Here is an 83,370-nt window from a genome sequence, read left to right as displayed (position 1 = left end):
CGCGACTTCAATGCGCGCCGACTCCGGTGGCAGTACTTCTTCGATGCCATCTGGCAGCAGCCAGCGGTCTACCGTTGCCATTACGCCATTCCCCTTTGATCCGGGCGGCCAGCACGAGGGCGAGCCTTGAGTGAAGCAGAAAATGACCGGGGCGTTCAAAACGCACGCGCATGAACGACGCAGCGAAAGGCCTGTTACTGGCTTCGCCCATCACTTTCCTCGAAAAACGCTCGGGCCGTTCAAACCCGATGCCTGCAACAAAAACAGCAATCAAACGTGCAGACGCAAAAAAGCCGGGAATTTCCCGGCTGCCGCATCATACACACGTTTTCCGAAAGGATCACCCCGCCCGAGGTTTTAGCCGCCGGGCGGAATGATTCAGGTCAACGCCGTGTCAAGGTTTGGCTTTTTCCAGGTAGCGGAAGAAGTCGCTGCTTGGGTCGAGGACCATGACATCGGATTTGTTCGCGAAGCTTTCACGGTAGGCACGCAGGCTACGGTAGAAACCGTAGAATTCCTGATCCTGGCCGTAGGCCTTGGAGTAGATCGCAGCAGCCTGGGCGTCACCATCACCGCGAACCTCTTCGGATTCACGATAGGCTTCGGCCAGCAGCACGCGGCGCTGACGATCGGCGTCGGCACGGATGCCTTCGGCCAGCTCGTTACCCTTGGCGCGGTGCTCGCGAGCTTCACGCTCACGCTCGGTGCTCATACGCTCGAACACACTGCGGTTCACTTCTTTCGGCAGATCGATCGCCTTGACCCGGACATCGACCACTTCGATACCCAGCTCTTTTTCCGCCATCTTGTTCAGCGATGCAGTGATGTCAGCCATCAGCGCATCACGCTCACCCGACACCACTTCGTGCAGGGTGCGCTTACCGAACTGATCACGCAGGCCGGATTCCAGACGACGGGACAGACGCTCGTCGGCGATCTGCTTCAGACCCGAAGTCGCGGTGTAGAAGCGCTCGGCATCTTTCACCCGCCACTTGGCGTAGGCATCGACCATCACGGCTTTCTTTTCCAGGGTCAGGAAGCGCTGCGTCGGTGCATCCAGCGTCAACAGACGCGCATCGAATTTGCGCACCTGGTTAACGTAAGGCACCTTCACATGCAAACCCGGCTGGACATCGGCCTGAACCACACGACCGAATTGCAGCAGCACCGCGCGCTCGGTCTGAGCGACGATGTAGAAGCAATTCCAGCCCACCAGTACCACGACGACGCCAACGATCAGGGCGATCAGCGATTTATTGCTCATCAGCGGGTCTCCCTTGTACGCGTCTGCGGCACGTCAGTGACATGCGGCGTGACGTCCGTGTTGTTGCTGGCGGCCGAACCGGTCACCGGTGCATTACCCGAACTGTTCTGGATCATTTTGTCCAACGGCAGGTAGAGCAGATTGCTCTGGCCGTTCTTGTTACCGGTCACAAGCACCTTGCTGGTGTTGCTGAAGACTTCCTGCATGGTGTCCAGGTACAGACGCTCGCGGGTGACTTCAGGTGCCTTGCGATATTCGGCTACCAGCTTGGTGAAGCGATCAGCCTCACCCTTGGCGCGCGAGATCGTTTCGTCGCGGTAACCGTTGGCATCTTCGATGATGCGCTGGGCCTGACCACGGGCTTCCGGCACCACGCCGTTGGCGTAGGTTTCGGCCTGGTTGCGCGAACGCTGCTCGTCTTCACGGGCGCGGATCACGTCGTCGAAGGCCTCCTGTACTTCACGCGGTGCCGCTGCGCTCTGCACGTTGACCTGGGTAACGGTGATACCGGTGCGATAGGTATCGAGGAAACGTTGCAGACGCTCCTTGATCTCGCTGGCCATCAATTCACGACCTTCGGTGAGCACCTGGTCCATGGCGGTGGAACCGACCACGTGACGCAGGGCACTTTCAGTCGCGTGCTGCAGGCTGATTTCCGGCTGATCGACGTTCAGCACGAAGTCCTGCAGGTTGCTGATCTTGTACTGCACGGTCAGCGGCACTTCGACGATGTTTTCGTCTTCAGTCAGCATCTGGCCCTGCTTGGAGTACGCACGCTCGCGCGTCACGTTTTCCATGTACTTCTTGTCGATCGGCGGGAAGTAGATGTTCAGGCCCGGGCCAACAGTCTCGTAGTACTTGCCGAAGCGCAGCACCACGGCTTGCTCCTGCTCGTCCACCACGTAGACCGCGCTGTACAGCCAGACAGCCGCCAGCACCACCAGGCCGATGCCGAGCAGGCCGCCGAAGCCGCCACTGCTCCTGCCCGACCCGCCGCCATCATCACCGCGTTTCTTACCACCACCGAACAACCCGTTCAGGCTTTCCTGCAGCTTTCGGAAGGCCTCGTCGAGATCCGGTGGTCCCTTGCGGTCGCCGTTATTGCGGCGCTTGCCACCCCAGGGATCCTGATTATTCGAGTTGCCACCCGGCTCATTCCAAGCCATAGCGCTCTCCATCTGATAAAGCAAAGACGCACCCACGGCGCGCCGACCAATGCTACAGAATGCCTGCCGTTGCGGCACAACCGCTTTTTCAGGCTTTTATTGCAAAGTGTGTTGCTCGATGAATTCCATCGGCTGCAATCCTTCGCGGCTTACCAATCGATTCAGCTCGATCCGGGGCAAACGAACGGCCAGCAGGCTGACACCTTCTTCATCGTATTCTTCTTTCTGCACCGCCCCGAGTTCGAAGAACTGCGCACGCAGCCGAGCGAATCGTTGCGGCAGGCGCAAGGTACCGACGAACAAATCACTGCCGAGCAACTCGGCGATGGCCTGTTCAAGCAGTTCCAGACCGCTGCCATCCCGCGCCGAAAGCCAGACCCGTTGCGGCTTGCCATCGGCATCGCGCTGGATCTGCGGCTCGACACCTTCGAGCAAATCGAGTTTGTTATAGACCTCAAGGATCGGCAAGTCCTGCGCGCCAATCTCGCCCAGCACCACCATCACCTGCTCGATCTGCAACATGCGATCCGGTTCGGCCGCATCGATCACGTGCAGCAGCAGGTCGGAATTGCTCGACTCTTCGAGCGTAGACCGAAATGCCTCGACGAGCTTGTGCGGCAGGTGACGAATGAAACCCACGGTGTCGGCCAGAACAATCGGACCGAGGTCGTCAAGCTCCAGCCGGCGCAGGGTCGGGTCGAGCGTGGCGAACAGTTGATCGGCCGCGTACACCTCGGACTTCGTCACGTTGTTGAAGAGTGTCGATTTGCCCGCGTTGGTGTATCCCACCAGCGAAACGGTAGGAATGTCCGCACGGGATCGGCCACGGCGCGACTGCTCGCGCTGACTGCGCACCTTCTCCAGCCGCCCCTTGATCTGACGCAGGCGAACCCGCAGCAGACGGCGGTCGGTTTCCAGCTGGGTTTCGCCCGGACCGCGCATACCGATACCGCCACCCTGACGTTCAAGGTGAGTCCAGCCGCGAACCAGCCGCGTGCTCATGTGGTCAAGCTGGGCCAGTTCGACTTGCAGCTTGCCCTCGTGGGTGCGTGCGCGTTGGGCAAAAATATCGAGAATCAACCCGGTGCGGTCGATCACGCGGCACTCGAAAACACGTTCGAGGTTGCGCTCCTGACTGGGCGTGAGAATGTGATTGAAAATCACCAGATCAGCTTCTTCAGCCTTGACCAGGTCGCGTAGCTCTTCGACCTTGCCGCTGCCGATCAGATATTTGGCGGTTGGCCGATGACGCGGCACGTTAAAAAACGCAACGGTCTCGGCGCCGGCCGAATTAGCCAACTCCTGAAACTCCTGCGGATCTTCGCGCGCCTCAGGGTCCTGTCCATCCAAGTGAACGAGGATGACTCGCTCACCACCACCGTGGCGCTCAAAGAACAAAGGAGTCTCCTATCAGGCGTTACCTGGAGCTGGCTCTGCGTCGCCCTGTTCGTTTTCGGTTGCGCTAGGCAGACGAATTGGACGAACCGGTACGACAGTCGAGATAGCGTGCTTGTAGACCATCTGGCTGACGGTGTTTTTCAGCAGGATCACGAACTGGTCGAACGACTCGATCGTCCCTTGCAGTTTGATACCGTTGACCAGGTAAATGGAAACCCCGACTTTCTCTTTACGTAAAGTGTTCAGGTAAGGGTCTTGTAGCGAATGCCCTTTTGACATGTGCCGCACTCCTTTAAGGATTCAATAATAAAAAATAGGTAATTCAGATGGCTTTGGCCGTCACACCCCCAAGGATAGACGGCAATTGCAAGGACTCAGCTCAATATGGAGATGGTCCCAAGGTATTTCAAGGCGCGTGGCAGATTGTCGCAATCAAGACTGTCCAGCCAGTGCAAATCGTCCCAGCTGCGCAGCCAGGTAAACTGGCGCTTGGCCAATTGGCGCGTGGCGATGATGCCGCGCTCCTGCATCTGGGCCAACGTCAGCTTGCCGTCCAGGTAATCCCAGACTTGGCGGTAGCCTACCGCACGTATAGACGGCAACCCCGAATGCAGGTCACTTCTTTTACGCAGGGCTACGACCTCGTCGATGAACCCCTGTTCCAACATATTTGTGAATCTTTGTTCAATTCGCTGGTGCAGAACCTGGCGATTTGCCGGAGCAATGGCCAGGTTCGCGACAGTATAGGGTAATTGTTGGCGTCCAGAAGCGGCTGCTTCAGTACTTTGCGCAGATTGTTGCTCGCGCAGGGCAGTCATGCTCTGCCCGCTGACTCGGTACACTTCCAGCGCCCGACTCAAGCGCTGCGGATCATTTGGATGAATGCGCGCTGCCGACACCGGATCGATTTGCGCCAACTGCTCGTGCAGCACCTGCCAGCCGAGGCGTGCCGCTTCTTCCTCTATTTGCGCGCGCACCTGGGCATCGGCCGCCGGCATGTCCGCCAGACCTTCGACCAACGCCTTGTAATAAAGCATCGTGCCGCCGACCAACAGCGGGATCTTTCCCCGCGCAGTGATTTCGGCCATGGCCTGCAGGGCGTCGCGACGGAAATCGGCAGCGGAATACGCCTCGGCAGGGTCGAGAATATCGATCAACCGGTGCGGGTATTCGTTTAGCAGTGCTTTCGAAGGCTTGGCCGTGCCGATGTCCATGCCGCGATAAACAAGCGCCGAGTCGACACTGATCAATTCGCACGGCAGCACCTTGGTCAGCTCGATGGCCAGATCTGTCTTGCCCGCAGCGGTCGGGCCCATCAGAAAAATCGCTGGAGGCAGCTGGCTCATCAACGACCGCGCAGGAACAGTTTGTCCAGATCGTCCAGGCCCAATTGGGTCCAGGTCGGTCGGCCATGGTTGCATTGACCACTGCGCTCGGTGTTCTCCATGTCACGCAGCAGGCCGTTCATTTCCGGCAGGGCCAGGCGCCGGTTGGCACGGATCGCCCCGTGGCAGGCCATGGTGCCGAGCAGTTCGTTGAGGTGCGCCTGAATGCGGTCGCTGGTGCCGTATTCCATCAGATCCGAAAGCACGTCGCCGACCAGTCGATTGGCTTCCGCCTGCTTGAGCAATGCTGGAATCTGCCGGATCGCCAAAGTTTCCGGGCCCAGCCGCTGCAATTCGAAGCCCAGCCGCTGGAACCACGCGGCGTGTTCTTCAGCGCAATCGGCCTCGCCCTGACTCACCGCCAGCGACTCCGGCACCAGCAACGGCTGACCACTGAGGCCTTCGCTGGCCATGGCGATTTTCAGGCGCTCGTACATGATGCGTTCGTGGGCGGCATGCATATCCACCAGCACCAGGCCATGGGCGTTCTCGGACAGAATATAGATGCCCTTGAGCTGCGCCAGTGCATAGCCGAGCGGCGGGATATCTTCCTGGCCGGTCGGCAGTGCGCTGACATTGGCTTCCGGCAGCGGCGCGAAGAACTCTTTGTAGGCAGCTTGCGCCTCGGCGACAGGCACCGTCGATTGCGGACGCGGCGTGTATTGATACTGATAAGCGCCGCCAGCGCTGGCGCCGGACGCAGTGTTGAATGCCGGTTGCGCCTGCGGCTGCTCGAGCAGCGCATTGGCGGCCAGACGCATCTCGCCTTGCGGGCCGAATTCGCCCGCCTCGATTCCGCTGGGCCGAACGATTGCCGTGGTGACCGAGCCGGCCAACTGGTCTTCCGGACGCACATCGCCCAGCGCACGGTGCAACGTGCCATACAGGAAATCGTGAACCATGCGCCCGTCACGAAAGCGCACTTCATGCTTGGTCGGGTGCACGTTGACGTCGACCGCTGCAGGGTCTACCTCGAAAAACAGCGCGAAGGTCGGGTGCCGGCCGTTGAACAGCACGTCGCGATAAGCCTGGCGCACGGCGTGGGCCACCAATTTGTCGCGCACCGCCCGACCGTTGACAAAGAAATACTGCAAGTCCGCCTGACTGCGGTTGAAAGTCGGCAAACCGACCCAACCCCACAGGTGCAAACCATTGCGCTCGATCTCGATCGGCAACGCCTGCTCAAGGAAACCCGAACCGCAGATCGCCGCCACGCGCCGCGCACGGGCCGCGTCATCGTGGGCCTCGTGCAGGCTGAGAATGGTTTTGCCGTTGTGGCGCAAATGAAACGCTACGTCGAAACGCGCCAGCGCGAGACGCTTGATCACTTCTTGCAGGTGATCGAATTCGGTTTTTTCGGTCTTGAGAAATTTGCGCCGTGCCGGGGTGTTGAAAAACAGGTCGCGGACTTCCACCGAGGTGCCAACCGGGTGTGCAGCCGGCTGCACGCGCGGTGCCATGTCACGCCCTTCGGTTTCCACCTGCCAGGCCTGATCGGCATCGCGGGTGCGCGAGGTCAGAGTCAGACGCGCCACAGAGCTGATCGACGCCAGCGCTTCGCCCCGAAACCCGAGGCTCATCACCTGTTCCAGATCTTCGAGATTGCGAATCTTGCTGGTGGCGTGCCGGGCCAGCGCCAGCGGCAGGTCATCGGCAGAAATACCGCTGCCGTCATCACGCACCCGCAGCAGCTTGACGCCGCCCTGTTCGACATCGACATCGATACGCTTGGCACCGGAATCGAGGCTGTTTTCCAGCAGTTCCTTGATCACCGAAGCCGGGCGCTCGACCACTTCACCGGCGGCGATCTGGTTCGCCAGCCGCGGGCTGAGCAGCTCGATGCGCGCCGTGTTCAATACCTGGTTCATTCTTTCGACGCCAGTTCGGTGCCTGGAATAGTCAGGTGCTGACCCACTTTCAGCTCGTCACTCTTCAGATTGTTGGCGGCGCGCAAGGTGGCCGGCGAAACCTGATAGCGCACGCCGATCATCGCCAGGGTTTCCCCCGGGCCGACACGGTGGTCGCGCGGGCCTTGGGCAATCTTGCCGGAATCACGCAGCCAGGCGATGTAGGTGCCCGGTGGCGGATTCTGCTGGAAGAACTGGCGCACACCGCTGCTGATCGAGCGTGCCAGCGCTTGCTGATGGCTCGATGCAGACAGTTTGTTGGCTTCGTTGGCGTTGGAGATGAAACCGGTTTCGACCAGGATCGACGGGATATCCGGCGACTTCAGCACCATGAACCCGGCCTGTTCCACGCGCTGTTTGTGCAGCGGTGTGACGCGGCCAATATTGGTCAGAACCTTCTGACCGACGTTGAGGCTGGAGGTCAGCGACGCGGTCATCGACAGGTCGAGCAGCACGCCGGCGAGCATGCGGTCCTTGTCGTCGAGGCTGACGTTGCCGGCACCGCCGATCAGGTCGGAACGGTTTTCACTGTCGGCCAGCCAACGGGCGGTCTCGGACGTAGCGCCACGATCAGACAGGGCGAACACCGAAGCACCGAAAGCGGCTGCGGACGGCGCGGCGTCGGCGTGGATCGAGACGAACAGGTCGGCGCCCTTCTTGCGAGCGATTTCGGTACGCCCGCGCAATGGAATGAAGTAGTCGCCAGTACGGGTCAGTTCGGCGCGGAAGCCTTTCATGCCGTTGACCTGACGCTGCAATTCGCGAGCGATCTGCAGCACCACGTCTTTTTCACGCTGGCCGCGCGAGCCGGATGCGCCCGGGTCTTCGCCACCGTGGCCGGCGTCGATCACAACGATAATGTCGCGTTTGCCGGCCGGGGCTGGCGGCAGTTTGATCGCCGGTTCAGTCGGGGTCACCGGCACTGCCGGCACGGTCGCCACCGATGGCGGCGGGGCCGGCGGCGGCGCGGCATCGGCAGGGTTGTCGAACAGATCGACCACCAGACGGTTGCCGTATTGCGCGTTCGGCGCCAGCGAGAAGCTTTTCGGGGTGACGGCTTTTTTCAGGTCGATGACCACGCGCAGGTCGGTCGGTGTGCGCTGGGCCGAGCGCATCGCAGTGATCGGCGTGTTCGCGGTCTGCACGTTCAATGGCGCGCCGAGGGTGGCGCCATTGATGTCGATTACCAGCCGGTCCGGGGCTGTCAGGGTGAAAACGCTGTGCTGCACCGGGCCGCTGAGGTCAAAGACCAGTCGCGTGTTGTCCGGCGCCCGCCACAGGCGCACGCTGTTGACCTTTGAATCGGCCACAGCGTTGACGGTTACTGCCATCAACATCAGTCCAGCGGCAGCCACCAACGCGCGAAAGCGCATACCAAACCCCATCATTTAATTGGATTCCAATGCCAAAGCGGCACACCAGGCCTCGCCACGCGAGCCCTGGGCTAAAATTTTCAGCGAACGCCCGCTGTCTTGCGGGCTAATGGTAATGGTCAGGTCAGGCTTTGGCAAAAAGCCTGCACCTTTATCGGGCCATTCGATCAGGCACAGGGCATCGTCTTCGAAGTAGTCACGGATGCCGAGAAACTCCAGTTCCTCGGGATCGACCAGGCGATACAGGTCGAAGTGGAAGGCACGAATGTCACCGATCTCGTAGGGCTCGACCAATGTGAAGGTCGGACTTTTTACCGCGCCAACATGGCCCAAACCGCGAATGATGCCCCGTGACAGGGTGGTTTTGCCCATACCCAGATTACCTTCAAGAAAAATCAGGCCATGGCCCTGGGTGACGCGGGCGATCCGTGCGCCAAAGTCGCTCATCGCCTGTTCATCGGCCAGGTACAGGGTTACTTCAGACACGGTGCTTGCTCCTCCAACAACTGACGAATGGCTGGAATCAGATCACTGGCCGCCAGCCCACGGCCGAATTTGCCTTGTTGCATACCCGCGTTGGCGTGCAGCCAGACGGCCAGGCATGCCGCGTCGAACGCATCCATGCCTTGGGCCAGCAGGGCGCCGATCAATCCGGCCAGCACATCGCCGAGGCCGCCCGTAGCCATCGCCGGATGGCCTTGATGACACAGCGAAAGGCGCCCGTCGGGATGGGCGATCAGGCTACCCGAACCTTTGAGCACGACCACCGCTGAGTATTTTTTGCTCAACGCCAGCGCTGCCGCCGGGCGATCCGCCTGCACCTCGGCGGTGCCGATAGCCAACAACCGCGCCGCTTCGCCCGGATGCGGGGTAATCACACAATCCTTGCGTAATTGAACGAAGCCGCTGGCCAGCAGGTTCAACGCATCGGCGTCCCATACCTGCTGCAAGGATGCGTTGGCTGCGGCGGACAACAATGCGCGCCCCCAACTGGCCTGCCCCAACCCGGGACCGACGACCAGCGTCGAGACCTTTTCCAGCAAACCTACCAACTGATTGGCCGACGAGGTGCCGAGGGCCATGGCTTCCGGCACCCGGGTCAGCGCCGCCGGGACGTGTTCGGGACGCGTCGCCAGCGACACCATGCCCGCGCCGCTGCGCAGGGCCATTTGCGTACTGAGTAAAATCGCCCCGCCAAAGCCGTGATCGCCGCCGATCAGCAGCACATGACCAAAGCGGCCCTTGTGCGCCGTCGGTGCGCGCGGCGCTGGTCGCGGAAGATTAGCCGGGCTGAGGCGCCGGGCGCGGACAGCAATGTCACTATAAATGTCGGCGCTGGCCTGCAGATCATTGAATACCAGTTCACCGATGTGATCGGCGGCGTCGCCAGTGAACAGGCCAACTTTCAGGCCGATAAAAGTCACCGTGAGATCAGCATGCACCGCGACGCCCAAGATTCTTCCGGTGTCGGCGCAAAGCCCGGAAGGAATGTCGACTGCCGTTACGGGCAGACCGCTGGCATTGATCGCGTTGATCGCAGCCGCGTAGGGCTTGCGTACCTCGCCGCTCAAGCCTGTGCCAAGCAAGGCATCGACGAGGACGCCGCGCAGCTCGCTGTCATCTGTCCAGTGCTGCGAGGCAACGCCTGCGGCCAGTGCCTCTGCATGAGCAAGCGCCGCATCCCCTTGCAAGCGCTGTGGATCGCCCACCGCCAGCAGGCGTACAGCCCAACCGGCGCGAAGCGCCAGTACGGCGATGAGATAACCGTCGCCAGCATTGTTGCCATGCCCGACGAGCACCGTCAGTTCGTTCGCGTCCGGCCATTGCCGCACCAGCGCGCGCCAGGTCGCCCGGGCCGCCCGCTGCATCAATTCGAAGCCCGGCGTGCCGGCGGCAATCAGCCGGGCGTCGAGCTCGCGCACCTGGGCGGCGCCGTACAGTGCGTCGGGTAATTCATCTTTCGTCTGCGGCATGCGTCTTCGAGCTCCGATGTCTGGCAGAATTATACGCACCTCAGCTCCGGTTTCTCTCGCCTCATGTCCGCCATCACCACAGACCTGCCCGCCCTCGCCCAATCAATCAAGGAGTGGGGCCGCGAGCTGGGCTTTCAGCAAGTCGGCATCAGCGGCCTGCACCTCGCCGAGCACGAGCAGCACCTGGAGCGCTGGCTCGCGGCCGGCTACCACGGCGAAATGGACTACATGGGCGCCCATGGCAGCAAACGCTCGCACCCCGAGGAACTGGTGCCGGGCACTTTGCGGGTGGTCTCGCTGCGCATGGACTACCTGCCAGGCGATACCGAAATGGCCAAACGTCTGGCGCAACCGGAAAAAGCTTACGTGTCGCGTTATGCCTTGGGCCGCGATTACCACAAATTGATCCGTAAACGTGTGCAGCAATTGGCCGACAAAATTCAGGCCGAGATCGGCCCGTTCGGTTTCCGTGCTTTCGTCGACAGCGCCCCGGTGCTGGAAAAAGCCATCGCCGAACAGGCAGGGCTGGGCTGGATTGGCAAGAACACCCTGGTGCTGAATCGCAAGGCCGGGAGTTATTTCTTTCTAAGCGAGCTATTCGTCGACCTGCCGTTGCCGATGGACCAACCACACAGCACCGAACATTGCGGGCGCTGCACTGCGTGCCTGGATATCTGCCCGACCAATGCCTTCGTCGGCCCGTATGTGCTGGACGCGCGGCGCTGCATTTCCTATCTGACCATCGAACTGAAAACCGCCATCCCTGAAGAGCTGCGCCCGCTGATCGGCAATCGCGTGTTCGGCTGCGATGACTGCCAGATCGTCTGCCCGTGGAACCGTTTCGCCAAACCTTCACAGGAAGGCGATTTCAAGCCACGGCACAACCTCGACAACGCCGAGCTGGCCGAGCTGTTTATGTGGGATGAAGACAAGTTCCTGAGCAGCACGGAAGGCTCGCCGTTGCGGCGCGCCGGTTATGAGCGCTGGTTGAGGAATCTGGCGGTGGGACTGGGTAATGCGCCTTCAACGATCCCGGTGCTGGAAGCCTTGAAGGCGCGCCGCGATTTTCCTTCAGATCTGGTGCAGGAACACGTCGAGTGGGCGCTCAGGCAACATGCCGAGCGTCAGGGCGCGTCGTTGTAAACGAACTTGGGCATTTCCCAGTGAAAACGGATCGCCAGCAGGCGTAGCAGAAACCCACCGAACAGCGTAATCAGAATCGCCTGCTCGCCTGGCACGTTCAGGTACAGACAAAGCATGTAGCACCATGCAGCGGCAAACGAGACGCTGGCATAGAGTTCGCGCCGAAAGATCAGCGGAATGTCGTTACAGAAAATGTCGCGCAGGATGCCGCCGAACACCCCGGTAATGACGCCGCTGACCGATGCCACCAGCATGCCATGGCCCATCTCCAGAGCGGTCATGCAACCGATCAAAGTGAATGCCACCAGCCCTACCGCGTCGAGCACCAGAAACAGTGAGCGCAGATGGCGCATCCAGCGGGCGGTGAATACGGTGAACATCGCGGCCACCGACGTCAGCACCAGATACTCCGGGTGTTTGACCCAGGTCAGCGGGTAATGTCCGAGCAACACGTCGCGCACCGAACCGCCACCCAGCGCGGTGATGCAGGCGATCAGCACCACGCCAAACCAGTCCATGCCGCGTCGTCCGGCGGACAGCGCGCCGGTCATGGCTTCGGCGGTGATGGCGATGAGATAGAGCATCAGCAACATGATGGCAGCCCAGGCAGAAAGGCGCGCAGTCTAGCCACTTCAGCGCCGCACCAGAAGAGGGCGCCTCAGCAAACACAACTCCCTGTAGGAGCCGCCGAAGACTGCGATCTTCTGATTCTGCTTTTTCAGATTCAAAACAGAGATCAAAAGATCGCAGCCTGCGGCAGCTCCTACACAGGGATCGCGTCAGAACTTGATGAAATGCTTGCGGTAGTGCTGCAGCTCGGCGATCGATTCGCGGATGTCATCCAGCGCCAGGTGCGTGCTGCCCTTCTTGAAGCTGTCGCGCACGTCCGGCGCCCAGCGCGCGGCCAGTTCCTTGAGTGTGGAGACGTCGAGGTTGCGGTAGTGGAAGTAGCTTTCCAGCGCTTTCATGTGGGTATAAAGGAAGCGGCGATCCTGGCAGATGCTGTTGCCGCAGATCGGCGACTTGCCCTTCGGCACCCATTGTTCCAGGAAAGCGATGGTTTCGGCCTCGGCCTCGGCCATGCTGATGCGGCTTTCGCGTACACGCTGGGTCAGGCCGGAATTGCCGTGGGTGCGGGTGTTCCACTCATCCATGCGCGCCAGGACTTCGTCGCTGTGATGGATGGCGATCACCGGGCCTTCGGCCAATGTGTTGAGCTCACTGTCGGTGACGATGGTGGCCATTTCGATGATCACATCGTTGTCCGGGTCCAGACCGGTCATTTCCAGGTCGATCCAGATCAGGTTTTGCGGGTTTTGCATATTCGGGCTCCTAGGCAATGCTGCGCAGTTTAGCCTAGGCCGGTGGCCGGGCGTGCTAAACTCGCGGCCGTTTTACCTAATCGCTGCATTCTTCAGACGGAACACCCATGGCCAAACGCCAACTCAATCGTCGTCAAAACTGGCGCATCGAAAAGATTCAGGGCGAGCGCGCCGCACGCGCCGCCAAACGCGAGTCCTCGGCGGTCGAAGCCCTCGAGGGCGGCGACCTTGGCCCTGAGCAACACGGCCTGGTGATCGCCCACTTCGGTGTGCAGGTGGAAGTCGAGGCCGCTGAAGGCGAACTCGCCGGCCAAGTGTTCCGCTGCCACTTGCGCGCCAACCTGCCGGCGCTGGTCACCGGCGACAAAGTCGTCTGGCGCGCCGGCAACCAGGGCATTGGCGTTATCGTCGCGCAACTGCCGCGCAGCACCGAACTGTGCCGCCCCGACAGCCGCGGCCAGCTCAAACCGGTTGCCGCCAACGTCGACATGATCGTCATCGTCTTCGCCCCGCTGCCCGAGCCGCACGCCAACCTGATCGACCGCTACCTGGTCGCCGCCGAACACGCCGGCATCCGCCCTCTGCTGCTGCTGAACAAATTCGACCTGATCGACGAGCAGAACGCCCCGGCGCTGAACGCGCTGCTGGCGGTGTACCGCACGCTGGGTTATCCGGTGCTGGAAGTTTCCGCGCACCACGGCGACGGCATGGAGCAGCTGCAAAAGCAGCTCGACGGACGCATCAGCGTGTTCGTCGGCCAGTCCGGCGTTGGCAAGTCATCGCTGGTCAACAGCTTGCTGCCGGAAGTCGAAACTCGCGTCGGGCCGTTGTCCGAGCTGTCCGGCCAGGGCACGCACACCACGACCACCGCGCGCCTGTTCCACTTTCCTGGCGGCGGCGAACTGATCGACTCCCCGGGCATCCGCGAATTCGGTCTGGGCCACGTCAGCCGCGCCGACGTTGAAGCCGGTTTCATCGAGTTCGACGACCTGCTCGGCACCTGCCGCTTCCGCGACTGCAAGCACGACCGCGAACCAGGTTGCGCGCTGCTCAAGGCGCTCGAAGACGGGCGCATCCAGCAGCAACGCATGAACAGCTACCGCTCGATCATCGCCAGCCTGCCTGAAAACGGCTATTGAATTATTCGGCCATCCTCCCGGGTGGCTGAATTGCTAGCACACTGGTTTCGTGATTTTCGAAACGGTTCAAACTAAACATTCTCGAAGAAAAGGTTTGTACTCCAGCAGTTTTTTATACAAAGCTAACTTCCAGCTCAGAGCCCCCACCTTTCGCTCTCGACGTTCAATATATTTATTCAGGAATTTTCTTAAGATCTTCACCGTACGAGCCTCCCGCGCCAAGGCCGTATCGCGAAAGTCATCAAATAAAGAGCCAGCCTCTTCTTTATAGCGCTCAAGTAGATTCAACCGGCCAAAGTGCCGCGCAATCAAATCAAACTCTACTCTGTCAAAACCATCAGGGCAAACCAGGTTAAAGCTTATAGACGGCAATAGCTCACCATTATAAGTATTCCAGCTAATGTCTGGTTGAAGTATAGGGTGCGCGGGAAGACTGTCTATATAAAAATTAATAATAGTCCGATTGCCATTGACCAGCCACACTTCTCCTTTTATACCATTACACGACCCACAGCACGGCACCAGATTATGACAGTGAACTGCGTACTCCGGAAATTCTGATTTTGGTAGATAGTGGTCAAACTGCCGAGGGACGCCAAGCCCACAATATGGACATATCGAACGAATATTTTTACTTTGAGACTGCCTGATTAGTTTCTTCAATTCACGCATCGCAACAACTTCAACTTCATAGCAGTGCAGCAATGCTTTCTTTTCCGAAGCAGTCCATCTGACCGCCTTCAATCCACCAATCAATAACGGCGTAAAATTCTGCTGTAACATTTTGTAGCGACCTAAGACGCGTAATTTAGAAGCATCAAGACTGAGGCGATGATCACCACTTTTACTTTCAATAACCGCATCTAAGTCGTCCTCTGGGTCGAGATACAACGGCGTCATCCTGTGCATTACTGCTCCTTTTTGATCGAAGCCAAGTATGCGGCTGCGTGCATACTCAAGTCATCATCAAATAACGATGATACTTCATCAAAAGTTCTTTCCTCGGCAAGTTCTTTCAACACCTTCTTATAGAAACTGGGTGTTTCTACCGTTTCAAAAACTGCACGGGTCAACTCTGAAATATTTTCACCAAATGACTCTTGATCAAGACGGCGTGCTTCCGTCACGTTGCCTTCTCGCTCAAAGTGAATAACTCGCCGTCCCGGAACCTCCTGTACAACAACTGGCGAGTGTGTGGCGAGGATGGCGTACGAATCGAACGTCTCAAGTAGCGATTGCAGCGTCTGCATCAACAATCCTACAGCCGTCGGGTGAAGGTGAATCTCCGGCTCATCAAATAAAACCAAAGAGTCATGTTTAAGATAAGACACCGCTGCAGATAAAAAATAGGTAAGTATTGACTGCCCTGAACTCATAGACGGACTGTCTTCATCCTTGAAAGATTCGATATAATCGTCAATAGACACGCTGCTCTTCGGCAATCCCCATACCTGAGCGGCATGTTTTTCCCACAAGTCACCACGATTTTGTTCGACGATGCGCTTCAAAAACTTTAAATGCCGAGTTTCCAAAGCTGAACGCGAGAGCTTTCCGCTATCATCACGAACACCACAGTATATATAGCTTATATTTTTTTTCTGAGGCCTCAAAAACCTATCAAATGCGGAAAATGACAGTGCAATCACTCGAGAAAACAAGGGCCGACGGGGGGTAAATGCCTCTTCAACGACTTGTGCACTTTCTTTAGACATTCTCAGTGGCGTCGCCAGATCCAGCGCCAACCGAGCCAAAAATTGGGTTTTACCTACACCGTTACGCCCGATAATGGCAACTACTCGACCCGGCACAGGATCAGCAGAATCAATATCAAATTTCACTTCTACATTTGCCGAAGATCCGGGAATCTTTCCAGCATAATTGAATTTATAACTTTCGCCCCCCTCACCTCCATGCAATACCGCAAAACCATGACGAAGAGCTATTTTCGCTTCATTGAAACGTGTTAGTGAGTTACGAAAACCCGACCTCGTCTCAACTGCTTCCAAACTAACTGGACTGATAACTACATCATTTAACGAGTGCAGCACTTCCTGAAAATTATCTGGAAATACCTCTAGAATTTTCTTGTAGTACTTCAAGTCTTGGCCAAGCGACGCAAATTCGACGGGAAGCTTATCAAACGGGAATGGCAAGATCGTGATATCCAGACCTTCCTGCAAAAACTTTACAGTGCCAATTTTCTTCCACTTCTTATCTTTAGCCGGAAAGTAAAAAATATGGTGCAGAGTTCTGAAATTGTAATCATCCCATTCGTCATTCATCATGACTATGCACGGATATTGAGCATCTTTCGGCGCAACAACAGTGCTAGCGTCCAGACTTTTGTAGAAATTCATAAGCGTCCTTGAATTGATCGTTGCAAGCAACGGCATATCCCTTAAAAAAGATAAAGGCAATGTGCCATTGCTTCGCGAAATTTTCCAGTGCTCTTTTTTCAACCCTCCTAATCTCTGCCCCTTTTAGAGTTACCGGAGGCACTTCGACGCGCCATAACGCGCAAAATAAACAAAAAAAACCCTACAGGTTAAAACCTGCAGGGCTTTTGGATGGCCGTTCATTCAGCGCGTTTAGCTGCGCAGCCTTGCGAATTTTTTAGATGTCACTGTTTCGGCGCGGCTACCCCCGGCTCGGCCGGTTTCGGCGCAGCGTCATCGAACAGATTCAGGCGTTCGCGCAGTTCGTGCGCCGGCACTGGCTGCTTGTCGGCGGGCAACGCATTTGGATCAACCGGGGCCGCCGGAGCAGCACCGTTCTGCCCCTGATCCGCCGGTTTCGCCGCCTCAGGACCTTGCGCACCTTCGATCGCCGCCTGGGCCTTTTTGGTCAGTACGACAATGTCGATCCGCCGGTTGACCGGGTTGAACGGGTTTTCCCGGTCGAACAGTGCCGACGAGGCATAACCGACCACCCGCGCCACCTGCGCATCCGGATAACTGCCAGCGACCAAGGCACGGCGAGCCGCGTTGGCACGGTTGGCCGAGAGCTCCCAGTTACCGTAATCGCCGGTGCCGATGTACGGCTTGGCGTCAGTGTGACCGCTGATGCTGATCTTGTTCGGCACCGCTTTGATGGTGTCGGCCATGGCCAGCAGGATGTCTTCGAAGTACGGTTTCAGGCGCGCGGAACCTGAGTCGAACATCGGCCGGTTCTCGGCGTCCATGATCTGGATGCGCAAGCCGTTCGGCGTGATTTCGAAGAGGATCTGATCCTTGAATTTCTGCAGTTGCGGGTTTTCGTCGACCTTGTTCTGCAGTTCCTGCAGCAGCAGCTCAAGACGCTCCTTCTCGACCTGCTCGGCCATGCCCTCAACCTGATCGGTGTCGACCGTGACCTTGTCCGGCTGCGGCTGCGACTTCACTTCCGGATTAAGAGTGTTTTCCGGCGCCAGAGTCGGCGTGCCACCGAGATCGATGATGTACGGCGTGCCGCTTTCGGAGAAGCCGACCGGGTCCTTGAAATAACCGGCGATGGCGATCTTCTGTTCCGGCGTGGCGGTGGACAGCAGCCACAGCACCAGGAAGAACGCCATCATCGCCGTGGCAAAGTCGGCGAAGGCGATTTTCCACGCCCCGCCATGGTGCCCGGCGGCAATGCGCTTGACGCGCTTGACGATGATCGGCTGATTATTTTCCATGACTTAACGACCGCGAACCGCTTGTTCCAGCTCGGCGAAGCTCGGACGGTGCGCCGGGTACAGAACCTTGCGCCCGAACTCGACCGCCAGCGACGGCGGCATGCCGGACGCCGAAGCCACCAGCGAGGCCTTGATGGCTTCGTAGACGTTCAGCTCTTCCTTGGCGTCGTGAGCAAGAGAATGCGCCAGCGGGCCGAAGAAACCATACGCCGCGAGAATACCGAAGAAGGTACCGACCAGTGCCGCGCCCACGTGCAGACCGATCGATGCCTGGTCGCCCTCGCCCAGCGAGGCCATGGTCACCACGATACCGAGTACCGCCGCGACGATACCGAAACCGGGCATGCCGTCGGCAATGCCATTGACCGCGTGCGATGGGTGCTCGAGGTCTTCCTTGAGGCTGTACAGCTCCATGTCGAACAGGCCTTCGAGTTCGTGCGGAGCCATGTTGCCGGAGGACATGATGCGCAGATAGTCGCAGACAAACGCAGTCATGCGTTCATCCTTGAGCACGGCCGGGTACTTGGCAAAAATCGGGCTCGCGGCGGCATCTTCGATGTCGCCCTCGATAGCCATCATGCCTTCGCGGCGGCTCTTGTTGAGGATCTCGTAGATCAGCCCGAGCACTTCCAGATAGAACGTGTGGGTGAAACGCGAACCGAACATGCTCAAGGACTTCTTGAGCACGTGCATCGTCATGTAACCGGGGTTGGCCTGGAGGAAAGCGCCGAGGGCCGCACCGCCGATGATCATCACCTCGAAGGGCTGGATCAGGGCGGCAATCTTGCCGTGGGAGAGCACGTATCCGCCGAGCACGCTCGCGAATACGACGATGATGCCGATAATTTTAGCCATAGGTAGAAAGTACTTACTGAGTCGGGTTCAAGGTCATATTCGGAAGTTAAAAAATCTCTTCTTCTACTTATCGGCAAAACTGCGCCAGACTATAGCCAGTTCAGGCGAAAAGCCAATTTAGCCCATGCCGGGCGCGTCTACAGTCAGTGAAGATCTCGTCCAGACATGGCTAATGAAACGAACATTCCATCGGTAAAACCGAGCACCCTCCAGGCTTGGGTCAAGCTGCTCGACAGCGTCCCCCTGCCCGTACCGCAAGAGGCTCACGACAAAGTCTGCCGGGCGATCCGCGACAATCGCAGCTCGCTGCGCGACATCGCCGATCTGATGCAGGACAGCCCGGCGCTGGCCTTGAGCATCATCCGTGAGGCGAATCGTCACACCCACGGCACCATGGCCGCGCCAGCGGAAAATCTTGAGGTGGCAATCAATCGCCTGGGCCTTGCGCGTACCGAAGAATTGCTCGCGCGCCTGCCTGCGCAACCGCACCGGCAGATCCCCAGGGCCTTGCGCCAATTGCAACTGATCAGCCAACACGCGACACAGCAGGCCAACGGTTTTTTTGCCAGTCGCCTGGCGCGGTTGTGGCAGGACATCCATTGGGGCAGCCTGCTGTTCCTGTCTCCGCTGTGGCCGTTGGCACTGACCTATCCGCAGTTGCTCGAAGAGTGGGAGCTGCGGGTGATTCACAAGGGCGAATCGGCGCGTGTGGTCGAAAAGCAATTGTTCGGCGTGCGCCTGTTGAAGATTGCCGAAGCACTGGTCCAGGCCTGGCACCTGCCGATCTGGGTCGAGCAAGGCTACAAATTGCTGCTCAGCGAGCAACGCGAACTGGTCAAGGTATTGCGCATCGCCCGCGACAGCGAACACCCTTTGCGGCAGCAAAACCGCCTCGACGACGACCCGACGCTACGGCGTTGGCTCAACCAGCCGGCCAACACTGTGCTGCTGGCCAACGGCCTGGCACTGTCGGCGCAACAGGCCTGGGACAGTCCGCACAGCAACCGCTGGCAGTACCTGACGAGCCTGTATCTGCAGATTTCCATGGATCAAGTGCAGCAGCAGTTGCACCAGCAAGCGGCGAACAGCGCACGTCAGCACGCAATGCCTGATTTGTGGCACCCGGCGGTTTCGCTGATCTGGCCGTGGGGCACCCGTCGCTTGCCGGCCGGCATGCTCCCGGCAGCAGCGCCGAATGCAGATGATCTGGGCCAATGGCGTCGGCAATGTGCCGAGCTGCTCGCCGAGCCCAGCCGTTTCACCAATGCCATGAGCCTGACCGTCGCCGCCCGCGAGGCTCTGGTAGCGAGCGGCATGCGCCGGGTGATGATTCTGATGGCTGACCGCACGCACACGACCCTGCGTGTACATCAAACTGCCGGCCTGCCGAAGGATGCAGCGGCGTTGAGCTTTGTCGTCAGCCAAAGCAAGGTCCTGCAGCGCCTGCTCGCTCAGCAGGCGCAGGTGCGCATCACGCCAGAAAACAACGCCCAATTCTGTGCCTTGTTGCCCGCGAGCCTGCGCACGCTGTTTCGCGGTGAACACCTGTTTCTGCGTTCATTGGTCAACAATGGCCGGGTGATCATGATCGTCGTCGCCGATCAGGGCGGCGGGCCGTTCGCCGACATCACCGTGCAGGCCTTCGGCAAAACCGCGCAGTGCGTCGAAAAAGCCCTGCACAGCTTTAGCAGCCGCGGCCAATGAGCCTGCGCTACAATCCTCCCCTTTGTGCTCTGGAGACCTCACATGTCTGACTTCTCTGGCTTGCCGCTCGTCATTGAGCCGAGCGACCTGCTGCCGCGTCTGGAGTCCCCGGAACTGATTCTGGTAGATCTGACCAGCCCTGCCCGGTATGCCGAAGGTCACTTGCCCGGCGCACGTTTTGTCGACCCGAAACGCACCCAGCTCGGCCAGCCGCCGGCGCCCGGGCTGATGCCGGCGAAGGCCGATCTGGAAGCATTGTTCGGCGAGCTCGGTCATCGCAAAGACGCGGTCTACGTGGTGTATGACGATGAAGGCGGCGGTTGGGCCGGACGGTTCATCTGGCTGCTCGATGTCATCGGCCACAATAAATACCACTATATAGATGGTGGCCTGCCGGCCTGGCTGGCGGACGGTATGCCCATGTCGATTCAGGTGCCCGCCGCGGTCGGTGGCCCGGTTTCGCTGACCCTGCACGATGGACCGACCGCCACCCGCGAATACCTGCAAAGCCGTCTCGGCGCCGCCGATCTGGCGATCTGGGACGCGCGCGGGCCGCTGGAATACTCCGGCGAGAAAGTCCTTGCAGCCAAGGGCGGCCACATCCCCGGCGCGGTCAATTTCGAATGGACCGCCGGCATGGACCAGACGCGTCAGCTGCGTATCCGCAGCGACATGCCGCAGATCCTCGAAAACCTCGGGATCACCAAGGACAAAGAAATCATTACCCACTGCCAGACCCATCACCGGTCGGGCTTCACTTATCTGGTGGCCAAATCCCTCGGTTATCCGCGGGTCAAGGGCTACGCCGGTTCCTGGGGCGAATGGGGCAACCACCCCGACACGCCTGTCGAGATTCAAGCTTCCAAGGAAAATCAATGAAAGAGCGTCTGTTTATCCTCAGCCAGTACCTGCTGCCGCATCACCTGCTGTCGCGTCTGGCTGGCTGCATTGCCGAGTGCCGAGTGCGCTGGTTCAAGAATGCTTTCACCCAGTGGTTCGCCAAACGTTATCAAGTGGACATGTCCCAGGCACTGGTCGAAGACCTGACCGCTTACGAGCACTTCAACGCGTTTTTCACTCGCGCCCTGAAAGACGGCGCGCGGCCGCTGGACGAAACCCCGGGCGCAATCCTCAGCCCGGCCGACGGTGCGGTCAGCCAGCTTGGCCCGATCGAACATGGTCGGGTGTTCCAGGCCAAGGGCCACAGCTTCAGCGTGCTCGAATTGCTCGGCGGTGATGCAGCCAACGCGGCGCCGTTCATGGGCGGCGACTTCGCCACCATTTACCTGTCGCCGAAGGATTACCACCGCGTGCACATGCCGCTGGCCGGCACCCTGCGCGAAATGGTCTACATCCCGGGCCGTATTTTTTCGGTGAACCAGACCACTGCCGAAAACGTCCCGGAGCTGTTCGCCCGCAACGAGCGCGTGGCGTGCATTTTCGATACAGAACGCGGGCCGATGGCCGTGGTGCTGGTTGGCGCGATGATTGTCGCTTCGATTGAAATCGTGTGGGCCGGCTTGGTGACCCCACCGAAGCGTGAGCTGAAAACCTTCCGCTACGACGAAGCCGCACGCGCACCGATTCACTTGGAAAAAGGCGCTGAACTGGGACGCTTCAAGCTCGGTTCAACGGCGATCGTGCTGTTTGGCCCGGACCAGGTGAAGTGGGCCGAAGAGCTGGTGGCCGGTTCGCCAGTGCAGATGGGCCAAGGCCTGGCACTACCAAAAGCGTGACCCTGTTCGCGGAAGCAGCCGACGCTGCTTCCGCAAACTGCGACATTTGCTGCTATGGTTTTGCTCATGAGCCAGACCAACTTTTCTCCCAAGCTGCGCGCTCCGACTCCCACGCAAACGCGCCTGTCGTTCTGCGACGCCAGCCCGCGTGATCTCAAGCGCTGGATCGCCGGCCTGCCCAAGGCCAACATCGGCGAAACCGCCCGCCTGCTCTATCAAGGCCTCGGCGAACTGAACCTGTTGCTCACCCCCAGCGACAATCGCCTGCAACTCTTGGAACTGCTGCGGCCCGAGGTGTATTTCGTCTGCCAGCATCTGGAACGGCACTTTCTCCATCAGGCGATCATGCTCGACGAGCGCTCGCGCAGGGTCAGCAACCTGTGTCAGGCGCTGCAAGGTCAGTTGGCCATCGGCTATAAACAGATCGTTCTGCGCATCCTGCCCAAATACAGCAAGGACCGCGCGACGTTGGTCAGCACCGCATTGCAACGCGCGGCGCATGCCCTCAAGGCGCAACTGGTGCGCGCCACGCAGTTGTACAGTTCACCGCCGGAACACGTGTGGTTTGAATTGCATCAGTTGTATCGCAGCGCTGCGCAATTGCAGTTGCAACAACGGCGGCTGCGCGATGATCTAGCCTTTTTGACCAGCGAATTAAGCGTCGAACAGACCTACATCGCCGCAGTGCTATTGGGCAGCGCCCGTTGCAATCAATTGCGTCAAAGCCAGATTGCCCGGCTGGCCGAGGTGATCGAGCCGTGGAGCGCCCTGCTCAAGCTGCATCCCGGCAGCGCCGACGACGGTTTGTTCGCCATCAGCCCGGGACTCGATGTCGGCCCGCGCTACCGCAAGATGTTTCGCAGCGAGCAACAGAACGGGCTGCAGGGCTTCGATCCACACCCGCTGGTCAAACAGCTCGAAACGCACCTGCTGCACCAGTCCACCTCGACCCCACTGCCCGTTTCCGCCGGCCTCAGCGTCGACACCCTGCAACATCTGCACGCTACTTGGGGCCAAGCGGCGGAACGCAGCTTTCAGCGTATCGCCGGTCAAGGCACATTGACTGTGTGCGTCGGCATGAGCGCCCTGCACTTCCACCTCGGCGGCGAGCGCACCTTCAGCGAACTGCTCAAACATCCCGGGGCCCGCGCGGCGAATTTCAGCAGCGTGGTGGCCAGCGGCGAAAAGGACAGCTGGAGTCAGGCGTTCGACGCTGCCCCGCAAAGTAACGATGAGCTGTTGCCGTACGAGGAAATCCAGTACGACCAGTTGAGCGAAGAGGAAGGCCCCGGCAACGCGCCGAACTATCCGACTTACGCCTTGCCGGTGATCAACCATAGTCCCGGCGGTTATTGCCTGGCCTGGCCCAGCGAAGTAGCGGCGGAGTTGCAGGCCGGGGAAATGCTCGGCATTCAGGACAGCGAGGGCAAAGGCTGGAGCATTGCGGTGATTCGCTGGATCCGCCAGGTGCGCGGCAGCGGCACACAGATGGGCATTGAACTGGTCGCGCCACACGCGCAGCCGTGCGGCTTGCAACTGGTCCGAACGAAAGATGATCACAGCCAGTATTTGCGCGGTTTGCTGTTGCCGGAAATCAGTGCGATCGATGTGCCGGCCACCGTGCTTGCGCCGCGCCTGCCGTTTCAGGAAGGCAACAAGGTGTTGATCAACACCCAGGGCGAGGAACACCGCGCCGGGCTGGATCGGCGGGTGGCGAGTACGCACAGTTTCAACCAGTTCGCCTATCGCTCGCTGGATCCTGCGCAGAATGGCGGGGGTGAAGAGGATTTCGATTCGTTGTGGAATTCGCTTTAAAGCAAAAGATCGCTGCCTTCGGCAGCTCCTACATTTGGAATGCATTTCCCTGTAGGAGCTGCCGAAGGTTCGGGCCGCGTTCGGACGATCTTTGTGCTTTGTCAGTTACAACTGCCCGTCACGATCCCGGAAGCCCAGCAGATACAGCACACCATCCAGCCCAAGGGTGGAAATCGCCTGCTTCGCCGACTGCTTGACCAACGGCTTGGCGCGGAACGCCACGCCCAGCCCGGCGATCGCCAGCATCGGCAGATCATTGGCACCGTCGCCAACGGCAATGGTCTGTTCCAGGCGCAGACCTTCCTTGTGCGCCAGCTCCTTGAGCAAGTCAGCCTTGCGCTGTGCATCGACAATCGGCTCGATCGCCACGCCGGTGCATTTGCCGTCGACCACTTCCAGCTCGTTGGCAAACACGTAGTCGATACCGAGCCTGGCTTGCAGTTGCTTGGCGAAATAAGTGAAGCCGCCGGACAGAATCGCGGTTTTGTAGCCCAGGCGCTTGAGCTCGGCGAACAGGGTTTCAGCGCCTTCGGTCAGGCGCAGCGAAGCGCCGATCGAGTCGAGCACGCTGACGTCGAGACCCTTGAGCAGCGCCAGACGCTCCTTGAAGCTGGCGCGGAAATCCAGTTCGCCGGCCATGGCGCGCTCGGTGATTTCAGACACTCGATCACCCACGCCGGCCGCCTTGGCCAGCTCATCGATGACTTCCGCTTCGATCAGCGTCGAGTCCATGTCGAACACGGCCAGACGCCGGTTGCGACGGAACAGCGAATCTTCCTGGAAGGCGATATCGACGTTCAATTCCTGGGCAACGCTGAGGAATTCGGCGCGCAAGGCCTGCGGATCGGCCGCTTCGCCGCGCACGGAAAACTCGATGCAGCCCTTGCCCTTGTCGGCCGGCGTGTCCAGCGGCATGCGCCCTGACAGACGGTCGATATGGTCAATATTCAGGCCATATTTAGCGGTAATCGCGCTGACAGCTTGCAATTGGCCGGCGGTGACTTTGCGCGTCAGCAGGGTGACGATATGGCGTTTCTTGCCCTGATTGCCCACCCACTGCTGATAATCCTCTTCGGACACCGGGGTGAAACGCACTTGCTGATCCAGTTCGTAACCCTTGAACAGGATGTCCTTGAGCACCGACTTGCCTTGTTCGGAATCGGGAATTTCAACCAGGATGCCGAACGACAGGGTGTCGTGGATCACCGCCTGACCGATGTCGAGAATGTTCACACCACCTTGTGCCAGAACACCGGTGATGGCCGCCGTCAGACCCGGACGGTCGACTCCCGTGATGTTAATCAGGACGATTTCGCGCAACGCGCACCCCCGCAACTGGAAAAAAACCGCATTCTACCCACTTTCAGTGACCATCGGGCACCGCGAGCGCTTTGCCGGTCTGGGGCCTGTCGCTATACTGCGCGTCAACTTCACGGACAAAGAGCCGAGCTCAAGTGAACCGGCCCACGCCAGTCAAAACCGATAACTTCTTCCTGCTGATCTTCCGTGCACTGCGCCATCGCCGTGTACCGATTGCATTGCGCATTGCCAGCCACAACGTGATCCTGGTCGCTCTGGCCCTGGTGATCTATGCCGGGGTGATGGGGCTGCAATTCAAGCAGGCCATGCACGAGCAGGCCGATGCGCTGGGCGAAAGCCTGACGACGCAGACCGCCACCTCCGCCACCGAGCTGCTGGTGTCCAACGACATCCTCAGCCTCAACGTGCTGCTCAACAACCTGACCAAGAACAAACTGGTCGCCCACGCGGCGATCTACAGCGTGGACAACCGCATCCTCGCCGAGTCCGGTCAGCGTCCCAAGCACAGCCTGCTGGGCGAAGCCGAGGGCATGTACGAGAGCAAGATCACTTTCCAGGACGTGACGGCCGGGCAACTGCGCATCAGCCTGGACATGGATCAGTTCCAGCAGCCTATGACCATCAGCCTGCAAAGCATGGGCATTCTGAGCGCGATTCTGCTGGCACTGTCGCTGGCTCTGAGCCTGCGCATGGGCCGCTATCTGTCGACGCCGTTGCTGCAATTGCGTGTATGGCTGCGCCGCATCGACGCGCACACCCCGGGCATTGATCGTCAGGATGAAATCGGCGATCTGGCGCGCCAGCTGCACGCCAGCTACGCCCCGGAACCTGAGCCTGAACCTGAACCCGAGCCGGAATTTGTCGAGGAAGAAGACGAACCGGAATTCGAGGTGCGTAACCTGCGCGATCCAAGCTTCGACGAAAGCCGCCCGCTGGCCGCGAAGAAACCGGCACCGCGCCACTTGGTCAGCACCGTCGAAGACGATGATGACGATGACGCCTTCGCCGACCTTCGCGACGAATCGCTCAACGACGCCGCACAACCGCTCACGCGCAAACCGACTCCTGACGTGCCACAGCACACCGCCGTACTGGCCGTGCAACTCGGCTCGCAAGAGCAACTGCGACGTTTGCCTCGCGCACGCCTGGAAGAATTGCAGGAACGCTATCGCGACTGCCTCGAGCAGGCCGCTTCGCTGTATCAGGGCGAAATCGAAACCCTCAACGATGGCAGCACGCTGTTGCTGTTCCACACCGAAGACTGCGGCGACGATTACCTGACCAATGCCATCTGCTGCGGCGAACTGCTGCGCGCACTCGGTCACCAGTTGCAGATCGAAGTCGCGGACAGCGGCATCACCCTGCAATTGCAGCTGGGCCTGACACTGGGCGATGAGTTGTTTGGTTTGAGCCAGATCGACCTGCTGCTGACCGATTCGGCTCAGGATGCACTGGCCTTGTCGCAGCACAGCCGCAATCTGCTGCTGGTCGAGCGCAAGATCAGTGATGACGCGCTGATTCGCCAACGTGCGCGGATCCGGCCGATCGCCAGCCCCGAGGGCGCCTGCTGTGTGGAGCGGTTGATGGAGCCTTATCCATCGATGCTGGAGCGGCAATTGGCGCGGATGCATGAGCGCCGGGCGTAAGGCTTAGGCCCGATACGCAAAAGCCCGCAGACGAGTAATTGTCTGCGGGCTTTTTATTGCCTGTACGGCCCCCTTCGCGAGCAAGCTCGCTCCCACATTTGATCGGCAGCGTGCAGACTCTGGAGCGAACCTGCTCGCGAAGGAGTCAGCGCTGACGACGAATAATCTGTGCCCCAGACACAACAAAGCCCGCACAAGGCGGGCTCTGTTCTGACTCGTTCCAGACTTAGAAGCGGAACACTTCCATGTCCGTACGAATCGGCGAGGCCATCGGAATCTTCGGTTGTTTCTCGGCTTCGGCCGCCGGTGCTGCCGGTTTGGCGTCCCGTTTACGCGGAGCCTCAGCCACAGGAGGCTGATTGGCCAACGGCTTGAGCGCGACCGACAACTGCTCGGCCAGACGCTGCAGCAGCATTCCCTGTGCCTGCACTTGCGAAGCGGTGCTGCCGGCGTGCAATTCCTGCAGATGAATGATGCGGTTATCGCGCACCTTGCCGCGGCGATCGATCAAGCGCCATTGCGCATCGAGAATCGCCGGTTGTTTCGCTCCGGAATCCAGACGGGTGATGGTCAGCAGCACCTGCACATCCGGAGTGAACCCGGCGGTAGCGGGCGCCAGCACCACACGCTGGCTGTCGAGGTGACCGGCGACCTGACGCATCAGCAATTGATCGATATCCGACGAAAGGCTGCCGGCCCAACGACCGTCGGTCGCCGCTTGCAGGCTGCCGTCCGGTTGACGTTGCAGCAGGGTTTCACGCTGAAGGTAATCGGCAACCACTACCGGCCCCAGCAAAACCGCCATGCCCGCGCTTTGCGCAGGCTGAACCGGACTTCCGCTGTCCAGTTGGTACAGCGACACCGGCTGGTGAACGCTGCAACCCGCCAGGCCAAGAACGCCGGCGAGCAACAAAATAAGGGGGCGTAGCGCAGTCATCATCCCGTCCAGGTGGCCGCCACAAGGCTGACCACAGTGAAAATACTCAATAAATATGAAGAACGCTCGGCCACGCCGGCGCTTGAAAGGCCATATCATCCGTGAATATGCGTTCCGACTCCAGCGCCAAAGCGTCGATCTACGTGTTTAATCGCAGATCGAGCGCTCTAGGAAGGCGTTCTCGTCTAATTGAGGTTTTCGACGAGCAGCGCATCGACCCGCTGAAAGCCCCGCGGAAGTTTATTTCCGCGACGACCACGCTCACCTTTGTAGTGTTCGAGGTCGTCGGCCTTCAGTGACAGGGTGCGCTTTCCGGCCTGCAATACAAGGGTGGCGCCCTCCGGCAAGACGGCAATGTCCGTCACGTATTCCTCGCGGCTGGCGACGCGTTCACCGGAAATACCGATGATCTTGTTGCCTTTGCCCTTACCCAATTGTGGCAGATCGCTGATTTTGAAGATCAGCAGGCGACCTTCGGTCGTGACCGAGGCCAGCCAGTTGAGCTCACGATCGGCCACAGGGCGCGGCGCGATGACCTTGGCGTTGTTCGGCAAGCTCAACAGCGCTTTGCCGGCCTTGTTCTTCGCTTGCAGGTCTTCGCCTTTGACCACGAAGCCGTAACCGGCATCGGAGGCAATCACGTACAGCGCATCGTCTTCGGGCATCAGCACGCATTCGAACGAGGCGCCCGGTGGCGGCGTCAGACGGCCGGTCAAGGGTTCGCCCTGGCCACGGGCCGACGGCAAGGTATGCGCGGCGACCGAATAACTGCGGCCGGTGGAGTCGATGAACACGGCAAACTGGTTGGAGCGCCCCGCCGCCGAGGTCTTGAAGCCATCGCCGGCCTTGTACGACAAGCCAGTAGCGTCGATGTCATGGCCCTTGGCCGAACGCACCCAGCCTTTTTCCGACAGCACTACGGTAACCTTTTCGTTCGGCAGCAGGTCGTGCTCGGTCAGCGCCTTGGCTTCAGCGCGCTCGACGATTGGCGAGCGACGGTCGTCGCCGTAGGTTTCGGCGTCTTTAAGCAGCTCGGTGCGCACCAGTTTCTTCAACTTCGCTTCGCTGCCCAGCAGGGCCTGCAGCCTGGCTTGCTCCTTGAGCAGCTCGTCCTGCTCGTCGCGCAGCTTCATCTCTTCCAGTCGCGCCAACTGACGCAGGCGGGTGTCGAGAATGTAGTCGGCCTGAATCTCGCTGAGGGCGAAACGCTCGATCAGTTTGGCTTTCGGGTGCTCCTCGGTGCGGATGATGTGGATCACTTCATCCAGATTGAGGTAGGCGATCAGCAAACCGTCCAACAGGTGCAGGCGACGCTCGACCTTGTCGAGGCGAAATTGCAGGCGACGACGCACGGTCTGAACGCGGAATTCCAGCCATTCGACCAGCAGCGCACGGAGGTTTTTCAGCTGTGGCTTGCCGTCCAGACCGATGATGTTGACGTTGACCCGGTAGGTCGACTCCAGCTCGGTGCTGGCGAACAGATGCTGCATCAGCGCTTCATGATCGACGCGGCTGTTGACCGGGATGATCACGATGCGGCACGGGTTTTCGTGGTCGGATTCGTCGCGCAGATCAGCGATCTGCGGCGCTTTCGACGGTTTGGCCTGCATCAGCGCGGCGATCTGCTCCAGCACCTTGGCCCCGGAGACCTGATGCGGCAGCGCGGTGACGATGATGTCGCCATCCTCGACATGGTACACGGCGCGCATGCGCACCGAGCCCTTGCCGGTTTCGTACATTTTCAGCAGGTCGGCACGCGGCGTGATGATTTCCGCTTCGGTCGGATAATCCGGCCCTTGAATATGCTCGCAGAGCTGCTCGACCGTGGCTTTCGGCTCATCGAGCAGGCGCACGCAAGCGGTGGCGACCTCGCGCAGGTTGTGCGGTGGCACGTCGGTAGCCATGCCCACGGCAATACCGGTGGTGCCATTGAGCAGAATGTTCGGCAATCGCGCCGGCAACACCAGCGGCTCCTGCAGGGTGCCGTCGAAGTTCGGGCCCCAGTCGGCAGTGCCCTGGCCCAGTTCGCTGAGCAGCACTTCGGAATAACGCGACAAACGCGCTTCGGTGTAACGCATGGCGGCAAAAGACTTCGGATCGTCCGGCGCACCCCAGTTGCCCTGGCCATCGACCAGCGTGTAGCGATAGCTGAACGGCTGCGCCATCAGCACCATCGCTTCGTAGCACGCCGAGTCGCCGTGCGGGTGGAACTTGCCGAGCACGTCACCGACGGTACGCGCCGATTTCTTGTGCTTGGAATCGGCGTCCAGCCCCAGTTCGCTCATGGCGTAGACAATACGCCGCTGTACCGGTTTCAGGCCGTCGCCAATATGTGGCAAGGCGCGGTCCATGATCACGTACATGGAGTAGTTGAGGTAGGCATTTTCGGTGAAGTCAGCCAGCGAGCGGCGTTCTACACCGTCCAGGCTGAGATCAAGGGAGTCGCTCATGCGGGCCTCATCGGTTCGTTGTCTGGCGCAGCAGCATGGTGCCACCGCGCTGGGTAAATTCAAGTTTGTTCAGGGCGCTCATGCCGAGCAGCACCTGATCGCCATGCAGCCCCGGCGCCACCAGTGCGCGAACGTCACGCAAAACAATGTCGCCCAGTTGCAGACGGGCAATCTTTGTTCGGTAGCCCTGGCTCAGGCCATTGGCCGTGCTCAGGGTCACGCCGAAACCTTCTTGCAGCTTCAAACGCTTGGCCAGATCCGCCGGTATCGCCACATCGGTCGCGCCGGTGTCGAGCATGAACTCCACCGGTTCGCCGTTGATCTGGCCGCTGGCGACAAAATGCCCCTGGGCATTGCTCGCCAGTTTCACCTCGATAAACCCTTCGCCCTGCTCCGACGTAACCACGATGTTCGGATTCTGCTGGCGCTGCTCCCACTGACCGAAAAACCGCGTCGCGAGAAACAGCGCCGCGCACCAGGCGAGGATCATCAACACCCGACCGGCACGTTTGCCCGGCGGTTGCTGGCTCATGGCCCGGCGCTCCAGCCACCGTCCGGTGCGGCAAAGCGCCAGACCACCGGACGGACTTCACCGTCGGCACGCGGGCCGAAATTGTTGTCGACGCCGATCCAGGCACCCTCGGCATCAATGATCAGCGCTTCTTCCAGTCCATAGTTCTGCGCGTAACGGCGATTGTCTTGCAACAGCTCGCTGGCATACGACCAGCAAAGCTCGACTTTGGCCGTCTGCGCATCGCGACGACAAATCTCGAAAGCGTTGCGTTCAAGGGTGAACAGCTTGCCGTTGAACAACGAAATGTCGGAAAAGTCGCGATGAACCGCTTTCGCCTTCGGAAACTGCGCTGGCTGCATCTCTTTGCCGCCCTCACTGAGCAGCACGCAGCGACCGTCGCAATCCCACACCGTCTGCTGGCGCTTGATCAGCAGCAGGCCGCGCTTCTGCCGTTCGGCGGCCAGCCACATCTGATCGCCCGCCGGGTTGATTGCCAAGCCCTCGAAGATCGAATTGAACTTCAGCAGCATGCCGCTCGCCCGCGCTTCGCGAACCAGCAGCGGCGAGATCTTCAGCCAGTTCGGCGGGCCACTGACCGGCACCTGCAACACCGCCGCATGGGCCTCACTGACGATGTAGCGATTGCCAGCGCTGTCGCAACTGATGCCTTCGAAATCCAGATCGCCGCCGCGAATGAACGACGCCGCCCATGTGCGCGAACTCAAGCCCCACGGCAAGCCGCTCTCGGGCACGGGCGGTACGTCGATGTGCACGGTTTGCGCCTGCCAGACCGGATCGCGGGTATCGAGGCGGTAGATCTGCTCGTCATCGCGATCGGAAACCGTCCACAGCTCATTGCCGCACATGGCCAGCCCCGACAGGTTGCCGCCGCGCATGCCTTCGACCGGGTGTTCGGAAAGCAGCCGCAATTGTTGCAGCGGCTCGGCCGACACGCTCAGCGCACTCAGCAGCAACGCACCCGCCAGGGCCCAGCCAAACTGCATCAGGCCAGCACCTCGGCGAGGTTGCCTTTGGATTCCAGCCAGGATTTGCGGTCGCCGGCGCGTTTCTTCGCCAGCAGCATGTCCATCATTTCCGAGGTTTCGGCGAAGTCTTCGCCCAGCGTCAACTGCACCAGACGCCGGGTGTTCGGGTCCATGGTGGTTTCGCGCAGTTGCGGCGGGTTCATTTCGCCCAGACCCTTGAATCGGGTGACCTGCGGCTTGCCGCGTTTTTTCTCGGCCACCAGGCGATCGAGAATACCGTCGCGCTCGGCTTCGTCGAGGGCGTAGTAGATCTCTTTGCCGAGGTCGATGCGATACAGCGGCGGCATCGCCACGTAGACGTGACCGGCATCCACCAGCGGACGGAAGTGCTGGACGAACAGTGCGCACAGCAGCGTGGCGATGTGCAGACCGTCGGAGTCGGCGTCGGCGAGGATGCAGATCTTGCCGTAGCGCAGCTGGCTCATGTCCGCCGCGCCCGGATCGACGCCGATGGCCACGGCGATGTTGTGCACTTCCTGGCTGGCGAGCACTTCGCTGCCATCGACTTCCCAAGTGTTGAGGATCTTGCCGCGTAACGGCAGGATCGCCTGGAATTCCTTGTCCCGCGCTTGCTTGGCCGAGCCGCCGGCGGAGTCACCCTCGACCAGGAACAGCTCGGAGCGCATCGGGTCCTGCCCGGCGCAGTCAGCCAGTTTGCCCGGCAATGCCGGGCCTTGGGTGACGCGTTTGCGCTCGACTTTCTTGCTCGCCTTGAGACGACGGCCGGCGTTATTGATAGCCAGCTCGGCCAGGGCCAGACCGGTCTCCGGGTTGGCATTGAGCCACAGGCTGAACGCATCCTTGACCACACCGGAGACAAACGCCGCCGCTTCACGCGATGACAGACGTTCTTTGGTCTGACCGGAGAATTGCGGTTCCTGCATTTTCATCGACAGGACGAAAGCGATGCGCTCCCAGACGTCTTCCGGCGCCAGCTTCACGCCGCGCGGCAGCAGGCTGCGGAATTCGCAGAATTCGCGCATGGCATCAAGCAGGCCCTGACGCAAACCGTTGACGTGAGTGCCGCCCTGCGCGGTCGGGATCAGGTTGACGTAGCTTTCCTGCACCGCGTCGCCACCTTCCGGCAGCCACAGCAGTGCCCAGTCGACCGCTTCTTTATTACCGGCGAAGGCGCCGCAGAACGGCTCGTCCGGCAGGCGTTCGAACTCGCTGACCGCGTCAACCAGATACGAGCGCAGGCCGTCTTCGTAATGCCACTCGACCTTCTCGCCGGTGCCTTTGTCTTCGAAGCTGACCAACAAGCCCGGGCACAACACAGCCTTGGCCTTGAGCACATGCTTGAGGCGGCTGATGGAGAATTTCGGTGAATCGAAGTATTTCGGGTCCGGCGCGAAGTACACGCTGGTACCGGTGTTGCGCTTGCCGACGGTGCCGACGATTTCCAGCTCGGAGGCCTTGAAGCCATCCTTGAAGGTCATCTGGTATTCGTTGCCGTCACGTTTGACCCGCACGCGCACTTCGGTCGACAGCGCGTTGACCACGGAAATACCCACGCCGTGCAAACCGCCGGAGAACTGGTAGTTCTTGTTGGAAAACTTGCCGCCCGCGTGCAGCTTGGTAAGGATCAGTTCGACGCCGGACACACCCTCTTCCGGGTGAATGTCTACCGGCATGCCACGGCCGTCGTCGCTGACTTCCAGCGAATGGTCGGCGTGCAGGATGACCTGCACCGATCTGGCGTGGCCGGCCAGGGCTTCGTCGACGCTGTTGTCGATGACTTCCTGGGCGAGGTGGTTCGGCCGACTGGTGTCGGTGTACATGCCGGGGCGTTTGCGCACCGGGTCGAGGCCCGAGAGGACTTCGATGGCGTCGGCGTTATAAGAACTAGCGCTGGGAGTGGCCATAAGGTCTCGTCGTCAGTCATTCATGAAAGAGGGGCAAGACTTCACAGCGTGGTGAAATCGATTGCCTGATACATATCGGCAGCCATGCCGGCAAAACTCAGCAACGCCGGCAATTGCCCGGCAAAGCCCTGAAAACTGTGGTCGCCGCCAGCCTGAATGCGCAAGGCACAGGCGCGGTAATACTGTTGGGCGAGGCGATAATCCAGCGTTTCGTCGCCGGTTTGCAACCAGACCTGATAACGCTTTGGATCCTGCGGTGGTGGCACTTCCAGCTCGGCCAGCGCCGTGACGTGGTCGTGAGTCAGTTCCCAGGTTTCATCGGTGTAGAGGTTTTTCTGCGTGCCTAGATAACCATCGAACATCCGGTGCGGGCTGACCGCCGGATTGACCAGCAGGGCTTTCAGGCCATGGCGCTCGGCCAGGTGAGTCGCATAGTAGCCGCCGAGCGAGCTTCCCACCAGCAACGGCCGGCCCAGCTCGGCGATTGCCTGCTCGAGCTGACCGATGGCTTCGCGAGGATGATGATGCAGCGCCGGCACGCGCAATTGCTCGCTCAACCCCAGCCGCTCCATGACCGCGACCAGCTGACAGGCCTTCTTTGAGGCCGGCGCGCTGTTGAAACCGTGGATATAGAGGATCGAACCGGACATTTGAGCTCCCTGGCTGTCGGCGAAAGATAGCGGAGTTTACAGGGAGTCAGCGATGGATGGGCCATACAAATGCACCTGTAGGAGCTGCCGAAGGCTGCGATCTTTTGATTCTGTTTTTAAGATCAAAAGATCGCAGCCTTCGGCAGCTCCTACAGGGATTATCAATAACCGTTGGAGCCGTAGTCGACTGTGAACTCGAAGTCAGTGACTCTTTCCACCCCGGTTTCCAGCCGCCCGTCCGGCATCAGCCGCAGCCATCGATACCCCGGCGCCTGCTCGCCCACCTTGAAATCCACACTCTGCGGTTCGAACTGAATGCATGTCGACGGCGATGCCATCAAGCGTACGCCGTGGCGCTCGCGATCAAGCTCCTGATGCACGTGCCCCCACAACACCGCGCGAACCTGCGGAAAGCGATCCAGCACTTCAAAAAACGCTTCAGGGTTACGCAGGCCGATCGGCTCCATCCACGCACAGCCAATCGACACCGGATGATGATGCAGGCACACCAGATGATGGCGCTCCGGCGCTTCGCTCAACGACCGCGCCAGCAACTGCAACTGATCATCCTGCAGATACCCGGGCACCGAACCCGGCACCGCCGAATCGAGCATCGTCACCCGCCAATTGCCGATATCGACTACCGGCTCGAGCAACGTGCTCTGCACCGCCGCCTCGGCCATGATCATCGGCTCGTCGTGATTGCCGGGGATCCAGCGTGCCGGCGCGGCGATCTGCGCGCTCAGTTGGCGGAATGCCTGATAGGACTGCAGCGTGCCGTCCTGAGAAATATCACCGGTGGCCAGCACCAGGTCGATCTGCGCCTGTTGTGCCAACACCAGGTCGAGGACCTTCTGCAGGCTCTCGCGGGTTTTCATGCCCAGCAACTTGCCGTCCGCTTCGGCGAACAGGTGGCTGTCGGACAACTGCACCAGCAGCGCCGGGTCGGCGCTGGTCAATGTCGATACGCTGGGCAAGGCGCTCTCCCGGGGCTAGGCACGCAATGGATGGGTGCGGCAATTATGCTGGGGGATGACACAAAGGGGAAACCGCCGAAGCGGACGCAGTTCACAACTAGCGAACGACTTCGTACTCGTGCCCCAACGCCAGGCAGTGACTCAGCCATTCGCCCAGAAACACATTGAGCTGGGCCTTTTCATCGGGCTGGTGCATGGCGGCGTTCGGATAAGGATAGATGCCGCGAAAACGTCGTGCATGTTCGGCGCTGACCACTTCGGCCATGCGCGCGTCGTGATAGACCTGCACTTCCAATTGCGGCACCGGCAACCAAGGCAGGCTGTGCTCCTGGCGCACCTGCAAAGTCGTGGTGTACGGGCAGGTCTGCAACACTTCGAGGGCGAGCACGCCGAGCATCTGTTCGCCCTGGGTCACGGCGATGCGCCGCGCCTCGGGCTCGTTGCGCATGTCTGGCAGCAGTCGCATCAGGCGCGCGTAGTTGGCCTCGCAGGCGGCTTGCAGCCCCACGAGGTCAACCCGATAACGATCGCGCAGCTTGTTTACGACCATAGCCCCCTCACTTCGGCGCGGTTGAGCGCCAGCCACTGCAAAGCGATGATGCTCGCCGCGTTGGCTATCCGACCGTCACGTACAGCCTGCAAGGCATCTTCAAATGCCCAGACCGTTACGCGGATGTCTTCGGCCTCTTCTTCCAGCCCGTGCAGACCGCCGACGCCGTCGGTGCTGCAACGCCCCAGATACAAATGCACGAATTCGTTGCTGCCACCCGGTGACGGAAAGTACTTGGTCATTGGCCACAACGCCTTGATGTCCAGCCCAGCTTCCTCCTGCGCCTCGCGGTGAGCAACTTCTTCCGGTTGCTCGTCCTTGTCGATCAGACCGGCGACCAGTTCGACCAGCCACGGGTTGTCGGCCTTGCCCATCGCGCCGACACGAAACTGCTCGATCAGCACCACTTCATCGCGCTGCGGATCGTAAGGCAAGACGCACACGGCATCGTGGCGCACAAAGATTTCACGGTTGATCTCGCGGCTCATGCCACCGGCGAACAACTCATGACGCAGGTGCACACGGTCGAGCTTGTAGAAGCCCTCGTAGCATTTTTCGCGCCGCACGATATCGACGGCGGTCGGAATGGCGTTGGCAAAGTCAGTCATGAGCATCCTCTTTACTGCATATCCGTTACGAGATTGTTTGCTGTTACCGGCAACCTCGACTTCGCGCCATCCTAACGCGCCCGCACCGTTTGATGCAGCCCCTTTACCGTCAGCGGGATGGACGGTGACGGTGAAACCCACTCTAATTAGCTTAGTGGCGAACTGACTGCTTCGTTGAGAGTCGAAGCGGTAACTTTTCGCCTTCCCCTGCTTTCGAAAGGACGCCCATGTCGCTTTTCAAAATTGCCTCTGTGGCCGCTATTGCCCTGACTCTGGGCGCCTGTGCCAGCCTGTTCCAGCCCAACTATCGCACGCCGCTGGAAACCACCCGCGACGCCTCGGAACAGTTGAAACCCGGCTGTTCCAACCCCGATTGCCCGCTGGTGAACATCGACACCCTGCGCTTCCCTGATGAGCCGGCACTGGACGGCATCATCGAAAAACGTCTGCTGCAAATGACCCGCACCGAGAAGAACGCACCGGTCGCGCCAACCCTGGCCGCCTACCGCAAGCAGTTCCTGGCCAGCGCCGGCCCGCGCAACAGCAGCTACCTGCAAGCGAAAGTACGCGAGCAGCATGACGGACTGGTGATCATCGAGCTGTCGAGCTACCTCGACACCGGCGGCGCCCATGGCACTCCGGGTCGCGGTTTCATCAACTATTCGCGCCAGCAGCACAAGGTGCTGAACCTGTCCGACATGCTGCTGCCGGGTCAGGAAGAGGCGTTCTGGAAAGCCGCGCAGGTCGCGCACAACAGCTGGCTGATCAGCACCAAGCTCGATCAGGAGGCGGAATTCGTCGCGAACTGGCCGTTCGTGAAAACCCCGCACGTGGCGCTGACTTACGGCGGCGTGATCCTCAAGTACGACGTGACCACCATCGCGCCTTACGCGCTGGGCCACGTCGAACTGAAGATTCCTTATCCGCGCCTGAACGGCATTCTCAAGCCTGAGCTGTTTCCCGGCCGTAACTGAAGGCCCGGCCCAGCACCAGCTGTAGCAACCCTGCCAGCACCAGCGCCGGCAGGGTTGCGCCGACATCCGGATACAGATTCGCCAGCAAGTGGTAAGTGCTCACGCCACCCAGCCAGGCCAGCAACGCCGGCCAGCGCAATGCGGCTGACGCGACCTGAGCACTGCGCTTGCGCAGAATGAAGTGATCGACCAGCACCACGCCGAACAGCGGCGCAAACACCGAGCCGATCAACAGCAGGAAATTCTGGTACTGCGCCAACGGCGCCAGCAGTGCGATCAGCGTGCAGATCACGCCGATGGCCAAGGCCAGATGCTCGACGTTCAGACGCAACACAATCCCGCTCGAAACCGCTGCCGAATGTATATCGGCAAAAGCGTTTTCCGACTCATCTAACAGAATCAACAGCAACGGAATCCCTAGACCGGCACCCGCCAGAGCCAGCAGCAGTGCGTTGACTTCGCCGCTGGGTGCGAACGCCAGGGTGTAAGCGACGCCGAGGCTCATCAGCCAGAAGTTGCCGATGAAGAAACCCACCGCCGTGCCGCCGAAAACATTCTTCGCACGCTTGCCGAAACGCGAGTAATCGGCAATCAGTGGCAGCCACGACAGCGGCATGGCGATGGCAATGTCGAAGCCCACGGCGAACGACATCGAACCGTCACCGGCGCGCGCCCACAGCGCGGCGAGATCAGCTTTGGCGAACAGGTTCCAGGTCAGCCACAGGCACGCCGCGAGCAATAGCCAGATGCCCCACTTGCGCAGAACCTGCCGCACGAACGTTAACGGGCCGCTCACTGCCAGCAAGGTCGCCAGTGCGCCGAAAAACACTGTCCACAGGATCGGATTGGCCCACAGCGAGCCTTCGCTGAAGGCGCGGGTGCCGAGCAGGCTGGCGGCATCACGCATGACGATGATTTCGAACGAGCCCCAGCCGATCAGTTGCAGCAAGTTCAGCAACGCCGGCAGGCTCGCGCCTTTGCGGCCGAGGCTGAGCTTCAGCGCGGCCATTGATGACAGGCCGGTGTCGCTGCCAATCACGCCGACCGCAGCCAGCAGCAGCACGCCCACCAGTGTGCCAAGGAAAATCGCCAGCAACGCACCGGACAGGCCCAGCCCCGGCGCGAGCAATGCGCCGGTCTGCAGGACCATCAGGCCGATGCCGAGGGAGAACCACAGGGAAAACAGATCGCGGCCGCCGAAGACACGCTTTTCAGCGGGTACGGCCAGATCGGGGGAATAAGTGCCGGGTTGAATGCTCAAGGGTGTTATCTCAAAGGGACATTTGTTGTGATCGTTCCCACGCTCTGCGTGGGAATGCCTCTCGGGACGCTCCGCGTCCAGTGACGCGGAGCGTCACGGGCTGCATTCCCACGCGGAGCGTGGGAACGATCAGTACGGGGTCAAACTTTCTTGTACAGCTGACTGCCTTCCTGTTTGAACCGCTCGGCCTGCTCAGCTAGCCCCTTGGCGACGTCCACATCGACCGCGTCGATGCGCTGGTTGGCCGCGTACTCACGGACTTCCTGGGTGATTTTCATCGAGCAGAATTTCGGCCCGCACATCGAGCAGAAATGCGCGACTTTCGCCGAGTCTTTCGGCAGGGTTTCATCGTGGTAGGAACGCGCAGTGTCCGGATCCAGACCCAGGTTGAACTGGTCTTCCCAACGAAATTCGAAACGCGCCTTGCTCAAGGCATTGTCGCGAATCTGCGCGCCCGGATGCCCTTTGGCCAGGTCCGCTGCATGCGCGGCGATCTTGTAAGTAATGATCCCGGTTTTCACATCATCCTTGTTCGGCAGGCCCAAGTGCTCCTTCGGCGTCACGTAGCAGAGCATCGCGCAACCGAACCAGCCGATCATTGCCGCACCGATGCCCGAAGTGATGTGGTCATAACCCGGAGCGATGTCGGTGGTCAGTGGGCCGAGGGTATAAAACGGCGCTTCGTCGCAGCACTCAAGCTGCTTGTCCATGTTCTCTTTGATCAACTGCATCGGCACGTGGCCGGGGCCTTCGATCATGGTTTGCACGTCGTGCTTCCAGGCGATCTTGGTCAGCTCGCCGAGGGTTTCCAGCTCACCGAATTGCGCGGCGTCGTTGGCGTCGGCAATCGAGCCCGGGCGCAGGCCGTCGCCGAGCGAGAAGCTGACGTCGTAGGCCTTCATGATTTCGCAGATTTCTTCGAAATGGGTGTAGGCGAAGTTTTCCTTGTGATGCGCCAGACACCACTTGGCCATGATCGAACCGCCACGGGAAACGATGCCGGTGACGCGTTTGGCGGTCAGCGGCACATAACGCAGGAGTACGCCGGCGTGGATGGTGAAGTAATCGACGCCCTGCTCGGCCTGCTCGATCAGCGTGTCGCGGAACAACTCCCAGGTCAGGTCTTCGGCAACACCGCCGACTTTTTCGAGCGCCTGATAAATCGGCACGGTGCCGATCGGCACGGGCGAGTTGCGGATGATCCATTCGCGGGTTTCGTGAATGTGCTTGCCGGTGGACAAGTCCATGATGTTGTCCGCGCCCCAGCGGATGCCCCAGGTCAGTTTCGCCACTTCTTCTTCGATGGACGAACCCAGCGCACTGTTGCCGATGTTGCCGTTGATCTTCACCAAAAAGTTACGGCCGATGATCATCGGTTCCAGTTCGGTGTGGTTGATGTTGGCCGGGATGATTGCACGGCCACGCGCGATCTCGTCACGGACAAATTCCGGGGTGATGATTTTCGGCACGCTGGCGCCGAAGCTGTGGCCGGGATGTTGTTGATCGAGCAGGCCTGCGGCGCGAGCCACTTCCAGCTTCATGTTTTCGCGGATGGCAACGAACTCCATCTCGGGGGTGATGATGCCCTGACGCGCGTAGTGCATCTGCGTGACGTTATGCCCGGCCTTGGCGCGACGCGGGTTGTTTACATGGGCAAAACGCAGCTTGGTCAGCTCCGGGTCGGCCAGGCGTTCGCGGCCGAAGTTGGAGCTCAGACCGGCAAGGCGCTCAGTGTCGCCGCGATCATCGATCCACGCCGAGCGCACATCGGCCAGGCCTTTGCGCACATCGATCACTACGTCCGGATCGGTGTACGGGCCGGAGGTGTCGTAGACGGTGACCGGCGCGTTGATCTCGCCGCCGAAGTCGGTCGGCGTCACGTCGAGGCTGATTTCACGCATCGGCACACGGATGTCCGGACGCGAGCCCTGAACGTAGATTTTTTGCGAACGGGTGAACGGCTTGACCGATTGCTCGTCGACCTTGGCCGAGTCACTCAGGTTGATCGCGTTTTTTTCTTTTGTTGTCATCACGGGCTCTCCAGACAGCATCCAGCAGTGGATTGTCGGAGCAGAACCTGAAAGGCACGGACGCACCAGGACCGGTGCTGTGCATTCGTCGAGCGTTCGATTGTCGAACAATATCCCGGACGAAGCACAAGAGGACTCGCCGGGTGACGAGAAATCTTGTTCCCTACGCAGGCGCTAACCTGATCAGGTTCAACGGGATCCGAAATTATTCGATCTCAGCCTCATAGCAAGGCACCCCGACAAGAACCCGGCCAGTCTAGACACAACTGGCAAAGAACGCCAACACCGCGGCAAACGCCATGATCAATGGCACAAATACAAGGGCTCGGCCGATTGTTGTGATGCGTTTGCGCAACTACACTCGCCTTGCCCTGCCCCGCCTTGACGCTGTGCAGGCCGCGCCTTACCTTTGGCGCCCGGATTATTTCCATAATATTAATGCTAGGGATCGCCTCATGCTGCGCAAACTCTCACTGGCTGTGGCCGTGTCTTGTGCGTCCAACGCAATGGCCTGGGCGGCCGAAGCGCCCTTGTCGACCAAAACCGATCTGGTCAGCGTCTATCAGGAAGCGGTCGACAACAATGCCGATCTGGCCGCCGCCCGCGCCCAGTACGGCGCGCAGAAAGAAGTGGTGCCGCAGGCCCGCGCCGGCTTGCTGCCGAACCTGTCCGGTGGCGCCGAAGTCGCCGACGTGCGCACCTCGATCGACCAGCCTTCGGCGATTGCCAATCGCAGCGCGCACTCCTATCAAGCGACCCTCGCCCAACCGCTGTTCCGCGCCGATCGCTGGTTCCAGTATCAAGCGGCCAAGGACGTCAACGAACAGGCCGCCCTGCAACTCTCGGCCACCGAGCAGAACCTGATCCTGCAATCGGCCGAAAGCTACTTCAACGTGCTGCGCAGCCAGGACAATCTGGCCTCGACCAAGGCTGAAGAAGCGGCGTTCAAACGTCAGCTCGACCAGTCCAACGAGCGCTTCGATGTCGGCCTCTCGGACAAGACCGACGTTCTGCAATCGCAAGCCAGTTACGACACCGCGCGAGCCAACCGCATCGTCGCCCAGCGTCAGGTCGATGATGCGTTCCAGGCGTTGATCACCTTGACCAACCGTCAGTACAACTCGATTCAGGGCATCGTCCATACGCTGCCGATCCTGCCGCCGGCGCCCAACGATGCGAAATCCTGGGTCGACACCGCGGCGCGGCAGAACCTCAACCTGCTCGCCAGCAACTACGCGGTCAGCTCCGCCGAGCAGACGCTCAAGCAGCGCAAGGCCGGCCACTTGCCGACCCTCGACGCCGTGGCGAAATACGAGAAAGGCGACAACGACGCCCTCGGCTTCGCCAACCCCAACTCGTTCGGCGCGCCTTATGGCGGCAACGTCGAACAGAGCACCCTGGGCCTGCAACTGAATATCCCGATCTACAGCGGCGGGCTGACCAGTTCGCAAGTGCGTCAGTCCTACGCGCAACTGGATCAGAGCGAACAGCAGCGCGAATCCCTGCGCCGGCAAGTGGTGGAAAATACCCGTAACCTGCACCGCGCGGTGAACACCGACGTCGAGCAGGTGCAGGCGCGCCGCCAGTCGATCATCTCTAACCAGAGCGCGGTGGAGGCCACGGAAATCGGTTATCAGGTCGGCACACGCAACATCGTCGACGTGCTCGACGCCCAGCGTCAGCTGTACACCTCGGTGCGCAACTACAACAACACCCGCTACGACTACATCCTCGACAACCTGCGTTTGAAGCAGGCAGCGGGGACGCTGAACCCGGGAGATCTGGAAGATCTGCGGCGCTATCTGAAAGCCGACTACAACCCGGACAAGGATTTCTTGCCACCGGATCTGGCGTCGGCGGCCGAGGCGCAGCTCAAGGCCCGGCCTTGAAATGGAAACCCGCAGCGATGCGGGTTTTTTTTTACCTGATCATTGCCCGCAACCAAAACCTGCCCTTGCGCGATCCTTGCGGGTAGAGGGAGCGCGAAGCATCGCAGATAACGGATCAGCCGACTGACATCGGCCCGCAGGTGCGCCGGAAGGCGGACGTCGTAGTCGGTAGTTCGTCGTGTCCCGGGATGGGCAAACCCGCAAGTGGATTCACGACGTTCAAGGCCGATTCATGAGCAATGCTCGCTCGGCTTGATGGGCGAGTTCCGCCTCGCGCAACGCGATAGCTGCTTCCAGTTCAGGGGAACGTTTGGCCCATTGTTCCGGTGGGAGTGGCTTTGACCATTCGATGATGTCGGGAAAAAGTAATTCCGGCGGGTGGGACAGCTTCAAGGCTTGAAGCTTTTCGCCAGATAAGTGCCCAAAAAAACTATGCAGAACACTCCCCACAGGACCCTCAGCATTTCCCCTTTACGCAGGTCAACGATGAGCGATCCAATTTGGGTTTCTTCGTAAGGCGCGACACCCACTCGACTTTCGGGTACAGCGTGGGCCCCACCTCCATGTAACTGCGCATGCACTCCCACAACGCCATCGCCGTGGTACCGCCGCCGCAGTTGAAGCCAAAGGAAAAGTGCTGATTGTCTTCGGTGGCCTGCGGATCGGGGTTTTCGAAACCGATGACCAGCAGCCCTATCGTGGTTTTACCAGCCTGACTGACTGATGAATGCTGCGTGGCGGCGGCGGTTACGGATTCCCAAGGGACGATCCAGTACTCGCCGTTGTCGCGGGGGACGCAGACTTCGCGGCGTTGGCGGTTGAAGCGTATGGGTAAGGGGACTTCGCGTAAGAGGCCCTGAACAACGAACAGTGAAGGGATACCGATGACAAATAACGCTCCAAGCCAGATCAATCCGGGATCCGGGGTGATGTAACCCATAAATACGAACACCATCAGCGACGGCCACATCACCATCACTGCCGAACCGATGCTGTAGTTACCAATATCGAGAAACACCTCGTTTTTGCGCCAGATGGTGTTGAGTGCATCGCAAGGCCTTTCACCCGTAGGCACAGGCAATGGCGCCAGATAATCGTTGCGCGAAAATATCCGTTTTTTCGTGGTGCCTGCCATTGGCGTGCTCATAGCTGAGCCTCCGCTCGCCCAGTCAACTCCGCCTCGCGTTTGGCAATGGCGGCTTCCAACTCAGGGGAACGTTTGGCCCATTGTTCCGGCGGGAGTGGTTTTGACCATTCGATGATGTCGGGATAGAGCAAATCGGGAGGGGGCGACAACTTCCATTCCTGCAGCATCATTGCCAGTGGAGCGCCCAAGAGTACTGCTGCGATGACCAGCCACGCTGCCTTGCCAACTTCCTGCGCGACTAAATGGTGTCGGATGCCGTCCACATATTCACAACAAATACCCCAGAAGACACTTCTACCTCGCAGCTTATCTCGCCCGCCTTCAAAGTCATTCGTTTGTGGCAAAACTTGCGGGCCGATTTCCATATAACTGCGTATGCATTCCCACAGCGCCATCGCGGTCGTGCCGCCGCCGCAGTTGAAGCCCCATGAAAAATGCCTGTTGTCTTCGGTAGCGTGTGGGTCTGGGTTTTCGAAACCGATAACCAGCAGCCCCATCGTGGCTTTACCGCCCTGACTGACTGATGAATGCTGAGTGGCAGCGGCTGTTACGGTTTCCCAGGGGACGATCCAGTACTCGCCGTTGTCGCGGGGGACGCAGATTTCGCGGCGTTGGCGGTTGAAGCGTATGGGTAAGGGGACTTCGCGGAAGAGGCCTTGGATCACAAATAAAACTGGAACCCCGACAATGATTAATCCACTGCCCCATATCAGTGGATCGGGAGTTATGTAATTCAACAGTACGAACAGTAATGCCATCGGCCACAAGACCATGACTGCAGATCCGATGCTGTAGTTACCGATGTCAAGACACACCTCGTTTTTGCGCCAGATAATATTGAGTACATCAGAAGGTTTTCTACCGGTGGGAATCGGCAACGGCGCTAAATAGTCATTGCGCGAAAACATCCCTTTCTTCGTGGTGCCTGCCGCTGGCGTACTCATACCGGAGCCTCCGCTCGCCCAGTCAACTCCGCCTCGCGTTTGGCAATGGCGGCTTCCAACTCAGGGGAACGTTTGGCCCATTGTTCCGGCGGGAGTGGTTTTGACCATTCGATGATGTCGGGATAGTGTAAATCGGGTGGCGGATACAGCTTCTTCCGTTGCAGGTAGGTAGCAAGAGGAGCATTGAAGATGAATATGCCAAACACACCTTCCCATACCAGGGTCAAAAACCAGCCACGCTGTTTGGCTTTGTCCTTCATGTAATCAATGTAATAACGAAGGTTGGCGCCTGAGTTGAGCGCCGCGGCATCCGGTGCAGCCTCTGGCCCGATCTCCATGTAACTGCGCATGCATTCCCACAGCGCCATCGCGGTCGTGCCGCCGCCGCAGTTGAAGCCCCATGAAAAATGCTTGTTGTCTTCGGTAGCGTGTGGGTCTGGGTTTTCGAAACCGATGACCAGCAGCCCCATTGTGGCTTTACCGGCCTGACTGACCGATGAACGCTGCGTGGCAGCGGCGGTTACGGATTCCCAGGGGACGATCCAGTACTCGCCATTGTCGCGGGGGACGCAGACTGTTCTGCGTTGGCGATTGAAGCGTATTGGTAAAGGAACTTCGCGAAAGAGCCCTTGGATCAAAAACAATGTTGGAAGGGCCAGAATAATTGCACCCAAGATCAAAACATCACGGCTGTAATCAGGGTCTAGATTTCGAGTAAAAAAAGAAATAGCTAAAAACACCATCATCATCGGCCACATCACCATCACTGCCGAACCAATGCTGTAGTTACCAATATCGAGAAACACCTCGTTTTTGCGCCAGATGATGTTAAGTACATCAGAAGGTTTTCTACCGGTGGGGATCGGCAACGGCGCTAAATAGTCATTGCGCGAAAACATCCCTTTTTCCGTGGTGCCTGCCGCTGGCGTACTCATACCTCAGCCTCCGCTCGCTCGGTCAACTCGGCCTCGCGTTTGGCAATGGCGGCTTGCAACTCTGGGGAACGTTTGGCCCATTGTTCCGGTGGGAGTGGCTTTGACCATTCGATGATGTCGGGATGGAGCAAATCAGGCGGCGGATTCAATTTCCAGCGTTCAAGTACGTCTATCAGTAGCGTGTTGAATATGAAAATCCCACAGAACCCTTCCCAAAGAATGGTGACAAACCAGCCTCGCAACTTCGCAGCCTTGATCAGATCGTCGAGATAAGTTGCCCAGACTCCTTTTGATCTGTCGAAACGAGCAGTTGCATCCTCAACCGCTTCTGGCCCGATCTCCATGTAACTGCGCATGCATTCCCACAGCGCCATCGCGGTTGTGCCGCCGCCGCAGTTGAAGCCCCATGAAAAATGCTTGTTGTCTTCGCTAGCGTGTGGGTCTGGGTTTTCGAAACCGATGACCAGCAGCCCCATCGTGGTTTTACCAGCCTGACTGACTGATGAATGCTGAGTGGCAGCGGCTGTTACGGTTTCCCAGGGGACGATCCAGTACTCGCCGTTGTCGCGGGGGACGCAGACTTCCCGGCGTTGGCGGTTGAAGCGTATGGGTAAAGGAACTTCGCGAAAAAGCCCCTGAATCAACCAAAAAATGGGAAGAACCATGATGCACGCCCCCAAGATCAAGGCGTCAGGATCTTTGAAGACGTATGCCAGCCCCAAAAACAACATCACCCCGGGCCAAAGCACCATTACCGCCGAGCCAATACTGTAGTTACCAACATCGAGAAATACCCCGTTTTTGCGCCAGATGATGTTGAGTACATCAGAAGGTTTTCTACCGGTGGGAATCGGCAACGGCGCTAAATAGTCGTTGCGCGATAACACCCCTTTATTCGTGGTGCCTGCCGCTGGCGTACTCATCGTTTGTCCTTGGGTTGCAGGTAAATGCCGCCGGGGTGATCCGCACCGAGCGGGTAATTCGGCACACGATCAAGTTCGGGCGTCGGGTCGTTTCTCAGCGCGATGACACCGGTCGAGTTGTTCAAGGTGAAAGCCAAACCACGTTCTCCACCAATAAAATTGCGAGCGCCCAATATCACGGTCAACGGCGTCCGATATCGCAGCCGAAGTGAAAGCGTGCTGGGTGGCGTGCCCAGAACGTTGGCAAGTTCCTTGAATGGGCCGCTGAGTCGCAGGCCTTGTCCTTCCTCGACCGGCATCCACGCACAACGGCTGCTGGCCAGCCAGTGCGGGGTCATGTCTCGCCATGGTCGTGGTGCTTTGTAGCCATTGGTGGGGCTGTTCTTGATCAGATGGCGGTAGCCCTGAGTGTCCACCGGGTCTCCGACCATGCTCAGTTCCAGGTAGACACTGCTGGGCTCGGCGCCTGGCAGGTCGATGGTCAGAGAGTCGATGGCGCTGACGAAAGCCAGACCAGAACGGCCATCATCAGGCGCCGGCCTGGAACTGCTTTCCATGCGGACCCGCGGCGTATAAAGGATGAGATACAAACGGTCGAGTTCGTCCTGCTGGGCTTTGGGCGCTATGGGTCCCAGATCGGTAGCCCGCGCCTTGGACCAACAACAGTTGTTCAGGAAGTTTTGCAGCGGCGTCTTTTCGAAGAACCAGGCTGTCAGGTACAGCAGACCTAATGCGGCAATAATCCAGTTCAACGGCCCCATATAAAGCGTGTAACGCAGGATGGCGGCTTCCGCTGTGATTGTCCCGGCTAGGGCGCGGGCTGTGTAACCAAACCCTAATAACGCCTGAGCACCGAAGGCTGCTATTTGCCCTCCAATCACGGTTTGGCGCATCTCTCGCCATGGATCGACTCGGTTTTGAGCTTCCTCCAATTGCAGCTTTATTGACTGGAATTCTTGCAATGCGGCGTAGGCCGACAACCCACCAATCACCCCACCAAATAACGTAAGCACCGGGGCCGCAGAAGCACGTATCAAGAACCGATCCTTCCCCAACCCCAACCGCACCTGACTATCCACCACCGCCACCAAAGCCGCCGCCCCATACAAACTCGCGGACACCGTGTCGTTCACCCGTCGGGCCTCCATCCCCTCCAACACCCCGGCGTCGTTCAAATAGTTCTGCACATTCACCACGTTCAGCAGCAGCGCCGCCAACGGCACCACCCCGCCGCTGTTCACCACTGCGGGCGCATTCAGTATCCGCTCTACCCGCCCGACACCAATGGCTTTGCCCGTCTTGTTCACCCATTCACCCAACGCTTCGGCCCGCTGGCCCGACAGCTGCCACACCGGCCGGGTACCCTCGGTTACTGAGCGCAAACAGCTCTCGCCGCCCAGCCTCGCGGCGATGAAGATGCTCATCCACGAGGTGCTGAAGCCCTTGTCGCCCTTGAGCAACAGCAACGCCGCGCCCAGCCGATTGACCAGCACGTTCCACGGGCTGGCAGCGTCCCGGGCCATGGTTGCGATGTTCTCCAGCACCACCACGCTCAGCGGCGCCAGGGCTTGATGCGTGGCAGTGATGTTGTCGATGGCCAGTGCGGCCATCAGCTCGCTCAGGCGTGACGCGTTGTTGACCGCGCCTTCAAGCGACGGCGACCAGGCGTTGAACAGTTGCCTGAGCGCACCGCCATCGGCGGCGCGCACGTAGTCGGCGTATTGCTCGGCGCCCTGGGCGCGGATGCATTGCGCAGTAAGGCAACGGGTGGCAAGTTCGGTCAGCCACTGGCGGGTTTCGAGGTCATCGTAATCGACAAACCAGGTGCCGCTGGCCGAGCGTTGCAGGTACACACCCCGGTCGGCGAACAGCGCGGTATGACGCTGTTCGAGCTGTTGGTAATGCGCCGCGGCGGTTTCGCTGAACCATGTGTTCATCGCGTCGAGATCGATGCACTGACCGACCTTGGCGCTCAGCAGGTGATTGTTGAGGTTGGCGTGTTTGCCCGCGCGGTATTCACGCACAACGAACTCGGCTTCGTTGTACAACTCTGCGGGGATGAAGCGACGTACCGGGGCGACGATGTCAGCGATGCGTGCCCCGCGTGCGGCCGCTTCGCCCGCCGTTGGCTGACCACCGTACTGACGCGCCCGGGTTTCAGCCCGCAGTTGTTCATCGAGTCGATGCTGGGCATCGAGCATGACCTGCCCCTGTTCGGGCGTGAGGCTGATGTCGTGATCCTTGTAGCGATAATTGAGATTGCCGGCCAGTTCGGCGCCATCCTCGGTGATCAAGCTGCGCACAAAGCCGCCGATGCTCAGACGCAGACTGTTGTCGCCGAGCCATGTTTCGTGGCCCGCTTCTAGCTGCTCCTGCTCGTGATTGATATCGCGCAACACTCCCAGATCGTCGTCCAGGCAGGCAAAAACGGCATACAGCCCCGCACTTTGCGTCTTGGCGTTGTCGAGCCAGTTGCGCGTGGCCTGCCCGTCCCATGGCTCGGCACTCCACTCGCCCGGCGGTAGATCGCTGGCGGCGGGATGTTGAGCGAGAAACGCCTCGCGCGCTCGGACACGGTGCATCGCGTCGGTGTAAGCCTTGATGTTGCCCGGGGTCGGATCGTTCATCACGGCGCGGCCCAGCGCACCGGTGTCGTCGGCATTTTTTTGCTGATCGGCCGCCATCGACCGGGCATAGGTATTCGGGATGAGCTCGGCCATGACCTCATCGAACTGTTCCAGCGCAGGGCAGTGCGGGGCCTGCAAGTCGTCAGCCACCGAGCGCAGAGCGATGTGGCGCATGTGCTGGCTACGCTTGGCGCCGCTCTCGCTCAGTGATTGGCAATGCTCGGCGTTCAATGGGAACTCGCTGTAAAGCATCCAGGCGTCGTGGATTTGTTGCAGCGTCAGGCCTGCCAGCGGTGCGTCGGGGGTCGGAGCGGAGTCGGCGTTCAGTGGCTGCTCTTGCAACAAACCTTGCGGCGAGACGGCGAAACGCCTGAGCGGCCCCTGATCCTGCCAGACATACACAAACCCTGCGCGCAAGCGCCGCGCCGCCATCGGCCGACTCTGGGGCGTGACACCAGGGACGCAGCAAGTGTGTTCAGCTTTTTCGTGCGCCAGCGCATAGCGCACCGGCACCACAAACAGTTCAGCCTGACCGGCCGGACACGGTTGCACCGTGCTGTTGATGTCCGCATGGGGATGTGACCTGGCGGCGCGTTCGGCCTGCGCGGCCTCGTCGATCATGGCCAGTTTTTCGGCACTCATAGGACTGATTCCTTGTCGCTCAGCAACTGTTGCGTCAATGCGCTGTTGAGGTTGTCCAGACGCTGACGTGGCAAAACTCCGCGTTCGCGCAGCAACTGCCGGTACGCGCCGTGCTCCGGCCCCTCGGGGAAGTCCGCGCCGAGCACGGCGAAGAATCGCGCCCAGAGCAGGACTTCATCGCCAGCGCTGAAGCCGTTGCGGGCAGCACTGGCCTGACAGTCCACGGCCCATTGCTGCAACGCAGCCGAATCCAGTGATTGCAGGGATTGGGGGTAATAGCGCTGAGCGTGTTCGATCAACTGTCGAGCGAAAGACTGGCGCTTGGCAGTGCTCAAGCGATCAAGGTGTTGCGCTGTAAACAACAGCCATGGCGTGTCCGCATACGGGATCGCCGGTTGCTCGGTTTGCTGCTGGATCGGCGAATCCGGTAGCTGTATCAGCGATACCGGCCCCATCAATCGATCCCGCTCGGGAGCGGGCAAATCCCTTAGCCACAACGCGGTGATACGTGGGTCGTAAAAACGAAACAGAACCGTGACCCCACCCTCGACGCGGGCGTGGATCAGGCTGCGCAAATGTTTCAGCACTTGATCTTCATCTGCCTGCGACTCCAGCCAAATGCCCGCCGTCACGCTCCACTCCTGCCAAAACACCTGCGCCAGCGGGCTGTCGGGTCCGACACCCACCAGCAATGGCCCGACCTTTTCCAAGGCGCTGTAGGCGGTGCGTTGATAAAGCGAGTGAACCGTCGCGCCGCCTGTCAGGGCGAACAGACGATCCGCAAGGCTTTCAATCTGGATGCGATCGAGCAACAGATAGGCCTGATTCATGCGCTCACCCGCGCGAGTTTTTCGCACACGGCACACACCGCAATGGCTTGATCTGCAGCCTGAGCCAGCGCAGTTGTTTGCGCGGTAATGGACAGCGCAAGTGAGGCCTGATGATCTTCAGGTTGCGCCCCCAATGCCAACTGCGCCGCCACTCCCGCCATCGGCGCGCCGCCCTCGACGATCGCCACACTGCTGAAGATCCCCGCCGCGTTGATCACGATGTGATGGCCGCCAGCACTCAAGGTCAGGCTCGTATCGGCATCAATGACCACCTGGCTGGCGGTGACGCGCGCATGCGGGCCGGCCTGGATGACCAGCGTCCCATTCGCCGTGGTGCTGCTGTTGCCGCTGATCGTGAGCAGGTCGTCGCGGCCAATGACGGTGTTGCGGGTACCGTCGGTGGTGCGACATTCATCAGCCCTGATCAGGCTGGTGCTGTGGTTGTCGACCTGCTCGAAACGGTCCCGGCGGATCAGGCTGTGGCTGTCATTGAGGATCAGTTGCTCGAGATCACGCTCGGCGCGCAGAAAGATTTTTTCCTGGCCGGCGCGGTCTTCGATCATCAGCTCGTTGTAGCCGCCGGTGTGCGGTGAACTGTGGCTGCGCAGCACAGTTCTGGTCTTGTGTTCGGGCAAGGTGTAGGGCGGGGATTTGACCATGTTGGGCACGCAACCGGTGATCAGCGGTTTGTCCGGATCACCTTCGAGAAAGGTCACCACGACCTCCATGCCGATGCGCGGGATCGTCACAGAACCGAAGCCTTGCCCGGCCCAATTCGATGAAACCCTGATCCAGCAACTGCTGCGCTCACTATCGAGTTCGGCGCGGTCCCAATCGAACTCGCACTTAATGCGTCCTAAATCATCACAATGGGTTTCTTCATGGGCCGGCCCGGTGACCCGTGCGGTCTGACAGACCAGCGGGCGACGTGGCGCTGGCAACGGTGGGCGAAACACCACCTCGGCGGGGATTACGCTGAAGGTGTTGCGATACCCCTGGGTTAAACCATCAGCGGCTTGGGTGTCACTGATGATCGACTCTTCGAGCACTTGTGGCTGGCGGCCGAGGTGACGAATGCTGATTAATAACCACAGGTCATTGCAGCTTTTGCGCGGGTGTCCGGTCAGTTTGAAGAGATGGCCACAGCGCAGATTTGCCTGATCGCTTTGACCTTCGCCCAACTCATAGTCGCGGCGATGGCGCTCCAGCGCCTGCCGAGCCATTTGCTTGCCGGACTTTTCATTCTCGATCAACAGCGGGTACCGATAGTCCTCCAGCACCGGCGTGAGCTCGGCGGTGAAGTGGCTTTCGAGCAGCAGGCTCGGACGTTTGAGGTCATAGTCACGGCGGGTGACGGAGCTGGTGCGGGTGCTGAGGCGCGCACTGAAACGGCTGACAACAGGATGTTCAGCGACCATGCCGCAGTTTTGCTGATAGGGCGTGGCGCCAAGCTTGGGCAGGAACACCTGATCATCGGTGAACACCAGTAAATGGCCGTCCGGTGAGTGCTGGTGATGCCAGGCGATGCCGTCCTCGGCGCATAACCGTTGGATAAAGGCCAGATCAGATTCGGCGTACTGAGTGCAGTAGGCACGAGCAGCGCTGGTACTGACATGAAAGGTAAACGCATCGCCCAGAATACCGTGCCCCTCAAGCACCTCGGCAATGATCTGCGGCACGGTCATTCGCTGGAAAATCCGCTGATCGTGGCTGAACTGCAAATAGTGCAGCGCGGGTACCAGCGTCAGGTGATAGCGTGTCAGGCGCTTGCCCGCCTCGCCGACGAGCACGTCTTCGATACGCCCGTGAATGCCTTCGCCGTTGTGGCCAAATTGCAGAAATGCCGGTTGGCTGAGCAGACTCTCCAGATCAAAATCCGGGTGCTCGCTGACCAGTTCAATATCGATGCGGTAGAGGGTGCTGATCGCTTCGGTGCCGCTGAAAGCCAGTACCTGGAAGTCGTGACGGATAGCAGGAATCTGCAACACAAAATGCGCTGCATTGGTGGACGGAAACATACGCTTGTCCTTAAGCAAAGAGGAAAAGAGCGATGTGGAAACCGTCCCTGGTCTGTGCTCGCGAGAACTGCCGGGCACGCTATCAAGGTGAAAAAAGGATTGATGTAGGGTGCTTCCTCAAAGTCGGAAGGAAACTTCCCTCACGAACTCGGCCCTTCAACAGGCACAAAAAAACCGACATCACTGTCGGTTTTTTGTGGATCACTGCGTCGGCGGCCAAGGCGCAGTTGAAAGCCCGGCCTTAGGCTTAAAAAAGCAAAAGATCGCAGCATGCCGCAGCTCCTGCAGTCAGGAAGGCATTTCTCCTGTAGAGGCTGCGGCACGCTGCGATCTTTTTGCTTACTTGATCAATCTACCCAAACCATCCAGCAGCCGCTGCAACGCGCCCTGATTGCGGCGCATCACCGCCAGCCCCGCCTCGGCCATGCGCTGCGCATCACGCGGCAATTCGAACAAGCGCTGCACCTCGACTGCGAGGCCTTCGGCATCATCCACTTCGGCCAACGCCCCGGCTTCGCGCAGTTGCGCGGCGATGTCGAGGAAGTTGAACAGGTGTGGGCCGCTGAGTACCGGTTTCGCCAGCGCGGCGGGTTCGAGCAGGTTGTGCCCGCCATTCGGCACCAGACTGCCGCCGACAAAAGCGCTGTCAGCCAGGGCATAGAGAAACAGCAACTCGCCCATGGTGTCGCCGAGCAGCACGCTCGTCTGCGCATCGACATGGGCCCCGGTCGAACGGCGCACCGTGGCGAAACCTTCGCGCTGGCACAGCTCGAACACCGAGTTGAAGCGCTCCGGATGGCGTGGCACCAGAATCAACAATGCATCCGGATGATTGGCCAGCAGGCGACGATGGGCGTCGAGCACTACTTCGTCTTCGCCCTCGTGGGTGCTGGCCGCGATCCACACCGGACGTTCCTGTGCCTGCCATTGGCTACGCAACTCGGCTGCGCGTTGCAGCAGTTGCGGGTCGATGGTTAGGTCGAATTTGATCGATCCGGTGACCTCGACGGTTTCAGCCCGCGCGCCGAGATAACGGAAGCGCTGGGCTTCGGCTTCGGTCTGCACGGCAAACAAACTCATCTCGGCGAGCATTGGCGCAGTGAGTTTGCGCAAGCGACCATAGCCCTTGGCGGAACGCTCCGACAACCGTCCATTGGCCAGCGCCACCGGAATACCGCGCTTGGCACACTGATGAATGTGGTTGGGCCACAGCTCGGTTTCCATGATCACCGCAAGTTTCGGCTGCACGCGATCAAGAAAACGCGCCGCCGCACAAGGCAAGTCATACGGCAGATAGCAGTGTTGAATGCGCGCCTCGTTGGCGAACAGTGCCTGAATCCGCTCCGAACCGGTCGGGGTCATGCAGGTCACGGTGATCGGCAGCGCCGGATAACGCTCCAGCAGCGCGCGGATCATCGGCGCGGCGGCAATGCTTTCGCCCACCGACACCGCGTGCACCCAGATGCCACCGGACTGCAAGGTCGGCATGCCATAAGTAAAGCGCTCGCCAATGCGTTTGGCATACGCCGGCGCCTTGCGCGCGCGCAGCCACAGCCGAATCGCCACCAATGGCAGCCCCAGGTAAAACAGCGCGGTGTAGAGAGTTCTATTCATGGCGGCGGAGTTTATCGGCTTTTGTCGCCGATCGCCCGCAAGTGCACGGCAAAACGTTCCGCCAGCCAGTGCGCGGCCGGGCCGAGCGGTTCGTCGCGACGCCAGACCAATTCCACCACCAGTGCCGGCGGCGTCCATTCGCTGTCGAGCTCAACCATCTGGCCCTGATACGCCGAGTACTGTACAACGTGGCGCGGTAACCACGCCCAGCCGAGATCGCGCACCAGCCATTCGGACATCACGTAAAAACTGTCGGCGCGCCACACCTGCGGGCTGGCCGGCTCGTTGCCGGGATAGACGCTGGTCTGCGTCGACATCAGCAGTTGTCGGTGTTGCGCCAGTTGCTGACAGGTCACGTAGGGCAACTTGGCCAACGGGTGATTGACGCCGCACACCGTTACCATTTCGACGCTGCCGAGCACGCGGCGCTCAAGCGCCTCGGGGATTTCATCGTGGTAGAACAGCAGGCCGAGGTCGGCGCGACGCTCGACCAGCTTGCGCGCAACTTCGCCCTGGGCGGCGCTGGTCAGTTGCACTTCCAGGCTGGGAAACTGCTCGGCCAGTTCGCCGAAACTTTCCACCAGCGCCTGATAGGGCATCGCCTCGTCCTGCGCCACACGCAGCTGCGCCTCCTGGCCGCGCAGCATGGCTATCGCGCGGCCGTTGAGGCGCTCGCACTGGCGCAACACTTCCCGTGCCTCTTCCAGCAATGCCGCGCCCGCCTCGGTGAGCATCGGCTGCCGACCGCTGCTGCGTTCGAACAGGCTCACGCCCAAATCCTCTTCGAGCATCGCAACAGCACTGCTGATCGCCGATTGCGCCTTGCGTTGTCGGCGCGCCACGGCGGAGAAAGACCGCTGTTCAGCGACATCGACAAATACCCGCAGCTGATCGAGATTCCATTGCATGCTTGCTACCAACCCATCTATAGAACAGATAGGTAATGACTTTACCCCATCTGAGCAATCCCTAAAATGTCACTCCAGCAAGCAATGATTTATTTTGAGGATCAAACCATGAACGCCTACGTCTATCTGGCCATCGCCATCTGCGCCGAAGTGATCGCCACCGTTTCGATGAAAGCGGTCAAGGGCTTCAGCACTCCTCTACCGCTGATTCTGGTGATTGTCGGCTACGGGATTGCATTCTGGATGCTGACACTGGTCGTGCGCACCGTGCCGGTGGGCGTTGCCTACGCTGTCTGGGCGGGGATGGGCATCGTGATGGTCAGCGTCGCGGCGCTGTTTCTGTACGGGCAGAAACTGGATATCCCGGCGATGCTGGGGATGGCGCTGATCGTGCTGGGCGTGGTGGTGATTCAGCTGTTCTCGAAAACTGCCGGGCACTAAAGAAAAAACACGTCCCCCTGTGGGAGCGAGCGAACGCGGTGTGTAAGGCAACAGATACATCGACTGACACGCCCGAGCAAGCTCGCTCCCACATTGGTTTTGTATCTGCCCGGTTGATTTTCGACAAATCCGCCCCTTTCCCGAGTCTGTATACTGCGCCCTCGTCTTGAACACTGAGGTCGCTGCATGCCATCCGTTATTTCCACCGACGTTCTGATTGTCGGCGCTGGTGTCGCCGGCCTCTGGCTGAATGCGCGCCTGCGCCGCCAGGGTTTTTCGACCGTGCTGGTGGAAAGCGCCAGCCTCGGTGGCGGGCAGAGCGTGAAGTCCCAGGGCATCATTCACGGCGGCGCCAAGTACGCGCTGCACGGCGCGCTGACCGGTGCTTCGGAAGCCATCGCCGACATGCCACGCCGCTGGCGCGAAGCGCTGGCCGGGACTGGCGAGCTGGATCTGTCCGGCGTACGCCTGCTGTCCGAAGCGCATTACCTGTGGTCGCCGGGCACGCTGGCCGGCAACCTCACCAGTTTCTTCGCCAGCAAAGCCGTGCGTGGCCGGGTCGATCAGGTCAAGGGCGATGAACTGCCGCCGGCCCTGCAAGACAAGCGTTTCAAGGGCAAGGTCTATCGCCTGGCCGAACTGGTGGTGGATGTGCCGAGCCTGATCCAGCGTCTGGCCGAGTTGGCCGGTGACGGTCTGCTCGCCGGGCAGGTCATTGAGCCGCTGCTGGAAGCCGGCGTGCTGGTCGGCCTGAAAGTCGACGGTCGCGAAATCCGTGCCCAGCGCATCGTCCTCAGCGCCGGCGCCGGTACTGCCGAACTGCTCGAAGCCCTGGGCCTGAGCCGTCCGGCGATGCAACGGCGACCGCTGCACATGATCCTCGCCAAAGGCCCCGGCTTGAAACCGCTGTACGCGCACTGCCTGGGCGGCGGCACCAAGCCGCGCATCACCGTGACCACGCACCCGGCGGCTGATGGCCAGTGGGTCTGGTACATGGGCGGTGACATCGCCGAAAGCGAAGGCGTCGCTCGCGAGCCGGCCGAACAGATCGCCACCGCGCAAAAGGAAGTCGCGCAACTGTTGCCATGGATCGACCTAAGCACCACGCAATGGGCAACCCTGCGCGTCGATCGCGCCGAGCCGTTGCAGACCGGCCTGACCCGTCCGGACAACGCGTTCCTCGCCGAGGAAGGTCGCTTGCTCGTCGGCTGGCCGACCAAACTGGCGCTGGCGCCAGACTTCGCCGACCGCGTCATCGCTTCGCTGCAGCGTGACGGCATCCAGCCGCAAGCGACCGAGCCGCTGCCGCCGCTGCCGAAACCGCCGCTTGGCGTACCCGCCTGGGAGCAACTGCTGCCATGACCATCGCCACTCTGCACGAACTGCATCGCCCGCTGGGCAGCACCGGTCTGAGGGTTTCGCCGCTGGGGCTGGGCACGGTCAAACTCGGCCGCGACCAAGGCGTGAAATACCCCAACGGCTTTCAGATTCCCGGCGACGACGAGGCGCGCATGCTGCTGCGCCAAGCGCGGGATCTGGGCATCAACCTGATCGACACCGCGCCGGCCTATGGTCGCAGCGAAGAACGCCTCGGCCCGCTGCTGCGCGGCCAGCGTCAGGACTGGGTGATCGTCAGCAAGGTCGGCGAAGAGTTTACCGACGGCGTGTCGCACCATGACTTCAGCGCCGCGCACACGCGGATGTCGGTCGAGCGCAGCCTGCAACGTCTGGAAACGGATTTTATCGATCTGGTTCTCGTGCACTCCGACGGCAACGACATGGCGATCCTCGAGCACGAAGAGGTCTACGCCACCCTCGCGGCGCTGAAGGCCGAGGGCAAGATTCGCGGCTTCGGTTTCTCCGGCAAAACCGTCGAAGGCGGCTTGAAAGCGCTGGAGCACGGCGACTGCGCGATGGTCACCTACAACCTGAACGAACAAAACGAAAAGGCGGTCATTGACTATGCTGCTGCCCACGGCAAAGCCATTCTGGTGAAAAAAGCCCTGGCCAGCGGTCATGTCTGTCTGAGTCCGGGAGTCGATCCGGTGCGCGCCAGCTTCGAGTTGCTGTTCACTCAGCCCGGTGTCGCCAGTGCTATTGTCGGCACCATCAATCCGCTGCACCTCGCCCATAACGTAGCGACCGTTGCCAAGGTACTGCGTAATCACTGACGCCGCCCCGCGGCCTTAAGCCAGGAGCCGATATGCCGCGCACGCTGATCCGCAAGAACCCGAGCAACTTCAAGACACTGCCGCTGTTCGTCGAAGCCACGCCCGATGGCCTGAGCTACCAGAGCGTCGGCATGCCGCTGAATTTCGCCCAGACCCTGCAACGGCGCAAACCGGTCAGCGTCGCCGACAGCGAACGCTTTGCCCTGGAACTGGCCAACCTCGGCGTTTCCGTGCGCCTGACCCTGCACTGGCAGAACCGCGATTACTGGGTGCTGGTGCGCCAGCGTCGGCAGGATCGCGGCGACGTGGTACTGAAGCTGATTTCCGGCTACGTGCCGGCCCACGAACTGAATATTCCGCTGCACACGGCGATTCAAGAAATTGCCGAAGAGTGTTTGCTGGAAACGCCGGAAGGCTGGCTCGGCGGGCGTTTCAACGACACCTGGCTGCCAGCGCCCTACTCCGCCGCGCTGCATTACCGCGAGGCGTTGCCGTTTCGCCTGACGCCGTTGTCCGGTTCGGCGCGCCCGGTGCGCTGCGCCAACCTGCAGCTGCTGGAGCGGCCACGGGCCTACGTGCATCTACCGACGGCGTCATTGCAATTGATCTATGACCTGCGCCTGGACGTACCCAAGGAAGCCAAATCCCTGAGCCTGTTTCATGTCGACGAGCGTCTGGAAGGCGATCAACTCGTCGCGCGGCTTGATCGCAAACGGCCTGATCTGTACTTGATGCCATTGCATGACGGTCAGCCGCTGCCTGAGCTGTATATCCTGAAAAAGGATCAACTGTATCCGGCGAGTACCCGCGGTCTGTACCTGGCTGAAAGCTTTGCCCGACAGGAAGGCTGGCTGGTGCGCGATGAGCGGATTCGCTGGAAGGACTGGTTGCGTCAACAGGGTCTGACGCCACCGGACAAGGCCACCGGACTGGCACGCCTGCGCGGCAAGGCGAGGCAGCTGCTGAAGAAAATCGTGCCGCGCAAGAAAGTGAATTCCTGAAAGCAAAAGATCGCAGCCTGCGTCAGCGCCTGCACAATTCTGTTCAGGCACTGGCGCAGGCTGCGATCTCTTGAGCTTATTGGCCGCGGATCTTTTCCACGATTGCTGTCGTCGAGCTGTTCTCCACCAGCCCCAGCACTTTCACCGTGCCGCCATAGGCGGTGACGATATCCGCACCGACTACCTGATCAATGCCGTAATCGCCGCCCTTGACCAACACATCCGGTTTGACCTCGCGCAGCAGGTTTTCCGGTGTGCCTTCAGAGAAGCTGATCACCCAGTCCACAGCGCCGAGACCGGCGAGTACCGCCATACGCCGGTCAACGCTGTTGATCGGCCGGCCCGGGCCTTTCAAGCGGCTGACCGAGGCGTCATCGTTGACCGCCACGATCAGACGATCGCCCTGAGCACGGGCCTGTTCCAGATAGGTAACGTGGCCGGCATGCAGGATATCGAAGCAGCCATTGGTGAAGACAATTCGCTCGTTGTGCGCGCGGGCATCGTCAACCGCCAGCAGCAGTTGCTCAAGACCCAGCACGCCTCGCTCCGAACCTTCCTCGCGCTGAATGGCGCGGCGCAGCTCCGGGGCGCTGATCGCTGCTGTACCGAGCTTGCCGACGACGATGCCTGCGGCCAGATTGGCCAGCGCGACAGCGTGCGGCAGTTCTTCGCCAGCGGCGATGGCTGCTGCCAGGGTCGAAATCACTGTATCGCCGGCGCCGGTCACATCGAACACTTCACGGGCGCGGGCCGGCAGATGCAACGCCGGATGATCCGGACGCAACAAGGTCATGCCGTGTTCGCCACGGGTCACCAGCAACGCGCCGAGGTCGAGCTCCTGCATCAGCACGGCGCCTTTGCTTACAAGCTCGTGCTCGTCGGCGCAACCGCCGACGATGGTTTCGAACTCGCTGAGGTTCGGCGTGATCAGGCTGGCACCGCGGTAAATCGAAAAGTCCTTGCCCTTGGGATCGGCCAGCACCGGAATGCCTTTGGCACGGGCGGCCTGGATCAGGGTCTGGTGATTTTTCAGCGCACCTTTGCCGTAATCCGACAACACCAGCACTTTGATGCCTTCCAGCAGCTCGTCGACCTGCGCGGCCAAGGCCAGCGCATCGGTGGCGAACACCTCTTCGAAATCGATACGCAGCAGTTGCTGGTGCCGGCTCATGACCCGCAGTTTGACGATGGTCGGCTGATGAGCGATGCGCTGAAACAAGGCGCGAACGCCAGCACCTTTGAGACTGTTGCTCAGGCTGTCGGCGGCTTCGTCATCACCGGTTACGCCCACCAGCGATGCCGGTGCACCCAGCGCGGCAATGTTCAGCGCCACGTTGGCGGCGCCGCCCGGGCGATCCTCGATCTGCTCGACCTTGACCACCGGCACCGGTGCTTCGGGGGAAATCCGTGAGGTTCCGCCATGCCAGTAACGGTCGAGCATGACATCGCCGACCACCAAGACAGGGGCTTGATCGAATCGCGGCATCGACAATTTCATGGAGCAACCCACATACAAAATGAACAGGGGCGCGATATTAACAGGATCGCGCGCGCCGGGAATACACGCGGGTGAGGCTGGCTCACCCTTGTCTGCAGATCACGCAATGTCTTCAGCCGGGGCATCCAGGCCCATCGCATGCAGGCGTGCGTAGTAGCCATTGTGGGCAAGCAACTGGGCATGAGTGCCGCGTTCGACAATCTCGCCCTGATCCATGACCAGAATCAGATCGGCCTTCTCGATGGTCGACAAGCGGTGGGCAATGACCAGTGTGGTGCGGCCTTTCATGACATGGTCGAGTGCCGCCTGAATGTGCCGCTCGGACTCGGTATCGAGCGCCGACGTCGCTTCGTCGAGAATCAGCAGCGGCGCGTTTTTCAGCAGTGCGCGGGCAATCGCCAGGCGCTGACGCTGTCCGCCAGACAACAGCACACCGTTCTCGCCCACCTGGGTATCGAGGCCTTGAGGCATTTGCGCGATGAAGTCCATGGCAAATGCATCCCTAGCGGCCTTCTCGATGTCCTCGCGCGGCGCCCCTGCCAGATCGCCATAAGCGATGTTGTTGGCAATGGTGTCGTTGAACAGCGTCACATGCTGAGTGACCTGCGCCACGTGGCGGCGCAGGTTGCGCAGACGGTAATCCTCGATCTCGACGTCATCGAGCAGAATCTCACCGGTTTCGTGATGGTAGAAACGCGGAATGAGACTGGCCAGCGTCGACTTGCCGCTGCCGGAACGCCCGACCAAAGCGATCATCTGACCTGGCGACGCGGTAAAGCTGATGTTTTTCAGCACTTCGCGTTCAGTGCCCGGGTAAGTGAAGCTGAGGTTGTTCACCGCCAGATGGCCACTGACCCGATCACGCTCGATCGTGCCGGTATCGATTTCCGGCTCGACGTCCAGCTGCTCGAAAATGCTTTCTGCGCCGGCCACACCTTTCTGAATGGTCGAGCTGACTTCGGACAATTGCCGGATCGGTTTCGGCAGCAAGCCCGCAGCCGTGATGTACGCAACCAGATCACCGGCCGTCGCATCGCCGCGCAGGAACAACACCAGGAACATCAACACGGCCATGGCGGTGTAGATCACCAGCTGCAGCATCGGTGTATACACCGCGCCGGTCTTGGTCATGCGCAATTGCTTGTCGGTGTTGCTCTGGCTGGCCGATGCAAAACGCTGCTGCTCATAAGCCTCGCCACCGAAGCTGCGCACGACGCGATAGCCTTGAATGGTTTCGGAGGCAACATGGGTCACATCGCCCATGGCCACTTGAATCTTCTTGCTCTGCTTGCGGAATTTCTTGCTGGTGTTGCCGACCATGAACGCGATCACGGGCAGGATCGCCAGCATCACCAGGGTCAGCTTCCAGTTCATCCAGAGCAGATACGCAAACAGGAAAACGACCGTAAGGCCCTCGCGGATCACCACTTTGATGGCGTCCGTGGCGGCGCCGGTGACCATGGTCACGTTGAACGTGATGCGCGAGATCAGATGACCCGAGTTATGGGTATCGAAATAGCGGTTGGGCAGTACCAACAGCTTGTTGAACAACTCGATACGCAGGTCATGCACCAGGCCCAACGAAACTCTCGCCAGGTAGTAATTGCCAAGAAACGACCCAAGGCCTTGCCACGCGGCGATCAAAATGATCAGCAACGGTACAGCCATCAACAGCTGCACGTCTCGCAGATAAGGAACGTTGGGGAAGAGCACCGCTTCAGGGTTGCTCAGGCCATCGACGAAATACTTGAGAATCCCGGCCAGCATCGGTTGCGTGGAGGCAAAGATCACAAAGCCCACGATACTCAGCAGGAAAAGACCGATATAGGGTTTTACGTACCCCAACAGCCGAAAGTAGATTTTCAGGCTGGATTCCTGTTCCGCTTTGAGCGGTGCGTCACTCATCGTAGAGCTCACTGGTTAAGAAGAACGCGAAATTTTATCACAAGCGCCGCCATTGGCCCGCGCCCATACCAAAACGCTGGCAAGCCCCAACGGCAGCCAGCTGATGAACCACTCGGCACGAGGGGTGCCGGTCAGGCTGGCAGCATCGAACTGCATCGCCAGCGTCGAGAACAGCCAGATACCGATAACCCCGCGGGCATACAGCGTTTCCCGAACCCTCCACGCCTGGAAAATCACGCCGAACCAAACGGCAGACCATAACACCAGTCCCGGCAAACCCAGCACGATCGCGACATGACTGAACAGGTTATGGGCGTGATCGAAAGTCATACCCGACCACAACACCCGGTAATCCCCACCCAGACCCAGCCCACCCCACGGATGTTTGGCGATCATGTCCAGAGAAGCCATCAGAATCTGCGGACGGTAAGAGACCCCACGCGCCAGCACCAACGGCTCGAACAGCCACAGCGCCACAATCGCCACCACCAGTGCAACGGCTGCGACGATTCGGCTGCGGCGGTCACGGCACCAGATCGGCATGGCCAATATGGTCAGAAACAACGCCAACGCCGCGCCTCGGCTCTGACTCATCAGGACAAAGATAACCAGCACCGCCAACGCCAGCGCCCAGATCCCTTGACGCATCGCACCCTGCGGCGCCCACAGGGCCAGCCACACTGCCGCCAGGCCAATGACATAGCCGCCGAGAATCGGATGAGCCAGCTCACCCAGCCCTTCTACCCGGGCAGTCCAGACGTTGCCATCAATGACGTAGAACCTGACGATGGCCACCAGCGCCGTGATTGCCAATCCCAGCCCGCCCCATTGCATGAGGCGAATCAAACGCTCGGGGCGGCCGCTGGCAAACACCGGAAAAAACAGCAGGAACACCACGATATACAACAGGCGCTTGGCTTCGCGACCGGGCTCCGGTGTGTTTGTCCATGCCAGACTGACCAGCGCCCAGATCAGCAATCCAAGCAACGGCAGGTAGATCCAGCGTTGCTCAAGGAGTACTTCCCTGACGCGATGACGAGCAGACCAGCCGAGCAATAACGCCGGCAACCAGACGAGAGCGACCAGCCCCTGTTGGTAAACCTTGTTGGTGGGCGCTACGGCAATGGCCAATAGAAACCACAAGAGCCCCGTCGCCATCCATAGTTGCGCCCAGCGTGTTTCCTGCATCAATCTGCTCCTGACAAGGGTTCGCCCATGCGACGCGGCATGGTTAAAATCGAAACTTTTCGGCATCATTGCCCGCTACAACACCCTGCACTTTCGACAAGGCTTCCTACGATGCGATGCTCCCGGCTTTCACAAGCCGCTCTAGACCAAATGATCGACGCTGCCAAAGTGCTGGAGGCGGACAGCTACGGGCCGAAAGTCTACCTGCTGCAGGATGGAAAAATTCTCAAACTGTTCCGTCGCAAACGGTTTTTTTCATCCGCGCTGCTTCGCCCCTACTCCCGGCGATTCATCGACAACGCCATCGAGTTGCAAAAACTCGGCGTGCCGACCCTGCAGATCCTCCAGTTCTTTTGCCTCGAAAAACCAGGCATGACCGCCGTGCTGTATCAGCCTCTGCCAGGGCAAACGCTGCGTCAGATCGCCAGTAAACAAGGGTTCGACTGGAAGCAGGCGTTGCCGGATCTGGCCGCTCTGATACGCAGCCTGCACCGGTCGGGCATCTATTTCCGCTCCCTGCATCTTGGCAACATCGTCGTCACGCCAGACAACCGCATGGGCCTGATCGACGTCGCCGACATGCGCTTCACCCGCGGACCGCTGCCAAAGCGCCTGATCAAACGCAACCTGCAGCATTTCGCACGCTATATTGCGCGCGAAAAGCTGAACGACAGCTTTCCGATGCAGGCACTGGAGCGCGCCGTCTTGTCCTCATGAAAACAATGCGCGGGCAGCCTGGCTGAAGCTCGACCAGGCCTCGTCCGGTGCAAGCATGCGGTATTGCTCGGCATTGATCGCTTGAGATGAGGCACGGAAGGCGCGGTCGATGGCCTCGGACCAGGCTTTGGTGTCATTGACCGGGGCATACCAGCCGGCGCTGCCCAATTGTTCGCTGAACACATCCAGATCGCTGCACAAAACCGGTACGCCGGCCATCACCGCTTCCTGCATGACCAGACCCAGGCCCTCTTCCAGCGAAGGGATGGCAATCCAGTCGAAAGCACGGTAAAGCTGCGCGGCTTCGGTCAGATGTCCGGTCAGCAAGACGCTGTCGCTCAAGCCGAGCGCCTCGATGCGCTGCTGCAGCGCCGCGCGTTTGGAACCTTCACCAATGATGACCAGGCGCAAGTCCGGACGATTGACCCGTACTGCAGCGAAAGCATCAAGCAGATAACCGAAACCCTTCTCCGAGACCAGGCGGCCCACCGCGCCCATGACAGGAGCGCCTTGCGGCAACCCCAACCGTGTCCTGGCCTGCTCGCAAGTGAACAGTTCAGCGCGAAACGCCATCGGATCGAATGCACTTCGCAACGGGGTGACTGGCATCTGCAGGTCGCTGGTTAGTGAATCGGCAAGGGTGGCGGAAACGGCAACCAATGTCAGCCGGGACGCAGGGAGTGATTGAAACAGAGCCTGATCTCCAGCGTTCAAACGCGCCGAACCGTGGAAGATCACCACGGCGCGGATATGCGCCAGCTTCTTGAGGACCGGCAATAACGTGCGCGCGACGCCCACGCCGTCCAGCAACACCAATCGAGCGTCACTCTCCACCAGGGCCTGACGAAATCGCGCCTGCATAAAGGGTTTGGCCAAGCGCCAGAAATGCCGCCCCTTCAGGCGGGCCGACGATAACCGCCACTCCCGCACCTCGCCCACATCCGCGCCGCACTCTGCTCCTTGCCCCTGAAGCAGCCAGGTTTTGACCACCGCCGAAGGCGAGGCCTGAGAGAGAATTTGCTGGTGCACTTTATGGATTGATGCGAACGGAGCGCCACCGGCCCACATGATGTTGAGAATATTCATAGGACAGAGAGCCGTTGCGTGGATTTGCTGGGACAAGCAGCGGCGTGCGTTAACTCAGTTGATGAACCAGCCAATGCAGACTCCCAGCAACAGAAACAAGGCAATTTTAATCTGCTCGCGGCGATTGCGGCGCGCTTTGCGTTCACGCTCGACATCCGTTTGCACATGCAGACCGAAACCGGTGTGCATGACCGCGTCTGCCTCAAGGATCAAGGCCTCCCTGTTGAGTTGCGAATAGCGCTGTGACAAGGCCTTTTCGCCACCGTGCCCGGCGAAAGGCGCGCACAACCGATAATCCTCAAGTCGGCGCAACCCGGGATTCAGCGAGAAACCCTGCCACTCCGGCTTGTCGGAAATCAGCGGATAGCATGCGACGCCATCGACGATCTCGCGCGCGCCCAAACGGATATAAGGGCTGTGCACACGCAGATCGTGATTATAGCTGCGCAACCAGATCTGCAGAATTTCCGGCCGAGCCTCCAGAATGGTCATGGAGTCTTCCACGAACCCGGGACGGTAGAACTCCCAGTCGTCTTCGCAATGAAAGATATACGGTGTAGTGACTTGCCCGTAGGCCAGGTCGATCGATGCCAGCTGGCCCAGCTTCGGACGATTGACGAAGATCGTGCTGTGCTCTTTCCAATGAGCAGGCAGAATCGCGGCAACGCCTTCGTCGCCAGCATCTTCGGTGATGAACACCTCACGAATGGGTGCCGTGTTGTACCGGTCGAAGCTATCGAGAGTGGTCTTGAGCAGATCGAGTCGACCGCAGCTGGTAACCACCAATGTAATCTGGCTTTCTTTGGAAAATTGCACCGAGATCTCGTTAATCAGAAGTCGCCAGCAATATCACTGGCTGTATGAGACTTGTCAAATGCCCACTTTCAGGCGGATTTTTTCCAGCAGACTCAGCGGAGCACGCTCACGCAACGATGGTTCAAGTTCTTCAACGATGCGCTGACCGATCCGCGCGAAACTGAACTGATGCACCGCCAGCTCACGACCGTTGGCAGCGATGCGCTGCGCCAGTTGCGGATCCTCGCGCAGCCTGGCCAGCTTTTCCTGCAGCTGCGCGATGGTCTGATAGAACACCACGTTATGCATGTCCTGCAAACCGAGCGCCGCGTTTTCCGCGGCGCCTTGATCATAGGCCAGCAGGACGCAGCCGCAAGCCATGGCTTCGAAGTTTTTGATCATGAACTCGCCCATGCCCACATCCGCGCTGACAAAAAAGCGGATACGGTTGAGCGTCTCAAGGTATTCGTTCCCTGACTTGGTACGCGTTACCAGCAGCGGCTCGACCTGACCCAACTCATCCAGCAATGCCTTGCGCCCACTGTAGGCCACACTGTTGGTGCTGCCGACGAAAGCGAGTTCGATATCCCGCTCGCGCCCCAGATCCTGCAACTGCGTCTGATCATAACCCTTGGGTACGAACACGGCGTCGAAGCCCTCCGAGCGCAGACGTTCGGCAACTACGAAACCGGAGCTGATCACCCGTGCCCAGGGCAACCGGCGATAATGCGCACTGAACTTGCCGGTGTATTTGCAGGGAATGTAATTCTGATAGGCATCGTGCTCCAGAATGACCAGATTGGGCACGGTGCGGATGAACCCGACCTGACGGATCTCCTGCTTGAAACGCAGGAAAAACACGATGCGGTCATAGCGCGAAACATCGACTTCGCGGCGAAAGTATCGACGCAGGTTGCGCTGTTCGTCACCGCTCAACCAGCGCAGATCACACTCACAATGGGCTGCCACACCCTCGTACAAACGATCGAGAATGGCTCGCTGATCTTTCTGCACCAGAAATAGAACTTTCATTGTCTTCCTTGCCGCAACAGCAACCCGAGCAAACCTGAACATGCCCGCCCGCAAGAAAGTCTTGCGCGGGCTCCTGTGTCGTTACAAACGCCAGAACAGTTCGTGTCGCCGAACCGCCTTGCGGAAAAATTCGTTCTCGCCATAAGGCGAACCGGACCGCCCTGCCAGCCATCGCTGCAAGGTTCGACGCAAGCGGCGCTTGAACGGCGCGGGCGGTTGCAAATCGTGCATCATGCCCAGGGCCATGGCCTTGTCACGTTGCTGCTCCACCGATAACGCCAGGCATACAGGCTGCACCGGCAGGCCAGCATCAAAAGCTGGCGGCAGCGCCACGCCCTCACCACTATTGCCCATCGGCCAGCGATCATTGTCATGCAGGTGGTTGGCATAACCGAGCAGCGTCGGCTGCCAGTCCAGACTCTTCAATACTTCAAGCACGGCCTGCTGCGCACAGAGGTGGTCGGGGTGCGGATCCAGCGTCGGATGCGGCAGCACAATGACGTCCGGACGCGCGCGCAGGACAGTTTCGCGCAGATCGGCCAGCAGATTGTTCCAGGTCGGCGCGCCATCGGCGTCACCCGGGAGCACAAATGAATTGAATTGACGGAACAGACGGGTATCGCTCAAGTCCGCTTCGCGCGAGCCCACCGGTTGACCCGGCTTGTCACGCATCGCCGCCAGTTGCAGGCAGAAATACCCCAACTGCACGCAACGTTCCTGAGCGACACCGGCCCATTGCGGCACGGTGAGGCTGTCCCAGGCACGCAACCGTCCCTTCAGTCGCGCGGCGTCGACCTTGCTCATGCCCATCTGCTGGTAATGTTCGGCCTCGATTTCGCCAGCCGTGAGGGTAACGATCCAGGCTTCATCGGCCTGACTGTACAAACCAAAAGCCGCCAGTTCCGCATCGTCCGCGTGTGGCGCAATGACCATGACCCGCTGACGACGATAATCGGCGTGCTCCAGCGCCCACAGCACCGGCTCTCCCGACACCCGGCAGAAACGTCCGCGCAGGCGCAACACACCCGCCGACAATGCTGGCGCCTGACCGCTCAGGTTCAGATAGCGCACGCCGCCAACACCGCGCTCGAAGGTCTGCACATCAGGATTGGCGCCGCCCGACAACTCGATACGGGGATCAAGGAAACGTCCCAGCCAGGTGCTTTTGACCCGCACAGCCAGGATCAGCATGGCGTCGTCGGCCAGCATCACACCGTCATCCAGACGCAGTTGCTCGCCGTGCAGGTGCACCTTCGGCTGCGGGGTATACGCAGGGAAGCTGTACTGGTAATTGTCGCTGGGGGCATAGAACAGATGATCGGCAAACCACGCCTCATGGGCGACCCAGGCGCCGGTCAGCAACAGCGGCGCCAGCCACCAGGCGACCAGCACGCTCAGCGCTATGACGGCGGCCAGTACGACCAGCACAGTCACGCGTTTGTTGCGTCGATGGCGCTTGAGCAATTGCTGTTTGCGGCTCATGGTCTGACTCATACGGTGAAGACCGGCACAGGGTTGCACCAGCGATCCTTGTATTCACGGTCAGCGCGACCGAACGAAAACCGCAGCGGCTTGCCGAGTGCCCGTGCCTGCTCCCAGGCGCTTTGCGTATTGAGAAAGCTCAACACGCTGCCGGGGCTGAATTCGCGAGTTTCAGGATCAACCCCGCCATTCACGTATTCGACACTGATCCAGTCTGGCGCCTCGACGCGGTAGACCAGTTGAATCGCGATCGGCGCATCGTTGAGGAAAATGACCGAGCCGATCAGCAGCTCGCGCAGCAACTCGATAACCTCGGCCATGCGCGCCGCACCGGTGGCAGGAAACCCCCAACGACGCTGAAACAGATCGCAGTACATCGCGGCCAGTTCAACGCTGGAAAACTCACTGACCGCTCGCACCACGCCGCCCGCTTCTTCCAGCAGGCGCAATTCCCGGCGCTGGTTGTAGCGAAACTTTTTCGACAATTCTTCCGGTGTGCGGGCCATGGCCAACTGTTCAGTCTGCAACTTCAAGCCACTGAAGCGGCTTTCGTTGAGCGCCGACAGATAGCGCGCCCGATGGCGCAGCGGTGCCTGAGCATCGACCGCGGCCGGCAGGATCAGCTCGGCATTGCCGAGATCGAACAGGCCTTTCTTGCCGTGGCGCTTGAGCGCGTCCTTGGACAGGGCCAAGTCGCGGCCCCAGGTTGCAATGGCGGCTTGAACATCGCCTTGCTGCTGCCAGGCGAGATAACGCACCGGTATGCCGGCCAGGTCCGCCAGACGCTCGATGACCAGCGGATGCGTCGCGACACTGCCGCCATAACGCTGCCAGGCAGCGGCATAGGTTGAGGCGTCAACGGGCGACCAGCCACGTTCGCGCCAGCCTTGAAATCGGTTGAGCATCAGCCCCTCGTTGCCAGATCGGTAACTGGCGGCAGGCGCCAGAAGGTCTCGCGCACCGCACGGTCGGAGAAACGCTCATGCAGTCGCTCGAGCATCATCTGCGCACATTGACGACGCTGCTGCTCATCCATCGCAGCCAGATGTTGCAGCCCTTGAGCCAGATGTTCGGCATCGCCCAGTGGAAACAGAATGCCCACGCCCTCGACCACCTCCTTCGCCCCGCCGCACGCGGTGGCCAGCAACGGCACGCCGGCAGCCATGGCTTCCAGCAATACCATGCCGAACGGCTCATGATCGGAGCTCAGGGCAAACACATCGAAGGCGCGAAAGTAGTTGCGCGCATCGGGCACCTGACCGAGAAACAGCACTCGATCGGCAATGCCCAACGCCCGCGCCGACGCCTTGAGATCCTGCTCCAGGCGACCGCTGCCGAGAATCACCAGTTGACTGTTGTCCGGCAGTCCAGGCAGCGCCTGGGCAAAACCGCGCAGCAGCGTGGCCTGATCCTTGTCCGGGTGCAGGCGGCCGACATTCCCGACAATCCAGGCATCCGGCGACAGACCGAGAATCTCACGTGCTTCTTCGGCCGGTAGCTGGCGGGCTTGCAGAGCAGGCACGTCGATGCGGTTGTAAAGGGTCTGGATTCGGCTTGCCGGCCACTTCGGCAGGCAGCGCCGCATGTCGTCACGCACCGCATCCGACACACCGAGAAGGCTCAGGCGCTTGCGGAAAACATGCGCGAACAGTTTGCGCGTCCGACGCTGGTAATCGCCGAATGCGTGGTGCACGCCTATGACCGGCAGCGAGGTGCCGAGCAAGGCGATATAGATGGGCTTGAAGCGATGAGCGATGCACAGACTGAAATTGCGCGAGGCGACAATCTTGCGCAGATCGCCGATAGCACCCAGTTTCAGGCCACGAATGGCCTTGGAACTGTACTCCATGAACAACACTTCGTCCGAAGCACACGCTGCTGCCACCTCGCTATCGGCGGCCCCGGTCAGAAACACCGTGGTCACCCGATAGCCGGTGCCGGCAAACAGGCTGGCGTACTGCCGTGCGCAGTCCAGGAACGGCCCGTCATAGCCGTGACAGAACTGCAGCACATGGCGTTCAGCCGAGAGAGTCATAAGCGTTCGCGCCCTCTTTCACCACCAGGATGTCTTCCATGATCAGGTATTGCAGATCCGACCCGAAAAACATGTTCAGCGCGTCGGTTGGCGAGCAGATCATCGGCTCGCCACGACGGTTGAGCGAAGTGTTCAGCGATACGCCGTTGCCGGTCAGGTTTTCCAGCGCTTTCATCATGTCGTAGTAGCGCGGGTTGTATTCGCGCTTGAGCACCTGGGCGCGGGAAGTACCGTCTTCGTGGACCACTTCCGGCACGCGGGTTTTCCACTCTTCGGCGACTTCGAAGGTGAAGGTCATGAACGGCGCCGGGTGATCGATCTTGATCATCTGCGGCGCGACGGTGTCGAGCATCGACGGGCAGAAAGGCCTCCAACGCTCGCGGAACTTGATCTGGTGGTTGATGCGATCGGCGACACCGGCCACGCTCGGGCACCCGATGATCGAACGGCCACCCAGTGCACGCGGGCCAAACTCCATGCGGCCCTGGAACCAGGCGACCGGGTTGCCATCGACCATGATCTTGGCGATCTGCTCGGGCATGTTGTCGAGCTTGCGCCAGGTCGGCTTGTTCTCGTGGCGCGCGCAGGCGGCAATCACGTCCTCGTTGCTGTACGACGGGCCGAGGTAGACGTGTTCCATCTTCTCGACCGGTACGCCACGGGCGTGCGACACGTAAGCGGCAGCGCCAACCGCGGTGCCGGCATCGCCGGACGCAGGCTGTACGAACAATTCTTTAATGTCGTCGCGAGCAATGATCTTCTGGTTCAGCTTGACGTTCAACGCACAGCCGCCGGCGAATGCCAGTTTGCCGGTTTCCCTGAGCACATCGCCCAGGTAGTGGTCGATCATCTGCAGCGCCAGCTTTTCAAACAGCGCTTGCATGCTCGCGGCGTAGTGGATGTACGGCTCGTCAGCGATGTCACCTTCGCGTTTCGGCCCCAGCCACTCGATCAGCTTCGGTGAGAAGTAGAAGCCTTTGCCCTTCTCTTTATAGCGGCGCAGACCGATGACGTTGGCGTAGTCGGTGTTGATCACCAGCTCGCCATTCTCGAACGAGGCCAGACGCGAGAAATCGTACTTGCTGGCGTCGCCGTACGGCGCCATGCCCATGACCTTGAATTCGCCGTCGAGCATTTCAAAGCCGAGGAATTCGGTGATCGCACCGTACAGACCACCGAGGGAGTCCGGGTCGAAAAATTCCTTGATCTTGTGAATCTTGCCGTTTTCGCCATAACCGAAGAAGGTCGTGGCGTATTCGCCTTTACCGTCGATGCCGAGGATCGCGGTTTTTTCCTTGAAACCCGAGCAGTGATAAGCACTGGAGGCGTGGGCAAGGTGATGCTCGACCGGCTCGATCTTGATTTTCTTCGGATCGAAGCCCAGTTGCTCGAGGCACCAGACGATCTTGTTGCGATAGCGCTTGTAGCGACGGTTACCCATCAGGATCGCGTCAAGAGCACGATCCGGGGCGTACCAGTAACGCTTGGCGTAGTGCCAGCGGGCTTTGCCGAACAGGCTGATCGGCGCAAACGGAATCGCTACCACGTCAACGTCGGACGGTTTGATACCGGCCTGCTCAAGGCAGAATTTCGCCGATTCGTAGGGCATGCGGTTCTTTGCATGTTTATCGCGTACGAAGCGCTCTTCCTCAGCCGCCGCGACCAGCTTGCCGTCGATGTACAAGGCTGCGGAAGGATCATGGCTAAGGGCGCCGGACAGGCCAAGAATCGTCAATGCCACAGGGGTCTAGCCTCTTTAGTCTGCGTGCAGGCGCGATGCGCCTTGAAAATTGATGTGCCCTCGCACGGGGCGAGTGGCAGCTAAAGGGCGGGATTATAGCGTAAACATCAGGGGAATGACCCGGTGCGAATTGCCGCTGCCAGGATTGGTCCGATTCAACGGGTACAAAGCCTCAGTAGCCGTCTCTGCGCCAGTAAATACTCAGATTTCCGTCGGCGGCCTGGCGATAGATCGTGTAGGGCAGCGAAAGCGTGTCGAACGCAGCGGACAACGGCAGATCAAGCAATACGAGGGGCACCATAAAGCCCGCAGGATTGGGCGGTGCGTTCAAGATGCAGAAGTCAAAGGCCAGGCCACTGTAGATACGCGGAATGGATTGGCAGTAAGTCTTCTGTTTGCGCAGGTTCCGAGCAGCATCTGCGTCCAGTTGCAACACCGTTGACACACTGCCACAGCCTGATAGAACCGAGAGAAAAACGCCTAGCGTCATAATCTTTGTCATGCCCGGGACTCGTCATCCGAAATCGTCAGGCAAATTAGCATCGAGGCTGAACTGCAGACAGTTCATGGCTTCTGGCGAAGCTGTAGGACGAGTCGCTGTTATTTGTGCGTAGCCGCCAACAGGCTCGCCTTCGCAGCCTGCCGAGCCTGCTGGCGACAGGACTCAGCCCGCGCTGGAGATATCTTTGGGCAACCGCTGATCAATGACTTGATACAACGCGCTGCTTTCAGGCCAGTTACGCATGAACCTCGCCCGATCGCGGGCATAAGCCGGGGCGAAACTTCCGGCCGATGAGTGCTGACACATCGAATCGAGGTCGATCAGCGCCCAGCGATCCGTCTGCCAGAACAGGTTGTGGCCCTTGAAATCGCCATGACTGATGCGCTCGGCGATCAATCGGGCAAACAGTTGATCCAGCGCCTGCAACTCGGCTTCCGGTGCCTGGCCATTTTCTACGTACGGCGCAAAGCGCTCGATGATGTCCGGCCCTGGCAGATATTCGGTGACCAGATAAGCGCTGCGGCGCAGCCACAAAAAGCGTTTTTCCAGCATTGCCAGCGGTTTCGGCGTGGCGATGCCCAGGAAAGCCAGACGATTGCCCTCGCGCCATGAATGCCACGCCCGGCTCGGGCGCCAGAAACGCTTGAGCCAATGGGCGAAGCCTTTGATGTTGTAGCGTTTGATCACCAGCGAGCGACCGCCCGCCTGAACCTTGCCGACACTCGCTGCGCCACCGGTTTTGTACAGATGCCCCTGATCGAGCAAGGCGTCAGCCTGCTCCAGCACCGGCAGCATGGCGGCCTCTTCCTCACGACGGATGGCGCGCAGGACAAACGCGCCGCGATGCACTGCAAACAGTGTGCAGTCGCGACCGACCTTGATCAGGTAATCCCTGAGCCTCCAGTTGCGCACTTTGTCGATCTGCTTTTGCAATGCCTCCAGCGGCAACGCATGCTCGCTGTTGCTCAGCAAGTAATACACCAGCAGCTCTTCGGTGAACGGCTCCAGTGACTTCGGCAGCTGAGCGAAGAATACCCCGAGGTTTTCCAGCACTTTTTGTCGGGACAGTGGCTGCCCAGCCGTTTCCGCACGAACGCCGGCGCCATCGATCAGGTACAGCTGACCGCCATGGCGCAGCAGATTGTCCAGGTGCAGATCCTCTTGCCAGAGTCCTTTGCCGTGCATCCGACCGATAGCATCCAGTGCTTCGGCCAATACCGCGGTTTGTTCATCAGCCAGCGCCGGCAGAGACTCGACCTTGGCCCAGGCATCGCCAAGGCTTTCGGCGCCCTCGAGAAATTCGAAGAGCAGCCAGCCACCCTCGCCGTCTTTCAGTCCATCGGCCAACAGCAAAGGCGTGGTCAGGCCCTGCGCAGCGAGTAGCCGCACCCCGTCCAGCTCTCGTTGGAAATGCCGGGCAGCCTTGCTGCCGACCAACAACTTGGCCAATACCGGCCGTCCGCGCCAGACGCCGGCGCCAACGTAACGCTGCCCGGGCAACACCCGCAGCAGGCTCAGCAACTGTAAATCCGCCGCACCGGCGGCGTCCGCCAGGCTCACGGTCAGTGGCAGGGAAGGTGCGCGCCCGGAGCGGGCCAGCTCGGACAATTGCATCAGCGAGTCTCCTTGTGGCTGCGCCGCGCTGTCAGTCGGGTCAGCCAGCTGTCGAGCAGCGAGCTGTCAGTTGGTTGATCGAGATAAGCCGCGAGCAGTTGGCGCAAGTCGGCCTCGCGCCACTGCGGCGCGCGACGCTGCAACGGCTCCAGATCCTTGACCCGATCACGCACGCCGAACAGCAGCGGCCGGGTTTTCTCCAGATCGATCAGTTGCGCCTCATAGCCGTCGCCGGTGGCGCGCAGGAAGATATGTTTGGGATAAAAACAGCCATGCACCTGGCGCGCGCCATGCAGCCGTCGCGCCAGCAGCCCGCAAGCCTTGAGAATGGCCGAATGCTGCGCGTCACTGAGCTGCGCCCAGCGCGTCAACAACGAATCCAGATCACTCCAGCCATCCAGTGCGCGCGTGAGCAGAATGGCGCGCACTTCACCGGCGACTTTGCGCTGACCGAAAAACGCCGCCTGCAACGCCGGAATGCCCAGCTTGCGGTAACGGCTGATGTTGCGAAATTCGCGGGCAAAGCTCGGTTCGCCAAACGGCGCCTGCAAGGTGCGGGTCAGATAATTGCTCTGGCGCTTGAGGTAATAGCCCTGGCCTTCCAGATCGAGACGGAACACGCTGCTCCAGCCGCCACCGGCAGTGTTGGGCTCATCCACAGCTTCAAGCTGTTTGGCCCACAGTGCGTCGAAATTGCCGAGACCGTGGCGCTCCAGCAGTGCGCGGTCCTGTTCGGCAAGAAAATCAGTCATTCGCGCCCCTCGAAAAATCTCACCACGTGGCGAATCCGTTTCTTGTCGGCGACATCGAGCCGATCACACTGGCGATATTGCTTGTAGAAGCGCAGGCGCTGGGTGTTGGACAGGTGATATTTGGCCAGTTTGTCGAGACAGGCGAGGTCCTTGGTGATCCGGTACTTGAGCCAGAAGCCGCGCCAGAATTCGCCGTTGGGGCAGTCGATGAGGAAAATGCGCGCCTGATCGTCGATCAGCAGATTGCGCCATTTCAAATCGTTATGCGTAAACCGATGGTCGTGCATGGTCCGGGTGTAGCCAGCCAGTTGCCGGCTGACACCGTCGACCCAGGCGCGATCCTTGAGCCGGGGATCCTTGCGCTCGGCCAGCGCCGAGAGATCTTCGGTATTGGGCAGCTCACGGGTGATCATCGCACCCCGATCGTAGGCCGCGCCCCGCCGCTCCAGCCCCCAGGCCACCACCTCGGCCGTGGGGATGCCCCACTTGGCGAAGCGCTTGAGGTTCTGCCATTCCATTTTTACCCGCGGCTTGCCGAGGTAACGGCGCAGGCCCTTACCGGCGCCGACGTAGCGTTTGACGTAGTAATTGACCCCGTCACGCTGCACCCGAACGACTTCCGACAGCGGATCGCGGGTCAGACGTTCGCCCTGCAAGGCAAATACGGCTTCGAGGCTGCCGAAGTCTTCGGCGAGGTCGCTGTACTGCGGTTCAAGTGTCCAGCCCGCCATCAGAGCGCATCCCCGTAACGCTGTTTGCGCGCGTAGAGTTTGTCAGCCTTGCCTTGCAGCCAACTCAGCAGTGGCGCCTCTTGCGCCAGAACCTGGCGCAGCGGCTGCTGGAAGTAGCCTTTAAGGAAACGCAGCTTGTCGCGGCGGGTCAGGCCAATGTCCAGCGCGGAAAAATACAGCGCCGCCAGATCTTTATTGCGCCAGCGCTGAGTAATTTTTGCGCGGGTCTGGGCCCGATGCAGGTCAATCACCGAGAGTTTGAAATCTTCCGGCGTGACCGGTTTGTCGATGTGCAGCAGGAAGTGGCAGATATAGCAGTCGCGGTGATTGACCCCGGCGCGGTGCATCATGCCGGTCATCCGCGCGACTTCGGCAATCAGCGCGCGTTTGAGTTTGGGCTCCGGCGGCTGTCTGATCCAATCGATGCTGAAGTCTTCGAGGCTGATGGTCGGCGCCAGTTCTTCGGTGACGATGAACGAGTGCTGATCCGCCGGATTGCTGCCCTTCTCGCCGTAGGCGACGGCGGTCATGGTTGGCACGCCGACTTCCTGCAGACGCTGGATGGCCTTCCACTCTTGCCCTGCACCGAGTACCGGCAGCTTGGCGGTCAGCAGGTTCTTGAAGATTTCGCCCCAGCCAATGCCACGGTGAATCTTGACGAAAAAGCCATTGCCATCGACTTCCGTGCGCAATGTCCGGCGCGCTTCCAGCTCGCGGTATACCTCGCCCTGCAAGCCTTCGACTTCAGCGAACGGGTCGCGTCCGGCCCAAAGGCTCTTGAACGGTTCAGCCAGCATCAACTTCATTAAGCGTGCTCCGCCAGAATCACATCGGCCGCGTGCTGCGGCATGCTGTAGAGGTCGGCCGTATCGGCAAAGGCCAGACCGTTGCGGCTCCAGGCCGCCCGTGCAGCGTCGTCGCTCAACATTTCGCTCAGGTATTGCGTCAGCTGCGCCTGCTCGAACGGCTCGTCCAGCACGCGCCCGGCATCGGCTTCGGCGATGTAATGGGCGTAACCGCAGACCGCGCTGACCAACACCGGCAACCCGGCCACCAGCGCTTCAAGCAGCACGGTGCCGGTGTTTTCGTTGTAGGCCGGGTGAATCAACAGGTCGGCGCCGAGCAGAAAACGCGGGATATCGCTGCGCCCTTTGAGAAAGGTCACGTTGTCGCCCAGGCCCAGCGTCGCGCTCTGCATCTGGAACAATTTGGGGTCATCCTGGCCAATTACAAACAGCCGCGTGCGTTTGCGCAATTCGGCCGGCAACGCGGCCAGCGCTTTGAGGCTGCGATCGACACCCTTGGTCTTGAAGCCGGAGCCGATCTGCACCAGCAGCAACTCGTCGTCCTTGAGGTTGAATTCGGCGCGAAAACCGGCGCGAATCTCATCGGCATTCGCCGGACGCCGACGATCCTGGGCAATGCCCGGCGGCAGCAGATGAAAGCGCTCAAGTGGCGTGTCGTAATGCTTGATGAACAGCGGCTGCTGCACTTCGGAAATCATCAGCACTTCGGTCTTCGCGTCTTTGGCGAACACCGCTCGCTCGTACTCGGCGAAGTGGCGATAGCGGCCCCAGCGGCGGTACAGCGAATTGCGCAGATTCTGCGCCTTGTCTTCGAAGCAACCGTCGGCGGCGTAGTAGACGTCCAGGCCTGGCATCTTGTTGAAGCCGATCAAGCGATCGACCGGCCGCCTGGCCAGATCCGCTGCCATCCACGCGCTGAGTTTTTCGTTGCGCCGGTGATTGAAGAACGCCTTCACCGGTGCCACCAGCACTTCGAAACCCGGCGGTATGTCGCCTTCCCAGATCAGCGTGTAGACGCGAATCTGATGGCCGCGCTTCTGGCATTCGAGGGCGATACGCATGAAGTCGCGCTGCAGGCCGCCGAACGGAAAATATTTGTACAGGACGAATGCCAATTGCATCAGCGCAGCTCCTCAGCCATTAACAACGTGCTCAGTCGGCTGGCGACACGCTCGGAATTCACACGCGTGAAGCACAACGGCTGCTCGCGTTTCAGATCAAACTGACGGGCATCCTGCTCGGTCGGTTGATAAGTACATTTCTTCTGCATGCAAGGCGCGCACGGAAAGTCAGCGGCCAGATGAATCTGCAGTTTCCCGTAGGCGCCGGTCAGGCCCGGGTTGGTCGGGCCGAACAGCGAGATGGTCGGCACGTCCAGCGCCGCGGCCAAATGGCCCAGGCCGGTGTCCACCGCCACGCAGGCTTGCGCGCCGGCGAGGGCTTTGCCGACGCCGGCCAGATTCAGCTTCGGCAGCACTTCGGCGTGTTTGAAGCCAGCAGCGATGCGCTCGGCGCGGGCCTTTTCCTGCGGGTTGCCCCACGGCAACTTCACGCCGACGCCGAGGTAGCCGACGCGCTCGGTCAGCTCGCGCCAGTAGATTTCCGGCCAGTGCTTGGTGTCCCAAGTGGTGCCGTGGAGGAACACCACGTAAGCGTTCTTGCGTGGCAACTCGACCAGGCGCTCGACGTTGAGGCCGTAATCGCCGAGGCCTTTGGGCAAGTCGTAACCCAGAGCGATGGCGAATAACTGGCGTACGCGCTCGACGGCGTGCTGGCCTCGGGCGACAGCGAGTTTACGATCGTAGAAGCGCGCAGCCATCGGCTCGCGCGCGGAGGTTTTATCGAGGCCGGCCACCGGGGCTTTGACGTAGCGGGTCAGCCAGGCACTTTTCAGCAGGCCTTGAGCGTCGATCACCAGATCGTATTTATTGGCGCGCACGCTTTGCTTGAAGCGTTTCCACTCGCCGCTGGTGATGGTTTGCCATAAATTCTTGCGCCAGCGGCGGATCGCCACCGGAATCACTTTATCGACCGCCGGGTGCCAGCTCGGAATCTCGGCGAAGCCCTCTTCCACCACCCAGTCGAACTTGATTCCGGGAATGGCCCGGGCGGCGTCGGTCAGCGCTGGCAAAGCGTGAATCACGTCGCCCAGCGAGGAAGTCTTGATCAGCAATACCCGCAAGTTATTGAACCTCGACCACGGAGCCCTGCAACTTCTGCAAGGCATCGTTGACCGCGTCCGGCATCAGCTGGCGCAGGCAGTTGTAATGGCCGAACCGGCAAGTACGATCGAAGCACGGGCTGCATTCGATGCCCAGGCGCACGATCTCGACCTGCTCGGCCAGCGGCGGGGTGAAGCCCGGCGAGGTGGAGCCGTACACCGCGACCAGCGGACGGTTCAACGCCGCAGCGACGTGCATCAGGCCCGAGTCGTTGGACACCACCGAGTCGGCGCAGGACAGCAGATCGATAGCCTCGGCCAGAGAAGTGCCGCCGCTGAGGTTGACCGATTCTTCGCGCAGGCCTGGAATCAGCCGGGCGCGGATGTCTTCACCGACCGCGTGATCGTTTTTCGAGCCGAACAGCCACACCTGCCAGCCTTCGCGGATGCGCGCTTCGGCGACCTTGGCGTAATGCTCGGATGGCCAGCGCTTGGATTCGCCGAACTCGGCGCCGGGGCATAGCGCCAGGACCGGGCGATCGAGGGTCAGGCCGAATTTGGCCAGTGCCGCTGCGCGGGTGACCGGGTCGATTTGCAGGCTCGGACGCGGGTACGGCTTCGGCAACTCGGCGTTCGGCTCGTAGGCCAGAGCCATGAAGCGCTCGATCATCAGCGGGTAGCGTTCTTTGTCGAGGGTGCGCACGTCGTTGAGCAGGCCATAGCGCAATTCGCCGCGCCAGCCGGTACGTTTCGGGATGCCGGCGAAAAAGGGCACCAATGCCGACTTCAGTGAATTGGGCAGCAGGATCGCCTGATCGTACTGACCGCGCAGGGATTTGCCGATGCGCCGGCGCGTCGCCAGCTCCAGCGCGCCGTGGCCGAGCGGGAAGCTCAAGGCCTTGCGCACTTCGGGCATGCGTTCGAGGATCGGCCGGCTCCATTCGGGCGCCAGCACGTCGATTGCGCATTGCGGGTGGCGCTGTTTGAGACACTGAAACAGTGTCTGCGCCATCACCATGTCACCGACCCAACTGGGCCCAACGATCAGAATATTCATGTGCTTTCCAAAAACGAACCGGGGAGGCATTTACGCCTCCCCGCCTCGAGAATTCTACAAACACTGTAGATCTTCTGTGGGAGCGAGCCTGCTCGCGATGGGGTCTTCACATCCAACATTATTGTCGTCTGATACTCCGCTATCCGGGCAAGCCCGCTCCCACAGGGTTATTCATTTTGCCGCATAACCTTGAAGACCGAAGATCCCTTGTGGGAGCTCGCTCCCACAAGGGATTGGGTGCTGCATAAACCGGTTTCAGCTTAGCCCCAACTCTTTCCAGATCCGCAGTACCTGTCGCCGTTCTTCGGCGAACTGATCCCCGGCAATCACCCCGGCGTCTTTCTGCAAGGCCTGCCGGTGCGCGGCAGAGCGGTAGGCCTTGTAGGCCTCGCGCAACAGGCTGGCATCTTCGGCGGGCATCAGCCCTTCGTGTTCCAGCTCTTCCAGAATGCGGATGTTATCGGTCCAGCGCAGCAGCGGCGGATGGCTCTGCGACCACGCCAGGGCCGCGTATTGCACCATAAATTCAATATCGACGATACCTCCGGCATCCTGCTTGAGGTCGAACGGCACCGTCGCTTCGAAGGCATTAGCTGCCGTACCGGCCGCCGTGCTGCGGGTACCGAGGTTGTCGCGCATCTTCGCACGCATCTCGCTGACTTCCTGCTGCAGCTTGGCCAGGTCCCGTGATTTGCCCAACACCTGCGCGCGGACTTTCTCGAAGGCCTGGCCGACATCCTGACTGCCCACCAACACCCGCGCACGCACCAAGGCCTGATGCTCCCATGTCCAGGCTTCGTTTTCCTGATAGCGGGCGAACGCGCCGAGGGAACTCACCAGCAGTCCGGAAGCACCGGACGGCCGCAGGCGCATATCCACTTCATACAACTGGCCGGAGTTGGTCTGGGCCGTGAGCAGGTGAATGATCCGCTGTCCCAGGCGCGTGAAGAACTGCGCACCATCAATGGATTTCGGCCCGTCGGTTTCCGCCTGCGGGTCGCCGTCGTGGATGAACACCAGATCCAGATCCGAACCATGCCCCAATTCGATACCGCCGACTTTGCCATAACCGACAATGATGAAGCCGGGATCGCACAAGGTGCCGTCGGTGCGCAGCGGCGTGCCGTACTTGGTCACGGTCTGGCGCCAGGCCAGCGCGAGCACTTGTTCCAGAATCGCCTCGGCCAGCCACGTCAGGTAATCGCTGACCTTCATCAGCGGCAGGCTGCCGGCGATTTCCGAGGCGGCGACGCGCAAGCGATGCGCCAGTTTGAAATGGCGCAGGGCTTCCATTTGTTGCTCGAGGTCGTCCTCGGGAATTCGTGTCAGGCGTTCGCGCAACTCGGCTGCCAGTTCCGGCGCCAGCGGCGGCTTGAACAGCCGCCCCTCGTTGAGCAATTCGTCGAGCAGCAATGGAAAGCGGGTGATCTGCTCGGCAATCCACGGGCTCGCCGCGCACAGAGTCAACAGGCGACGCAGCGCACCGGGGTTTTCCGTGAGCAACACCAGATACGCCGAACGCCGCGCCACCGCTTCCACCAGCGGCAACACACGCTCGAGCACCAGGTCCGGATTGTCATGTTCGACGGCTTGCGCGAGCAGTCGCGGAATAAAGGCATCCAGACGTTCGCGTCCCAGCCGCTGCATCGCGCGCAGTTGCGGACTGCCGCGCAAACCGGCGAGCGCCTTCAGGGCTTTGCCGGCATCGACAAAACCGCCCTCCTGCAACTGCCGGCACGCGGCTTCTTCGTCTTGTTCTTCTTCCCACAGGGGCAGCCATTCACCGCCAACCACCACTTCGTTTTCGCTGCCCTCTTCCTCGTCGGGATCGGCAATCACCTGGGCGAAATGCCAGGCCACGCGCCCGCGCCAGTACATCAGCTGTTCGTGGAACGCCGACCAATCGGCGAAACCCAGCATGAAGGCGATGCGCGCCTGATCCTGGGCGCTGTCCGGCAGCATCTGCGTCTGACGGTCGGCAATCGCTTGAATGGCATGTTCGGTGTAACGCAGAAACTCGTAACCCTCGCGCAACTCACTGACCACCGCCGGCGGCAGATAGCCCTGCCCTTCCAGCGTGCTCAGCACCTTTAATAAAGGACGCTGTTGCAGGCTCAAGTCGCGGCCGCCGTGGATCAGTTGAAAGGCCTGAGCGATGAACTCGACCTCTCGAATACCGCCGGAACCCAGCTTGATATTGTCGGCCATGCCCTTGCGCCGCACTTCCTGCTGGATCAACTGCTTCATGGTGCGCAACGCTTCGATCGCCGAAAAATCCAGATAACGGCGGTAAACAAACGGCCGCAGCATGTCGAGCAACTGCGCGCCGGCGACCTGATCGCCCGCCACTACCCGCGCCTTGATCATCGCGTAGCGCTCCCAGTCGCGACCCTGATCCTGGTAATACTGCTCCAGCGCGTTGAAGCTGAGCACCAGCGCGCCGGACGATCCGTATGGGCGCAAACGCATGTCGACGCGGAAAACAAAACCGTCGACGGTCATCGGATCCAGCGCCTTGATCAGACGCTGGCCGAGACGGATGAAGAATTCCTGATTATCCAGCGAGCGCTTCACGCCGACGGTTTCGCCGCCCTCGGGGTAGGCGAAGATCAGGTCGATGTCGGAAGACAGATTCAGCTCCACTGCACCGAGCTTGCCCATGCCGAGGATAACCATCTGCTGCGGCTCACCGCTGCGCCGGCCGGTCGGCGTGCCGAATTGCTCGCAATGGCGGCTGTACAGCCATTGATAAGCCTGATCGATCGTGGCGTCGGCCATGTCCGAGAGGTCGCGGCAGGTCTGCACCAGATCGGCCTGGCGGGTCAGGTCGCGCCAGATGATCCGCACCTGATGGCGCGCACGCTGGCGGCGCAAGGCGCGGCCGAGTTCGTCTTCGCTCTGCGCGGTGCTAACGGCGGCGGCAATCTGTGCGCACAGTTCGCCGGGCGCAAACGCCCGGTCAAGTTCGCCGGACGCCACCAGCGACAGCAACATCAAAGGGTCACGAATGCTCTGTTCAATGACAAATTCGCTGGCGGCGGTGACGCGGGCCAATTGTGCCCAGCGCTCCGGCGTCCAGTCCGACAGGCCGTGATCGTCTTCAAGGGCGGCGACGGACGTACGGAACGACTGCTCGGATCGGCTGACCAACGGCAGGAGAATGGCGGGCAGTTCGGCAAGCACGGGCAGGGTCATGGTCTATCCTTGATCGGCGTAATAAGGGCCGCTTGTAGTGAATGATGAAAACCCGCTACGTGAAGGACTGTCGAACAAAAGTTAGAAATAGCTGAAATTTCTTCTTCTTTGGCATCCAGCATCAAGCTTTCACCTTATTCGGATGGAAATCGACCCGCCTTAACGATTATTCTCACAACGCAGTCGGAGGCCACAAGCCTTTCATCTGTAGTTTTACTACTCGTCTATACATTCGAAAGGCTGAAATGCCGGAAGATTTGTAGTAAAACTACACGCCGCCGGAACAACCTGTCGTCAATCCAAGAATTATAAATCGTCTG

At 60.3% G+C, this 83,370-nt stretch carries 72 protein-coding genes, 1 pseudogene and 1 riboswitch; of the genes and pseudogenes, 15 read left to right on the top strand and 58 right to left on the bottom strand.

Annotation, left to right across the window (positions count from 1 at the left end; all coding sequences use genetic code 11):
• Nucleotides 1-81, bottom strand: an 81-nt coding sequence (locus ACIGDJ_RS18125; RefSeq protein ID WP_397504582.1) for a hypothetical protein, incomplete at its 3' end; no start/stop codon positions are given.
• Nucleotides 82-170: 89 nt separating this feature from the next.
• On the opposite strand from ACIGDJ_RS18125, the gene ACIGDJ_RS18120 reads away from it, so the two are divergent.
• Entirely contained in the window at nucleotides 171-377 is a 207-nt protein-coding gene (locus ACIGDJ_RS18120) for a hypothetical protein (protein WP_397504581.1), read from the top strand.
• A 17-nt stretch (nucleotides 378-394) separates the two neighbouring features.
• Here ACIGDJ_RS18120 and hflC read toward each other — a convergent pair whose 3' ends face one another.
• The 9 genes from hflC to ACIGDJ_RS18075 all read right to left on the bottom strand — a co-directional run bounded on the left by hflC (nucleotide 395) and on the right by ACIGDJ_RS18075 (nucleotide 10,466).
• Entirely contained in the window at nucleotides 395-1,264 is an 870-nt protein-coding gene (gene hflC, locus ACIGDJ_RS18115) for a protease modulator HflC (protein ID WP_039756857.1), read from the bottom strand.
• Nucleotides 1,264-2,430: an FtsH protease activity modulator HflK gene (gene hflK / locus ACIGDJ_RS18110; RefSeq protein WP_076565403.1), complete on the bottom strand. Its 1,167-nt coding sequence runs from the start codon at nucleotides 2,428-2,430 to the stop codon at nucleotides 1,264-1,266. The genes hflC and hflK overlap by 1 nt, the downstream gene beginning before the upstream one ends.
• 96 nt (nucleotides 2,431-2,526) lie before the next feature.
• The gene (gene hflX / locus ACIGDJ_RS18105; RefSeq protein WP_016771946.1) at nucleotides 2,527-3,828 is read right to left on the bottom strand and encodes a ribosome rescue GTPase HflX; all 1,302 of its coding nucleotides are present in this window, start codon (nucleotides 3,826-3,828) and stop codon (nucleotides 2,527-2,529) included.
• 12 nt (nucleotides 3,829-3,840) lie between these two features.
• Nucleotides 3,841-4,107, bottom strand: coding sequence for an RNA chaperone Hfq (hfq, locus tag ACIGDJ_RS18100; RefSeq protein WP_090280768.1), 267 nt, complete (start codon nucleotides 4,105-4,107; stop codon nucleotides 3,841-3,843).
• 95 nt (nucleotides 4,108-4,202) lie between these two features.
• Nucleotides 4,203-5,174: a tRNA (adenosine(37)-N6)-dimethylallyltransferase MiaA gene (miaA, locus tag ACIGDJ_RS18095; protein ID WP_101157745.1), complete on the bottom strand. Its 972-nt coding sequence runs from the start codon at nucleotides 5,172-5,174 to the stop codon at nucleotides 4,203-4,205.
• Entirely contained in the window at nucleotides 5,174-7,081 is a 1,908-nt protein-coding gene (gene mutL, locus ACIGDJ_RS18090; RefSeq protein WP_397479262.1) for a DNA mismatch repair endonuclease MutL, read from the bottom strand. Before mutL ends, miaA begins: the two co-directional genes overlap by 1 nt.
• Nucleotides 7,078-8,457 (bottom strand): N-acetylmuramoyl-L-alanine amidase, encoded by a 1,380-nt coding sequence (locus ACIGDJ_RS18085; RefSeq protein ID WP_397479269.1) that lies wholly within the window; start codon nucleotides 8,455-8,457, stop codon nucleotides 7,078-7,080. The genes mutL and ACIGDJ_RS18085 overlap by 4 nt, the downstream gene beginning before the upstream one ends.
• A 51-nt stretch (nucleotides 8,458-8,508) precedes the next feature.
• Complete coding sequence (tsaE, locus tag ACIGDJ_RS18080) at nucleotides 8,509-8,979, bottom strand: tRNA (adenosine(37)-N6)-threonylcarbamoyltransferase complex ATPase subunit type 1 TsaE (RefSeq protein WP_016771950.1); 471 nt, start codon at nucleotides 8,977-8,979, stop codon at nucleotides 8,509-8,511.
• Nucleotides 8,967-10,466, bottom strand: a complete 1,500-nt coding sequence (locus ACIGDJ_RS18075; protein ID WP_101157751.1) for an NAD(P)H-hydrate dehydratase — start codon at nucleotides 10,464-10,466, stop codon at nucleotides 8,967-8,969. Before ACIGDJ_RS18075 ends, tsaE begins: the two co-directional genes overlap by 13 nt.
• Before the next feature lie 63 nt (nucleotides 10,467-10,529).
• Here ACIGDJ_RS18075 and queG point away from each other — a divergent pair, with 63 nt between their 5' ends.
• Complete coding sequence (gene queG, locus ACIGDJ_RS18070) at nucleotides 10,530-11,609, top strand: tRNA epoxyqueuosine(34) reductase QueG (RefSeq protein WP_101157753.1); 1,080 nt, start codon at nucleotides 10,530-10,532, stop codon at nucleotides 11,607-11,609.
• On the opposite strand, the gene ACIGDJ_RS18065 is transcribed toward queG, so the two are convergent.
• Complete coding sequence (locus ACIGDJ_RS18065) at nucleotides 11,591-12,205, bottom strand: trimeric intracellular cation channel family protein (RefSeq protein ID WP_178081165.1); 615 nt, start codon at nucleotides 12,203-12,205, stop codon at nucleotides 11,591-11,593. The two genes, queG and ACIGDJ_RS18065, sit on opposite strands and share 19 nt — an antisense overlap.
• Nucleotides 12,206-12,388: 183 nt before the next feature.
• The gene (orn, locus tag ACIGDJ_RS18060) at nucleotides 12,389-12,931 is read right to left on the bottom strand and encodes an oligoribonuclease (RefSeq protein ID WP_042607793.1); all 543 of its coding nucleotides are present in this window, start codon (nucleotides 12,929-12,931) and stop codon (nucleotides 12,389-12,391) included.
• 107 nt (nucleotides 12,932-13,038) lie between these two features.
• Here orn and rsgA point away from each other — a divergent pair, with 107 nt between their 5' ends.
• Nucleotides 13,039-14,070, top strand: a complete 1,032-nt coding sequence (gene rsgA / locus ACIGDJ_RS18055; RefSeq protein ID WP_101157757.1) for a small ribosomal subunit biogenesis GTPase RsgA — start codon at nucleotides 13,039-13,041, stop codon at nucleotides 14,068-14,070.
• A gap of 66 nt (nucleotides 14,071-14,136) precedes the next feature.
• Here rsgA and ACIGDJ_RS18050 read toward each other — a convergent pair whose 3' ends face one another.
• The 4 genes from ACIGDJ_RS18050 to motA form a co-directional block, all read right to left on the bottom strand.
• On the bottom strand, nucleotides 14,137-14,979 hold the full coding sequence (locus ACIGDJ_RS18050) for an HNH endonuclease (RefSeq protein ID WP_397479261.1): 843 nt from the start codon (nucleotides 14,977-14,979) through the stop codon (nucleotides 14,137-14,139).
• Nucleotides 14,979-16,427 carry an ATP-dependent nuclease gene (locus ACIGDJ_RS18045; RefSeq protein WP_397479260.1) on the bottom strand — a complete coding sequence of 483 codons (1,449 nt, stop codon included), beginning with the start codon at nucleotides 16,425-16,427 and terminating at the stop codon, nucleotides 14,979-14,981. The genes ACIGDJ_RS18050 and ACIGDJ_RS18045 overlap by 1 nt, the downstream gene beginning before the upstream one ends.
• A 263-nt stretch (nucleotides 16,428-16,690) precedes the next feature.
• On the bottom strand, nucleotides 16,691-17,725 hold the full coding sequence (motB, locus tag ACIGDJ_RS18040) for a flagellar motor protein MotB (RefSeq protein ID WP_312997605.1): 1,035 nt from the start codon (nucleotides 17,723-17,725) through the stop codon (nucleotides 16,691-16,693).
• A gap of 3 nt (nucleotides 17,726-17,728) precedes the next feature.
• On the bottom strand, nucleotides 17,729-18,580 hold the full coding sequence (gene motA / locus ACIGDJ_RS18035) for a flagellar motor stator protein MotA (protein WP_024011357.1): 852 nt from the start codon (nucleotides 18,578-18,580) through the stop codon (nucleotides 17,729-17,731).
• A gap of 165 nt (nucleotides 18,581-18,745) precedes the next feature.
• Between motA and ACIGDJ_RS18030 the strand changes: the two genes are divergently transcribed.
• From ACIGDJ_RS18030 to ACIGDJ_RS18015, 4 genes are all read left to right on the top strand, one after another.
• Nucleotides 18,746-20,284, top strand: a complete 1,539-nt coding sequence (locus ACIGDJ_RS18030) for an HDOD domain-containing protein (RefSeq protein WP_312997609.1) — start codon at nucleotides 18,746-18,748, stop codon at nucleotides 20,282-20,284.
• Between the two features lie 42 nt (nucleotides 20,285-20,326).
• The gene (gene rhdA / locus ACIGDJ_RS18025) at nucleotides 20,327-21,163 is read left to right on the top strand and encodes a thiosulfate sulfurtransferase (RefSeq protein WP_397479259.1); all 837 of its coding nucleotides are present in this window, start codon (nucleotides 20,327-20,329) and stop codon (nucleotides 21,161-21,163) included.
• A complete protein-coding gene (gene asd / locus ACIGDJ_RS18020; protein WP_397479258.1) occupies nucleotides 21,160-22,020 on the top strand; it encodes an archaetidylserine decarboxylase in 861 nt (286 codons plus the stop codon). Before rhdA ends, asd begins: the two co-directional genes overlap by 4 nt.
• Before the next feature lie 66 nt (nucleotides 22,021-22,086).
• Nucleotides 22,087-23,835, top strand: coding sequence for a molecular chaperone (locus ACIGDJ_RS18015; protein WP_397479257.1), 1,749 nt, complete (start codon nucleotides 22,087-22,089; stop codon nucleotides 23,833-23,835).
• Nucleotides 23,836-23,940: 105 nt separating this feature from the next.
• Here ACIGDJ_RS18015 and serB read toward each other — a convergent pair whose 3' ends face one another.
• The gene (gene serB, locus ACIGDJ_RS18010; RefSeq protein ID WP_041477650.1) at nucleotides 23,941-25,155 is read right to left on the bottom strand and encodes a phosphoserine phosphatase SerB; all 1,215 of its coding nucleotides are present in this window, start codon (nucleotides 25,153-25,155) and stop codon (nucleotides 23,941-23,943) included.
• A gap of 134 nt (nucleotides 25,156-25,289) precedes the next feature.
• On the opposite strand from serB, the gene ACIGDJ_RS18005 reads away from it, so the two are divergent.
• Nucleotides 25,290-26,801 carry an AhpA/YtjB family protein gene (locus ACIGDJ_RS18005; protein ID WP_101158967.1) on the top strand — a complete coding sequence of 504 codons (1,512 nt, stop codon included), beginning with the start codon at nucleotides 25,290-25,292 and terminating at the stop codon, nucleotides 26,799-26,801.
• A 226-nt stretch (nucleotides 26,802-27,027) separates the two neighbouring features.
• Here the strand turns inward: ACIGDJ_RS18005 and ACIGDJ_RS18000 are convergent, their stop codons facing one another.
• The 9 genes from ACIGDJ_RS18000 to ACIGDJ_RS17960 all read right to left on the bottom strand — a co-directional run bounded on the left by ACIGDJ_RS18000 (nucleotide 27,028) and on the right by ACIGDJ_RS17960 (nucleotide 36,398).
• Nucleotides 27,028-27,738, bottom strand: coding sequence for a membrane integrity-associated transporter subunit PqiC (locus tag ACIGDJ_RS18000; RefSeq protein WP_101158966.1), 711 nt, complete (start codon nucleotides 27,736-27,738; stop codon nucleotides 27,028-27,030).
• 185 nt (nucleotides 27,739-27,923) lie between these two features.
• On the bottom strand, nucleotides 27,924-30,188 hold the full coding sequence (parC, locus tag ACIGDJ_RS17995; RefSeq protein WP_101158964.1) for a DNA topoisomerase IV subunit A: 2,265 nt from the start codon (nucleotides 30,186-30,188) through the stop codon (nucleotides 27,924-27,926).
• 7 nt (nucleotides 30,189-30,195) lie between these two features.
• The gene (locus ACIGDJ_RS17990) at nucleotides 30,196-30,720 is read right to left on the bottom strand and encodes a TIGR02281 family clan AA aspartic protease (RefSeq protein ID WP_071174225.1); all 525 of its coding nucleotides are present in this window, start codon (nucleotides 30,718-30,720) and stop codon (nucleotides 30,196-30,198) included.
• A complete protein-coding gene (locus ACIGDJ_RS17985) occupies nucleotides 30,717-31,706 on the bottom strand; it encodes an esterase-like activity of phytase family protein (RefSeq protein WP_101158963.1) in 990 nt (329 codons plus the stop codon). Before ACIGDJ_RS17985 ends, ACIGDJ_RS17990 begins: the two co-directional genes overlap by 4 nt.
• Nucleotides 31,706-33,613 carry a DNA topoisomerase IV subunit B gene (gene parE, locus ACIGDJ_RS17980; RefSeq protein ID WP_101158962.1) on the bottom strand — a complete coding sequence of 636 codons (1,908 nt, stop codon included), beginning with the start codon at nucleotides 33,611-33,613 and terminating at the stop codon, nucleotides 31,706-31,708. The genes ACIGDJ_RS17985 and parE overlap by 1 nt, the downstream gene beginning before the upstream one ends.
• A gap of 41 nt (nucleotides 33,614-33,654) precedes the next feature.
• Complete coding sequence (locus tag ACIGDJ_RS17975) at nucleotides 33,655-34,263, bottom strand: YqiA/YcfP family alpha/beta fold hydrolase (RefSeq protein WP_101158960.1); 609 nt, start codon at nucleotides 34,261-34,263, stop codon at nucleotides 33,655-33,657.
• Between the two features lie 161 nt (nucleotides 34,264-34,424).
• Entirely contained in the window at nucleotides 34,425-35,240 is an 816-nt protein-coding gene (cpdA, locus tag ACIGDJ_RS17970; protein WP_101158958.1) for a 3',5'-cyclic-AMP phosphodiesterase, read from the bottom strand.
• Between the two features lie 97 nt (nucleotides 35,241-35,337).
• The gene (locus ACIGDJ_RS17965) at nucleotides 35,338-35,790 is read right to left on the bottom strand and encodes a DUF1249 domain-containing protein (protein ID WP_016771972.1); all 453 of its coding nucleotides are present in this window, start codon (nucleotides 35,788-35,790) and stop codon (nucleotides 35,338-35,340) included.
• Nucleotides 35,781-36,398, bottom strand: coding sequence for an NUDIX domain-containing protein (locus ACIGDJ_RS17960; RefSeq protein ID WP_024011344.1), 618 nt, complete (start codon nucleotides 36,396-36,398; stop codon nucleotides 35,781-35,783). The genes ACIGDJ_RS17965 and ACIGDJ_RS17960 overlap by 10 nt, the downstream gene beginning before the upstream one ends.
• Nucleotides 36,399-36,625: 227 nt before the next feature.
• On the opposite strand from ACIGDJ_RS17960, the gene ACIGDJ_RS17955 reads away from it, so the two are divergent.
• Nucleotides 36,626-37,372, top strand: a complete 747-nt coding sequence (locus tag ACIGDJ_RS17955) for an RsiV family protein (RefSeq protein ID WP_312997639.1) — start codon at nucleotides 36,626-36,628, stop codon at nucleotides 37,370-37,372.
• Here the strand turns inward: ACIGDJ_RS17955 and cytX are convergent.
• Entirely contained in the window at nucleotides 37,341-38,633 is a 1,293-nt protein-coding gene (gene cytX, locus ACIGDJ_RS17950; protein ID WP_397479256.1) for a putative hydroxymethylpyrimidine transporter CytX, read from the bottom strand. The two genes, ACIGDJ_RS17955 and cytX, sit on opposite strands and share 32 nt — an antisense overlap.
• Before the next feature lie 140 nt (nucleotides 38,634-38,773).
• Entirely contained in the window at nucleotides 38,774-40,663 is a 1,890-nt protein-coding gene (gene thiC / locus ACIGDJ_RS17945) for a phosphomethylpyrimidine synthase ThiC (RefSeq protein ID WP_101158955.1), read from the bottom strand.
• A gap of 143 nt (nucleotides 40,664-40,806) precedes the next feature.
• Nucleotides 40,807-40,912, bottom strand: a riboswitch (TPP riboswitch).
• 206 nt (nucleotides 40,913-41,118) lie between these two features.
• Between thiC and ACIGDJ_RS17940 the strand changes: the two genes are divergently transcribed.
• Complete coding sequence (locus ACIGDJ_RS17940; RefSeq protein ID WP_101158953.1) at nucleotides 41,119-42,552, top strand: TolC family outer membrane protein; 1,434 nt, start codon at nucleotides 41,119-41,121, stop codon at nucleotides 42,550-42,552.
• Nucleotides 42,553-42,771: 219 nt separating this feature from the next.
• On the opposite strand, the pseudogene ACIGDJ_RS17935 reads toward ACIGDJ_RS17940, so the two are convergent.
• The 10 genes and pseudogenes from ACIGDJ_RS17935 to ACIGDJ_RS17890 all read right to left on the bottom strand — a co-directional run bounded on the left by ACIGDJ_RS17935 (nucleotide 42,772) and on the right by ACIGDJ_RS17890 (nucleotide 55,140).
• Nucleotides 42,772-43,699 (bottom strand): annotated as a pseudogene (locus ACIGDJ_RS17935) (hypothetical protein).
• Nucleotides 43,696-44,643 carry a hypothetical protein gene (locus ACIGDJ_RS17930; RefSeq protein ID WP_397479255.1) on the bottom strand — a complete coding sequence of 316 codons (948 nt, stop codon included), beginning with the start codon at nucleotides 44,641-44,643 and terminating at the stop codon, nucleotides 43,696-43,698. Before ACIGDJ_RS17930 ends, ACIGDJ_RS17935 begins: the two are co-directional and overlap by 4 nt.
• Complete coding sequence (locus ACIGDJ_RS17925) at nucleotides 44,640-45,578, bottom strand: hypothetical protein (protein WP_397479254.1); 939 nt, start codon at nucleotides 45,576-45,578, stop codon at nucleotides 44,640-44,642. Before ACIGDJ_RS17925 ends, ACIGDJ_RS17930 begins: the two co-directional genes overlap by 4 nt.
• Nucleotides 45,575-46,501: a hypothetical protein gene (locus ACIGDJ_RS17920; protein WP_397479253.1), complete on the bottom strand. Its 927-nt coding sequence runs from the start codon at nucleotides 46,499-46,501 to the stop codon at nucleotides 45,575-45,577. The genes ACIGDJ_RS17925 and ACIGDJ_RS17920 overlap by 4 nt, the downstream gene beginning before the upstream one ends.
• A complete protein-coding gene (locus tag ACIGDJ_RS17915) occupies nucleotides 46,498-49,770 on the bottom strand; it encodes a toxin VasX (RefSeq protein WP_397479252.1) in 3,273 nt (1,090 codons plus the stop codon). Before ACIGDJ_RS17915 ends, ACIGDJ_RS17920 begins: the two co-directional genes overlap by 4 nt.
• Nucleotides 49,767-50,600: a DUF4123 domain-containing protein gene (locus ACIGDJ_RS17910; RefSeq protein ID WP_397479251.1), complete on the bottom strand. Its 834-nt coding sequence runs from the start codon at nucleotides 50,598-50,600 to the stop codon at nucleotides 49,767-49,769. The genes ACIGDJ_RS17915 and ACIGDJ_RS17910 overlap by 4 nt, the downstream gene beginning before the upstream one ends.
• The gene (tssI, locus tag ACIGDJ_RS17905) at nucleotides 50,597-52,618 is read right to left on the bottom strand and encodes a type VI secretion system tip protein TssI/VgrG (protein WP_397479250.1); all 2,022 of its coding nucleotides are present in this window, start codon (nucleotides 52,616-52,618) and stop codon (nucleotides 50,597-50,599) included. The genes ACIGDJ_RS17910 and tssI overlap by 4 nt, the downstream gene beginning before the upstream one ends.
• Before the next feature lie 140 nt (nucleotides 52,619-52,758).
• Nucleotides 52,759-52,890: a hypothetical protein gene (locus ACIGDJ_RS17900; RefSeq protein WP_397479249.1), complete on the bottom strand. Its 132-nt coding sequence runs from the start codon at nucleotides 52,888-52,890 to the stop codon at nucleotides 52,759-52,761.
• A 67-nt stretch (nucleotides 52,891-52,957) separates the two neighbouring features.
• Complete coding sequence (gene waaA, locus ACIGDJ_RS17895) at nucleotides 52,958-54,232, bottom strand: lipid IV(A) 3-deoxy-D-manno-octulosonic acid transferase (RefSeq protein ID WP_397479248.1); 1,275 nt, start codon at nucleotides 54,230-54,232, stop codon at nucleotides 52,958-52,960.
• Nucleotides 54,233-54,243: 11 nt separating this feature from the next.
• On the bottom strand, nucleotides 54,244-55,140 hold the full coding sequence (locus ACIGDJ_RS17890) for a LysR family transcriptional regulator (RefSeq protein ID WP_397479247.1): 897 nt from the start codon (nucleotides 55,138-55,140) through the stop codon (nucleotides 54,244-54,246).
• Between the two features lie 108 nt (nucleotides 55,141-55,248).
• On the opposite strand from ACIGDJ_RS17890, the gene ACIGDJ_RS17885 reads away from it, so the two are divergent.
• The 4 genes from ACIGDJ_RS17885 (at nucleotide 55,249) to ACIGDJ_RS17870 (ending at nucleotide 58,753) form a co-directional block, all read left to right on the top strand.
• The gene (locus tag ACIGDJ_RS17885; protein ID WP_312997662.1) at nucleotides 55,249-55,581 is read left to right on the top strand and encodes a multidrug efflux SMR transporter; all 333 of its coding nucleotides are present in this window, start codon (nucleotides 55,249-55,251) and stop codon (nucleotides 55,579-55,581) included.
• 186 nt (nucleotides 55,582-55,767) lie between these two features.
• Nucleotides 55,768-56,943: an FAD-dependent oxidoreductase gene (locus tag ACIGDJ_RS17880; RefSeq protein WP_312997663.1), complete on the top strand. Its 1,176-nt coding sequence runs from the start codon at nucleotides 55,768-55,770 to the stop codon at nucleotides 56,941-56,943.
• Entirely contained in the window at nucleotides 56,940-57,752 is an 813-nt protein-coding gene (locus tag ACIGDJ_RS17875; RefSeq protein ID WP_312997664.1) for an aldo/keto reductase, read from the top strand. The genes ACIGDJ_RS17880 and ACIGDJ_RS17875 overlap by 4 nt, the downstream gene beginning before the upstream one ends.
• 32 nt (nucleotides 57,753-57,784) lie before the next feature.
• Nucleotides 57,785-58,753, top strand: coding sequence for a metal ABC transporter ATPase (locus ACIGDJ_RS17870; protein WP_397479246.1), 969 nt, complete (start codon nucleotides 57,785-57,787; stop codon nucleotides 58,751-58,753).
• Nucleotides 58,754-58,829: 76 nt separating this feature from the next.
• On the opposite strand, the gene hldE is transcribed toward ACIGDJ_RS17870, so the two are convergent.
• From hldE to ACIGDJ_RS17855, 3 genes are all read right to left on the bottom strand, one after another.
• Complete coding sequence (hldE, locus tag ACIGDJ_RS17865) at nucleotides 58,830-60,251, bottom strand: bifunctional D-glycero-beta-D-manno-heptose-7-phosphate kinase/D-glycero-beta-D-manno-heptose 1-phosphate adenylyltransferase HldE (RefSeq protein ID WP_101156451.1); 1,422 nt, start codon at nucleotides 60,249-60,251, stop codon at nucleotides 58,830-58,832.
• 99 nt (nucleotides 60,252-60,350) lie between these two features.
• Nucleotides 60,351-62,156 (bottom strand): lipid A export permease/ATP-binding protein MsbA, encoded by a 1,806-nt coding sequence (gene msbA / locus ACIGDJ_RS17860; RefSeq protein ID WP_397479245.1) that lies wholly within the window; start codon nucleotides 62,154-62,156, stop codon nucleotides 60,351-60,353.
• Nucleotides 62,157-62,171: 15 nt separating this feature from the next.
• The gene (locus tag ACIGDJ_RS17855; protein ID WP_101156456.1) at nucleotides 62,172-63,344 is read right to left on the bottom strand and encodes an O-antigen ligase; all 1,173 of its coding nucleotides are present in this window, start codon (nucleotides 63,342-63,344) and stop codon (nucleotides 62,172-62,174) included.
• A gap of 111 nt (nucleotides 63,345-63,455) precedes the next feature.
• Here ACIGDJ_RS17855 and ACIGDJ_RS17850 point away from each other — a divergent pair, with 111 nt between their 5' ends.
• Nucleotides 63,456-64,061: a lipopolysaccharide kinase InaA family protein gene (locus ACIGDJ_RS17850; protein WP_101156459.1), complete on the top strand. Its 606-nt coding sequence runs from the start codon at nucleotides 63,456-63,458 to the stop codon at nucleotides 64,059-64,061.
• Here the strand turns inward: ACIGDJ_RS17850 and ACIGDJ_RS17845 are convergent.
• The 17 genes from ACIGDJ_RS17845 to ACIGDJ_RS17765 form a co-directional block, all read right to left on the bottom strand.
• A complete protein-coding gene (locus ACIGDJ_RS17845; RefSeq protein ID WP_397479244.1) occupies nucleotides 64,056-65,147 on the bottom strand; it encodes a glycosyltransferase family 4 protein in 1,092 nt (363 codons plus the stop codon). The genes ACIGDJ_RS17850 and ACIGDJ_RS17845 overlap by 6 nt on opposite strands.
• A 54-nt stretch (nucleotides 65,148-65,201) precedes the next feature.
• Nucleotides 65,202-65,963 carry a hypothetical protein gene (locus ACIGDJ_RS17840; RefSeq protein ID WP_101156464.1) on the bottom strand — a complete coding sequence of 254 codons (762 nt, stop codon included), beginning with the start codon at nucleotides 65,961-65,963 and terminating at the stop codon, nucleotides 65,202-65,204.
• 54 nt (nucleotides 65,964-66,017) lie between these two features.
• Nucleotides 66,018-66,974 (bottom strand): glycosyltransferase, encoded by a 957-nt coding sequence (locus ACIGDJ_RS17835; RefSeq protein ID WP_101156467.1) that lies wholly within the window; start codon nucleotides 66,972-66,974, stop codon nucleotides 66,018-66,020.
• 81 nt (nucleotides 66,975-67,055) lie between these two features.
• Nucleotides 67,056-68,456: a PIG-L deacetylase family protein gene (locus ACIGDJ_RS17830; protein WP_397479243.1), complete on the bottom strand. Its 1,401-nt coding sequence runs from the start codon at nucleotides 68,454-68,456 to the stop codon at nucleotides 67,056-67,058.
• 8 nt (nucleotides 68,457-68,464) lie between these two features.
• Nucleotides 68,465-69,361 carry an antimicrobial resistance protein Mig-14 gene (locus ACIGDJ_RS17825; protein ID WP_397479242.1) on the bottom strand — a complete coding sequence of 299 codons (897 nt, stop codon included), beginning with the start codon at nucleotides 69,359-69,361 and terminating at the stop codon, nucleotides 68,465-68,467.
• Complete coding sequence (locus tag ACIGDJ_RS17820; protein ID WP_397479241.1) at nucleotides 69,361-70,491, bottom strand: glycosyltransferase; 1,131 nt, start codon at nucleotides 70,489-70,491, stop codon at nucleotides 69,361-69,363. The genes ACIGDJ_RS17825 and ACIGDJ_RS17820 overlap by 1 nt, the downstream gene beginning before the upstream one ends.
• The gene (locus tag ACIGDJ_RS17815; protein WP_101156475.1) at nucleotides 70,475-72,232 is read right to left on the bottom strand and encodes a carbamoyltransferase; all 1,758 of its coding nucleotides are present in this window, start codon (nucleotides 72,230-72,232) and stop codon (nucleotides 70,475-70,477) included. The genes ACIGDJ_RS17820 and ACIGDJ_RS17815 overlap by 17 nt, the downstream gene beginning before the upstream one ends.
• Nucleotides 72,233-72,404: 172 nt before the next feature.
• Entirely contained in the window at nucleotides 72,405-72,734 is a 330-nt protein-coding gene (locus ACIGDJ_RS17810; RefSeq protein ID WP_101156478.1) for a YceK/YidQ family lipoprotein, read from the bottom strand.
• A 162-nt stretch (nucleotides 72,735-72,896) separates the two neighbouring features.
• Complete coding sequence (locus ACIGDJ_RS17805) at nucleotides 72,897-74,348, bottom strand: lipopolysaccharide kinase InaA family protein (protein ID WP_397479240.1); 1,452 nt, start codon at nucleotides 74,346-74,348, stop codon at nucleotides 72,897-72,899.
• The gene (locus ACIGDJ_RS17800) at nucleotides 74,348-75,100 is read right to left on the bottom strand and encodes a lipopolysaccharide kinase InaA family protein (RefSeq protein WP_312997693.1); all 753 of its coding nucleotides are present in this window, start codon (nucleotides 75,098-75,100) and stop codon (nucleotides 74,348-74,350) included. The genes ACIGDJ_RS17805 and ACIGDJ_RS17800 overlap by 1 nt, the downstream gene beginning before the upstream one ends.
• Nucleotides 75,097-75,831, bottom strand: coding sequence for a lipopolysaccharide kinase InaA family protein (locus ACIGDJ_RS17795; protein ID WP_101156486.1), 735 nt, complete (start codon nucleotides 75,829-75,831; stop codon nucleotides 75,097-75,099). Before ACIGDJ_RS17795 ends, ACIGDJ_RS17800 begins: the two co-directional genes overlap by 4 nt.
• On the bottom strand, nucleotides 75,831-76,637 hold the full coding sequence (gene rfaP, locus ACIGDJ_RS17790) for a lipopolysaccharide core heptose(I) kinase RfaP (RefSeq protein ID WP_397479239.1): 807 nt from the start codon (nucleotides 76,635-76,637) through the stop codon (nucleotides 75,831-75,833). The genes ACIGDJ_RS17795 and rfaP overlap by 1 nt, the downstream gene beginning before the upstream one ends.
• Nucleotides 76,637-77,758 (bottom strand): glycosyltransferase family 4 protein, encoded by a 1,122-nt coding sequence (locus ACIGDJ_RS17785; RefSeq protein WP_101156492.1) that lies wholly within the window; start codon nucleotides 77,756-77,758, stop codon nucleotides 76,637-76,639. The genes rfaP and ACIGDJ_RS17785 overlap by 1 nt, the downstream gene beginning before the upstream one ends.
• Nucleotides 77,758-78,819 (bottom strand): lipopolysaccharide heptosyltransferase I, encoded by a 1,062-nt coding sequence (waaC, locus tag ACIGDJ_RS17780; protein ID WP_397479238.1) that lies wholly within the window; start codon nucleotides 78,817-78,819, stop codon nucleotides 77,758-77,760. Before waaC ends, ACIGDJ_RS17785 begins: the two co-directional genes overlap by 1 nt.
• Before the next feature lies 1 nt (nucleotide 78,820).
• Nucleotides 78,821-79,855, bottom strand: a complete 1,035-nt coding sequence (waaF, locus tag ACIGDJ_RS17775) for a lipopolysaccharide heptosyltransferase II (protein ID WP_101156498.1) — start codon at nucleotides 79,853-79,855, stop codon at nucleotides 78,821-78,823.
• Nucleotides 79,856-80,110: 255 nt separating this feature from the next.
• Nucleotides 80,111-83,050 carry a bifunctional [glutamate--ammonia ligase]-adenylyl-L-tyrosine phosphorylase/[glutamate--ammonia-ligase] adenylyltransferase gene (gene glnE / locus ACIGDJ_RS17770; protein WP_397479237.1) on the bottom strand — a complete coding sequence of 980 codons (2,940 nt, stop codon included), beginning with the start codon at nucleotides 83,048-83,050 and terminating at the stop codon, nucleotides 80,111-80,113.
• Complete coding sequence (locus ACIGDJ_RS17765; RefSeq protein WP_256584330.1) at nucleotides 83,047-83,172, bottom strand: hypothetical protein; 126 nt, start codon at nucleotides 83,170-83,172, stop codon at nucleotides 83,047-83,049. Before ACIGDJ_RS17765 ends, glnE begins: the two co-directional genes overlap by 4 nt.
• Nucleotides 83,173-83,370 lie beyond the last annotated feature (198 nt).

This window comes from Pseudomonas sp. NPDC079367, from assembly GCF_044542195.1.
GTDB lineage: Bacteria > Pseudomonadota > Gammaproteobacteria > Pseudomonadales > Pseudomonadaceae > Aquipseudomonas.
This window is presented reverse-complemented; position numbering and strand designations above follow the sequence as displayed.

Excerpts from the sequence above, each read along its gene's own strand:
- ACIGDJ_RS18120 (WP_397504581.1), top strand. The coding sequence starts at position 171 with ATGAACGACGCAGCGAAAGGCCTGTTACTGGCTTCGCCCATCACTTTC.
- hflC (WP_039756857.1), bottom strand. The coding sequence starts at position 1,264 with ATGAGCAATAAATCGCTGATCGCCCTGATCGTTGGCGTCGTCGTGGTA.
- hflK (WP_076565403.1), bottom strand. The coding sequence starts at position 2,430 with ATGGCTTGGAATGAGCCGGGTGGCAACTCGAATAATCAGGATCCCTGG.
- hfq (WP_090280768.1), bottom strand. The coding sequence starts at position 4,107 with ATGTCAAAAGGGCATTCGCTACAAGACCCTTACCTGAACACTTTACGT.
- miaA (WP_101157745.1), bottom strand. The coding sequence starts at position 5,174 with ATGAGCCAGCTGCCTCCAGCGATTTTTCTGATGGGCCCGACCGCTGCG.
- mutL (WP_397479262.1), bottom strand. The coding sequence starts at position 7,081 with ATGAACCAGGTATTGAACACGGCGCGCATCGAGCTGCTCAGCCCGCGG.
- ACIGDJ_RS18085 (WP_397479269.1), bottom strand. The coding sequence starts at position 8,457 with ATGTTGATGGCAGTAACCGTCAACGCTGTGGCCGATTCAAAGGTCAAC.
- ACIGDJ_RS18075 (WP_101157751.1), bottom strand. The coding sequence starts at position 10,466 with ATGCCGCAGACGAAAGATGAATTACCCGACGCACTGTACGGCGCCGCC.
- queG (WP_101157753.1), top strand. The coding sequence starts at position 10,530 with ATGTCCGCCATCACCACAGACCTGCCCGCCCTCGCCCAATCAATCAAG.
- orn (WP_042607793.1), bottom strand. The coding sequence starts at position 12,931 with ATGCAAAACCCGCAAAACCTGATCTGGATCGACCTGGAAATGACCGGT.
- rsgA (WP_101157757.1), top strand. The coding sequence starts at position 13,039 with ATGGCCAAACGCCAACTCAATCGTCGTCAAAACTGGCGCATCGAAAAG.
- ACIGDJ_RS18050 (WP_397479261.1), bottom strand. The coding sequence starts at position 14,979 with ATGCACAGGATGACGCCGTTGTATCTCGACCCAGAGGACGACTTAGAT.
- ACIGDJ_RS18045 (WP_397479260.1), bottom strand. The coding sequence starts at position 16,427 with ATGAATTTCTACAAAAGTCTGGACGCTAGCACTGTTGTTGCGCCGAAA.
- motB (WP_312997605.1), bottom strand. The coding sequence starts at position 17,725 with ATGGAAAATAATCAGCCGATCATCGTCAAGCGCGTCAAGCGCATTGCC.
- motA (WP_024011357.1), bottom strand. The coding sequence starts at position 18,580 with ATGGCTAAAATTATCGGCATCATCGTCGTATTCGCGAGCGTGCTCGGC.
- ACIGDJ_RS18030 (WP_312997609.1), top strand. The coding sequence starts at position 18,746 with ATGGCTAATGAAACGAACATTCCATCGGTAAAACCGAGCACCCTCCAG.
- rhdA (WP_397479259.1), top strand. The coding sequence starts at position 20,327 with ATGTCTGACTTCTCTGGCTTGCCGCTCGTCATTGAGCCGAGCGACCTG.
- asd (WP_397479258.1), top strand. The coding sequence starts at position 21,160 with ATGAAAGAGCGTCTGTTTATCCTCAGCCAGTACCTGCTGCCGCATCAC.
- ACIGDJ_RS18015 (WP_397479257.1), top strand. The coding sequence starts at position 22,087 with ATGAGCCAGACCAACTTTTCTCCCAAGCTGCGCGCTCCGACTCCCACG.
- ACIGDJ_RS18000 (WP_101158966.1), bottom strand. The coding sequence starts at position 27,738 with ATGACTGCGCTACGCCCCCTTATTTTGTTGCTCGCCGGCGTTCTTGGC.
- parC (WP_101158964.1), bottom strand. The coding sequence starts at position 30,188 with ATGAGCGACTCCCTTGATCTCAGCCTGGACGGTGTAGAACGCCGCTCG.
- ACIGDJ_RS17990 (WP_071174225.1), bottom strand. The coding sequence starts at position 30,720 with ATGAGCCAGCAACCGCCGGGCAAACGTGCCGGTCGGGTGTTGATGATC.
- ACIGDJ_RS17985 (WP_101158963.1), bottom strand. The coding sequence starts at position 31,706 with ATGCAGTTTGGCTGGGCCCTGGCGGGTGCGTTGCTGCTGAGTGCGCTG.
- parE (WP_101158962.1), bottom strand. The coding sequence starts at position 33,613 with ATGGCCACTCCCAGCGCTAGTTCTTATAACGCCGACGCCATCGAAGTC.
- ACIGDJ_RS17975 (WP_101158960.1), bottom strand. The coding sequence starts at position 34,263 with ATGTCCGGTTCGATCCTCTATATCCACGGTTTCAACAGCGCGCCGGCC.
- ACIGDJ_RS17965 (WP_016771972.1), bottom strand. The coding sequence starts at position 35,790 with ATGGTCGTAAACAAGCTGCGCGATCGTTATCGGGTTGACCTCGTGGGG.
- ACIGDJ_RS17960 (WP_024011344.1), bottom strand. The coding sequence starts at position 36,398 with ATGACTGACTTTGCCAACGCCATTCCGACCGCCGTCGATATCGTGCGG.
- ACIGDJ_RS17955 (WP_312997639.1), top strand. The coding sequence starts at position 36,626 with ATGTCGCTTTTCAAAATTGCCTCTGTGGCCGCTATTGCCCTGACTCTG.
- thiC (WP_101158955.1), bottom strand. The coding sequence starts at position 40,663 with ATGACAACAAAAGAAAAAAACGCGATCAACCTGAGTGACTCGGCCAAG.
- ACIGDJ_RS17940 (WP_101158953.1), top strand. The coding sequence starts at position 41,119 with ATGCTGCGCAAACTCTCACTGGCTGTGGCCGTGTCTTGTGCGTCCAAC.
- ACIGDJ_RS17930 (WP_397479255.1), bottom strand. The coding sequence starts at position 44,643 with ATGAGTACGCCAGCGGCAGGCACCACGAAGAAAGGGATGTTTTCGCGC.
- ACIGDJ_RS17925 (WP_397479254.1), bottom strand. The coding sequence starts at position 45,578 with ATGAGTACGCCAGCGGCAGGCACCACGGAAAAAGGGATGTTTTCGCGC.
- ACIGDJ_RS17920 (WP_397479253.1), bottom strand. The coding sequence starts at position 46,501 with ATGAGTACGCCAGCGGCAGGCACCACGAATAAAGGGGTGTTATCGCGC.
- ACIGDJ_RS17915 (WP_397479252.1), bottom strand. The coding sequence starts at position 49,770 with ATGAGTGCCGAAAAACTGGCCATGATCGACGAGGCCGCGCAGGCCGAA.
- ACIGDJ_RS17910 (WP_397479251.1), bottom strand. The coding sequence starts at position 50,600 with ATGAATCAGGCCTATCTGTTGCTCGATCGCATCCAGATTGAAAGCCTT.
- tssI (WP_397479250.1), bottom strand. The coding sequence starts at position 52,618 with ATGTTTCCGTCCACCAATGCAGCGCATTTTGTGTTGCAGATTCCTGCT.
- ACIGDJ_RS17900 (WP_397479249.1), bottom strand. The coding sequence starts at position 52,890 with ATGCTGCGATCTTTTGCTTTTTTAAGCCTAAGGCCGGGCTTTCAACTG.
- waaA (WP_397479248.1), bottom strand. The coding sequence starts at position 54,232 with ATGAATAGAACTCTCTACACCGCGCTGTTTTACCTGGGGCTGCCATTG.
- ACIGDJ_RS17890 (WP_397479247.1), bottom strand. The coding sequence starts at position 55,140 with ATGCAATGGAATCTCGATCAGCTGCGGGTATTTGTCGATGTCGCTGAA.
- ACIGDJ_RS17885 (WP_312997662.1), top strand. The coding sequence starts at position 55,249 with ATGAACGCCTACGTCTATCTGGCCATCGCCATCTGCGCCGAAGTGATC.
- ACIGDJ_RS17880 (WP_312997663.1), top strand. The coding sequence starts at position 55,768 with ATGCCATCCGTTATTTCCACCGACGTTCTGATTGTCGGCGCTGGTGTC.
- ACIGDJ_RS17875 (WP_312997664.1), top strand. The coding sequence starts at position 56,940 with ATGACCATCGCCACTCTGCACGAACTGCATCGCCCGCTGGGCAGCACC.
- ACIGDJ_RS17870 (WP_397479246.1), top strand. The coding sequence starts at position 57,785 with ATGCCGCGCACGCTGATCCGCAAGAACCCGAGCAACTTCAAGACACTG.
- hldE (WP_101156451.1), bottom strand. The coding sequence starts at position 60,251 with ATGAAATTGTCGATGCCGCGATTCGATCAAGCCCCTGTCTTGGTGGTC.
- msbA (WP_397479245.1), bottom strand. The coding sequence starts at position 62,156 with ATGAGTGACGCACCGCTCAAAGCGGAACAGGAATCCAGCCTGAAAATC.
- ACIGDJ_RS17855 (WP_101156456.1), bottom strand. The coding sequence starts at position 63,344 with ATGCAGGAAACACGCTGGGCGCAACTATGGATGGCGACGGGGCTCTTG.
- ACIGDJ_RS17850 (WP_101156459.1), top strand. The coding sequence starts at position 63,456 with ATGCGATGCTCCCGGCTTTCACAAGCCGCTCTAGACCAAATGATCGAC.
- ACIGDJ_RS17845 (WP_397479244.1), bottom strand. The coding sequence starts at position 65,147 with ATGAATATTCTCAACATCATGTGGGCCGGTGGCGCTCCGTTCGCATCA.
- ACIGDJ_RS17835 (WP_101156467.1), bottom strand. The coding sequence starts at position 66,974 with ATGAAAGTTCTATTTCTGGTGCAGAAAGATCAGCGAGCCATTCTCGAT.
- ACIGDJ_RS17830 (WP_397479243.1), bottom strand. The coding sequence starts at position 68,456 with ATGAGCCGCAAACAGCAATTGCTCAAGCGCCATCGACGCAACAAACGC.
- ACIGDJ_RS17825 (WP_397479242.1), bottom strand. The coding sequence starts at position 69,361 with ATGCTCAACCGATTTCAAGGCTGGCGCGAACGTGGCTGGTCGCCCGTT.
- ACIGDJ_RS17820 (WP_397479241.1), bottom strand. The coding sequence starts at position 70,491 with ATGACTCTCTCGGCTGAACGCCATGTGCTGCAGTTCTGTCACGGCTAT.
- ACIGDJ_RS17810 (WP_101156478.1), bottom strand. The coding sequence starts at position 72,734 with ATGACAAAGATTATGACGCTAGGCGTTTTTCTCTCGGTTCTATCAGGC.
- ACIGDJ_RS17805 (WP_397479240.1), bottom strand. The coding sequence starts at position 74,348 with ATGCAATTGTCCGAGCTGGCCCGCTCCGGGCGCGCACCTTCCCTGCCA.
- ACIGDJ_RS17800 (WP_312997693.1), bottom strand. The coding sequence starts at position 75,100 with ATGACTGATTTTCTTGCCGAACAGGACCGCGCACTGCTGGAGCGCCAC.
- ACIGDJ_RS17795 (WP_101156486.1), bottom strand. The coding sequence starts at position 75,831 with ATGGCGGGCTGGACACTTGAACCGCAGTACAGCGACCTCGCCGAAGAC.
- rfaP (WP_397479239.1), bottom strand. The coding sequence starts at position 76,637 with ATGAAGTTGATGCTGGCTGAACCGTTCAAGAGCCTTTGGGCCGGACGC.
- ACIGDJ_RS17785 (WP_101156492.1), bottom strand. The coding sequence starts at position 77,758 with ATGCAATTGGCATTCGTCCTGTACAAATATTTTCCGTTCGGCGGCCTG.
- waaF (WP_101156498.1), bottom strand. The coding sequence starts at position 79,855 with ATGAATATTCTGATCGTTGGGCCCAGTTGGGTCGGTGACATGGTGATG.
- glnE (WP_397479237.1), bottom strand. The coding sequence starts at position 83,050 with ATGACCCTGCCCGTGCTTGCCGAACTGCCCGCCATTCTCCTGCCGTTG.
- ACIGDJ_RS17765 (WP_256584330.1), bottom strand. The coding sequence starts at position 83,172 with ATGCTGGATGCCAAAGAAGAAGAAATTTCAGCTATTTCTAACTTTTGT.